Raw genomic sequence first — 115,343 nt, forward strand, 5'->3', positions numbered from 1 at the left:
CACGGCCTACGCAGCCCTGTTCACCGAGGACTCGGACTACGTCTCCTACGACGGCACCCGGGCCATCGGTCGCGCCGAGCACCGGGACAACCACGACAAGCTCTTCCGCGGCGTCCTGGCCGGGTCGGCACTGGTCGGTGAACTCGAGTCGATCCGCTTCCTCGCCCCGGACGTCGCGATCGTGCACGGCACCGCCTCGGTCCTGATGCCATGGCGTTCCCACCTGCCCGAGCGCCGCCGGTCCCGCCAGACCCTGGTGACCTTGCGCACCGGCCAGGGCTGGAAGATCACCGCGCTGCACAACGGCCGCGTCCGCCCGGTGCGAATCCCTGAGCCGGACTCCTTCCCATCGAGGATGTCCCAGCTCATGGCCCGCCTGGCTCACAGCCTCGGCTTCGGTCGCAAACGGGCCTGAGCGCTGCCGGGCTTCGTTCGCGTAACCGGCCACTCGGCAGCGGCCAGCCCTTCCCGTGGGGTGCTCTGCGGGAAGTCAATCCCGTCCGCGCGCCGACAGTTCGCGGATGAAGCGAGCTATCTCTTCGGGTTTCTCCTCTGCCATGAAGTGACCGGCCTCGATCGGCTCGTAGGTCAGGTCAGGTGCCCATGCTCGCCACAGCGCCGCGGCGTCGAAGCCGAGCCGCGCACCCCAGTCCTGGGAGATCACGCTCACCGGCATCCGTAATTGCCTTCCCGCGTCTCGATCTTCGCGGTCCATGCTCAGGTCGATGCCCGCGGTAGCGCGGTAGTCGGCGACGATGGAGTGCACGGCCCGGACGGAGCTGTCGATGTAGTGCCGTCGCACTTCCGGGGTGAAGGTCGCGCCATCGGTGTCCCACGCGTCGAGGAACGAGGCGAAGAACTCGTCCGCCACCGCTGTGATCATCTTCTCCGGCAGCCCGACCGGCTGGGCCATCAGATAGAGGTGCCAGGCGACTTTCGCTTCCACGCCGCGCAATACGCCCCAGGTGTCGAGGGTGGGCAGCACGTCGAGGATTCCGAGGTACCGCACCACGGCCGGGTGATCGAGTCCGGCGCGGACACCGACGAGAGCGCCCCGATCGTGGCCCACCAGACCGAACCTGCCATGACCGAGAGCACCGGCTACCCGCACGATGTCGTTGGCCATGGTCCGCTTGGAGTACGTATGCGGACTGCCCTCCGGCGGCTTGCCGCTTTCGCCATAGCCGCGCAGGTCCGGAACGATGACCGTGCACTCCTCGGCAAGCCGCGGAGCTACTTCGCGCCACATGTAATGCGTCTGCGGAAAGCCGTGGAGCAGGACGACCGCCGGGCCCGTCCCGCCTACTGCGACGTTCAGCTCGACGCCTTGCTCACCAGGTAGCTTCCGATAGTCGAATCCATCGATCATGGGCATGGTCACGGTTTCCTTCGCTGGTCAGAGGTTCGATTCGGGGGCCGGTCGGCCCGAGAAGATGCCGGCGGGGAGCGAGCGTGGCCGGGGGGAGGTCGCCCGCAGGGCGGGGATGAGGACGGCGTCGACGAGCGACCCGAGGTAGTCGTCGCCGGTCTCGAGCCCGTTCAGCCGCCGCAGCAGGAGTACCGCTCCGGCCACCTCCTCGAACGGAAAGGGATCGACATCGGCGGGCAGCTCGTCGCGGAGGATGGCGGACTCGATCACAGAGGCGGGCAATCGGGCGCCGGTCGGACCGACGGCCTCCTCGATCGCGTCGCAGAGCTCGGGATCCTCGAGGCCTGATTGCAGCAGCAACAGCGCGGTCCGGCCGTCCGTCGAGCGCATCGTCGTGATCAGTCGTCGACACAACGCGATCAGGTCACCGCGCAGGCTCCCCGTATCGATGTCATCGGGGTCCTCGCGCCGAGCCGGGCCCGCCTTCAAAGCGGCGACCACCATCTCCCGCTTCGACTTCCATCGCCGATAGAGAGTGGCCTTCGACGCGCTCGCCCGACGGGCGACCTCTTCGAAGGTGACGCCTTCATAGCCCCGCTCGACCAGGAGTGCGTTCACCACCTCGAGGATCTCGCTCTCGCGTGCGTCATCACGAGGGCGACCTCCGCGATGCGCCCCTCGGTCCGGGTTGAGATACGACACGTTTCGTATCGTATCTCCTCGCTGCGGCTGATGTCACTCCAGCCCGAGCGAAGCGCCGCCCCTGGCGACGACGAAACCCTTCGCAGTGCCGCGGTCCCGACTCGACGCGCCCCGGCCGACGCCGACATCCTTCGACCGAAGCGCGCCGTTGGCGCTGCGAGACCTACACAGCGCCGGCGAACTGCGCGTTGTACAGGCGGTAGTACGCGCCTCGCTCCTCGAGCAGGCGTTCGTGCGAGCCGTGTTCCACGATCCGGCCTGCCTCCATGACGACGATCAGGTCGGCGTCGCGGATGGTGGAAAGACGGTGAGCGATGACGAAACTGGTCCGGTCGCGGCGCAGCGCGGCGGTGGCGTGCTGCACCAGGAGCTCGGTGCGGGTGTCCACCGAGCTGGTCGCCTCGTCCAGGATGAGGATGGACGGCTTGGCCAGGAACGCCCGCGCGATGGTGATCAGCTGTTTCTCGCCTGCGCTGACGCCGGAGCCCTCCTCGTCGATGACCGTGTCATAGCCGTCTGGCAAGGCGTGCACGAAACGGTCGACGTAGGCGGCGCGCGCCGCGGCGAGGATCTCTTCTTCGCTCGCGTTCGGGTTGCCGTAGGCGATGTTCTCCCGGATCGTGCCGCGGAACAGCCACGTGTCCTGCAGGACCATGCCGATGCGCGAACGCAGGTGATCTCGGGTGATCTCGGTGATGTCGACCCCGTCGATGGTGATCGTGCCCGCGTCCAGTTCGTAGAACCGCATGAGCAGGTTCACCAGCGTGGTCTTTCCCGCACCGGTGGGGCCGACGATGGCGACCACATGCCCGGGATCGGCCACCAGGGACAGCCGCTCGATCACCGGCTTGTCGGGTTCGTAGCGGAACGAGACGGCCTCGAACTCCACCCGGCCCCGGTCGACCGGGCGCGCGTCGGCCATCACCGGGTCCGGGCTCTGCTCCTCGGCGTCGAGGATCTCGAAAATCCGCTCGGCCGAGGCGACGCCGGACTGCAGCAGGTTGGCCATCGCCCCGAGCTGGGTCAGCGGCTGGCTGAACTGGCGGGAGTACTGGATGAACGCCTGCACTTCGCCGAGCGAGAGACTGCCGGTGGCCACTTTGAGCCCACCGACGAGGGCGACCAGCACGAAATTCACGTTCCCGAGGAACATGATCGCGGGCATGATCAGGCCGGAGATGAACTGCGCTTTGAAGCTGGCCTGGTAGAGCTCCTCGTTGCGCTGATCGAATTCCTTACCGACCTCGCGGTTGCGGCCGAACGCGGTGACCACCTCATGTCCGGAGTAGGCCTCCTCGACCTGGGCGTTCACCAGGCCGGTGTACTTCCACTGGTTGACGAAGTGCGGCTTGGACCTCTTCGCGATCTGCGCGGTGACCACGATGGCGGCCGGCACGGTGAGCAGCGCGATCACCGCCAGCTGCCAGGAGATCCAGAACATCATGACCAGGATGCCGAGCACCGAGAACACCGAGATGAGCAGCTGGCTCATGGTCTGCTGCAGACTCTGGGAGACGTTGTCGACGTCGTTGGTCACCCGGCTGAGCACGTCGCCGCGCGGCGCGGAATCGAAGTAGCGCAACGGAAGCCGGTGGATCTTGTCCTCGACCTCGCTGCGCAGCCGCTTCACCGTCCGATTGATCACGACGTTGAGCAGGTAGCCCTGCAACCAGCCGAAGACCGCCGCGCCGATGTACAGCAGCAGCACCACGGTGAGCACCCGGCCGACCGCGCCGAAGTCCACCCCGACGCCGGGCACCACGTCCATGGCGCTCAGCATGTCGGCGAAGGTGTTGTCGCCCTTGGCCCGCAGAGCTTCGATCGCCTGGTCCTTGGACACGCCCGGCGGCAGCTGTTTGCCGACCACGCCGTCGAAGACCAAGTTGGTCGCCTTGCCGAGGATGTACGGGCCGATGGTGTTCAGCACCACCGAGACGATCACCAGCGCGACGATCAGCCCGACCTGTAACCGCTCCGGCGCGAGCCTGCGCAGCAGCCGTTTCAGCGAGGGTCCGAACGATTTCGCCTTGGTGCCCGGCGCGCCGGGGGTGGGCATTCCGGGTCTCATCGCGCCTCCTCGGCACTCAGTTGCGACTCGACGATCTCCCGGTACTCCGAGCAATCCCGCAGGAGCTGCTCATGGGTGCCGATGCCCGCCACCGCACCGTCCTCGAGTACCACGATCTGATCCGCGTCCCGGATCGTGGCGATGCGCTGCGCGACGATGAGGACCGACGCGTCCGCGGTCTCCGGCTTCAGCGCCTCGCGCAATCTGGCGTCGGTCGCGACGTCGAGCGCGGAGAACGAGTCGTCGAACAGGTACACCCTCGGCTTCTTCACCAGGGCTCGCGCGATGGCCAACCGCTGGCGCTGACCACCGGAGACGGTGGTGCCGCCCTGGGCAACGGGTGTCTGCAGCCCCTCCGGCATCTCCCGGACGAAATCGGCGGCCTGCGCGATCTCCAGCGCGCGCCAGAGTTCCTCGTCGGTGGCGTGCGGATCACCGTAGCGCAGATTGCTCGCGATCGTGCCGGAGAAGAGGTACGCCTTCTGCGGCACGAGGCCGATCTGCGCACGCAAGACCTCCAGGTCGATGTGGCGAACGTCGGTGCCGCCGACGTAGACCGCGCCGTCGGTGACGTCCATCAGCCGGGGGATGAGGTTGATCAGCGTGGTCTTCCCTGCGCCGGTGGAGCCCACGATCGCGGTGGTGGTGCCGGGCCGCACCTGGAACCGGATGGCTTTCAGCACCGGCTTTTCCGCTCCGGGAAAGGCGAACTCGGCGAACTGGATGTCCACGACGGCCGGGTCGTCGGTGAACGGTTGCGGCAGGCGCGGCGGATGGACGGAGGACTCGGTGTCGAGCACCTCGCCGATCCGGTCGGCGGAGACCGCGGCGCGCGGCGCCATCATGGCCAGGAACGAGGCCATCATCACGGCCATCAGGATCTGCATGATGTAGGACAGCATCGCGGTGAGCGAGCCGATCTGCATGTGCCCGGCGTCGATCGCCCGCCCGCCGAACCAGATCACCGCCACGGCGGTGACATTGCTGATCAGCATGACCGTGGGAAACATCAGCGCCATCAACCGGCCGACCCGGAGCGCGGTGTCGGTGAGTTCGGTGTTGGCCAGTCCGAACCGCCAGGTCTCCTGCCGTTCCCGCACGAACGCGCGCACCACGCGGATACCGGTGATCTGCTCGCGCAGTACCCGATTCACCTCGTCGATCCTGGCCTGCATGTCGCGGAAGCCGGGCACCATCTTGGAGATCAGCACGCCCATCGACAGTCCCAGCGCGGGCACCGCGATCAGCAGCAGCCAGGACAGGCCGAGATCCTCGCGCAACGCCATGATGATGCCGCCCACGCACATGATCGGCGCCATCACCAGGATGGTCGCCGACATCACGATGAGCAGCTGCACCTGCTGAATGTCGTTGGTGTTGCGCGTGATCAGCGACGGCGCGCCGAACATGCCCACTTCGCGCGCGGAGAACGTGCCGACCCGGTGCAGCAGCGCGCCGCGCAGGTCGCGGCCCGCGCCCATGGCCGCCTGCGCGCCGAGATAGACCGAAGCGGCCGACGCGACGATCTGCACGCCGGTGACGGCGAGCATCCACAAGCCGGTGGTCCAGATGTAGCCGATATCACCTTTGGTGACGCCGTCGTCGATCAGGTCCGCGTTCAGGCTCGGCAGATACAGCATCGCGATGACGGAAATCAGCTGAAGCACAACGACCCCCGCCAGCTGGGCGCGGTAAGGGTACAGATGCGAGCGGAGGAGTCTGATCAGCATGATGAATCGCAGGCTACCGGCTGTCGGCGCGACGCGTCGTGGAGATTTCTGACCTGCATGGATGGTCTCCCGTGGGGATCGACGGTGTCAGCGGCGCGCCCAGGCGCCCGGGTCTTCGGTGAGCGCCTCGACGAATCCGGGCAGCCGATCGCTCGCGATGTCGGCGATGGTGACGTTCTCCAGCACGGCGCGGATGTTGACCCGCAGCGCGATCCACACCCGCTGCAACGGCTCGGCCGCGCCGGAGTAGCGGACGTCCTCGGGGCGCGCGCCGCGCACGGAGGCGAGGGGGCCCTCGATCGCGCGGATCACGTCGGCGATGGAGATGTCGGCGGCGGGCCTGGCCAGCCAATAGCCGCCGTCCGGACCGCGCCTGCTGATCACCAGTTCGGCTCGGCGCAGCTCACCGAGCACGGACTCGAGCACCTTGGGCGGGATCCGCTGGGCGGTGGCGATCGCTTCGGCCTTGACCACCGGCGCGGCCTGTACGAGAGGTGCGCCGAGTCCGACCACGGACTGATCCAGCCGCGGCGCACTGGCGATCTCGAGCAGCGTCCGCACCGCGTAATCGACCTTCGCGGTGATGTGCACAGCGACGACTCCTGGCCTCGTGGGGATAGCTCGAATCTACGCGCCGCCGCCTGCCAGCACGCAGGTCGCGGCATCCAGCAGTGACGATTCCACCAGCGAATCGTCCGCGCCGGGCACGAGTTCCTTGGACACCAGCGCCACCCCGATCACCTCGAGCGCGGCGCAGGCGCGCAACTGCGCCTCCTCGGTGGCGTCCGGCCCGGCCAGCCATTCGCGCAGCGCCTGGCTCGCGTCCATCAGATCCGGATAGCGGTCGGCCATGGCGTTGATGATCGCGACGGTGTCGCGCACGACCAGCGCCCCGGCGTCACGGTGATGAATCAGGCCGCGCAGATACGTCCGCAGGACCTGGCGGATGCTCTCGGCGTCGTGCGGCACCTGGTCGAGATCGTCCACCACCGAACGCATGTGATCGACGATCGGGTCGATGATCGCCAATAGCAGATCGAGCTTCGACGCGTAGTGATAGTAGAGCGACGCCTTTGTGATTCCTACCGCATCCGCGACCTCACGCAGGCTGGTCTGTTCGAATCCTTTGGCTCCGAACAGCTTCACCGCAGCGTCCCGAATCGCGCTTTTAGTGCCTCCACCTGCGGCGACAGCGCCGGGTGTGTCACGCACAGCCATTGGATGATCCTCTCATCACCTTCGCATCGAGCGAACGTCGCCCGCAGAATAGAGGTTGTACCTCCGCTTAGCTCCTGGGTAGTCTACCTACCGCACGGTAGGCAGAAAGCGTCAGTGGAGGCGGAGGCAGGCAGGGCACCCCCGCGAGTGCTGTCTACACGCAGACCCAGCACGATCCCAGTCATCGCTAGGAGTAACCACTCGTGTCCGTTTATCTGTACAGATGGGGGAAGTTCGCCTTCCGCCGGAAATGGATAGTCCTTCCCGTCTGGCTCGTCTTGTTCGTGCTCCTCGGTGGTCTGGGAGCACAGCTCAGCAAGCCGATGAGCAACGACTTCAGCATGCCGGACCTGCCCTCCGAACGCGCCAACGACATCCTCGACAAGCACTTCCCCGGCGCTTCCGCCGCGTTCAAGTTCGACGCGGTCACCGGCACCTACGTCGCCGCCGCGCCGGAGGGGCAGAAGCTGACCGATCCGGCCAACCGTGCGGCGCTGGAAGCGTTCATCGCCAAGCTCGGCGAGCTCGACATCGTCGATCACAGCAAACCCATCACCAATCCGGTCGAGGCGGCCGAGAAGATGGGCTGCCTGACCGACCCCGACCCCGCGCAGTGCAGTGGCGCCCCGCTGAACGTGCTCAGCAAGACCGCGCCCGCGAGCGTCGCGGTGATCAACGTCCCGTTCACGATCGCGAAGTTCACCGATGTCACCGACGCCCACCGGGAAGCGGCGTACGACATCGCGGCCGACGCGCGCAATGCCGGGCTCACGGTCGAGATGAGCGGCTCGATCGCGCAGAAGCAGGAAGCGCCCAGCGGTAAGTCCGAGATGATCGGCATGGCCGTCGCGCTGGTCGTGATGATCGTCGCGTTCGGCGCCATCGTCGCGGCGTTCGTGCCGATCGTCACCGCGATCATCGGACTGGGCGCGGCCACCTCGCTGATCATGCTCGGCACCTCGGTGATCGAGATTCCCAGCTTCACGACCTTCCTCGCCTCGATGATCGGCATCGCGCTGTCGATCGACTACGCGCTGTTCATCGTGTCCAGGTACAAGCACGAACTCGCGGTCCAGGACTCGCCGGAAGAGGCGGCGGGCACCGCGCTGGGCACGGCCGGTTCCGCCGTCGTGTTCGCCGGCCTGACCGTCATCATCGCGCTGGCGGGCCTGAGCATCGTCGGCGTCCAGTTCATGACCTTCATGGGCCTGGGCGGCGCGATCGCCGCCGGTTTCGCGGTGCTCACCGCGATCACCCTGATGCCCGCGTTGCTCGGCGCGTTCGGTCGCTTCCTGTTCAAGCCGAAGCTGCCCGTGGTCGCCCAGCACGACCCCGAGGACGACAGCTCGGTGACCAACGGCATGCGCTTCGGCCGGCTGATCGGCCGCATGCCGTGGGTCGCGCTGGCGCTGAGCGTCGTGGTGCTCGGCGCGCTCGCCGCTCCCGCGGCCGGGCTGAACCTGGGCCTGCCCGGCGACGACAGCATGCCCAAGACCTCCACCATCCGGAAGGCCTACGAGCTGCGTACCGAGGGCTTCGGCGAGGGCAGCAACGGCGTGCTGAACGTGGCCGTCGACCTGAGCGGCGTGCCGGCCGAGAACCGCGATGCCGCGGTGAAGGCGCTGCGCGACAAGCTCGCGTCCTACCCGGGCATGGACTACGTGACCGAGCCGCAGTGGAGCCAGGACCAGCAGGGTGCACTGCTGGACGGCGTGCCGAAGTCCGGGCCGAACAACCAGGCCACCAAGGACCTCGTGCAGGACGCCAGGGAGGCCGAAGGCCAGCTGAAGGCCGAGTACGGCATCGAGTACGGCATCACCGGTACCACCGCGATCTACGCCGACGTGGACCACGTGCTGCTCAGCAAGATCGTGCCCTACCTGGCGATCGTGGCGGGCGCGGCATTCGTGCTGCTGATCCTGGTCTTCCGGTCGATCCTGGTGCCGCTCACCGCTGCGCTCGGGTTCCTGCTGTCGATGGCCGCGACCTTCGGCGCGACCGTGCTGATCTTCCAGGAGGGCAAGCTCGGCCTGATCGAGGATCCGCATCCGCTGGTCAGCTTCATGCCGATCATGCTGATCGGCCTCGTGTTCGGTCTCGCGATGGACTACCAGGTCTTCCTGGTGACCCGGATGCGTGAGGAGTTCGTGCACGGCAAGTCGGCCAAGCAGGCGGTGGTCGCCGGTTACCACCACGGCGCGCGCGTGGTGACCTCGGCCGCGATCATCATGATCTCGGTGTTCGGTTCGTTCCTGCTGGAGACCGACGTGACGGCGAAGTCGTTCGGCTTCGCGCTTGCGGTGGGCGTGCTGCTGGACGCGTTCGTCGTCCGCATGGTGCTGATCCCGTCGCTGCTGGTGCTGATGGGCAAGTGGTCGTGGTGGATGCCGAAGTGGCTCGACCGCATCCTGCCCGATATCGACGTCGAGGGCTCGAAGCTGCGTGAGCTACAGCAGCGTTCGGCCGAGACGGCGAAGATGCCGGTCGGCGTCAACTGATCCGACGGCCTCGGCCCCGCATCCGGACTCCGGATGCGGGGCCGAGTGCGTTTCACCGGCTGGGTTGCGGGAGTTCGCAGTCGCCGACTCGCGGGTTCACCCCGACGTAGTTGAGCGGGCCCGCGAGGGCGGTGAGACCGATCGTGCCCCACCCGGCACAGTTCAGCGGGGGGCCGCTGTCGAAATAGTGCCGCTGACCGGCCGCGAGCAATCCGATCGCCAGCCAGGCCAGCAGCAGGAACCCGAACACCCGGGAACCTACGCCCGGGCCGCGCCCGGCACGCGCACGGCGTTCGTAATCCCGCCCACGACGTTCGTAATCGCGCATCATCGGTCCCTTCCGTGCTCCCCGTCGAGGGGGGATACCCGGACATGCCGCCAGTTATCCAACAAATGCGAGTAAGTACCGCATTTTCAACAGACAGCAAATATCTGGTTCACGGCTGGCGATCGTGACCCGCGCACCAAAGCGGACGGCCGAGGGGCATGGCATGCCCGCCCGGCTGTCCGTGGTCACTCGATCGAATTACGGACTCGGTTGCGGGACATTGCAATCCGCGACCTTCGGATTGACGCCCATGTAGTTGAGCGGTCCCGCGATGACAGTGACGGCGATCGTGCCGAAACCGGCGCAGTTGACCGGTCCACTGTCGAAATAGTGGCGTTGTGCCGCGGCGATCACGCCGATCAGCAACCAGATCAAGACGATTACACTTCCGATTCTCATATTTCTCTCGCGCATCGTTCCCGCGCGGATTGTCCGACGGCGCATCTGGCATCGCGTCCTTCCCGCACTTTCCGTATCGGGCGTATACCCGCGATCGCGCTCGTTACCCTTCGCGAAACGAGCAATTTTCGGATCCGCCCAGCGCGGGCGGGTACCGTCGGCAGGCATGGCAGAGGTGTTGCAGTGGTGGATCCCCGGGTGGGTCATCCTGCTCGTGCTGGTGGCCGTCTACGAGCTGACCGTGAACAAACGCCGCCGACGACGCCGCACCCCGATCTCCGGCACGTTCACCGACGAGTTCACCGCGCTGTTCTACGCGACCAAGCGCATGGAGCTGGATCATCGCGAATCGGTGTCGATGCTGCGCGACGAGCAGGACGAAGGCGCGCCGCCGCTGGTCGGGGTCGACCTGGACGGGCGCAAGGTGGTGCTGCGCACGGAAGCGGGTCAGTAAACCGCTGCGCCCCTGCGATTTCCAGCGAAGGCGTCGGTGGTCGGCCAGAATGAGGCCCATGCGTGGCTCGATGGATGAGAAATGGCAGCGGTTCGGCGAGCACCTCGCGTCCGCGCCGGGACGGCTGCCGAGCGAGGTCCGCCGTGTCCTGCGAGACAGGGCCGCCGGCTCCGGCCAGGACGCCGGAGGAGAACTGGCCGCCTTCGCCGAACTGGTGGCCGACCGGTCCTACCGGGTCACCGAGCAGCGGATCGCGGCGTTGAAGGCGGCAGGCCACTCCGACGACGAAATCTTCGAGGCGACCGCGATCGCCGCCTACGGTGCGGCCGACCGGCGCCTGCGCGCTGCCCGCCTGGCGTGGGAGGGGCACTGAGATGTGGCTCGAAGCGGTTCGCTCCGGCCACGACCGGCCGACCAGATTCGTGTTGTGGACCATGCGGCGATTCAGCGGCGTGGAGGTTCCCGCCGTGCTGAAGGTGCTGTTCTACCGGCACAGGTTCTTCGGATCCCCGCTGTCGGAGCTGATTCAGGACGTCATGCGCGGCCCGTCGTACTGGACCGTCGCCGAACGCGAGATCTTCGCGACGCACACCTCCCAGGCCAACGAGTGCCCGTTCTGCGCCACCTCGCACGAGGCGATCGCAGGCGCGTACGTCGACGCCGACGTGGTGACCCGCGCTTTGGCCGACGGCTCGGATTCCCCGCTGCGTCCCGAGGCGCGCGTCATGCTCGGCTTCCTCGCCAAGATGGCTCGCGACCCCGACGGGTTGACCGCCGAGGACGCGGCGCTGGTCCGGCTGGCGGGCGTCTCCCGCGAAGCGTTCGACGAGGCCGTCTGGGTGGGCACCTGCTTCAATGTGATCAATCGCATGATGAACACCGTCGGAGCGGGACCGCTGGAGGACAGGCAGCGCGGCGTGAGCGCGCGATTCATCAAACTCGCCGGTTACCGTATGCCGCCGCCGGTGACATTGTTCTCCCGCGGCGTCTGACCTCATTTCGACCGATCCGCTCGCGTACCGGATCGAAGTGTGTTCTCCTCGAATGGTGAGCCAAGTCCACTTGGGGCACATTTTTCACATCGCCGGGAGTCCCGCTGCCGGCGCTGTGACCGACGCGCTGGCCGAAGTCCCCGACGGTGCGCTGATAATCGACGACAGCGGCCGCGTCGCATTCTGCGGGCCGCGCTCCGATATCCCCGCCGAATACCGCACCGAAAAGGTGTTCGATCATCGCCCCGGATTTCTGCTTCCCGGATTCGTCGACACCCATATTCATTTTCCCCAGACCTTCGCCGGGGACGCCTACGGGGGCGGTCAGCTGCTGGAATGGCTCGAATTGTGCATCTATCCCGCCGAATCTCGGTACGCCGACCCGGAATTCGCGCAGCGGGCCGCCGCCGAATTCTGTTCGCGCCGCATCGCCGCGGGCACCACGGCGGCGATGGTGTTCGGCTCGGCGTTCCCGCACGCGCAGGACGCCTTGTTCGCCGAAACCCGGCGGCGTGGACTGCGGATGGTCGGCGGCCGCGGTATCCAAACGACGGGAGAGCCCGCGGCGGCTCCTCTGATCACCACCGAAGACGACGCCATTCGCCTGACCGACGAGGAGATCGGCAAGTGGCACGCCGCCGACACCGGTGACGTGGACACCGCGCTCCTGCACGTGGCGATCGTCCCGCGGTTCTCTTTGGCGGTCACTCGCGCGACGTTGAAGAACCTCGGCGAACTCTACGATTCGGTGCGCGAGCGCGGCGTCTATTTCCACACTCACCTCAACGAGAACAACCGCCCCGGCACCGGCGAAGTCGACAGCACCAAACAGGCGTACGGCGTGACGACCTATCTGGACACCTACGACGGGAAGTTCCTGCCCGGATCCGCGGTGGGCGGTAAGAGCCTGCTCGGCAGGCGCAGCATCCTCGCCCACTGTGTGCACTGCCAAGACGCCGAACTGCGGCGGATGGCCGAGACCGGCACGTCGGTCGCGCACTGCCCGGTGTCGCAGCAGTTCCTCGGCTCCGGCACCATGCCGTGGAAGCGGACGCTCGCCTCCGGCGTCACCGTCGCCGCGGGCACCGATTACGGCGGCGGCGACGAATGGCTGATCCCGCAGGTGCTGTCCGCCGCGTTCAAGGTGCACATCTCCGAGCCGGGCGAACTCGGCGTATCGATGCATCCGGCGGAAATGCTGTTCACCGGCACGCTGGCCGGGGCGCGCGCCCTGGACATGGAAAACCGGTTCGGTAATTTCGACGCGGGTAAGGAAGCCGACTTCCTGGTGATCGAACCGGCGCGCGTTCCGGCGCTGGAGAGCATGCTTGCATACGGCACTCGTTCCGACGACCCCGTATTGGCCCGCGATCAAACGCTGTTCGCGCTGCTGATGGGAATTCGCGAGCCCGCGATCACCCAGGTATACGTGCGGGGCCGTCGCGTCGACGCCGCGTAGTCCCGATGGACGCCGCCGCCACCGCTGTAACGGTCTTCCACCGACCGGCACACGACGCGGCTTTCCGGGAATGGCTGGCGCGGATGACCGAATTCGCCCGCGAAATGGACGGGTTCGTGAATTCCTCCGTGGCGGTGACCGGAGACCCGCTGCTCGACCCGGGATTCAGCGTCACATTTCGATCCGAGCCGTCCCTGCACGCATTCCTGGACTCGCCCGAACGAGCGGCGGCGCTGTCCGACGGCACAGCGCTGGGATTTCATTGCAAGAGCGCGGATCTGGTCTTCGTCGAGGGCGAGCCGCCGCCGCCGGGCATCGGCGTATTCCGGCACAGCGTCGCGCGCGAGAGGGAAGCCGAATTCGAGGCGACCGAGGCGAGCCTCGTCGCGGTGAGTTCGAAGTTTCCGGGATTCGAGGGCGCCGCCCTGTTTCCGGCGGACGGCGGGCGGTGGTTCTCGTTGCTCCGGTTCCGCACGGGACGGCAGTTGGCGGATTGGCTGCACTCGGACGAACGCGCCGCCGCCCTACCGGAATTGCGCGCGAAGCTGACCGAGGACTTCACCGTGGACGCGCACACCACACCGTTCGGCTCGACCGTGCGAACGGTCGACGGCGAGACCAGGATGACGCCGACGTGGAAGACCGCCATGATGGTGCTGCTGGTGTTGTATCCGACGGTGATGGTGCTGTCGCGTTTCCTCGGGCCGGTGCTCGACCGGCTCGGAGCGCCGCCGTGGCTGGCCTTGTGGCTCAGCCAAATCGTCAGCGTGGGCCTGATGAGCTACTTCCTCTCGCCCGCCGTCGCGAGGTGGTTCCGCCGCTGGCTCGATCCGATCGACGGCGCGAGCCCGCGGATCAGCGTCGCGGGCGCGGCGGTGGTCGTCGCCCTCTACGCGCTGACACTGCTGCTGTTCGCGTCGGTGCGCTGGCTGCAGTACTGGGACTACGACTGAGCGCGCTCAGGACAGGTCGAGGTGCCGGTTCATCGACATCGCCGCCTCGGCCAGTTCGGGAAGCTCCACCACCGTGACGCCCGCCTGCTGCAACTTCTCCACTCCGACACAGTTCACCACGAACGTCGACGGCTCCCGCCACGCGATCACCACCACCGGGATGCCGGCCCGCAAGATCCGGTCCGTACACGGCAGCCGGTCCTTGGTCCCGCGTTCCGAGCAGGGTTCCAGCGTGCTGTAGAGCGTGGCCCGCGCCAGCCGCGGATCCGCCGGGTCGAGCTTGCCGAGCGCGGCCTCCTCCGCGTGTTCCTTCGGGCCGGACTCGCGGGAATAGCCGGTCGCGATCTCCGCGCCCTCGGCCACGATCACCGCGCCCACCGAGAAGGCGCCCTCGGCCACCGGGCACAAGCGCGCCAGCTCGATGGCCCGGTTCATCCAGTAGCGGTGGTGGGGCTCGGTCACCGGATCGCCCTCCTTCAGCAGCCGACGCACTCGTCCTGCGAAAAAGCCCCTCACCTGTAAGAACAGATGAGGGGCGTAAGCGGTGGCGGAGGGATTTGAACCCTCGGAGGGGGGTTACCCCTCACACGCTTTCGAGGCGTGCTCCTTAGGCCGCTCGGACACGCCACCGCCGACAACCATACCGGACCCTGGCCGGATCACTAAATCGCCCGCTGACCTGCGGGCTCACCGCTGCGACCGGAAGAACTCGTCGAGCAGGGCCGCGCACTCGTCCTCGAGCACCCCGCCGCGCACCTCGGGCCGGTGATTGAGCCGACGGTCGCGCACCACGTCCCACAGCGACCCGACGGCGCCGGTCTTCGGCTCCCACGCGCCGAAGACCAGGCGGCCGACCCGCGCGAGCACCAACGCGCCCGCGCACATGGTGCACGGTTCCAGCGTGACGGCGAGGGTGGCGCCTTCCAGCCGCCATCCGTCGCCGTGGACGGCGGCGGCCCGGCGCAGCGCCAGGATCTCCGCGTGCGCGGTCGGATCGCCGAGCGCCTCCCGGGCGTTCGCGGCGCGCGCGAGTTCCCTTCCGGCGGAGTCGAATACCACCGCCCCGACCGGCACGTCACGATCCCCGGCCGCCGCCGCGGCCGCGAGGGCGGCGCGCACCATGTCGGCGTCCGACAGGATCGGGCCGTCCGGGAGAACGCCCACGTCAGCGCGGCAGCTTGTCCAGCACCGCGGCGAATTCTCCGGCGAAGCCGAGACGCTGGGCGATCATGCCGAGCTGCTCGTCCGGATAGAGATCGGTCTCGGCGAGGATGACGCTCAGCACCGGTTCGGGCAGGCCTAGATCGGCGAGCACCCCGAGGTCGCCCTCCTCCCAGGGCTCCACGTCGTCCAATTCGTCCGGATCGATATCGGGAATTTCCACGTTCAGGGCCTCTAGCACGTCCGCCGCGATGTCGTAATCGATCGCGGCCGTGGCGTCCGAGACGAGCATCCGGGTTCCGCTCGGCGCGGGCCGGAGCACGATGAAGAACTCGTCGTCGATGTCGAGCAAACCGAACACCGCTCCGGAGCTGCGCAAAGCCTTCAGTTCGCTCTCCGCGGCGGACAAATCGGTGAGCGCGTCCCGGCTCAGCGGACTGCATCGCCATTTGCCTTCTTCGCGGACAACCGCCACTGCGAACCCTTCCACGTCGTCGTAGTCGTCCGACGCCGCCCTGTTAGTGCCCGAGCGCTGTGCTGCCATGGCCGCAACGGTAGTCGGCTCGAGGGGAAATGTTGAAGTCGTATGCCAATCTGTTCCGGTGACTTCGGCGAAGAAAGCTCCCGTGTGCGTCCTCGGGACCGGTTTGATCGGTGGGTCGCTATTGCGCGCGGCCGTCGCCGCGGGCTACGACGGCTGGGGATACAACCGGTCGGCGGCGGGCGCGCAGGCCGCGCGGGCCGACGGATTCGACGTCATCGAAGACCTACCCGCCGCATTGCGCCGCGCGGCGGCGACCGATGCGCTGATCGTCGTCGCGGTGCCGATGCCCGCGGTCGACCACATGCTCTCCGCCATCGCGACCTACGCGCCGCAGTGCGCGCTCACCGACGTGGTGAGCGTGAAGGCGCCGGTCGCGGCGGCCGTGCGCGCCCACGGTCTCGCCGATCGGTACGTGGGCGGTCACCCGATGGCGGGCACCTCCGAATCCGGCTGGGCCGCCACCGATCCCACGTTGTTCGGCGACGCGGTGTGGGCGGTCGGCGTGGACGAAGGCACCCGGACCGACCCGTGGACCCGCGTGGTACGGCTCGCACTGGACTGCGGCTCGGTGGTGGTCCCGGTGGTGGCCGCCGAGCACGATCGCGCCGTCGCGCGCATTTCCCATCTACCGCACGTACTGGCCGAGGCGCTGGCTCTGGCGGGCGCCGGTGGCGGTGATCTCGCGCTCGGACTCGCGGCCGGATCGTTCCGGGACGGCACCCGCGTCGCGGGCACGGCGCCGGGCCTGGTTCGCGCGATCTGCGAACCGAATTCGGCGGCGCTGCTGGAAGTTCTGGACGAAACGCTCACCGTGCTGGCCACGGCCCGCGACAGCCTGCGCGCCGAGACGTCGCTCGCGGATCTGGTCGAGGCCGGACACGACGCGCGGCGGCGGTACGAATCCGCGCGACGCTGGGAGATCACGGATATCCGCCCTGGCGACCGCGATTGGCTGGAAGAGCTGCGCGCGGCCGGTCAGCGCGGTGGGGTGCTCACGCGGCTCGGCTGATCGCGCGCCGACCTGCGGGTCGGGTCGAACAAGTGCGGCACCTGCCGACCACCACCAACCCCGGCGCACCGGATTGGTTCCGGCTGCTGCCGATCGCCGGTAACGCCCCCAGCGGAAAGCCTCGGCCTTGCCGCTTTCACACGTCGCGGACCAGGGCGGGCTGTGTCAGATGCGTTCGGCCAGGCCCGGGTAGTCCAGCAGGAAGCCGTCGGCATCCACCGTGACCGTCGCGCTGGAGACCGGCGACAGCACGCTGATCCCGTCGGCGGCGCTGCTGTAGATCAGCGTGGCCTCTTGGACGAGCAGGTCGGGCAGACGCACGTAGACCACCGGGACCTGCACGTCCTCGACCGCGTGCTGCAGGTCGTAGCGGCGGATCGGCAGCGTGTTGAAGAACGGGCTGAGCACCACGTCCACGTCGAGCGCCCCGGCGAAGGTGGAGCGCACATGATTGCCGCCCGCGTCGACGAGCCAGTAGTCCTCCTCGTCGCGGGCGATCGACGCGTGCCGCTCACCGGCTGCCGTCGTGGTGCGCAGCGACAACCGCTTCGTCACGCCGTTCTCGTCGGTGACCAGGTCGTAGGACGCGCTGAACGCGGGATGGTCCGCGCTCGCGCCGCCGATCATGCGCCCGGCGGCGCGGATGCGGTTGCCGTTGAGCTGCACCCGTACCGACTCCATGCGCGTCGCGTCGTGGGCACGCCAGGTGAGGATCGCCGGCCACCGGGATTCCTGCGGGCTCGCGGCGGCGCTCTCGGGGTCGGAGGCTGGGGTCGTCACGTATCTACCGTAAGCGACACCCGGCCCCGGCCCGAACAACCACCGCTCATCACACCAGCGACTCCCGCCACGCCGAGTGCAGGCCGGCGAACCGGCCGGTCCCCGCGATCAAGGCCTCCGGCGCGCCGTCCTCGACGATCCGGCCGGACTCGAGCACCAGCACCCGGTCCGCGATCGCCACCGTGGACAGCCGGTGCGCGATGATCACCGCGGTACGCCCGCGCAACACGGTCTCCAGCGCCCGCTGCACCAGCCGTTCGCTGGGGATGTCCAGGCTCGATGTGGCCTCGTCCAGCACGATCACGGCGGGATCGGCCAGGAACACCCGCGCGAACGCGACCAGCTGCCGCTGCCCCGCCGAGAGCCTGCCGCCGCGCTTGCGCACGTCGGTCGCGAAGCCCTCGGGCAGCGCCTGCACGAAGTCGTACAAGCCCACGGCGCGCGCCGCCGCGAACACCTCCGCGTCGGTGGCCTCGGGCCTGCCCAGCCGGATGTTGTCGGCCACCGACCCGGAGAACAGGTACGACTCCTGGGTGACCATCACCACGTTGCGTCGCAGGTCGACGTCGGACAGGTCGCGCAGGTCGACGCCGTCCAGGGTGACCGTGCCGCCGGACGGGTCGTAGAACCGCGTCAGCAGCTTCGCCAGCGTCGACTTGCCCGCGCCGGTCGCACCGACGAGCGCGATCACCTGCCCCGCCGGGATGTCCAAGGTGAACTCCGGCAGCACCGGTCGCGTCCGGTGGTCGGCCTTGCCCGGTTCGGCGGGCGGCGCCGGGACGCTCGAGTAGCCGAACCACACCTTCTCCAGCCGCACGGCCCCGGACGCCTTGTCCAGCGCCACCGGCCGCACGGGCTCGGGCACCGACGGCTCCTCCTCCAGCACGCCGGAGATCTTCTCCAGCGCGGCCGCCGCGGACTGGTAGGCGTTGAACACCTGCGCCAGCTCGTCCAGCGGACCGTAGAACTCGTTGAGGTACAGCAGGTAGGCCGCGAGCACGCCGACCGCGAGATCACCCTCGATCACCCGCCAGGCGCCGACCACGATGATGATCACCGTGGTCAGGTTGCCGAGCAGCTTGGTCAGGCCCGCGTAGTCGCCCATGCCGCGCATGGCCGCGGTGGTCGCGCGGCGGTACTCGGAGTCCTCGATCGCGAGCACCGACTCGTTGCGCTGCTCCCGGCGGAACGCCTGCACCGCCCGCATGCCGCCCATCGACTCGACGAACTGCACGACCACCTTGGCGATCGCCGCGCGCGTGCGTCGGTAGCCCGCCCGCTGCCTACGCTGCGCCCAGCGGGTGACCACCACCAGCGGAACGAATCCCGCCAGCACGATCGCGGCGAGCGCCTGGTCCAGGTAGATCAGCAGCGCCGCGATGGTGACCACCGACAGGATCGCGCTCAGCGCCTGGTTGAGCGCGCTCTCCAGCAGTTCCTGCAGCGTCTCGATGTCGCCGGTGAGCCGCGCCACCACCTTGCCCGAGGTGTACTTCTCGTGGAACGCGACACTGAGCCGCTGGGTGTGCGCGAACGCGCGCACGCGCAGGTCGAACAGCACGCTCTGGCTCAGCCTGCCGGACACTCGCAGGAAGGAGTACGTGCAGATCACGCTGATCAGGACCGAGCCGAGGAACCCGGCCACGGTCCACGCCAGCGGCGCCCAATCTCCCTCGGCGCCGCGCGCGATGCCGGTGTCCAGGCCGTGCGCGACGAACAGCGGCGCCGACACTTTGGCGACGTTGTCCAGCACGATGAGCACCAGCGCGAGCGCGGTGAGCTTGCGGTAGGGCTTGACCAGGTCGAGCAGTAGCCGCCGGGAGCGCCCGGCGAGCACCAGATTCCCGGTTTGGGTGACCTCCTTGTCCTCACCGGCGATGCCACGCCAGTCGGCCGCCCGTTCCTTGGGCTCGGTAATCTCCTCCGGCGCCCCATCCTTCGATTCGGTGGTCGTGATACTCACAGCTGCTCACCTCCCATCAGTTCGCGGTAGTTTCTGCTGGTCCGCAGCAATTGATCGTGGGTCCCCTCCGCGACGATCCGGCCGTCGGCGAGCACCGCCACCCGATCGGCCAGCGCCGCCGTGGACGGACGGTGCGCGACCAGCAGCGTCGTCGCGTCGGCCAGCACGGTGCGCAGGCGCGCCTGCACCCGCTCCTCGGTCTCCACGTCGAGCGCGGACAGCGGGTCGTCGAGCACCATGATCCGGCTGCCCTTGCCCCCGCCCGCGCCGGTGAGCACCGCGCGGGCCAGCGCGAGCCGCTGCCGCTGGCCGCCGGACAGGCTCAGGCCCTGTTCACCGATCCTGGTGTCCAAGCCCCAGGGCAGGTCGTCGACGAACTCGGTGGCCTGTGCGACCTCCAGAGCGCGGCGCACGTCGGCGTCGGTGGCGGCCGGATCGCCGAGCGCCACGTTCTCCCGCACACTCGCGGAGAACAGCACCGGGTCCTCGAACGCCACCGAGACCAGCGACCGCAGGTCGGCGACCCGCATCGTCGCGATGTCGATGCCGTCGATGGTGATCGCGCCGCCCGACACGTCGTACAGCCGCGGAATCAGGTTCAGCAGTGCCGTCTTACCGCTTCCCGTCGCGCCGACCAGCGCCACCGTCTCACCGGGACACACCCGCAGCGACACCTCCCGCAGTACGTCGGCCTCCGCGTCGGGGAAGGCGAAACGCACGGCATCCAAACTCAATTCGCCGCGGATGCGCTCGGGCAGATCCACCGGGTCGGCCGGATCGGTGATGTCGACCGGCGTGTCGATGATCTCCCAGTACCGGTCGGCCGCGGTGCGCGCGTCGTTCAGCTCGGCGAGCAAGAAGCCGGTCCAGATGATCGGCCACTGCAGGAAGGTCGCCAGCGTGATGCCCGCGATCAAGGTGCCGAGCGTCATCGTGCCGTGCGCCACGGCGTATCCGCCGTAGCCGAGCGCGAACGCGATGGCCAGCTGCGGCAGGCTCACCATGCTCGACCACAATGTCGCGTCCAGGCGCGCTTTCAGCAGCTCGGTCTGCCGCAGCGCCTGCGCCTGGGCGGTGAACCTGCGGCCGAAGAACACGCCCCGCCCGAACGCCTTGAGCACCCGCACGCCCTGCGCCGACTCCTCGGCGGTGGTGGCCAGGTCACCGGACTGGTCCTGGGAACGCCGCGAGGCCACCGCGTATCGGCGCTCGAAACGGATGCAGCCGATGACCAGCGGGATCGAGATGATCGCGAAGATCAGGCCGATCTGCGGGCTCAGCGCGATCAGCACGAGCAGGCCGACCGGAATGATCACACCGTGGATGAGCAGGAACGGTCCCGCGAACGAGACGAACCGGCGCATGGTGGCCAGGTCATCGATCGCCCGCGAGAGCAGCTGTCCCGACTCCCACGCGTCGTGCCTGCCGATCGACAGCGCCTGCAGCTTCTGGAAGATCCTCGCGCGCAACGCTATTTCGAACCGAGTCGCGGGCGCGGCGATAAGCCAGCGGCGGCCCCACACGCCACCGGCTTCCAACAGGCCGAGCGCCAGCACCGCGGCCACCGGCCAGAGCGCGCCCCCGAGATCGCGGTGGGCGACCGGGCCATCGATGATCCGGGCGATCATCAGCGGAATGACGACGGCCGTCAGACCGGACAGCAGCGCGAGTCCGCTGGCGGCGAGCAGAATCCCGACGTGCGGGCGCAGGTACGGCCAGAATCGGCGCAGCGAATGCAGGCGGCCCGTGGCGGCGGGCCGCTCCGTTCTGTCGGCCTCCGGTTCGGCCGGCGAAACGTCCAGTGCGACAGACAAAACTCCCCCTCGAGGTATGCGACTGGCGGCGGAGAACGGGACCCACGGTGATGTTCGCAGCGGGGTCCGACATTCCAGGGTCGCACCGGAACGGGCATCGACCAACCGATTTTCCGGGCGGCGCCGGACATCCGCGCTCGCCGCGGCGACGGGATCCACACTCATTCGCCAAGTCGACAACCTCGAGCGAACTCGAGGTCAAGCCAGGCGCATCTGGACTCCCCTCATGCTGATCGTCGCCGGATACTTGCGGGTCACCGATCGCGACCGCTACCTCGACAGCTGCCGGGAAGTCGTGGCGCTCGCCCGCGCCGCCGAAGGCTGTCTCGACTTCAGTCTCGGCGCGGATCTGCTCGAACCCGATCGGGTGAACGTCTACGAGCGCTGGACGACCCGTGCCGCGGTGGAACGCTTCCGCGGCACGGGCACCTCGGGCGAGCTCGACGCCCGGATAGTGGGCGCCGACGTCCGCGAGTTCGACTACGAGACGGAGACGCGGCTCTAGCCGACGACCGCCGTCTCCGACTCCCACTCCTGCGGCGCGTCCGGGAATGCCTGCTGCTGGTGGCCGCCGCGCAGCGTGCCCTCCAGATAGGCGGCCCGGCAGGCGCGGCGAGCGATCTTGCCGCTGGACGTGCGCGGAATCGAACCGGCGGGCACCAGCAGCACGTCACGGACCATGACGCCGTGCCGGCGGGCGATCGCGGCGCGCACCGTGTCGGCGACCGACTCCGACTCGAGCTTGCTCGCACCGGTATTGCGCTCCGCGACGATCACCAACTGCTCGGAGGCGTCCGCGGCGTCGAACGTCAGCCCGGAGCGGCTGTCCTGTTCGAAGACCAGCGCGGGCAGTTCGTTGGCCGGCACCGAGAACGCCGCGACGAAGCCGGGGCGTAGTGCCGTGCTGGACTCCTGGGCCGAGAACTCCAGATCCTGCGGATAGTGATTGCGGCCGTCGACGATGACCAGGTCCTTGACCCGGCCGGTGATGTACAGCTCGCCGTCGAGGTAGGCGCCGAAATCGCCGGTGCGCATCCAATTGGCGTCCGGCGGCGCACCCTCCGCGTGACTACCTTCCGGCAAGCGGGTGGCCAGCTTGGCGCGGAAAGTTGCCTCGGTCTCCTCGGGGCGGCCCCAGTAGCCGATGCCCATGTTCTCGCCGTGCAGCCAGATCTCGCCGACCTCGCCGTCACGTCGCTCGACGCCGTGCTCCGGATCGACGATCACCGCCCACTGCGACAGCGCGACGTATCCGCAGGACACCTGCGCGATGGCGTTGTCGGCATCCGCGGCGACCTCGACCATCCGCCCGGCGTTCAGCTCCGCCCGGTCGACGTGGACGACCTTCGCCTTGTCCTGTGCCCTGGTGGCGGAGACGAACACCGTCGCCTCGGCCATGCCGTAGCAGGGCTTGATCGCCGTCTCCGGCAACCCGTACGGCACGAACGCCTCGTTGAACTTCTTCATCGACGACACCGAGACCGGCTCGCTGCCGTTGATCAGCCCGATCACATTGGACAGGTCCAATTCCTCACCGGGCTTCGGCTTGCCACGCGCCGCGGCGTGCTCGAACGCGAAGTTGGGTGCCGCCGCGAAGGTCCCTGCGCCGTCGGAGGCGGCGGCCAGTTCCTTGATCCAGCGGTACGGTCGACGGACGAACGCGCTCGGCGACATGATGGTGATGAAGCCGCCACCGACGGTCGGCAGGATCACGGCCAGTAGACCCATGTCGTGGAACAGCGGCAGCCAGGTGACCCCGCGCGAATTCTCGGTGACGCCGATGGCGTCGATCATCTGCAGCAAGTTGGTGCCCACCGCGCGGTGGGTGATCTCCACGCCCGCGGGCGTCCGGGTGGATCCCGACGTGTACTGCAGATAGGCGACGCTGTCGATGTTGATGTCCGGACGCACCCAGGAGGCGCCGACGCTGTCCGGGATCGCCTCCACCGCGATGATGCGCGGACGCTGCGGCGGCGGCAGGTGCCGGAAGAATTTCCGCACGCCGCTCGCCGCGGACCCCGCCGTGAGGATCGCGGCGGGGGTGCAGTCACCGAGGACCGCGCGCAAGCGGTCGGTGTGGCCCTGTTCCTCCGGATCGAAGAGCGGAACGGCGATATTGCCCGCGTACACCGCGGCGAACAGCGAGACGACGTAGTCGAGCCCCTGCGGCGCGAGGATCGCCACGCGATCGCCCGGCCGCGTGACCTGCTGCAGCCGGGCCGCCACCGCGCGCAGGCGCACACCGAACTGCTGCCAGGTGAGTTCGTGGTATTCGCCGTCCCTTTCCCTGGAGTAGTCGATGAAGCGGTAGGCGAGGTCGTCGCCGTTCTCCGTGCTGTGCTTGTCGACGAAGTCGATCAGGGTCTTGTCCCCGCGAATTCTGATATTGCCCTGATCGTCCAGATAGTCGTCGAAGGTTTCGTCGATCATCGCCTTATCCTTTTCCAGCGCATCGGCACTCAGGCCGTGCAATGACACCGAACACAGGTCGATAACGAAGCGTCGGGAAGGCTAGCAGGTATCCCGGCCACCTGGCGGTCAGTACCGTCCGAAGGCGAGAGCGACGTTGTGGCCGCCGAATCCGAACGAGTTGTTCAGGGCGTAATCGATCCGGCCGGGCCGGGAGCGGCCGTGCACCACATCGAGTTCGATTTCGGGATCCTGATTGTCCAGATTCAACGTGGGCGGCACGATTTCGTCGCGCACGGTGAGCACGGTGAGCACGGATTCGAGCGCACCCACCGCGCCGATGGAGTGGCCGAGGGCGGACTTGGGCGCGTAAACCGACGCGTGATCGCCCACCGCCTGGCTGATCGCGCGCGCTTCCGCCGTGTCCCCGATCGGAGTGGCGGTCGCGTGCGCGTTGACGTGCGTGACGTCGGTCTTGGCCAGCCCCGCCGTGCGCATCGCCCGCGTCATCGCGCGCGCGGCGCCGGTGCCCTCCGGGTCCGGCGCCACCAGGTGGAAGCCGTCGGAGGTGATGCCCGCGCCCATCAGCCGGGCGTGGATGGTCGCGCCGCGCGCTTTCGCGTGCTCCTCGGTCTCCAGCACCAGTAGCGCGCCCGCCTCACCGAAGACGAAACCGTCGCGGTCGGCGTCGAACGGACGCGAGGCGCTCTTCGGCGCGTCGTTGCGGGTGCTCATCGCGCGCATCATGGTGAACGCCGCGATCGCGAGGGCCTGGATGGAACCCTCCACACCGCCGGTGACCACCATGTCGGCGTCGCCCATGACGATCGTCCGCCACGCGTTGGCGATCGCCTCCGCACCGGACGAACAGGCCGACACCGGTGTCGTCACCCCGGCCCGCGCACCGAGTTCCAGCGCGACACAGGCCGCCGCGCCGTTCGGCATCACGGCCTGGACGGTGTACGGCGACACCTTGCGGTAGCCCCCGTTGTGCAGCTTGTCCCGAGCGTGGATCATCGCCTCCGCGCCACCGAGCCCGGTGCCGATGGACACCCCCAGCCGGTGCGTATCCACCTCGGGGCTGCCCGCGTTGCGCCAGACCTCGCGCCCGAGCACGAGGGCCAGCTGCTCGACGTAGGCGAGCCTGCGGGCCTCGGCCGGGTCCAGATACGCGGTGGGTGAAACTTTCAGATGCCCGCCGATGCGGACCGGCAGCTCGAATTCGTCGATGAAATCGTCTTCCAGGACGTCGATACCGCTGTCGCCGTTGAGCAAGCCCTTCCACGTGGAATCCACGTCACCCGCGAGGGACGTGGTCGCCGCGAGGCTTGTGACCACAACCGAGGGAAATTGTCCGTTTCTCGTGGAAGGCATCTGCATGTTTCGCTCACTTTCCCTAGCGTCGCTCTGGAACTTCGTCGAGCAAAAGCAATGCGCGAGCGCGCCACCAGGATCGTGGGCGGCCCGCACGGATGGCACTGGAGCGCAGGCGGATCAGCCGATCATCACGTCCGCGTGCGACCACCCTTGTGCATTATTGGAAATGCGCGTCGATCGCACGGCGTGACACGCGGACCGTACCAGGTGCCGGGGATGATGGTCGCGTGTTCGGTGTTCGCCCCGGACGACTCGAGTAACCTGCTCCCCGGGCACGGGACGCGCGGGCGGCGTCCGGTGTGGACGCGAGAAAGGGAAGGTCGTTGACGGGCGCGCGGATGGTCGGGCTGTTCGCGGGGATCGGCGGGCTCGAGCTCGGCCTCGGCAAGCACGGCTGGCATACCGAACTGCTGTGCGAGATCGAGCCCGGGGCGCAAGGCGTGCTCGCCGCCCGCTTCCCGGACGTACCGCTGCATTCCGACATCACCCGGCTGCGGGCCATCCCGGCGGGAACGGAGCTGGTCGCGGCCGGATTTCCGTGCCAGGACCTCTCCCAGGCGGGCCGCACCGCGGGCATCACCGGCACGCGCTCGGGTCTGGTCGACGAAGTCTTCCGGCTGGTGCGCCGCAAGCGCGGCCCGCGCTGGCTGGTGATCGAGAATGTGCCGTTCATGCTGCAGCTGGGCCGCGGCGCTGCCATGCGGCACATCACCGGCGCGCTCGACGAACTCGGCTACACCTGGGCCTACCGTGTGGTGGACGCCCGGGCCTTCGGCCTGCCCCAGCGCAGGCAGCGGGTGGTGATGCTGGCCTCCCGCACCGAGGACCCCCGCGGGGTGCTGTTCGGCGAAGACGCCGGTCCTCGCACCATCGGCGATCCCGCGGTCGATCCGTGCGGCTTCTACTGGACCGAGGGAGTGCGCGGACTCGGCTGGGCGGTGAACGCGGTGCCCACGCTGAAGGGCGGCTCCGCGCTCGGCATCGCCAGTCCGCCCGCGGTGCGGCTGCCGTCCGGGGAGATCGTCACGCCGGGCATCGCCGACGCCGAACGCCTGCAGGGCTTCGACCCCGGCTGGACAGCGCCCGCGACCGAACTGCCGGGCATCAGGAAGGGCCACCGCTGGAAGCTGGTCGGCAATGCGGTGAGCGTGCGGATGGCGGCCTGGGTTGGGTCGCGGCTGGCCGCTCCGCTCGAGCCGGTCTCCGGCGATCAGCCGCTGGCGCCGGGCACCCCGTGGCCGGTCGCCGCGTGGGGGCACGCCGGCGTGGCCTATCGTGTGCCGGTCTCGACCTGGCCGGTACACCAGCCGTATGAGGATCTGGCCGGTTTCCTCACCGACGCGCAGTTGCTCTCCGCCCGCGCGACGGCCGGATTCCTCCGCCGCACCACCATGGGCAGTCTGCGATTTCCGCCGGGGTTCCTGGCCGACGTGGAAAGTCATCTGGACCGAATGGGCGGGTGGGCGGCGTGAACCGGCCTCCTACCGACGCGGCCACCAGCGCGCGGATGGCGCGCCAACGGCGCGCCGGAACCGATCCGGAGCTCGCGCTGCGCCGGGAACTGCATCGCCGCGGGCTGCGCTACTTCGTCGATCGCGCACCGATCCGGGGCCAGCGCAGGCGCGCCGACCTGGTCTTTCCCCGCCGCCGCGTCGCGGTCTATGTGGACGGCTGTTTCTGGCACCGCTGCCCGCAGCACGCCGCCGACCCGAAGAACAATGCCGAATGGTGGGCGGCCAAACTGGCGGGCAACGTGGCCCGCGACCGGGCCACCGACGCGGCGCTGACCGCGGCGGGATGGCGCGTGGTCCGCGTCTGGGAGCACGAGGACCCCGTCAGGGCGGCCGATCGCGTCCAGGCGACATTGTCAGCGGTGCCGGACCCGCACCAGTGAACGCGGAGCGTGTGCGGCCAGGTAACCGGACATCACCATCACCGTGATGACCGCGATTCCGGCGGCGGCAGTCGCGAAACCGAGCATGGGAACCTCCTCGAGTTGCAGCTGTCGTCCAGCGTGCCGGGCGTAGCTGACAAGACCCTGTGTGCCGGATGGTAATGACGTGTGCGGCCTGCCGCTGTCCGGCGCGCTCGAACAATCAGCACAATGGGGACGTGACGGGTGGCTCGGAGAACGCCGTTCGACGCGTACGACCGGTATCGGTGCTGGTCGCCGCGGCGATCGCAATCGCGGGGCTGTGTTATTCGTCGTGGCTGCTGCAATTCGCGCTGCCCATCGACCTCGACCCGGTCGACACCTTCCTCAGCGAGCTGGACGCCGAGGGCAAGCCGTACCGCCAAGTCTTCGCGACCGCGGACCTGATCGTCGGGGCGATGCTCATGCCGGCGGCGGTCACGGGGGTGTGGTTGTTCCCGCGCCGCAGACTGACCGACGTCGGCTGGATCGCGCTGTTCTGCTTCGGCGCGGCGACCATCGCCGACGTCCTGCTGCCGCTGCGTGACTGCACGCCCGGCGAGAGCGGATGCGGCGGCCCGAGCGAACTGTTTCCCCAACTGCATCAGCCACACGCCTTGACGAGCACCCTGGCCGTCACCTCGATCGCCGTCGCCGCCTTCGCCTTCAGCATCGCCGCGTTCCGCTCTCGGCGCTGGCGGATACTGCGCGAATTCGGCCTGGTCGTGCTGGTGATCGGCGCGCTGGCAACGGTGTGGATGCTGGTGGCCGACAACCTGCCGGGAAACTACGCCCTCGGCATCGCCCAGCGTATCCAGGTCGGATCGATGTCCCTGTGGCTGATCACCCTGGCCGTCGGGGTCGTCGTGGAGGACCGGCAGCTGCGGCGCCGAGGGCCGTGCGATGCTGTCGCCCATGAGTGATCGCGTGAACATCTCCTCCGGTTCGGAGTTCGAAGACCTCGTCGGCTACTCGCGGGCGGTCCGGCTCGGCAATGTCATCGCGGTCAGCGGGACCACGGCCTCGGCTCCCGGCGGCACGGCCGTCGGCGGCGACGACATCGGCGAGCAGACCAGAGAGACTCTGCGGCGCATCGGCTCCGCGCTGGAGGAGGCGGGCGCGAGCCTGGCCGACGTCGTGCGCACCCGCATCTTCGTCACCGATATCGCCCGCTGGCCCGAGGTCGCCAAGGCGCACGCGGAGGTGTTCGGCGAGATCCGTCCGGCGACGGCGATGTACGAGATCAAAGGGTTGATCACCCCGGCCCTGCTGGTCGAGATCGAAGCCGACGCGATCGTCGGCGGGTAGGCGAAGTTCTCGAACCCGGCCCGTCATCGCGGCGGACCGGGCCGAGCCTCGCTAGGGTCGGAATCGTGACCACCGCCTCGCAGACCCCTGTGCAGCTCGACACCGTCGCCGAGGCGACCACCCGCCTGCTCGACACCATCCGCGGACTCGACGAGAGCGCCGTCACCGCGCCCTCCTTGCTTCCCGGCTGGACCCGCGGCCATGTCCTCGCACACCTCGCCCGCAACGCCGACAGCCTGGTGAACCTGCTGCTGTGGGCGCACACCGGCGTCGAAATTCCGCAATACGCCAGCGCTTTCCTGCGCGACGCCGACATCGAGGCGGGCGCGCCCCGCCCACTCGCCGAACAGATCGCCGACAACGAGGCCGCCACCACGCGTTTTCTCGGCCTCGCGCGCTCACTCACCGACGACGCGTGGCAAGCGCAGGTCCGCACCCGCCAGGGCCGCCCCATCCCCGCAACCGAAGTCCTGTGGATGCGTCTGCAAGAGGTCGAGATCCACCACGTAGACCTGAACGCCGCCTACACCCCCGCCGACTGGCCCGCCCCTTTCGTCGCCCGCATCCTCCCCCAGGCCACCGCCGACCTCACCTGCCTCACTGCCGAGTCAGCACTCTCCTTCACCATCCAGGCCACCGACACCGACTACACCGCCCCCATCGGCCCTTCCCCCACCCACACCATCTCCGGCCCCGCCTCATCCCTCGCCGCCTGGCTCCTCGGCCGCAGCCCCGGCACAGACCTCACCGGCGATCTCCCACCCCTCCCCGCCTGGAAGTGACGAGCGGCGCACCTCCGCGGCATGTGCGAGAACCGAGCACGCGGGCACCGAGCTCGTTCGCCGAGGGACTGCATACCCGTCGCGCAGCTTCGTGCACCGCCCGTGCCAGTTCCGGACTTCTCGCGCCAGTCGCTCGAGGTCGGATTTCACGTCGGTGCGGGTTTGGTGGACGCGTTCCGGCGCTCGAGCGCGCCTGGAAACAATCCGCGATCCTCCGCCACCCGCAACGGGACCCGATCGACGGGGACCCCTTCGACGGTGTAGCGGGCCAAGCGAGTCCCCGTTTTCGCAACGTTCGAGATGCGCTCCGGGATCAAGCATTCAACGGCGATCCCCGCTGCGCCGGCAGCCAAGTTCTTGCCGATGAGCCGGCCCGGCGCTACCGCTCCGGCGGTGACGGTCGGATCGGAGGCACTCGGGATAGGACAGATCCGCCAGATATCCCCTTTGGAGTTCGAGACCAGGTTGCCTCGCTCCTCCCAAGGCGTCACCGGCTCATCCGGTATCGAGACCAAGCCGCGAAAGAGGTTGTTGGCGCGGCCTTGGTTCACGATCTGACCGGTGTCGACGGTGAAGTCCCTGGAGAAGAAGTAGGACGGCGGCAGGCCCGCCGCACGCAGGGCCCACCAGTAATCCTCGACCAGCGGAAGGACGCTGGTGCGGATGTGCTCGGACTTTCTCGGGTCGCGGACCGACCACGCATCAGCCTGGGCGCGGATCTCGAGGATCACCGCGTCCACGTCTGCCGCAGTCGCCGCGGCCCATTCGGCCCGACGAGCGATACCCGCCGCCTTCTTCACTGTGAGGAGAGCAGCCAGGAACACCCGCTGCATATCGTTATAACCCGATTTCCGGGTGGACGAAGCGGGGTAGAGGTTCAGCCCGTAGAACCCGTTCTCGTCGAAACCCGGGTTTACCGCGTAGTACGGCCCGTCGATGTTCTCCAGGCGAAACAGCCGCCGTCGCACACCGGTCCGCAGGACCTCGTCGTTCGACATATCAGTCATCGGCGGTAGGACCGCATGACAATAGTCGGTGGGCGGCAGATCGAAGATGGGGCTCGCCGCTGTGGGCGTGCCGTCCGGCGCACACCGGTCGTCCAACCCCGTTATCCGTGCCGTCGACGGGACCTCGGAGACCGGATCTGCGGACACGAGCAGATGCGGACCACAGCGAATCCGGTGCCGCCCGTCCACGAAGTCCTCGACGACCTCGGCATTGTCCACCAGCGGCGCGAAACGCAGTTCGACGCATGTTCGCTCGCGCACCGGCGCTACCGCGGTGAACCGTGGCGAGTATGTACGCAGCGCATTCGCGAAATCGAGCAGGTACTCCCGCCGCGCCCCCGGTCGGCGTGATTCGGCGGCCGCCGTATACGACCAGGTCCACGGGGTGAACGAAAACCGGACGCCGGCGAGAGATTCGTACGGGAGGGTGGCGAGCGCGCTGTGCATCTCCTGCAGCCGAACGTTCGACCGCGAGAATCCTACCGTGGTAATGCGGACGCCACAGCCGAGTTCAGCCGAGCACAGCCGCACGTAATCGAGTAGTTCAGAATAGGAGCCGATATCGTTGTCGATATAGGGGAAGAGCACCTTCTTCTTGTGCGTTCGCTCACTCGCGATGGCAAGCCCCCGTTCCGCCGCAATCGTGCGCAGCGCCCAGATCAATGCCCGAAGCGAGCTGTTCGGGAACTCCCACACCACATTCGCGGCGTGCTGGCTACAAAATGCACATCTGTTGAAGCAGCCTATTTGCGGCTGGAAATATTGTAGTCGAGTGAGCGCGTCGTCCGGCACCGATCGCAGGCGCTCCAGGATCTGGTCCCGTTGTCTGATGTCATCGCTCGCAAGTTTTTCCGGAGTCTCGTCTCGCAGCAGATAGTAGGTGGCAATCACCCGTACCTCATCTCCCCACGGCATCGGATAAACACTGCACTACCCGATCCATATCCTGTCGTGACATTCGTGCGTGCAAAGGAACACGCAGCACGGTGTTCCGCGCCGCATCGGCGACAGGCGGTAACCCGACACCCGGGATCGCATCCACCCCCCTGGCCGATATCCCATTACCGTTGAGCGCTCGTTCGGCGAGTCCGCGTCGATGGGCCGAATCGAAACGGAGCAGAGCGGACGTCCAGGTACCCTCGCATCCCGGCGCACTCGCCAGCAATTCGACATCCGGAACTTCGACCAGTCGCTCGGCATAACCGGCGGCGAGTCGCCGGCGCACATCGACAATCGCGGGCAAGCGATCGAGTTGCGCATTTGCCATCGCTGCGGTGATATCGCTCATCCCCAGCTTCGGATAGCCCTCGACCGGATAGTTCTCGCTTGTGCCGTGCTGGGTCCATGCCAGCAATCCGCCTTCGCCGGTCGTCATGCTTTTGGTGGCATTCAAGCTGAAGATGCCGAAGTCACCGTCGCGTCCAACCGGCCCCCCGCGCGTCGCGCCACCGAATACAGACGCGCAATCCTCGATCAACGGAATGCTCGCATGGTCGCACAGCGAACGAATCGGCTCGATATCACCGACAAGTCCGCCGTAGTGCACGAACACCACCGCCCCGGTACGTTCGGTGAGGCATTCCGCCACCGCACCCGGCGCCAGTGCCAGCGTGTCGGTTGTCAAGTCGGCAAATACCGGAGTTCCGCCGACGAAGCGGATGACGTCGACAACTCCCTCGCAAACAATCGGAGTTGTGACGACCTCACGTCGGTCTCCGCGCAAGACCTGCCGCAGCGCGATCCACAGCGCAATGCTGCCGGAACACGTGGCGAAGGTGCGCCGACCGAGCACTGCGCTCGTTCTCGACTCGAATGCAGCGACCTCCGCACCGGCGGCTATCCATCCCGACCCGATAGCACGCGCCACAGCGGAGACATCGACATCGGTCACGTCCGGCCGGAACAGCGCGATATCCCAGTCAGTATCGGACACGATGGAAATGCCTTCCATACCAATTATGCGGATGCGTCAGGACGTAGACGAGGGGTCGTCGATCCGCCAATTGCGCACACAGGCAGCGCTCATCGTCCGTCAATACGCCGCGGTCGAACCGCCGCCACCGGCCGAGGCTGTCGGTGATGTATTGCGCCGTATGGAAGAGATCGAGTGGCTCGCGTCCGTAAGCTTCGTAGGCGAAGCCGTGGGCGGCAGGGTCGACGGCTGACAAGAAATCCAGATTGTTGTCCCGCGTCTGATCGCGATGACTCGCGATACCGGGCGGCTTGTCGGTCCCCGCGAGCAACCGGAATATCGCCAGTTGGAGTTCCAGCGCCTGCTCGCGCGGGACCCCGGTCGCGGACTCGTAGTCGAGTGGCTCCGCATGCAAGCCGATTTCGTGCCCCGCCGCCTGCAGATCTTTGATCAGGCTGTACACCTCGTAACCGAATACGTTGTAGCCGTTCGCCGAGACTCGCCAGAAATACGTTGCCGGTATGCCGAGCGCATTCTCGATCTCGGCGAATTTCGCCGCCCGGTCGGGCGCCTCGTCCACATCGTGCCGCAGCACGACGGTCCGGTCGCCCGTTGTCGCGCCGATCAGGTCGGCGCACCGGCTGAACTCGTAACCCATATCTACCGCGAGCCGGAGGCAGTCGGCGTAATGCGCGAAAGTAAAATCACAGTCGCGGTCAACCATGGGACATCACCTGCAGAGGGTAAGCCGCAACGAGTTCACGCATCCACGGCGAATGGTCGCGTGCCACCTTGCCGGAAGCGATCGCACGACGCAGCGAGCGAATATTGCTGTAGGCGTCGTTCTCGATGTCTGCTATGGCCCCGGCCCGCACGGCGTCCGCTATTTCCGCAATACCCTGTTCGATCGTCCGGGTCTTCCGATAGCCGAGCTCGGCCAGCCGCCGGAAATCGACGCGGTAACTCCGCCGATCCTCGTTGTCCGCGGTATCGCCGAAGTGCACTGTCGCACCGGATACCGCTCTGATCCGCGCCGCGAGGTCGGCGATGGTGAGGTTGTCGTCGTCTGCACCGACGTTGATCGGTCCGACGTAGCCCGACGACATCAGCAACTCCACGCTTCTGGCGATATCGAGGACGTGGACGAATGGCCGCCACTGCCCGCCGCCGCGCACCTCGAGCGCGATGCCCGCGGCCGCCCTAGCGCTCATCAGATTCACCACGGTGTCCAGCCTGGGCCGATGCGACAGCCCGAACGCGGTGCCGAAACGTGGGAACGCACAGGCCGTCCGGCCGGTCAACATCCCACCGACGACTCGCTCGATTCCGAGCTTGGTGGCGGCGTACACACCGATCGGGCATGCCGTCGACGTCTCGTCGACCACAGCCGCCTCCGCGCCGTAGACGCTGCATGTAGACGCCGCGACGAAAACCGGAATCCGCAACTCGTCGACCACCTGGGCAGCGCCGATGACACTGGTGTAGGTCAGCTCTACGGCGAGATCGACATCGACCTGGCAGGCCGGTTCGCCTACCAGCCCGCCCATATGAATGCAGGCGTCGACGCCACGCAGGACCTCCGTCAACGAACTCTTCGACCGATAGTCGGCATGGATCAGTTCGATGTCGCCCGAGCTCATCTCCTCGCTCCAACGATGTCCGTACATGAAGTTGTCGACGGCCCGCACGGTATGGCCCGAGCCGGCCAGATATCCTGCGATGGCGCTGCCCAGATAGCCGCCCCCGCCCAGCACTGTGACTTTCATACTCGTGCTTTCTCTGCGATGAGCCGCAGCCATGTCGGAATCGCGGAAGGATTCGCACTCATCCAATCCACGTACTGCCGCACGCCGTCGGAGAAGGTGATGCCGGGGCGCCAGTTCAGGACCTTCCGGCATACTTCGGTATCCGCGACACCGCCTTTCGGGTCACCTTCCGGCATGTCCGTCGATGTCACCGTCATCGCCGGAAAGTACTCCGCCAACTCGGTGACCACGTCTCTGATGGCCGTGGCCTGCCCGGTACCGATGTTCAGAATCCGGCCGGCCGCGCTATCGGTCACCGCTGCCCGGATCGTGCCTTCCACGATATCGCCGAGATGCGTGAAATCACGAATTTGATGACCGCCACCGTTCAGCTCGATCGGCAGGCCCAGCATCGCACGCATAACGAATATCGCGACCGCCCAACTGTGGCTGCCTTCCTTGGGAATCTGCGGCCCACCGTATACGCTGAAGTAGCGCACTACCGCGGTGTGTTCAGGAGCCGCCTTCGTCAGCGCGATCTCCTCTCCCGCCAGTTTCGATCTGCCGTACTCGGAGATCGGATCGGGAGCATCGGATTCAGCGAAGACCTGCGGTCCGCTGCCGACCACCCCGTTGCCGTACACACTCGCACTGGACACAAACACCGCTTTGGACACTCCGGCGCGGCGTGCGGCGGCCAACACCGTCGCCGTACCCCGCACATTCACGTCCTCGCATTCGCCCGGCATCCGTGTACATGCGGCGACATCAGCAAGCGCCGCCGCATGTATCACTACATCCCGACCTCGCAGTGCAGCCTCCACAACATCGCTGTCGCGGACATCGCCGCGGACGAGCGCTATATCGGCGTCGCTGTCGAACAGATACCGCCTGCTCTCCGCTGGATACGCACTGAGATTGTCGAATGCCGTCACTCGCCCGCCCGCTCTGGCGATTGTGCGGCAGATCGCTCCGCCGACCAGCCCGGCCCCTCCGGTCACCAGGAAATTCATATCTCGAACATCGACTGCGCTCATTGCTCAACCTTCTTCTGCAGACCGTCCGCAATTCTGCTGAATTCGGCGACAGTTAGTTTCTCCGTGAAGAAGAATGGCACCATCAGCACCGAAACATCGTTCGTCGACCGATAGAATTCCGTGAGGCACCGGACGCCCTCTTCGGTGATCATGTAGGGCTTGCTGTGCGGTAGATGCACCGTGACCGCGCGCGCCAGGAAAAGCGGCGAGACCTCCGCCACCCGCAAGCGGTAACCGAATTCGAGATCCGCGTACCATCCGGTCGGGTCGAACAGTGTATTGACGCCACCCACATCATGGAACAATGACTTGGGCAGCGAATGGTTGCCGTACCGCATCGCCAGCCAGCCAGCCGAATCACTTTGGAAACGGCCGGATTTGATGACCGCTTCGATATCGCGATAGACGGCGGGCTTTTTCGACATCATCTTGATGGCGTCGAACCGGTCGCGGACATCGGCAACCGACAGCCGGAACTCGTCCAGCTGCAACAGGTCGACGAGTGTGCTCTCGCCGGGACGTGAAACGAACGCCGAATGAACCTCGCCGGTGATGACGTCACGAACCGCCGCCGCCTGCCAGCAGTACAGCTCCCGCCCCACCGCCACGGTCGGCTTTCGAGTCTCTCGATGCGCCTCGATATGACGCCGCAGCAAGTCCGTGTCGGCGAGGTTGTCGTCAATGGCCAGGAACAACAGCTCGGACCGTGCCGCCGCGGCGGCCGCGTTGTAGGCGGAGCACATCCCGGCCGGATCCTGACGTATCACCCGCAGATTGCTCGCGGCCACGCCCCAGGCCGCGAACATGTCCGAGATCGGTTCGTCGCTGCCATCGTCGACCAGGATGATCTCGTAGCGGTCCGAGTCGATGTCCTGGCGCAGCAAGGTCTCGATAGTCAGCCGAAGCCGGCTCGGGCCCTGGTGTTCGTCGTTGATCCGGCATGGCAAAAGCACGGACAGCTCAGTCATCGTCGTCGGCTTCCTCGAGGAACAGTTCATCGATGAGCCTGGCGACGAATTCCCGCACATCCGCGAGTGCGTCATCGAGGGAGACGTCGTACTCCTGGTTCAGCAGGGCGGCGATCTGGCTAAGGTCCTTGGTGCCATCGCAGGCGTTCCAGATCAGCTCACTGGTTTCGTTCAGCACATACGCTCGGCTGCGGCGCACGATCTCCAGTTGGCCGTCGGGCCTGCGCCGCGACGACGCGCCCAGCGCCTTGACAGGTACCCGCGAGGTCAGCTCCATCGCACGACCACCGTCTCGAGCAGAGCACGGCACGTGCGCAGGTCTCGCGCGATTGCGCGACGGCCATCGGCCCCTTCGGCCGGCCCCCCGAGGATGATCGGCACAAGGCGATCGTTCACTGTCGAATCGAGCGCCCGCCGCATGCGCCGCACGATCCATTTGTCTTTGGCTCGCGACGAAAGGTATCCGCTGTCCAGAACCAAGGCGTTGCCGGTGTGGCTCGCGGCGATCCGTATCGAGATGGTCGCGGATTCCAGATCGCCGGATTCCAGCAGTCCCGCGGCATCTTCGAGGGCAGCGTTGGCCGTCATCCAGTCGCGGATCTTCAAAGCCTCTCGCAGGCCGCTGTCCAGCATGCGCGCTCTCAGCTCCTCGAAGGCATCCGCACCGATGACCGCAGTTCCGGTGCACAGTCTGCAGGCGAACTCCGCCTCATCGTCGGAGAGCGCACCGAATCGGCCACTGCGACCAGCGCGCGATATATGGTCGAGCACTGTTTCGAAATGGCTTGTGGTCCACTCTTCGACATCCCAGCGACAGTCTTCCGCTTCGATGATCCGGATATTCACCGGATCTCGCATGGCGGGCAACCACAGATACTGCGTTGCGGATTCCGCAGAAGTATATTCCGGCACGATGGCGTAGAGATCGATATCGCTTTCCGCGTGCGCGAAGCCCTCGACCGCCGAGCCGCTCGCGTAGACTGCCACGGCGGACGACGCGAAGTCGAGACGCGCAAGGACTTCAGTTGGATCGAGAGTCAACAATATACTGATCCGTTCTCGTCGTTCTATTTCGGAACTGCGCGGGTGCATCTCGCGATACACCCGCGCAGGCCAGGCCTGACATAGCACAGCCTGAATCAGATGACCGGGACAGGGTTCAACCCTCGGGTCAATTCCGGCTTCTTGTAAGACTTCCGCACGATCTGCATGATTCACCTCCTTTCGCTGTCGAAGTCGTTTCCCGGTTGGAAACGCGGAGGTCAGATGCGATGCGCGTGCAGGACTTCTCCGATGACATCCGACACGCGATCGACCTCTTCCGGCGACAGCCCGCCGTGCATGGGAATACTGAAAATATTCGCCGCGACAGCCTTCGCCACAGATTTTCCTCTGGTGTGCAGCCGGGCATTTCGGTAGAAAGGCTGACTGCTGATCGGCACGAAATGAATCGACGTTCCAATGCCCCGGACACGCAGTTCCTCGATGAATCTGTCGCGCCCGCACCGCACCTGGGCGGGGTTCAGCTCCACCATGTACAGATGCCAGCCGTGCGTGACCTCGGGAGCAGTGCTCGGCAGCCTGAGGCCGGACGATGCGCCGAGGGCAGCGTCATACCGCTTCGCGACTTCGTGTCGATTCCGCTGCATTCCGGAAAGGCGATCGAGCTGAGCCAAGCCGACAGCCGCCGACATACTCGGCATATTGAACTTCAGCCCGGGTGCGACCACCTCGTAGTATGGGTTACTACCGTCGATTCGACCGGCCAACGTTTTCCGGATTCCGTGGTTCGCGAGCAATCTGGCGGCACCGAGATTCTCCTCGGTAGATATCAATATCCCGCCCTCGCCAGTGGTCATGTTCTTGTTCGCATAGAAACTGAAAGCGGCCCATTCACCGAAGGAGCCGACCGGCATGCCCTTGTACCGCGCCCCGATCCCGTGCGCCGCGTCCTCGATGATGAAAAGGCCTTTGGCCCTGGCAATTTCGCGTAAGGCGTCCATATCGTCCGGATGCCCCGCCATGTGAATCGGCATTATCGCTTTGGTCCGCGACGTCACCGCGGCTTCGACCAGTTCGACATCGAGTCGCAGGTAGGGCAACGTCACGTCGACGAGCACGGGGGTGGCCCCGCACGCGGCGATGACATTCGCGGTGGCCGCGAAGGTGTAGTCACTGGTGATGACCTCGTCTCCCGGACCTACGCCGGCAGCGCGCAGTGCGAGAAACAATGCTGCGGTGGCGTTCGAGACCGCGATCGCGGGCCGGTCCCCGATGATGGCGGCGAACTTCTTCGTGAACTCCTCGGTGACCGGTCCGCTGGTGAGCCAGCCGGATTCGAGCACCCGCAGTACAGCCGCCTTCTCCGCTTCGCCGACCACCGGTTTGCTGAACGGTATGAATCCTGCCATCGGTCGACTATCGACCCGGCTTGTGCATGACGTACACGAACTGTTCGGACAGATGATCCGAGATGTCATCGACCGGATGCGAGTCGGCTTCGATCGCGAGGGCGTGCATCTTGCCGGCGACCTCGACCTGCTTGTTCGCGATGAGATGGCGCACCACAGTCGTCGCCGGGCTGCCGTAGATCTCGGAGACAGTCATCCCACAGTCGACGAGCCTCCCGAGCACATGTTTGGTCGGCACCACATTGCAGAGGTAACCATTGGGCTGTTGTTGTTTCGAACGGAAGGGGTTGTCCGCGTCCCCGGCGAGAAATACGCTGTTTTCGCTGTTGACCTCGAGCACGAGAGTTCCGCCGGGCGCGCACATCCGAACCAGATCGGCCAAGAATGAATCCAGGGCCTCCGGTGGAAGATGTTCGACCAACCCGAGGCACGCGACGATGTCGAAGCTGCCGGCATAGCCGGGCCTATCGACAACGCTGAGTGCGTCGCCCTGGACGGTTTCCACCCGGACGGCGTGTTCAGCGGCCGTGCGACGAAGAACATCGAGCATTTCGTTCGACACATCCACACAGGTCAATTCGCCGCCTCGGCGCGCGAGCCCGATCGAAATCCGCCCGACACCGCACCCGATATCCAAGATCCGTAAGCCCGAGATATCCTCCGGTAGGGCCCGTGCGAGCACTACCCGATGCCACTCGTCATAGGTGTTATTCCACTCGGTCGATCTATTGAAAGCCAGAACGGCCTCCAGATTGTCCCGAGCTGCGGGAAGACGGGTCCTTCCCCAGTACTCGGCAGCCAGCGCCGACGAGTATTCGTGTACCACTTCCACCATGATTCAATCTCCCCTATCGAATGCCAGGTCCCCCGGTTGAAGTGGATGCCGCCTGGCTGCAGAAGCGTGACCCTGCAGCGGTTTGCCTATCCCTCCGGCTTGCCTATCCCTCCGGCTATCACTCCGGCGTTCTGATTCGAATCTAGATCGGGAACTGCCGGTTCTCAACCCGATTGTGGACTTTTCCGCAGGTCGAGCGCCATTAATTCATGTCCGGTGCGGACACTCGTCGTAAGCCGGCCGAATGACGCCGAACCGGTCAAGCCGACAGACCCCAATCCTCCAGCAGGCCGGTCAGCTCACGTAAGCGCGCCGGCGTCAACTCCTTACGCGCGGAATCTTCCGCGGAATCCTGCGTGGCACTGTAATGCCACCAGGACTTCTGTCGATCGAAGACCAATGAACGGTCTTTGACGGCGGGCCCGCGGATGACCAGCGAAACCGTGTTCGGCTCGGCGGCCACCGCATGGACTACCGAGTGGTGCAGGACGTAGCCGTCACCCGGTCCCTCATGCCGTGCGTGAACGATCGGCGGCATGACTCCCTTCGGCGCGTCGCCGTACACCAGATGCCGATACCCACCCCTGAGGATCGAGGTCGCGAACGTCCACCGATGATTGTGTGGCAGATCCGCGTGACCAGGAAGAAAAACATGCAGCCTGACCCTGATGCCCGACTCTGCGTCCGAGTACAGGATGAGCTTGTCCACGGAATAGCGTTCCTGGTGCTCGCACAAGCGAAGTAGTTCGGGCCGCGCCGGTATTTGCCGCAGCGCGGCAGCGAGGATGTCCGGACGCCCGGCGATCTGCGCGAGCGCCGCTCCCGCCTGACGCTGGACCGCGCCGATATCTTCCCAGTCGAGTGAGCGCAGCGGCTCGATTATCTCGTCCATATCCCCCTCAATTCGATGACATCCCCAGGTCCTGCCGCGACGCGGTGATCTGGGAGCCGACACGACTCCACCCTCGCGCGCGCAGTGCCGTCCATACCTTCGGTCCACGAGTATCCGATCCCATAGTGACCGTGCCGCGAATTCGATCGAACCCTTCCATTCGTGCCGTACTCGCCAGCAGTGACTCTGCGTATCGTGTATCGGTGCCGACGAGGTCGAACAGCTCGAGCCGTTGCCGTCCGTCCCAGTCGTCCTCGACCAGCAGACACGCGGCAGCCAGTGTGCGGGTGGTGGAATGGGACACGAAGAAGTTCGGATTGCCGAACAAATCGCCGAGGTAATTCGCCAAAGCCGCCTCCGCGAAGACGAGTCCACGAGCGGCCGCGCCATTGCGTAGCGACGTTTCCAGGTTGGACCGCACCCAGTCGGGTGCTTCCGCGAGTGTCGTTCGCCGGATATCGCCGTCTCCGTCGTGCGTGATCATCCGCTCGACGTATATTTGGCTACAGCGCATGTCCCGCAGGTCGGCTGCCCCCGGTGCGTCTATCGAGAACATGTCTTCGCCACACGTGGCTATAGCCCAATCGAGTGTCGCCCGCATTTCGACTGGCGTCGGTGCCGTCCCGAACCGCACGATCCGGATCTGCGTACCCGCTACCGGATCGAAGTCGATCCCGGTGAGGAAGGGAGCGGCGCCGGACTTGTACAGCTGTCCCTCGCTTACCCAGTCCTCGATGCACCACCGCGCATACGGGATGCTCAGCGCGTCCAGCACTTCGTGCGGCGACGTCACCATATGCACGTCCTCGGCGCCCATGCGTATCTCCTCTTACCTGTGCACGAGGTGGGGCGGGCCCGGTCAGGCGAATGGCTCGCCCCACCCGATCCGCTACTGAGACTTCACGGATTTCTTCGCCTTCTTCGACTTCTTCCTACGGATCGTAAAAATCGGACCAGCTGCGCCCATCGCATATCACCTCCTCCCTCCCATCACCTTTCCTAGGCCTGATCCGCCCGCAGCGGAAACTCCACAAGCCATTCCTCGCGCACCGCACTACTGAGCGCTAGGACGAAGCGCCCGACGGGTGTCGAGAGATGGGCACGCCCCCCGTCGGATACCAACTCCGCTCCGTCCAGCAGGGAACGACCATCGCGATACGGTCGCGATACACCGCTTCCCGGCTCGCCGAGCGGCATACCGACAAGAGCGACCCCCATTCCGATCAGGCGGTCCACACCGAAGCTGCGCTGAGCGCCGAGCAGCACGCGTTCAGCCAGCGCAGCGGCGGTGCCGGAGCGGCGACGGTGCGTCTCCGCTGCCACAGCGAGCACTGAGGCCATCGGAGCGCGACTGGCCCACCACGGCAGGTGCGGTTTGCGTGTCCGCCGACGTGCCTGGGTACGGACCTCGCACAACCAGGCGACGGCCGACGGCAGATGGATGCGGGCAGCCTCGATCATCGAAGCCAGCGGCGCCAGTGCTCGATACTCGACGACGAGCTCGACAACTTTTCGGGTATCCGCGGGTTGCATTCGCTCCAGGAACACCGCCAGATCGAACATGTCACGCATCCGGATCCGGCGATCGCGCACCTCTTCGAGCAGACACATCACGCAATCAGCCAATGTCAGCGCAGGATCAACAGGCCACGCACGACGCCGCGGTGGCATCGTCACACGATCGCCCTCGTAGGCGATCGTGGAGAGATCGACCTCGTCCGCGGGCGTGAGATCGGGGTCGGCCGCCGGCCGTCGCATCACCAAAGTCGATTCCATCTGTCCGCCGACCTGCCAGACCCGGATCGCGCCTGGCGCCCAGCCCTGTTCGGCGAGCCGACGGCCACAGCGCCATACCGCCGATACGTCGGGAACCACCAGGTCGAGATCCGCCATATCGCGGTCCAATCCGATCGGGTACCAGAACGCCGCAGACAAACCTTTGAGGCACACCGCGCGCGGCTCCACCACGCGTAGGTCGTCGAGGACGGCTCGATACCTTTCGATCCGCTCGCGATGCAAGCGCAATTCCGCCGCATGGGGCTCACTGACCCGGATTCCGCGGTCGAGCCAGGCACTCACCAACGTCGGCAAGCCAGCATTCTCACCGCGCGCCGCACGCGCTCGCAAGAATGGCCGCGCGTCCGCACGATCTCGGGTGAACGTCGCCGCAATATCGTCTATCGGAACATCCCGGATGCTGGGCGTCCCGGCTGATTCATCGGCTACCGAACTCACCCCCCACGTTCACGTTTCGGTCTGCGTCATCGTATGCAGCGCAATCCGAAGGGCTCAACCACCTTGTCGCCTTTTCCCAGATCAGCGCGGGTCGATTAGTGTCCGGTGCGGACACCGGTCAGCGCTGAAGCGGCCCCTCGAAGGAGAGCAGATCGTGCAGAATAGACAATTCTTGCGCCCCTGGCGGTAACGAAAAGCTTTGCCATAAAACCGAGATTCCGGAATCCGCGAACAGTTGCTGTTCGAGGTAGTTCCGTCCGCCGGCACCGGAAAGATATGTCCGTGCTCCGACACGTTGACACAACGCCACCAGGCGCGCGGAGGGGCTGCGCTGCTCGATATCGGTCAGGCCCAACTCACTTTGCCGTATCATGGGGGTACGGATGCCGAGCAGTGTCATCATTGCGGTCAGGCATGCGTTTCCTATATCGGAGAGCGGAGCAATTTCACCCTGCGCCCCGATCGCATCCCTGATCGAGTGCCAAGCCGCTAGGTTCGGGCTCGCCCGATAGTATGCGGATATGATCCGGTCATGTTTCTCCAGCCAACGGGGATCGGCCGGGTGGACATCACAGATCCGAGTCTTCTCGCTGCTGTGCACCGGTATCGTGAGCCATCGGCCACCTGCGATCCGGTTGCGATGCTGGAAATCCCTGCGGGTGAACTGAAGGTCATCCTGGATGACGAACACGTCGGCCGCGGAGATCTTCTCCAGCAACCTCCGCGACGGGAGATAGGCAGGCTGATGCGCCGCCATCACAACCACGGCGTTCACGCCTCGGCCGGCAAACGGGGCACCTCGAGAAACCCGCTGTATTCGATGAGGGCAGCGCCGATGAGCAGGACTATCAGAAGCACCCCGCTGCAGACGAACAGCGCGGTAGTGCCGAGGATGCTCCAGAGTACCGGCGCGCTAGCGATTCCCAGCATACGGAGGCTGCTCTCGACCACCCACTCGACCGACGACACCCGCGACAGGTAGCCCATGGGAATCACGCGCTGAATCAGCGTCTCCCGGAAGGTTTCCGCAACACATGCCGCCAATCCGCTGACACCGAAGGAGACGACGATGGCGATCGGCAACGCGGGCACACCGAGCAGCACGATCGGCGGTACGCCGAGAAGCGACGCCAAACACGAGGTCCGATAAGCGTTGACGAGATTCAGCCGGGCAGCGACCGGTGCCCCGATCAGTGCGCCGATACCGGCGGCCGAAATCGATGCCGCCCAGACAATTTTGCCGCCCGAGACGGTCTCCAGAACGGCGGGCCCGATGGTGACGACGATACCTTGCGATACGAACTGCGCACCGGCGCCCACACAGATCATGGCCAGCAGCCAACGAGTCGCGAAAACGAACTTTATCCCGTGGACAACGCCGGACCATAAAGATCCGGGACCCTCTTCGGGTTCGACGTCACGCAGACGTACGCCGGCCAGCAACAGCGCCGACGCCAGAAAAGTACAGCAGTCGATGAACAGTACATCCACCGGCGCGAGCACGGTCGCCAGCACACCGCCTGCCGCGGGCCCGACGGTGATGCACAGATAATAGATGAAGTTGTGCGCTGCATTGGCAGCCTTGAGGTTGGCCTGCTCCACGAGCAGCAGGGGGATGATTCCGCCGAGCGAGGGCCGGAAGAATGACAAGGCGATCCCGTAGATGAAATACAATACGCACAGCGCGACCAGGTTCAGATCGTCCTGCATCAACAGGACAGCCGACACGGCGACGCAACTCGCCGACACGATGTCCGCCGCCACCATCACCCGGATACGAGAGTATCGATCACCGATGCTTCCGCCGATCAGCGCGAAGAGGAACATCGCAAATGTCCGCGCGAATATTATCGCCGCGAGGTCGGCGGCGGTTCCCCGAGCGAGTACCGCGAAAGCCAGAGCGGCCGATGTCATTCCGTCACCGAAAACGGACACGCCACGCGCGGTCAGGAACCAGGACAGCGACTTCTCGGATATACGGAGGCGATCCATCAGCACGGACATGCCGGTTCTCCCGCCAGTAAGAGATCGACTCGAGCGGCGACATCCGCGGCGATGGCAGCGGCAGCTCGCTCACCGGATACTTCGCAGGTGTGCTCGGGCAGAATCGATTCGTAGATGGCGTCGAGCCGGTCCTGGTACCGCACGAAGGTCTGCTCGAGCGACGTCCCCTCCTCCTCGTGATCGTGTCCTGATTGATGTCCGCGCAGCGGCAGTCCGGCCGCGAGCCGCCGCCGACAGGTCACTTCACCGGAAGTGCGGATCCAGATGACCGCATCCGGCTCCGGCAATCCCTGGAACAACTCGCCCAGCAGCGATGGCTGCACGCCGCGCATGATTCCTCTCGCGAAGGTTGTGTAGAACCATCGATCGGCCAGCACGATGCCGTCACGTATCGCCTGTCCGATCCCATCCCGCAGCCGGATACGCAAGTCGGCCGCCTCTAAACAAACCAACGCGAAGGGATCGAGCCGGTCGTCGATCTTGAGTCTGCTGACGCCCGCGCCCAGCCCTGCCGCTGAATTCCAGGTCGTGACGACGGCTTCTTTTCCGGCTTTCCGCAAGTGCTCCCTTGCCAGTGCCAGCTGCGATGATTTGCCAGAGCTGTGCACACCCTCGAATACGATCAGCATCCCTCGGCCCCTGCCCTCATCGTCCGAAGCCGGCTGCCATCGGCTCCCGCTCGACGTCCTTGATGCCATCGACGATGCGGCCGAACTGCGCGATCGTCATCCGCTCGGCGAAGAACGACGGCACCATCAGCACCGCGGTGTCCCTGGTGGTCGCATAGAATTCCCGCAAACACCGGTAACCGACTTCTGGAACCATGTAAGGCTTGTCGTGCGGCAGGTGCACTGTGATCGCTTCGGTGTCCAGTATCGGCACGATCCCACGGCGCTGGATACGGCGCCCCAGCTCCAAGTCCGCGTACCAGCCCGTCGGGTCCAACTTGGTTTCGGCCCCACCGAGTTCATCGAACAGCCGCTTCGGCATGGAGTGGTTTCCGAAGCGCATGGCGAGCCATCCGACCGCGGAGTCACCGAATCTTCCCGTTGCGATAGTTTCCTCGATATCCGCGTACGAGGCCGGCCGCTTCGACATCATGACAATCCAGCCGAAATTCTCGCGCACGTCCGCCACCGAGAGCTGGAATTCACCGATCTGCATGGCTTCGACCAAACTGGTGTGCGCGCTGTCGTCCCCGATGATGTCATTGCGTTCTCCGGTGATGACATCGCGTAACAGCTGCGTCGGCCAGCAGAACAACTCACGTCCGACCACGAGCTTTTCGCCCGCGGTGCGGTGCGCGCGCACATGCCGCCGAAGCAGGCTCTTTTCCGCGAGATTGTCATCTATGGCGAAGAACAGCAATTCGGAGCCCGCCGCAGCAGCAGCTACGTTGTAGGCCGTGCACATACCGGTCGGCGCCTGACGTTTCAAGACAAGATTGTCGGCGTCGATCCCCCACTCGCTCAACAGCTCTTCGATCGGCATGTCGCTGCCGTCGTCGACGAGGATTATTTCATAGCGCTCGTCCGGCAGATCTTGATTGAGCAACGACTCCAGGGTCAACCGCAATCTGCTGGATCCCTGATGTTCTTCATTTATCCGGCATGGCAGCAAGACGGATATCTCGCGCATTTTGTCCCGTTCTGATCATCGGAATCGGTCGACGATGGACGACCTATCCGCGGATAACCCATAACTCATCGACATGTGCTGCCTGCAAATCCCTCCCGAGGTGCGCTGCCATGTGCTATTACCGCGTACGACGAGCGAACGTAACCGCCACGGAAATGGCCGCCGTGGCCCATCATAGATACAATGCGCGTCGCTACACGATTGTTTTGGCCCGCGGCAGCGTCATCGTCGCACGTTATCGGCAACAAGCCGGTGTCCGGACCGGACACCGATTCGCTGCAAGATCGGGTGAGATGGCCCGCATCGCACACCGCGCCTGCCGATGCGGAACGTCTGGTGCGGAGGACCGGACAGTTCGCCCGCCCAGCCGCCGTGGGCGGTCGGGGAGCCGGCCACACAGCCGTACGCCGCTCCCCTCCTGACGGCTACACGCGCATGGAGCCAGGCGGCCGACCATGTTGTCACCACACGCGCGAAGGCCCCTCCGCAATGAGTCGGAGGGGCCTTCGTAAGTGCGCCCGAAGGGATTCGAACCCCTAACCTTCTGATCCGTAGTCAGATGCTCTATCCGTTGAGCTACGGGCGCCTGTGTTCTTCAGTTGTGCCCGGTTTCCCGGGTGTGGCGGAGGCGAGAGGATTTGAACCTCCGGTCCCCGTGAAGGGACAACTCATTAGCAGTGAGTCCCATTCGGCCGCTCTGGCACGCCTCCTGGAGCCTTCTCTTCGAGGGCACCGGTCCTTTCGAACCGCCGAGCAGAAAGGTTACAGCAGCTACCGTCCAGATCACAAAACGGCTGGTCAGCGCAGGTTACTGTCGAACCAATCGAAGATTCTGGTCTGCGAATCGACCGCATCACCGTCGTCGGTCTCGGAGGTGTCGGCGCGGTGATGCAGGCCGGGGTAGGTGACCACCAGGCTGGCGACCGCGGCGCGGGCGGTCGCGTCGCGTAGCTCGTCGACCTGGGCGGGCGGGGTGGCCGGGTCGTCGGCGCCGAACAGGCCCAGCCACGGCGCCTGCAGGTGGGGGGCGGCGCGCACGAGGGCGTCGGCCTGCTCGGTGAGCGGCTCGGTGATGCCGTGCGCCGCGACGCTCACGGCGGCGCCGATCGGACGATTGGTCGCGACCAGGAACGCGGCGGTGCCCGCGGAATCGAAGCCGAGCACGCCGATGGTGTCGGGGAAGACCCCGCGCCGGGTGAGCCAGTCGAAGCAGGCGTCGAAGTCCTGGAACAGCTCGTCGCCGAAGACTCCGGCGCCGGGGTCTTCGTCCGCCCGATGGAAGAGTTTGGGCGCTACCACGGTCCACCCTTCGCCCGCCAGCGCGTTCATCAGGTCGCGTAACGCGCCGGTGAACTCGCGCGACTCGTGCAGCACCACGATCCCGCCGCGGGCGTTTCCTTCCGGCTCCACCACTGTGATGGGCACCTGCCCACCGCTGGCCGGCCGCTCGTCTTCCTGGTCGCTACCCCGCAGCGGGGCCATATCGTCGTAGGTGCCCGACATGAAACCAGCGTAGGGCGAGTTGCTGATCTTCGGTAGAAATTGCACGTGAGGGCCTATAACCCAGAGAATTTCCGGTACGCCGATCGGGTTGGTGACCGTCCGGATTAGGGTTGGAGTGTGACAGCGCAGATCCGGCCGGACCTCGAATCGATCCCGGCGTACACCCCCGGCCGCAGCAATCCCGGCGCGGTCAAGCTGGCCAGCAACGAGACGACCGTCGGGCCGCTGCCCGCCGCCGCCAAGGCCATCGCCGAGGCGGCCGAGCTGGCCAACCGGTATCCGGACAATCAGGTCACCGAGCTGCGGACAGCGCTGGCCGAGTTCCTCGGGGTCGGCTACGAGAATGTCGCGGTCGGCTGCGGCAGCGTGGCGCTGTGCCAGGAACTGGTGCAGATCACCTGCTCGTCCCCGTCCGACGAGGTGCTGTTCGCGTGGCGCTCGTTCGAGGCGTACCCGATCGTCACCAAGGTGGGCAACGCCACCGCCGTGCAGGTCCCGCTCACGCCGGGCCAGGTGCACGATCTGGACGCGCTGGCCGCCGCCGTCACGGAGCGGACCAAGTTGGTCTTCGTCTGCAACCCGAACAACCCGACGGGGACCGCCGTCGGCAAGGCCGAGCTGGTCCGGTTCCTGGACGCGGTGCCGTCGCACGTGCTGGTGGTGCTGGACGAGGCGTACTACGAGTACGTGCGGCTGGCCGACCACCCCGACGGCGTCGAGATCGGCCGCACCAGGCCCAATGTGGTTGTGCTGCGCACCTTCTCCAAGGCATACGGTCTGGCGGGCCTCCGGGTCGGTTACGCGGTGGGCGCCCCGGCCGTGATCACGGCGCTGCTGAAGGTGCACATCCCGTTCAGCGTGAACCGGCTCGCGCAGGCGGCGGCGATCGCGTCGCTGGAGTCACGCCACGAATTGCTGGATCGCACCGACCTTCTGGTCACCGAGCGCGAGCGGGTGCGCGACGCGCTGGTGGCGATGGGGTATCCGGTGCCGCCGAGCGAGGCGAATTTCGTCTGGCTGCCGCTGGGGGCGCGCAGCGCCGAGTTCGGCGAGGCCAGCGCGGCGGCCGGGGTGCTGGTGCGGCCGTACGGAACCGACGGCGTGCGCGTCACCATCGGTGACCCGCACGAGAACGACCTGTTCCTGAGCTTCGCCGGTGAGCCGGAAGTGCTGGCCCGGTTCCTGGCCTAGCGGACCCCGATCGCGGGCGCGATCGTCGGCCAGGAGAGGGCGAGCTCGTCCTCCCAGTAGGGCCAGGAGTGCGTGCCGGTGGCCCGGAAGTGGGCGGTGATCGGGATGCCGAGCGACCGCAGCCGATCGGTGAGCCGCCGGGTGCAGGCGTTGGTGGCGGCCTCCAGCGGCCCGCCGAACGTGATGGCGCTGGGCAGGTCGACGTTCGGCGTGCCGGGCACATCGTGCACGCCGGGCAGGCCGCTGCCGACCGACAGATAGATCGTCTTGCCGCGCAACGCGTCCGCGTGCAGGGTGACGTCGTGCGCCAGCCAGGCCGGGTCGTCCTGCTTGCCGAACATGTTGTCCGGCTCCCCCATGTAGGTGGCCACCACAGCGCGCGCCTGCGCCTGGCCGATGTCGGTGCCCATCGAGAAGCAGCCGCTGTGCGCCGCGATCGCCTTGTAGAGCGTCGGCTGCCGGAAGGCGAGCATCATCGCTGCCTCCGCGCCCATCGAGACGCCCATGACCGCGTTGGTGCCGTTGCCGTCGAACTTCGCGTCGATCAGCGGGGGCAGTTCCTTGGCGAGGAACGTCTCCCACTTGTTGGTCCCGAGCACCGGGTCGGGCTGCTGCCAGTCGGTGTAGAAGCTGGCCGGACCGCCCACGGTGAGCACGACGTTGACGTCCTTGTCCGCGTAGAAGCGGTCGGCGTGCCCGAGTTCGGTCCAGTTGTTGCTGTCGGGGCTCGCGCTGCGGCCGTCGAGCATGTACACGGTGGGCCGCGGACGTGACTGGTCGCGCGGCAGCAGCACCTGCACCTCGACCACCCGGCTCATCGCGGGCGAGGCGACGTACACACGCAGCCATCGATCGTTGATCGGTTCGATGCGCTCGATCCGCGGGGTCGAAGGTTGCTTGCTGGTCGGCTCGGCCGGGCCCGGGCCGTCGGCGGACCCGGTGTTCACCGGCGGAGGATTACCGGGCGCCGCCGTGACCTGCGGGGCACCGAAAGACACCGCACCGGAGACGAGTGCGGCACTGATCAAGGCGCTGGAGAGCCAACGCCGCACCCCGCGGCGACACAGCATGCGAACCATCCTGCCAGAGACGCCGAGGGCGGATCGAAGCCTGTTGTCGTGTCCAGGAACACGCACGGCGCTCACCGGGCGGCCAGACCGTCCTGCCAGCGCCGCTCCACACCGGCGAGACGCCACACCGCGATGGCGACCGCCCAGGTGAGCACGAACAATCCGACGATGATGAAACCGAGATCGCCCAGGTCGAGATTCCCGACCCAGGCGACGACGCCCGATTCGACCTCGAGCCTCTCGGCGAAGATCGAGACGATCTCCTGCCCACCGATCAGCAGCGCCACCGCCACCGACAGACCCGTGATCACCAGGTTGTAGTAGATCTTCCGCACCGGCCTGGCGAAGGCCCAGTCGTAGGCGAAGCTCATGAAAGAGCCGTCCAGCGAGTCGAACAGCGCCATGCCCGCCGAGAAAAGCACGGGCAGTACCAGGATGGAATACCAGGGCAGCCCGGTGGCCGCCGCGCCGCCCGCGATCACCAGCAGTCCGACCTCGGTGACGGTGTCGAAGCCGAGGCCGAACAGCACGCCCACCGGGTACATGTGCCCGGGCCTGCGAACGAGGCCGATCACCGGCCGCAGCACCCGGTTGAGCAGGCCCCGGCTGTCCAGCTGCCTTTCCAACTGCGCCTCGTCGTACTCGCCGCGGCGCATCTGCCGGAACACCCGCCAGATCCCTGTCAGCGACGCCAGATTGAGCAGGCCGATCAGGATCAGGAAGGTCCCCGAGACACCGGTGCCCCATAGGCCCGTCCAGCGTTGCAGGGCCGAATCCTCGTCTTCCAGGCTGGACGCCAGTGCTCGTATGCCGAACGCGAGCAAGGCCACCAGCACGAACACCACGGTGGAGTGGCCGAGCGCGAACCAGAAGCCGACCGTATGGACCCTTCCCTTGCCGCTCTCCGCCACCAGTTTTCGCGTGGTGTTGTCGATCGCGGCGATATGGTCGGCGTCGAACGCGTGGCGCATGCCGAGCGTGTAGGCCGTCACCCCGAGTCCGACGCCGAACACCGAACCCTCGATCACATAGTGATTCGGTGCCACGAACAGCAGAAGCGTCCCCCAGCCGAGGACGTGCAGCGCGACGACGGTGACGGCCATACCGATGACACTGCGCACGAGTGAACCCCTCAGCCCCCGAAAAGCAGACCCGGTCAACGATACTCGACACCGCTGATTCCGGTTCGCGTCTCCGGCTGATCCAGCAAATCCAGCAAATCATGGCACACCATCAGCACACCGGTCGTACGCTGAGCGCCTGGCCATTTCCCGGTATCGAACCAGGACGGACATGATCGGGTATTCGCACCGCTGGCGTCGAGGCCACCGCGCTGCGCTTCGGTGCGCGACGCGGACCGGACGCCCGGTTCGCGGCCGCGACATCCCCTCTGTCGTCCGGGCGAGGCGTGGGCGAAAGCTATTTCGTGGCATCTGCCTGGCGCGCCTTCGCGGGCCCCCGCCACGCCGGCGGTACCGGCGCGAATTCTCTGCTCGATTCTTCTGTTCCACCGCAGGATCCATGCCCGACCGGAGAAAACCGTGAATCCAGTGTCACCCGCCTGCTCGCTCGCGAACGTATCGGACCCAACGACCTGTCTTCCCGATCTGGAACGCCGGATGCGGGAGTGCGACGAGTTCTTCCGGCTGCCGGAACTGGCGCACCTGAACGCTCAGCGCAGACGCAGCGCGCTGGAGCAGCTCGAACAGACCGGGACCTATCTCCAGACCGCCGAGGAGATCCTGATCGGCGCCAAGCTCGCGTGGCGTAATCACGCCCGCTGCGTGGGCCGGAAACATTGGCGCTCGCTCAAATTGCTCGACGCCCGCCGGGTGCGTACGGCGCGCGATCTGGCCGAGGTCTGCTGGCAGCACCTGCACATGGCCACCAACGGCGGCGCCATCCAGTCGATGATCACCGTCGGGCCGCCGCGGCAGCCGGACGGGCGCGAATTCCGCATCGTCAGCCCACAGATCATCCGCTACGCGGGTTATCGCAACGGGGACGGCACGGTCACCGGCGACGCCGCCAACGTCGAACTCACCGAATTCGCCATGACGCTCGGGTGGCGCGGCGCCGGTACGCCTTTCGACATCCTTCCGCTGCTGATCAGCACACCGGACGAGCCGATACGCTGGTTCAACATCCCGCCCGAGCTCACGCGCGAGGTGGAACTGGAGCACCCGGAGTTCGAGTGGTTCGCCGGTCTCGGCCTGCGCTGGCACGCGCTGCCCGCCGTGTCCGACATGAATCTCGAGGTCGGCGGCATGACCTATCCGTTCGCTCCGTTCAACGGCTGGTATCTGGGCGCGGAGATCGGGGCGCGCAATCTCAGCGACGCCAACCGCTACAACATGCTCCCGCTCATCGCGGAGATGATGTGCCTGGACACCAGGGCCGAACGCAATCTCTGGCGCGATCAGGCGCTGGTCGAGCTCAACCGGGCGGTGCTCTACAGCTTCCGCAAGTCGGGCGTGTACATAGTCGACCACCACACCGTCGCCAAGCAGTTCTGCGATCACGTTCAGCGCGAGGAAGCCGCGGGCCGCGCGTGCCCCACCGACTGGTCCTGGATCAACCCGCCGATCTCCTCGGGACTGACCCCGACCTTCCACCGCTACTACGATCCGCCCGACATGGATATCCGTCCGAACTTCGTCCGCAGAGACGTCGCTGCGGGCCCGACGTTGTAACCAGCGCGACAGCGCCACGAACGGTGTCGCCGGGCGGGGTACGGGGGTTGGACTCCCACAAGACATTGCGGAACGAGCAGGGCTCGCTCTCCATGAGCGTGCATCGCCCAGCGAGTGTTGCGGAGACGGAGGGATTTGAACCCCCGGTCGCTCTCGCGACGCTCGCTTTCAAGGCGAGTGCATTCGGCCGCTCTGCCACGTCTCCAGGGACCCGATCGTAGCGGACGGATCAGCCGGAGTGCTTGCCGATTTCCTCGTCGACGCGTTCGAAGACGTCGCCGATCACCTCGAGCTGGGCCGGGGCGAGCAGGTCGATGAAGTGGCGGCGGACGGCTTCCACGTGGCCGGGCGCGGCGGCTTGCAGGCGGCGCAAGCCCTCGTCGGTGAGTTCGGCCAGCACACCTCGGCCGTCCTCCAGGCAGGTATTGCGGCGGACCATCTGCTGCGCCTCCAGCCGCCGGATCTGATGGGTCAGCTTGCTGCGCGAAGACAGCACACCGTCGGCCAGCTCGCTCATTCGCAGCGAGCGGTCGGGCGCCTCGGAGAGCAGGACCAGGATCCGGTATTCGGCGACGGTCAGGTCGCTGTCCCGCTGCAATTGACGATTCAGCGCCGTCATCAGGCGCTGGTGGCCGTCCATGTAAGCGCGCCATGCGCGCTGCTGGGCCGGGGTCAGCCAGCGTGGCTCGGCCAGGACGCGACCGCTCGGTTCGGGATGCACGGTGGCCATTCTATGCGCGACGAACTGCGGAAACGGGCAACTCTCGCAGGTCAGCGCACCGTGGACAGCAGTGCGCGGTTCACCTCTGCCGGGCTGGTGCATCCGGAGAGGCCGAGCGCGGAGTCGAAATCGGCCAGCAGCATCCGCAGCGCGTGCCGGACGCCCGCGGCCCCGGCCAAGCCGAGACCATAGGCCCACGGCCGCCCGTACAACACCGCCTTCGCGCCCAGCGCCAGCGCGACGAGCACGTCCGAACCGGTGCGCAGCCCGGAGTCGAACAGCACGTCGGCGCGGTCGCCGACGGTGGCGACCACCGCCGGGAGCGCGTCCAGCGCCGCGATCGAGCCGTCCACCTGGCGGCCGCCGTGATTGCTCACCACGACCGCGTCCGCGCCGGCGTCCACCACCTGGCGCGCGTCGTCGGGGTGCAGGATGCCCTTCACCGCGATCGGAAGGTCGGTCCACTCGCGCAGCCGGGCGAGATCGGCGGGCCGCAAGGTGTGGTTGCCGAACAACCCCACCCAGGTGAGGATCGCCGTCCGCATCGCCTCCTCGCTATCCTCCGGCGCGGCGGGCAGCTTGGCCCGGAACACCGGGTCGGACAGATAGTTGGCGATGCCCTTGCCGTGCAGGAAGGGCAGGTGCGCCTGCGTCAGGTCGCGTGGCCGCCAGCCGAGGGTGGGGGTGTCCACGGTGACCACGATCGCCGAGGCCCCGGCCCGTTCGGCCCGCCGGACGAAGGAGCAGGCCAGTTCGTCGTCGGCGGGCCAATACAGCTGGTACCACCAGGCACCGGCCGCCGTGCCGACGTCTTCGATGGTCGAGGAGGCCGCGGTGGACAGCACGGTGCCGATGCCGAGTTCCGCGGTCACTTCGGCCGCGATCACCTCGCCGCCCTCGTGCAGCAGTTCGAGGACGCCGATCGGCGCGGTGAGCACGGGCGCGGCCAGCTTCGTGCCGAGCACCTCGACCGACAGATCGCGTGCGCCGGGGCCGGTGGAGCCGCGCAGCATCCGCGGCAGGATGCGGTAACGGTCGAAGGCGGACCGGTTGGCCGCGGCGGTGCGCTCGGCGGACGCGCTGCCCGCGACGTACGCGAAAGCGGCCGGATCCAGCCTCTGCTGGGCGAGCGACTCCAAACCCGCGGCGGTCATGGGCAATTCGGGTGCCGCACCACCCAGACCACCCAGGTAGATCTCGTTCTGGAAATCGATGAAGCCGCCACTCACCACCGGAACGGTAGTCCGTGACGCCGATCACCGCAGGGCGCTTGCCGGATTGCGTGTGCGTAGAGTGTTTCCGCTCGGGCCCCGGCCCGGCACGCCGACACGGGGGGCCGACGCGGGGGGCCGCGCGCAGCCGCCGGTCCGCGCGGAGCACTATGGCACGGTGCGCGCGATAGATCTGGAAGGTTCCGGCGGTCCCGACGTCATGTCCCTTGCCGAGGTGCCGGATCCGAAGCCCGGACACGGCGAAGTGTTGATCGAGGTCGCCGCGGCGGGCGTCAACCGGGCCGATCTGTTGCAGCGTCAGGGCTACTACCCGCCCCCGCAGGGAGCCAGCCCGCTGCTCGGCCTCGAATGCTCCGGTGTGATCGCCGAGATCGGCGACGGAGTGCGCGAGTGGGCGGTCGGCGATCGCGTCTGCGCCTTGCTGTCCGGCGGCGGTTACGCCGAGCGGGTCGTGGTGCCCGCGACCCAGGTGCTTCCGGTCCCGGACGGCTTGGATCTGGGCGCGGCGGCGGGGCTGCCCGAAGTGGCGGCGACCGTGTGGTCGAACCTGGTGATGACCGCGCAGCTGCGGGCCAACCAGCTGGTGTTGATCCACGGGGGCGGCAGCGGGATCGGCACGCACGCCATCCAGGTCGCCAAGGCCCTCGGCGCGCGCGTCGCGGTGACCGCCGGATCGGCGGAGAAGCTGGCGCGCTGCGCGGAGCTCGGCGCGGATGTGCTGGTCAACTACAAGGAGGACGACTTCGTCGCCGTCGTGCGCGCCCAGCGATCGGGCGCGGGCAGCCCCGGCGCGGACGTCATCCTCGACAACATGGGCGCGGTCTACCTGGGCCGCAACGTCGAGGCGCTGGCCGAGCACGGCCGCCTCGTGGTGATCGGCATGCAGGGTGGCGTGACCGCCGACCTGAATCTGGGCGTCCTCTTGCGCAAGTGGGGCACCGTCCACGCCACCAATGTGCGCGCGCGGCCCGCGACCGGTGTCGGCAGCAAAGCGGAAATCATGGCGGAGGTGCACCGGCATCTGTGGCCGTTGATCGCCGACGGCACGGTGGCGCCCGTCATCGCGGCCGAATTGCCGATCGAGGAGGCCGCCGAAGCGCACCGTCTGCTGGACTCCGGCGAGGTTTTCGGCAAGGTGGTGCTGCGGGTGGCGGAACTGTGAACGTCGCTCACTCCAGCGCGAGCAGCGCTCTGCCGAGCTGATCGATCTCGAATTTCGTGGTGTAGGGCGCGAGGCCGATGGTCACCGCGCCGCCCTCGTCGTTGACGCCGAGCGCGTCCAGCAGCCTGCTGCCGCCGTGCACGCCGCTCACCGTACCGATCCGGTTGTCGGCGAGTTTCGCCGCGACCTTCTCCGCCTGCATGCCCGCGAGCGTGAAGCTGACCGTGGGGATGCGGGTGGAGGCGCGGCCGATAACGGTGAGACTCGGAATCGAGTCCAGCACGCTCATCAAGTGCTCGAACAGCTGGTCGTGATAGTCCTGCAGCGAGGTGATCGACATCTCCAGGCGCTCGCGCCTGGTGCCGTGCGCCCGCTCGTCCAGTCCGGCCAGGAAGTCGATCGAGGTGGTCAGGCCCGCCAGCAGGGCGTACTGGTGTCCGCCGACCTCGAGCCGTTCGGCGCCCTTCGCGTACGGGTTCAACGACATGGACGGGATCCGGTCCAGAAACGCCGGGTCGCGGAAGACCAGCGCGCCGATCTGCGGACCGCCCCATGCCGGGGCGCTCAGCGCGACGACGTCGGCGTTCAGTTCATCGATGTCGATCAGCGCGTAGGGCGCGGCGCCGAACGCGTCGGCCACCAGCAGGCCGCCCACCTCGTGCACCCGGTCCGCGGCGACCCGCACGGCGGGCGCCGAGCCGACGATCGGCGAGGCGGCGGTGAGCGCGACCAGTCGCGCTGTGGGCCCGATCAGCTCCTCGAACTGCCAGGACGGCATCTCGCAGGTCTCGATCTCCACCTCGGCCCAGCGCACGTGGGCGCCGTAGCGATTGGCGATGCGCAGCCAGGGCGCGACGTTCGCCTCGTCGTCCAGCCGGGAGAGCACGATGCCGGTGCCGAGGCCGAGCCGCGAACTCAGCGATTCGGCGAGCCAGGCCAGCAGGACCGCGCGGTCGGGGCCGAGGACGACGCCGGCCGGGTCACCGCCGACGAGGTCGGCCACGGCCTCGCGGGCCGCGTCCAGGATCGCCGCACTGCGCACGGCGGCGCCGTTGCGGCCGATATGCGAAAAGGAAGAGGTCCGAAAACCCGTGGAAACAGCGCGGGATACCGCGTCCGGAACCAGCATGCCCGCTTGCGGGTCGAGATGGATCCAGCCGTCGCCCAGGGACGGTATCAGGCCCCGAACCCTCGCGACGTCGTAAGTCATGCTGGCCACTCTAAGGGCAGCGGGCGAGCCTGTGTAACCGCGTTCCCCTCCACATCGTGGCGGGAGCACAGCGACCTGGGACTCAGCATGGCGACCGACTTTCGACAAATCCGAACCACACGACCTGAACAGAATAGAACGCCAGGCCCACACGGCGGCGCGGACCGCAGACGCGTGCCATACCGTCCCGCGACGCCCGGCCCCGGAGCACCGGCTTAGCGCGTTCGGGCCGGACACGACATGATAGGGACCATGACGCACTCGGACGAGGCACCGGACCACATCGTCGTTGTCGGACCCGACGGCAGGCCGTTGGCCATCCCTGCGGCCGCCGGATCGGAGGCGCCGTTCACCGCGCAGGTGGTGACCGACGATAACAAGGACGAGCCGGACGACCGGGACGACTCCGGCGAATCGCTCGCCGGCATGGTCGAGCAGCCCGCGAAGGTCATGCGGATCGGCACCATGATCAAGCAGCTGCTCGAGGAAGTGCGCGCGGCTCCGCTCGACGAGGCCAGCCGCAACCGCCTCAAGGAGATCCACACGTCGTCGGTGCGGGAGCTGGAGCAGGGGCTCGCCCCCGAGCTGCGCGAGGAGCTCGAGCGGCTCACCCTGCCGTTCACCGACGACGCCGTGCCGTCCGACGCGGAGCTGCGGATCGCGCAGGCGCAGCTGGTCGGCTGGCTGGAGGGCCTGTTCCACGGCATCCAGACCGCGCTGTTCGCCCAGCAGATGGCCGCGCGCGCCCAGCTCGAACAGATGCGTCAGGGCGCGCTGCCGCCCGGCATCCACGCCGCCGACCCGCGCGGCGGCCAGGCGAGTCACATCACCGGCGGTTCCGGCCAGTACCTGTGAGCGTGTGCCACGCGGTGGCGCGAAGCCGCAAGGGTAGTCTCGTGCACCGTGCCCGCCGCTGCCGCTCGCTCCGACTCGGTCTCCGACCCGAGTGCGGTGCGTCCTGAAGAGAGCTCAGTTGGTTCCGATGACCAAGCGCGTTCAGATGACAGCTCGCCGTCCGACTCGGCCGAGCACACGGCGCCGTCCGGCGACGACTCGCGGGAGCGTCCGGTGAGCGCGGCCACGCCGGAGGCGGAGACCCTGCACGCGGGGGCCACCGTCGCGAAGATCGTGCCCGACTCCCAGACGTTCCGGCGCGCGTTCCAGGACTTCGCGGGCGGGTTCGCGCAGCGTGAACTGTGGCTGTCGCTGGGCTGGCAGGACATCAAGCAGCGCTACCGCCGCTCGGTGCTCGGCCCGTTCTGGATCACCATCGCCACCGGCCTGCAGGCCGTGGCGATGGGCGTGCTGTACGCGGCGCTGCTCGGCCAGCCGCTGCGCGAGTACCTGCCCTACGTGACGGTCGGGCTGGTCATCTGGAACGTGATCAGCGCGAGCATCCTGGAGGGTTCGGAGGTCTTCATCGCCAACGAGGGCCTGATCAAGCAGCTTCCCTCGGCGCTGAGCGTGCACGTCTACCGGCTGGTGTGGCGGCAGTTACTGTTCTTCGCCCACAACATGGTGATCTACCTGGTGATGCTCGCCGCGTTCGGCGTGTGGCGCCATCTCGGGGTGGCCAGCCTGATGGCGATTCCGGCGATCGCGCTGATCTTCCTGAATTCGATGTGGGTGTCGATCGTGTTCGGCATCTTCAGCACGCGCTACCGCGATATCGCGCCGATTCTCGGCAGCACCACACTGATGCTGTTCGTGCTGACGCCGGTCATGTGGACGACCAAGACGCTGGAATCGCAGGTGGGCAACGGCGATCGCGCGAAACTGGCCGAACTGGTGCCAACCTTCCACTATCTCGAAATCGTCCGGGCGCCGTTGCTCGGCGAACCGCAGGAACTGCGGCACTGGCTGGTCGTCGGCACGATCACCCTGGTGGGTTGGATCGCCGCGATCCTGGCCATGAAGCAGTACCGTTCGCGCGTACCGTACTGGGTATAGGAGCGCCCCGATGAGTCGTGTGAGTATCGAGACCCAGGAAGCCTGGGTCGAATTCCCGATCTTCGACGCCAAATCGCGGTCGCTGAAGAAGGCGTTCCTCGGCAAGGCGGGCGGCGCGATCGGACGCAATCAGTCCGACGTCGTCGTGGTCGAGGCCCTGCGGGACATCAACCTGTCGCTGAAGGAGGGCGACCGAGTCGGCCTGGTCGGGCACAACGGCGCGGGCAAATCGACGCTGCTGCGCCTGCTTTCGGGCATCTACGAACCCTCGCGCGGCAGTGCGCGCATCCGCGGGCGGGTGGCTCCGGTGTTCGATCTCGGCGTCGGCATGGATCCGGAGATCTCCGGCTACGAGAACATCATCATTCGCGGCCTGTTCCTCGGACAGACGCGTAAGCAGATGCTGTCGAAGATCGACGAGATCGCGGATTTCACCGAACTCGGCGAATACCTGTCCATGCCGTTGCGCACGTATTCCACCGGTATGCGCGTGCGCCTGGCGATGGGCGTGGTCACCTCGATCGATCCCGAGATCCTGCTGCTCGACGAGGGCATCGGCGCCGTCGACGCGGAATTCATGAAGAAGGCCCGGCTGCGATTGCAGTCCTTGGTCGCGCGTTCCGGCATCCTGGTTTTCGCCAGCCACTCCAACGAATTCCTCGCGCAGCTGTGCGATACCGCGCTGTGGATCGACCACGGCCAGATCCGGTTGCGCGGCGGCATCGAAGAAGTGGTGCGGGCCTACGAGGGGCCGGAGGCGGGGAATCACGTCGCGACCGTGCTGCGCGAAATGGAAGCCGAACGGGCCGGAACGGACCAGCGAGAATTGGAGCGGAATCAAGCATGAGCGGTCAGGCCCGGAGGCGGCGGCGAAGCGTGACCACGGACGGTCCCGCTCGTGCAGGAAAGGTTGCCGCGGCATGAGTGAGCCGGCCCCGGCCGAATCCGCCGGAACGGGCTCCGGTGCGCAGCAGCGGATCGTGGCCGTCGTCGTCACGCACAAGCGCCGCGAACTGCTCGCGGAGTCGCTGAAGGTCGTCACGTCCCAGTCCCGCCCGGTGGATCACCTCATCGTGGTCGACAACGGCAACGAGGCCGAGGTCGCCGATCTGGTGCGCGACCAGCCGGTGGAGGCCACCTACCTGGGTTCGGCGCACAACCTCGGCGGCGCGGGCGGATTCGCGCTCGGCATGCTGCACGCGTTGAGCATCGGCGCGGATTGGGTGTGGCTCGCCGACGACGACGGCAGGCCCGAGGGTCCCGACGTACTGTCCACGCTGCTGGACTGCGCGAACCGGCACGGCTTGGTCGAGGTCTCGCCCGTGGTCTGCGACATCGATGAACCCGACCGCCTCGCCTTCCCGCTGCGCCGCGGCGTGGTCTGGCGCCGGCTGCGCTCGGAACTCGGCGACGACGATTTCCTGCCCGGCATCGCCTCGCTGTTCAACGGCGCGCTGATCTCCGCGCGCGCGGTCGACGTGATCGGGGTGCCGGACCTGCGCCTGTTCGTGCGCGGCGACGAAGTCGAGGTGCATCGCAGGCTGGTGCGCTCCGGGCTGCCGTTCGGCACCTGCCTGCAGACGGCGTATCTGCATCCCAACGGCGCGGCCGAGTTCAAGCCGATCCTCGGCGGCCGGATGCACACGCAGTACCCGGACGATCCGGTGAAGCGCTACTTCACCTACCGCAACCGGGGCTACCTGATGTCCCAGCCGGGCATGCGGAAACTGCTTCCCCAGGAATGGGTCCGCTTCTCCTGGTTCTTCCTGGTCACCCGGCGCGACCCCGCCGGCCTGCGGGAGTGGTTCCACCTACGCTCCCTCGGCCGCCACGAGCAGTTCGGCAAACCCGACTGAATCCGGATCGCCCGCGCGTCGGGTCGAGGATGTGCGAGGCCCTTCGGCGATCGAATCGGAAATTCGATTGCGCGAAGCGTGATCGAGTGCGAAAGTGAGCGGAGCTGCGAGAGAGGTAAGGAGGTGTGGTCCGTGACGAGGAACGTTGGGATTGTCGTGCCCTGGCGAGCTGACCTCCGTCGTGCCGCCACACGAAACTCCACCTCATTCTCCGCTCGCTGAGCCCTTCTCGGGTTCGGCGCCCGACGAAGGATTCCTTCCATCATGGTCGACTACGACCTTCTCGTCCCTTACGGCTGGACCGAAGCCGTATCCACCGGCTACGCCGCGCTGATCGACGAAGACTGCGTGCCCGCGCGCGTGATTCGCATGGATCGCAGTGAATGCGACGCGGTCACGCCGAACGGGCTCGCCCGCGTCCGCTGCCCGCGTCCCGATGCCGAGGTCAGCGGGTTGTGCACCGGCGACTGGGTGACGGTCGACGCCACCTCGGCAGTGCGTCGGCTGCTTCCGCGCCGATCCGCGATCGTGCGCTCATCGGTATCCGGCCGGTCGCAGGGCCAGGTGCTCGCCGCCAATGTCGACACCGTGCTGATCTGCACCGCCGCCGACGGTGATGTGGACCTCGGGCGCATCGAGCGCATGCTCGCGCTGGCCTGGGAGAGCAACGCCCAGCCGATCGTGCTGCTCACCAAAACCGATGCGGCCGACGACGTTCCGCTCGACGAGGTGCGCGCCGTCGCGCCGGGCGCTGCCGTGCTCGAGGTGAGCGCGAACACCGGCCTGGGGCTGGATGTGCTCACGGCGATGCTCGACGGCACCGTCGCACTGCTCGGACCCTCCGGTGCTGGGAAGTCGACTCTCGCCAACGCGCTGCTCGGCGCGGAGGTCTTCGCCACCAACTCCGTCCGCGACACGGACAAGAAGGGCAGGCACACCACGGTGCACCGGGAATTGCGCCCGCTGCCCGGTGGCGGCACTTTGATCGATACGCCCGGGCTGCGCGGCGTCGGATTGTGGGATGCGGGCGAAGGCATCGAGAAGACCTTCAGCGACATCGAATCCCTTGCCGCTCAGTGCCGTTTCGGCGACTGCGCACACCGCGGCGAGCCGGGGTGCGCGGTGCGGGAGGCGATCGACAGCGGCGAGATCACCCAGCGCAGGCTCGACAGTTACAACAAGCTGGCCCGAGAGAACGAATGGATGCAGGCGCGCAGCGACAAGCGCTTGCAGGCCGAGCGCCAGCGGGCCTGGCGGGGCATCGTCAAACAGCAGCGCCGGATGTACCAGGAGCGCAACTCGGGACGGTGATCGAGCGAGGGGCACGGTAGGGTGCCCCTCGCATCGTTCGCTATCTGGGAGGGATAGATGAGTCAACCCGGCGGGTACCCGCCACCCGGTCAGCAGCCCGGCCCGTGGCCAGGGCAGCCGACGTTCGGTCAGCAGCCGCCAGTCGGCCAGTACCCGCCTCCGCAGGCGCCCGCGCAGTACGCGCCGCCGGCGGGGCAGCATCCGAGCCAACCGCATCTCGCCCAACCACAGGTGGGCCAGCCGCCGTACGGTCAGCCCGCGCCCCAATTCGGTCAGCCCGCACCGCAGTACGGTCAGCCGCAGCCGTATGGCCAGCCGCAGCCGCATGGTCAGCCGCAGCCGTATGGGCAACCGCAGCAGTTCGCTCAGCCCGGCTACGGCGGGCCTGCCGACCCGCCGGGCATCACCATCGATGCCTCGTACTCGCTGTGGACGTTCATGCTCGCGCTGACCAAGCCGAAGATCCTGGTGAACGGTCAGCGGGTGCCCAACACCCGCTGGGGCGCCAACCACATTCCGGTCGGGCCCGGCCAGTACCACGTCCGGGTCACCACCCCGTGGTTGTTCGACATGGGTCAGGCGAACGTCACCGTGCCGATCGCCGAGGGACAGGCCGCCCGGTTCTACTACAAGCCGCCGGTGGTGATCTTCCTCAACGGCGCGATCGGACCGGTTCCGCAGAAGGCGCCGGGCATGGTCTTCCTGTACATCGTCTGGGCTCTGGTCGCAGTGATGTTCCTGCTGAACATCCTGCTCGTCGCCGCCTCGGTCTGAGCAGGAGAGAGGGCACCGGCAGGCCGGTGCCCTCTCTCAGCAACGTATATGCAACTAGTTGCATAGCACGCGGGTTTACGCTTAGTCTGCAAGCGCGTACAGCCGCGGGCTCGATCCTGTGGCGGAAACGAAGGAGCAGGTCAGATGACGGAACCCGGATCCAAGCCGCTAGCGGGCCGAACGATGATCATGTCCGGCGGCAGCCGCGGCATCGGGCTGGAGATCGCGAAAAGGGCCGCAGCCGACGGCGCCAACATCACCCTGATCGCGAAGACCGATCAGCCGCATCCCAAACTGCCCGGCACCATCCACACCGCCGCCGCGGAACTCGAGCAGGCGGGCGGGCAGGTGCTGCCGTTCGTCGGCGACGTCCGCATCGACGAGTCGGTGGCCGAGGCGGTGCGCCAGACGGTCGAACGCTTCGGCGGTATCGACATCGTGGTGAACAACGCCTCCGCGATCGACCTGTCCCCCACCGACGCCCTGCCGATGAAGAAGTACGACTTGATGCAGGACATCAACTGCCGGGGCAGCTTCCTGCTGTCCAAGCTGAGCATCCCGCACCTGCGCGAATCGGCGAAGGCCGGGCGCAACCCACACATCCTCACCCTCTCCCCGCCGCTGAACCTCGACCCCAAGTGGGCGGGCATGGCGCTGGGCTACACCATCGCCAAGTACGGCATGTCGCTGACCACGCTGGGGCTGGCCGAGGAACTCGAGAGCGACGGCATCGGCGTCAATTCGCTGTGGCCGCGCACCACCATCGCCACGGCGGCGGTGAAGAACCTGCTCGGCGGCGAGGAGATGGTCTCCACCTCGCGCACCCCCGACATCTACGCCGACGCCGCCTACCTGGTGCTGACTTCGCCCGGCAAGGAGACCAGCGGCAACTTCTTCATCGACGACGACGTCCTCGCCGCCCACGGCATCACCGACCTGGACAAGTACCGCGTCACCCCGGGCGACGGCGAACTGACCACCGACCTCTTCCTGTCCGCCGCTCCGCGCCATTAGGCCGGACTCAGGCGCCGCGCCAGCAGCGTTCACGGCGACGATCGGGGGACGGGCTGGTCAGCCCGTCCCCCACGAATTACTCAGGTGTCGACGAGATCAGCTGTCGCGCTCGGAACCTTTGATCCCGTACAGCCGCTCCCAGTTCTCGCGGCTGGTCAGCTCCGGCATGGCGGCGCGATACTGCTCCTGCACAGCGGGCAGTTCCCGGCGCAGGCGACGCAGCACGCGCAGCATCCGGCGCAGCAGTTGCAGCGCGCGGGCCTTGTCCCGCCTGCGCACCCGGACGCCGGACTGCGAGGCATCCGTGACCACCACGTGGTCGAACAGCGAGACATGCCACCAGTAGGCGTCTTCCCTGGTGACGCCGATGATGCCGTGCTGCGTACGGCCGAGCCACTGAGTGATCGCGCGCTTGATCAGCACCAGTTTCGCGCGACTGGGTTCGCCACCGGCACGGCGCAGGGTGATGTCCGCGGAGCGGACCGGCGGCGTCGCGGCCGGATGCTTGATCGTCTCGGGGTAGTCGGCGCGACTGGTGCGCGCGGCGGCCAGTGCTTCGATACCGCCGTCCCGCAGCACCTTCGGGCCTTTCAGGAAGTCCTCGATGCCCTGCAGCGTGGTGTGCACCAGGCCGTACTGCATCGCGACCAACTGCTCGGACATCTCCCGGAACAGCTTGCCCGCGATCTCCTTACCGTTCAGCTCCGTGTGCAGCGAGCCGACGATCAGCGAGTTGCGGGTGCTGAAGTAGCGCGCCCAGTCGTCGTAGTCCTTCCAGTAGAAGTCCGCGTGCCAGACCGCGGCGTTGGGCAGCGTCACGGTGACGAACCCGTGCTCGCGTGCCCGGATGCCATATTCGACGTCGTCCCACTGGAAGAAGATCGGGATCGGCAAGCCGATCTTCGCGACCACCTCGGCCGGGATCAGGCAGGTCCACCAGGCGTTGTAGCCCGCGTCCACGCGGCGCTCCTGGTTCTTCTTCAGCATGCTGGTGTTGCGCAGCGCCTTCGACACCTTCTGGCCGTGCCGCAGCCGGTTCAGATGCACTTCCTCGGCGCCGACGTTGAGGTAGTCGGGGTTGAGCAGGAACAGCATCTGCGCGCCGACCAGGGTCGGCTCGACCGTCAGGTTGGCGAACGCGTTGAGCCGCAGCACCGTCTCCGGTTCGCACAGGATGTCGTCGTCCATCAGGATGACGTCGGCGTGCTCGTTGACCGCCGACACCTCGTAGAGCCCGCGGGTGAAGCCGCCCGCGCCGCCGAGGTTCGGCTGGCGCAGGTAGCGCAGCTTCTCACCGAAGACCGGCGCGACCTCCTGGTAGCGCGGCCGGTTCTCCACCAGATCGGTGCCCTGGTCGACGACATACACCGCGTCGATCGCGGCGAGCACGGTGGGATCGGAGGACAGCGCCGCGACCGTCTCGGCGCAGTCCTCGGCACGGTTGAAGGTGCAGATCGCGATGGCGACCGGACGGACGCGCTCCGGCGCGACGGCGGTCCAGCTCAGTTCCGCGATGCCCAGGGCGCCCCCGATGGCGTCGAACTCCAGCCACAGCGCGCCGCCGTCGACGTACTGGTCGAGCGGGGCGCTCAGCGTGACCGAACCGCTCGCGTCGACCCGCGCGGTGTCGATGATCCTGCGGTGACCCGCGATATCCGAAGCCACCAGCCGAATCTTCGCCTTGGCGACCACCTCGAGCACCATGGTGGCCCGCACTTCGGTGACCGTGGTCCAGCGCTGCCAGTAGCTGGCGGCGAACCGGCCGAAGTAGGTGTTGGTGTGCGCCGTCGCGCCCTTGTCCAAGCGCAAAGTCTGGCGTTCCCGGTGCGCGCCGCCCTTCACGACGGCGTACAGCTCGTCGCTCACCTTCGCCGACGGACCGGTGAAGATGCCGCGCTGGAGCACTAACCGGTCCGGCGCCCGATGGTCGGCGCGCAGCGCGGCAGGCGCCTCAGCGGCCGTCGAGCGATCGTTTGTTTCGGTAACGGCCTCGATAGCCGACTGATCCATGAAATCCTCGAAATTCTCATTGTGCCGGACGGGACAGACACGCCCCTCGATGCCTTCACGGCGGGGGTGAGGATATCAACCGCCCTGTGCGGTTGCCCGCCGTACAGCCACGCCGACGTGTGCTCGAACCATTGCTAAACGTTCGCCGATTCGTTGTCGGTAGCACTGTCCTTGTCCGCTCGCGCCCCGGTGAAGACCCATTTGTCGTATGCCCAGAACCGGAACACCACGGCCACGATCTGCCCGATCAACGTACCGGAGATGTTGTCCGAGAGGGGGCTGGACAGGTCGAGCACGTAGCGGGAGAAGCCCAGACAGCCCAGTTGCAGGCCGATCGCCACCACATTGAACACGGCGTACAGGAGGTACTCGCGACCGGGATTATCGGTCTGCTTGTGCGCGAAAGTCCACCATTTGTTGCCGAAATAGGTCACTACCGTCGCCACCGCGATCGCGATGATCTTGGCCGGTAGTGGGTAGTGATACAGCACGCCCTCGCCACCCAGGAAGACCAGGAGGTTGTACGTGCCCGCGTCCACCAGGAAGCCGATCGCGCCGACCACCAGGAAAGCCCCGCCTCTGCGCAGCGCGGTGAAGACCTTGCGAACGACCGTTCCGGTCTCCTGCGTCACTGGCTCGCCCGCGGATGCGGTGGACTCACTGGATGGCACGGCCCGACGGTACCGCAGGCGCGGAGAACCGTCCGCGACGGGAAATTCCGCTCCCGCGCACGGTGAGGTCGGCCACGCACAAGCTGTGCGTTCCCTGTACCCTCCCCGTGTTCCCACATTCACCACCGATCGCGAGGATTGACCCGGGTGGACTCCACCGAGCTCCGTATTGCCGCCGTGGTTCCGTGTCACAACGAAGAGGCTTCGGTCGCCAAGGTCGTGGCCGACCTGCAGGCCGCCGTGCCGGGAATCGTCGTCTACGTCTACGACAATCTGAGCACGGACAACACCGCCGAGCGCGCCCGCGAGGCCGGAGCGATCGTCCGGCACGAGCACACCAAGGGCAAGGGCAACGTGGTGCGCCGCGCCTTCGCCGACATCGAGGCCGACGTGTATCTGATGATCGACGGCGACGATACCTACGAGGCGTCGGCCGCGCCGCTGATGATCAAGACCCTGCTGGACGGCCCCTATGACCACGTGCTCGGCGTGCGTAAGCAGGACGAGGGCGGCTCGGCCTACCGGGCGGGACACGAGACCGGCAACAAGGTGCTCAACGGCGTGGTCGGGAAGGTGTTCGGCGAGAACGTCGAGGACATGCTCTCCGGTTTCAGGGTGTTCTCCCGCCGCTTCGTGAAGAGCTTCCCCGCGGTGTCGCGCGAGTTCGAGATCGAGACCGAGCTCACCGTGCATTCCCTGCACCTGCGGGTGCCGCAGACCGCCGTGCCGGTCGGCTTCCGCGATCGTCCGGCGGGCAGTGAGAGCAAACTGCGCACCTACCACGACGGGTTCAAGATCCTCGCCCTGATCGTCGGCCTGGCCCGGCACGAACGGCCGGTCGCGTTCTACGGCTTGTTCGGCACGCTGGCCTGGCTGGTCTCGATCATCCTGACCATTCCGATCGTCGTCGAGTTCTACAACACCCACGCGGTGCCGCGGTTCCCGACGCTGTTCCTCGGCTTCACGCTGCTGCTGCTCGGCAGCCTCGCCTGGACCGCGGGCCTGATTCTCGACGGCATCCGGCGCTCCCGTCACGAGGCCGCGCGCCTGGTCTACCTGCGGTACACCGCGGTGGGCGCGGACGACCGGCGCAGTGCGGGCAACGGCGGAGCCGGGCGTTGACGACTTCGGCTGATCAGACCGCGACGCCGGACAAGGATGTGGAAGAGCGCGCCGACACCACCCCCCTACCCGCGACCGACACCGCGCCGCTCCCCGCGGTGGAGGGCGAGGCGTCCGCCGGCACGGACCGGTCCGCGAAAGGCTTCGCGGGCCGACTGGTGACCCGGCTGGGCGGGGCGACCATCGCCTTCACCCTGCTGGCCACGATCTTCGGCGCGCTGTTCACCGTCCTCACCCCGCCGTTCTGGGGCCATGACGAGATCACCCAGTTCGGTCGCGCCTACCAGGTCGCACACGGGGGTTTCCTCCCGCAGAAAATCCACGACGATCGGGGCATCGCCTACGGCGGCGACGTCCCGTCCAGCATCACGAAGCTGATGGGCTACGCGCTGCAGGACTACACCACCAACCCGGACGAGCCGGACCCCATGGTGGCCGACCCGGCTCGCTACGACCAGCTGACGAGCGCCGCGGTTTCGGATGCCACCGAACCGGTCTGGTTCACCAACACCGCCGCGTACTCGCCGGTCCCCTACATCCCGGCCGCGATCGGCATCCGGCTCGGTGAACTCTTCGGGCTCGACGTGGGTGGCCTGCTGCTGCTCACCCGTCTCGCGGGGCTGGTGGCCTACCTGGCGGTGGTCGGGTTCGGCCTGTGGGCCTTGCGCGCGCACCGGGTGCAGTGGCTGGCGTTCACCGTCGCGGTGCTGCCGATCGCGGTGTTCCAGGCGGGCACGGTCACCGCCGACACCATGACCAATGCCCTGGCCATCCTCGTCTCCGCGCTGCTGGTGAAGGCCGTGTTCCTCGGCGCGCGCCTGGGCCGAGTGGAGATCGGCGCCCTGCTGACCGCGACGATCCTGCTGCCGGTGAGCAAGCCCACCTATGTGCTGCTCGCGCTCCTTGTGGCCCTGGTACCCCCGGAGCGGTTCGGGTTCAGCGGCTGGCGGCGCGGGATCCCGTGGGCCTTCGCCGCGGCCGGCGGGCTCGTCTTCGCGGTGTGGATGAAGATCGCCGCGCCGACCGGTGACGGGATGGGTCTCATGCGGCCGCCGCACCAGTGGCACTCGGTGCGTCCCGGCGATCAACTCAGCGGCATCCTGCGCGATCCGCCCGAGTTCGTGCACGTGTTCGGCGAGAGCATCGCACTGCGCGACCAGCGCTGGTTCAGCCAGTTCTTCGGCGAACTCGGCTTCGCCTACGTCGACGTGCCCGCCCTCTCGATGCTGGCCTGTCTGCTGGCGTTCGCGGTGAGCCTCGGCATCGCCGAACGGATGACCGTCCCGGCCTTCCGCCGCACCCTGATCATCGCGCTCACCATGGCCGCCGGCGTCGCGATGATCTACGTGACGCTCTACATGTCGTTCACGCCGGTCGGCTACTACATCATCGACGGCGTGCAGGGCCGCTACTTCGTGCCGTTGGCACTCGTGACATTCGCGGTGCTGCTGCGCTGGATGCCCCTGCGGCTCACCGATTCCACCGGGAAGACTCCGACGGTGGGCCCGCCCGTCACCGTGCTCGTGGCGGCGAGTGTGGCCTTGGTCGCGGCGGCGGCGAAGTACTACACCATCGTCTGGGGCTGACCCGCAGCGAATTCGTCACGGCGCCTCGGGGCTTTCCCCGGGGCGCCGTCGCCGTTTCATTCGCCCGCTGCGCTGAGCGTCCGCTCCCCGGCCGCGAGGTAGGCGCGCTCGGTGGCGTCTTTGTATGGGCGCCACCAGGATTCGTTGTCCCGGTACCACCGGATGGTGGCGGCCAGGCCGGCGCGGAAGTCCGCGTAGCGGGGCCGCCAGCCGAGTTCGGAACGCAGCAACGTCGCGTCGATCGCGTAACGCTGGTCGTGGCCGGGGCGGTCGGTCACGTGGTCGAAATCGTCGGGGTCGCGGCCGAACTCCGCGAGGATCATCCGCACCACGGACTTGTTGTCGAGTTCGCCGTCTGCGCCGATCAGGTACGTCTGTCCGATCCGGCCGCGGCGCAGGATCTCCCACACGGCGCGATTGTGATCGTCGACGTGAATCCAGTCGCGTACTTGATGCCCAGCCCCGTAGAGCCGGGGACGCACGCCATCGATCAGGTTGGTGATCTGGCGCGGGATGAATTTCTCCACGTGCTGGTAGGGGCCGTAATTGTTACTGCAGTTGGAGATGGTGGCGCGCACGCCGAACGAGCGGGTCCATGCCCGTACCAGCAGGTCGCTGGAGGCTTTGGTGGCCGAGTAGGGACTGGACGGGTTGTACGGGGTGGTCTCGGTGAACGCCGGGTCGTCCGGGGTCAGATCGCCGTAGACCTCGTCGGTCGACACGTGGTGGTAGCGCACGTCATGCCTGCGCACGGCCTGCAGCAGGGAATAGGTGCCGACGATATTGGTCTGCACGAACGGCCACGGCTCGGCGAGGGAGTTGTCGTTGTGCGACTCCGCGGCGAAGTGCACCACCGCGTCCACGCCGCTGACCAGTTCATCGACCAAGCGGAGATCGGCGATGTCGCCGTGCACGAAGTCGATGCGGTCGGCCACCGGGTCGAGCGAGGCCCGGTTCCCGGCGTAGGTCAGGGCGTCGAGGACGACGACGGTCGTATCCGGATGGTCGGACACGGTCTGCAGGACGAAGTTCGCGCCGATGAACCCGGCGCCGCCGGTGACGAGCAATCGCACCCCCTGACTGTACGTGGGGCCGTGGCGCACCGGCGACGGACTCGAAATCCGGTGCGGCCGAGGGCCACTCCAGGTTTTCGATCTGTGACCTTCATCTCATTGACTCCCCAGTGAAAGTAACTCTCAGCTTGGTTTGTTACAGAAAACCCCGGTCAGCGCCCACATTTCCGCGACCCCACCAAGTCGCAAGTCTCGACGGTGAACAAAATTTGAATAAACAGTCACAACGGGTTCACCACGCGTTAGCTGGTCTAGATTTTGCTCGTCTAGTCCCCTCCGAACGTTCCAATCGAGGTTCGAAACAAAATGCTGATGAGGAAATTCGCCGCGACGTCGGCACTGCTGATCGCCGCTCTCGGCGTCACCGCCGGCACCGTGAACGCGGCTCCGGCCACCGAGGCCGATGGCGCGGTGAACTTCACCGCCCACGCGACCGACACCCAGTCCATCATCACGACCGATGCCGGTTCCATGGTCGTCGAGGATGGCACGTTCAAGGTCAAGGCCGCCAACGGCGACGTGCTGACCGGCATGCCGCTGACCTTCCGGGTGGACGACTTCGAGTTCCCGATCGCTGCCGAGATCGCGGACCGCACCGCCACCCTGACCCCCCAGTTCGACATGGCCCACGCGACCTACAAGCCGGTCGCCCTTCCCTTCGAGGACAAGGCGCCGTGGAAGACCGAGTACGACCGTGAGACGGCCGCCTTCAACCGCATGAAGGACACCATCTCGACCGGCGCCACCATCGGCACCCTGGTCGGCGGCATCGGCGGCGGCGCCGTCGGCTGCGTGCTCGGCGGCATCGCCGGCGCCACCGTCGCCTCGGCGGCCATCGTCGGGCTGTTCGGCGCGTTCATCCCGGCCGCGGCCATCGGCTGCCTCGGCGGCATCATCGCCGTCGGCGCGCTGGGCACCCTCGCCGGCCAGCTGCTGATCACCGCCCCGGTCGCGATCGGTGCTGCGATCCAGTACTTCACCACCATCAACCAGCCGTTCAACGCCCCGAAGTAATCCGCCGGGAACGCACAATCGAACAACACAGAAGCCCCGCCCGCGCTGTCCACGCGGGCGGGGCTTCAGTTATTCCGGCAACAGACGGCAAGGTGAACAATTGCTGAACTAAACGGAAAAATAGAAGATCACAGCTTCGTGACCTGGCCTATCAAGGCCGGATAACTTCGATTCGGAAATAGTCTCGCGAGAGGCCGCCGATCCCCACACAGACGCGAGCCCCGTCCCGACCGGTGCGGGGCGGGGCTCGCCTTGTCGGGGCCCGACCGGTTACGCCGTCCGAGCCCGCTGGTCCCCTTCGATCCGGGCCCGCACGAACCGCGAGACCCGCGCCAGCGCCGCCCTGCTCTCCGGCAGGTTCGGCGCGATGCTCATGAATGCGTGGACCTGGCCGCGCCACAGCTCCAGCGCGTTCGGCACGCCCGCCGCCGTGAGCCGCTGCGCCATCAATTCGGAGTCGAAGCGCAGCACCTCGTCCTCGGCGGCGATCAGCAACACCGGCGGCAGCGCGGACAGCACCGCGTTGACCGGCGACAGCGCCGGATCGAGCACCCCGTCGATCTCCGCGCCGATACGCACCACCGCTTCCAGCGCCGACAGCGGGATATACGGATCCCGCGTGACGTTCACGTAGTCCCGCTTCGCCCCGTAGTCCAGGTCCAGCAGCGGGCTCAAGCCGACCAACCCGGCCGGCGCGGGCAACCCCGACTCCACGGCCAGCAGCGCGGTCGCGAAAGTGAGGTATCCGCCCGCCGAGTCACCGGCGAATATGATCCGCGCCGGATCCGCGCCGTGGCGCAGCAGCCAGCGGTAGGCGGCCAGGCAGTCCCGTACCGAGTCGGTGATCCGCGTGCCGGGCAGCTGGCGGTATTCGACGTTGATCACGGGCAGGCCGGTGCGACGGGCCAGGCTCGCCGCGATCGGACGGTGGCTGCGGGTGCTGCAGATCGCGAAGCCGCCGCCGTGCATATAGAGCACCGCGCCATGCCGCAGCGCCCGCGCCGCGCCGGCCGGGCGGATGATCTCCAGGCGGAGACCGTGCAGCGACACCTGCTCCCGATCGATGCCGTGCGGCCGCGGACGCAAACGCGCCAGCCCGTCCACGGTGGCGGCGCCGACCGGGATGGTCGTCCTGGTCACCGGAAAGGTTCGCAGCATCGGCCGCACCACGCCCATGCAGGTGGCCAGCAGCAGGCGCGACTGCGCGCTGGGGCCCTTCGGATTCATCACCACGCCGGGCTCACCGTCTCTGGTCGCCATCGCGCACCTACCTCACAACTGGCGCGCCGAATCACGACCGGACCGAGGTCGCCCAGGCGAGCTGTCGGCGCTGACATCTCACGCGGAGTCTTTTCAGAACACCACGCGCATCGTGACCTACGCAACAGAATCGCTCCAACACAGTCCCCGCGAAACAGCCGTGACCGAATCGAGGACTACTCGGAACCTCACCGAATCCCGGAGCCGCCGAACTGGCAGACTCCAACCATGCGCGGAATCATTCTGGCGGGCGGCACCGGCTCCCGGTTGCACCCGATCACGCGCGGGGTGAGCAAGCAGCTGGTCCCGGTCTACGACAAACCCATGGTCTACTACCCCCTTTCCACGCTGATGCTCGCGGGGATCAGGGACATCCTGGTGATCACGACGCCCGAGGACGCAGCGGCGTTCCGGCGGCTGCTCGGCGACGGCACGCAGTTCGGGCTGTCGCTCAGCTATGTGGTCCAGCCCGAGCCCGACGGCCTGGCCAGGGCCTTCGTCCTGGGCGCCGATCACATCGGCGGGGATTGCGCCGCATTGGTGCTCGGCGACAACATCTTTCACGGTCCCGGTCTCGGCACCAGCCTCAATCGTTTCCACGGGATCGACGGCGGCGCGGTGTTCGCGTACTGGGTGTCCGACCCGACCGCCTACGGCGTGGTGGAGTTCACCGGCGGACGCGCGGTGTCCATCGAGGAGAAGCCCAAAGTTCCCCGGTCGAACTACGCCATTCCGGGGCTGTACTTCTACGACAACGACGTGGTGGAGATCGCGCGGTCGCTCCGGCCGTCCGCGCGCGGCGAATACGAGATCACCGACATCAATCGCGCCTACCTGGAACAGGATCGCCTGAGCGTGGACGTACTCGCCCGCGGCACCGCGTGGCTGGACACCGGTACCTTCGATTCCCTGCTCGACGCGGCCAATTACGTGCGCACCATCGAGGAGCGGCAGGGCCTCAAGATCGGCGTCCCCGAGGAGGTGGCCTGGCGGATGGGCTTCATCGACGACGAGCAGCTGCGCAGACTCGCCGAACCGATGGTCCGCTCCGGGTACGGCCGCTACCTGCTGGATCTTCTCGACCGCGGACGGGACTGGTGAGCATGGATTTCCGGGAGCTCGCGGTGCCGGGCGCGTGGGTGGTCACGCCGCGCCAGCACGGCGACGATCGCGGCATGTTCCTCGAGGGGTTCAAGGCCTCGGAGTTCGAGAAGGCGACCGGGCGGCCGTTCGACCTGCGGCAGGTGAACTGCTCGGTGTCGGCCGCCGGGGTGCTGCGTGGCATCCACTACACCGAGGACCCACCCGGGCAGGCGAAGTACGTGACCTGCGTGCGCGGCGCGTTCCTCGACGTGGTGGTCGACCTGCGCCCCGGCTCGCCGACCTACGGGCGCTGGGACAGTGTGCTGCTCGATGACGTCGACCGACGCTCGGTGTTCCTCTCCGAAGGTCTCGGCCACGCGATCCTCTCCCTGGAGGACGGCTCGACGGTCACCTACCTGTGCTCCCTGGAGTACCAGCCGGAGTTCGACCACGATATCGACGCGTTCGATCCCACGCTGGGCATCGAGTGGCCCCGGGTGGGGCGCGACGGCAAGGAACTCACCTTCGTCCGTTCCGCGAAAGACACTGTGGCTCCGCCGTTCTCCTGATCCGAGCGAGGGATTCGGCGGCGTCTCGACGTCGATGCCCGGTCCGAGCGAGACCACCGGTCCGAAGCCCGCCCGACGGGCCGAGGGAAGCAGTCGCATACGCCGAGCGCCGCCACCCGGAGCGGGTGACGGCGCGAGGGCGGACGATGCGACGATCAGCCGACGAGTTCCAGTTCCTGCGGCGCTTCCGCCGCCGCCTTCTCGCCGCGGAACCGTGGGACGAAGGCCAGCAGGGCGACCAGCGCGCCGACGATGGACACGCCCGCGGCGAACTCCAGACCCGGGCGGTAGGTGTCGAGCATCCCCGCGGCGGAGATGTCGGCGTGTGCTCCGGAAGAGATGATCGCCGTGGTCACCGCGAGCACGATTGCCGCGCCGACCTGCATGGACGTCTGCAGCACGCCGGCGGCGAGGCCCTGCTCCTCGTCCTCGATGCCGTTGGTGGCCTGGATGTTGATGGCGGGGAAGCCGACCCACCCGATGCCGATGAGCAGCACCGCGGGCAGCAGCATGGTCAGGTAGGAAGGGGCGGTGTCCAGCCGCAGGAACAGCAGGTATCCGACGGCCATCACGACCATGGTCACCGCGATCACCGGCCCGGTGCCGAAGCGATCCACCAGCTTGTCGGAGAAGAAGGCCGACAGCACCACCAGCAGACCGACCGGCAGCAGCGCCATGGCCAGCTTCAGCGGCGACCAGTCGAGGGTGTCCTGCATGTACAGGGTCACGATGAACTGCCAGCTGAAGTAGGAACCCGCCACCGCGACGATCGCGAGGCTGGCGCGGACCAGCGACGACTTGCGCAGGATGCCGAGGCGAACCAGCGGGTAGCGCACCCGCTTCTCCACCGCGACGAACCCGGCGAACAGCGCGACGACCGCGAGGAACGAGCCGATGGTGCGTGCCGAGGCCCAGCCGGCTTCCGGCGCGGCGACCACGGTGTAGACCAGCAGCAGCATGGCGGCGGTGGACAGCAGCGCGCCCAGCAGGTCGTGTCCGCCTTCTTCGGCAGGCTTGTCCTTGGGCACCAGCACGTACGCTGCGGCCAGCGCGGCGAGCGCGATCGGCACCGGGAGCAGGAAGGTCCAGCGCCAGCCGACACCGGTCATCAGGCCGCCGAACAGCAGGCCCATCGAGTAGCCGCCCGCGCCGAAGACGGTGTAGATGGACAGCGCCTTGTTCCGGGCCGGACCCTCGCCGAAGTTGGTGGTGATGATGGACAAGCCGGTCGGCGCGGTGAACGCGGCGGCGAGGCCCTTGACGAAGCGGGTGAGGATCAGCAGCGGACCGGAGCTGACCAGGCCGCCGGCCAGCGAGGCGACTGCGAAGATCGCGAGCGCGATCAGGAAGACCTTGCGCCGCCCGAGCAGATCGGCGGTGCGGCCGCCGAGCAGCAGCAGACCGCCGTAGCCGAGCACGTAGCCGCTGACCAGCCACTGAAGGGTGGAGGTGGACAGATCGAGTTCCGCGCCGATGGACGGCAGCGCGACACCGATCATCGAGACGTCGAGGCCGTCGAGGAACAACACGATGCACAGCGTGATCAGCATGCCCCAAAGCCGGGCTGACCATCTGGTCGGATCGGTCGCCTGAGCGGCCGAGAGCGTTGCTGGTGAAGTCATGCGGGGAACATTACATGCGTGTGCATTAAATGCCAACACATTTAATGTCGTTGCATAGACACGGCTGTCCCACTAAGATGGGGCCATGTCGAAGCCGACCACCGTGAGCACACCCCGGCGCGCGACCGCGCCGGCCGGGCTGGTTGGAGAGTGGCGCGAGCTGCTCGACCGGCACGCGGCGGTGAGTTGCGCACTCGAGAAAGCGCTCCAGAACGGTCACCGGATCGGGCTCAGCGAATTCGAGACGCTGGATCGGTTGATCGACGCGAACTGCGGCGACTACCGGATGAGCGACCTGGCCAACGACATCTACCTCAGCCAGAGCGCGCTCTCGCGAGCCGTGGCCCGGCTGGAACGCGACGGGCTGGTCCAGCGCACCATGTGCGCGGAAGACCGCCGCGCCGTATTCGTCTGCCTCACCGAGAAGGGCCGCGAAGTCTACGAGCAGGCCCTGCCCACCCACCGCGCGGTGTTGAACGACACCTGGGACCTGCCGGGGCCGCCGCGGTGCTGATCAGCGCCGGATAGCGCGGCTCAGAGCGATTTCCGAGCTTCTTCGATGCGCGTGCGCGGGTCGACCGCCGCCGCCTCGATGCTCGCGAATGCCGTTCGAAAGCGTCCGATCTCGTGTTCCTTGTCCACGTAGACCGGCCCGGTGAACGCTTCCAGATAGACCACCGGCGGTTCGGGCGGCTCGCCGGAACGCGCCTCGTGGAACTCCAGCAGCACGAACCGGCCCGAGGTCATGCCGTCGTGATAGCCGCAATCCATGGGAACCAGGCGGATCCGGACGTTCGGCAACTCGGCCATCCGCAGCAGATGATCGAGTTGCCCGGAGGTCACCTCCGGACCACCGATGCGCCGGCGCAGCACCGTCTCGTCGATCAGCGCGTCCAGCACCAACGGCTCGTCCGGGCGATTGACCAGCGCCTGCCTGGCCTGACGTAGGCGCACCCTGCGATCGATCTCGTCGGCGGACAGCTCCGGGTGCGCCGCCGCGATCACCGCCCGGGTGTAGCCCTCGGTTTGCAGCAGCCCCGGGACCAGCTCGTTCTCATAGGTGAACACCCGGGCGGCCGCCTCTTCCAACCCGATGTAGACGTCGAAGCCCTCGGGGATCACGTCACCGTAGGCGGTCCACCAACCCTTGGCCTTCGTGTCGCGCGCCAGCGCGCGCAGTGGTTCGAGCAGATCGGGCGGAGCGCCGTAGACCTTGCACATCGCCTCGACGTCCAGCCCGCGCAGTGAGGTCTGGCCGGTCTCGATCCGCCAGATCTTCGCCTCCGACCACTCCAGCTGCCGCGCGGCTACCCGCGTGGTCATCCCGGCGCGGTTGCGCAGGTCACGCAGGTGCCTGCCGAGCTGCCGTCGCGGCATGGTCGATCCGGTCGTTCCTTGCGGTAAAGCCATGCTTCCCCCCTGTTTCGACGTGCCCCGCACCGCGAATCGTGTCCGTCTGCGGTCCGGCGCGCCCTACCCTGAACACCCGAGGTGGATGTGCCGGGTACCGGAACAGCATTGTTCACAGTGAAACTCACAGCGGTCACGGCGCGTGTCTCAGCCAGGCCGATGGCTACCGCGAGTCAAACCACTTCCGCACGGCGCGATTTCGCTTCTACCTGCGCGGGCCGCGCTTGCGGAAGCGCCAGAACTGCACCGCCCGAACGTCTTCGGACAGCTGGTTGACCGGCTCGGCCACGTCCGACAACGCCTGGAACAGGTCGTCGGCCAGCTCGCTGATGTGTTCCACCCTGGTGGCCAGGCGCGAGGCGTTCACCAGGAACTCCAGCATCAGGCGCACGGCGGCCGCGATTGTCAGGCCGAGCGGGACCCCCAGCACCGCGGCGAGCACGCCCAGCACCGCGGACGCCCGCCAGGCCGAGACGGTCAGCGTGATGGGCACGGCGAACGCGAACACCAGCCCCAGGATGTAGGCCAGCGGCAAGAGCGTGCGGGTGGCCGGGCGATGGAACTGCACGTCGACCAGGGCCCGTGCGGCCGCCGCGCTCCACTGCGCGAACGCGTGCGGACTGCGGAACGGCTCGGCGGGCTGTTCTTCGCCGGAGGCGGCCCCGGCGAACCGCTTGGCCGCCGAATCCTTCCACGTCGGCCAGCGCGACTCGGCCTCGTACTCCTCGGGGTCCGCGACCGGACGGTCCGCGGACCCGCCCGTACTATGCGATTCATCACTCATTCCAGGTCCTCCTCCGGGCCTGACGCTCATGCCGTGTCCTCCTCCGCATGCGCGGGCCGTAGGTGCGCTGATGCCGAGAATCCTTCCTGCCCGGGGCGGGGGGATCCAGCTGGAAACGCACGCCGCCGGTATGTTTTCGCACCCGCAACACCCATCGCGGCCCATCCACAGCGACCTCACAGCTCCGGCGCAGCGAGTGGCCAGGTCCTGGGCCGAAAGTAGCTGCGTGGCAACCACGGCGAGCCACCTCGGGATGCCCGGCGATACGCGGACGAACCTCTCGGAAATGAGACGTAGGCGACACTCCGGAAATTTTCTCGGAGAACGCGTAACGCCCACGGCAGCCCCCGCCGATACGACCCATGAATGCAGGACCCAGAGATCTACCGGGGAATGGAGAAGACAGTGCGCACCACGTTTCCGACTTCCGTCAAGGCGGGCGAACTGACCGCCGCTGCGCAGGACTACGACCAGCGCGGGTGGACGGTCGCCGAAACGGCCAACGGTCTGAGCCTGATCACCGACGACGACCTGTCCGGCATCGAGGTCACCGGCGAACTGGCCGGCGAGGTCCGCCGCTTCCTGCGGGCGAACAACCTGTCCGGTGCGGTGATCGAGATTCCCGGCACGGAGCGTCGCGAGATCCACCTGGTCACCGGCGTCCGCAAGGCCACGATGGCGCTGCAGGCGCTGCGCGAGGCCGGGGCCACCGTGTACACCGACGGCGCGGGTATCCCGCTGCCGCCCACCCAGCTCTCGGCCGGTTCGGCCTGCTGGGGCGTCGCGCCCGCCGAGGCCCGCTGGGTGCCGCCGGTCGTCGCGATCGCCGCGGCCGTCCGCGCCGCCACCACCTCACGCCGCGCCAAGCTGACCATCGCCTGCTGAGCACCCTGATCGCGTTCACCTGCTGATCGCGGGCCGGGGCCGCGCTACCCGGCCTGTTTGCGACCGGTATCCGATCAGGCGCTCCGGATCCCCACCCCGGAGCGCCGCCGGGTACCGGTCGTTCGGCGTTGCCGATATCGAGCGCGCGGATGTCGAGCGTTCTCTTTTCAGTTTCACGACCGGACGCCAAGATGGGGTATGGCCCCGATCACGCAATCGCGCAATCTGCTGCGGACCTGCCCCCTCTGTGAGGCGGTCTGCGGCCTGGACATCACCCTGGACCCCGACGACCATGTGACCTCGGTCCGCGGCGACCGCAGCGACCCCTTCAGCAAGGGCTTCATCTGCCCGAAGGGAGCCAGCTTCGGCCACCTCGACGAGGATCCGGACCGGGTGACCGAACCGCTGATCCGCGATCGCGCGACCGGCACCTGGCGCACCGTGAGCTGGGATGAAGCTTTCGATTACATCGCCGAGCGGTTTCCCGCCGTGGTGGCCGAGCACGGGAACCAATCGGCGGCGGCCTACTTGGGCAACCCCAACGCGCACACTGTGGCAGGCGCCCTGTACTTGCCGATACTGCTGCGGGCGCTGGGCACCAAGAACATCTACTCGGCCAGCACCGCGGATCAGATGCCCAAGCAGGTGGCCAGTGGGCTGATGTTCGGCGATCCGCTGACCGTGCCGGTGCCCGACCTGGACCGCACCGATTATCTGCTGATGCTGGGGGCCAATCCGCTGGAGTCGAACGGCTCGCTGTGCACCGCACCGGATTTCCCGGGCAGACTGAAGGCGCTGCGCGGCAGAGGCGGTCGCTTCGTGGTGGTCGATCCGCGAGTGACCCGCACCGCGAAACTCGCCGACGAGCACTTGTTCATCCGTCCGGGCAGCGATGCGTACCTGCTGTTCGGCATTGTGCATACGCTCTTCGCCGAGCATTTGACCGACCTGCGCGTCGAGGTCACCGGGCTGGAGGAATTGCGTACCGCCGCCGCCCCGTTCGATCCGGATACGGTGGCGAGCCGCACCGGCGTACCCGCGTCGACGATCGTGCGGCTGGCCCGCGAGCTCGCGGCGGCGCCGACCGCCGCGGTGTACGCCCGCATCGGCACCTGCACCGCGGAATTCGGCACGATCACGCAGTGGCTGGTCGACGCGATCAACGCGCTGACCGGCAACCTCGACTCCCCGGGCGGCGCCATGTTCGCCACCGCCGCGGCCGGCGGCATCCCCCGGACCAGGCCGTTCCGCGCCGGACGCTGGACCAGCCGGGTCCGCGAGCTGCCGGAGGCGATGGGCGAGTTGCCCGTCGCGACGCTCGCCGACGAGATCACCACGCCGGGCGAGGGGCAGATCCGCACCCTCGTGACGGTCGCGGGCAATCCGGTGCTGTCCGCGCCGAGCGGTGCTCGCTTGGACGAGGCGTTCGCTCAGCTCGACTTCATGGTGAGCGTGGACCGCTACGTGAACGAGACCACCAAGCACGCCGATGTGATCCTGCCTCCCCCGCGGCCGACCCAGTCCCCGCACTACGACTTCGCGCTGCTGCAATTCGCCGTGCGCAACTACACCCGCTACTCGCGCCCGCTGGTGCCGCTGGGGGACCGCCCGTCCGAGCCGGCCGTCCTGGCTCGTCTCGCCGCCGCGCTGACCGGCAGGCCGCACGACGGCTCCGACGGGGTCGATCCGCTCGCCGCCGTGGACGAACTCGTCATCGCGGGGTTGTTGCACAAGGCCGGGCTCGCGCAGCGGCGCGGCGATCTGATCGGCGAGAACAGCACCGAGCAACGCATCGACCTCATGTTGCGTCTCGGGCCGTACGGCGAATGGAACGGCGGCACACTCAACCTGCAGGTGCTGCTGGACAACCCGCACGGCATCGACCTCGGCCCGTTGCAGCCGCGCCTGCCGGGCGTGCTGCGCACCGCGAGCGGGCGGGTGGACCTGGCTCCGCAGCCGCTGCTGGACGACGTGGCGCGCATGCGGGCGCGTCTGTCCGACGCCGCACCGGAGATCGTGCTGATCGGGCGGCGGCAGCTGCGGTCCAACAACAGCTGGATGCACAACATCGCGCCGCTGGTGAGCGGGTCCAATCGCTGCACCTTGCATATCAATCCGGCCGACGTGGAGCGGCTCGGGCTCGGCGATCAGGCGGTGGTGAAATCGGCCGCCGGGACGCTGACGGTCCCGCTGGAGCCGACCGACGCGATCATGCCCGGCGTGGTGAGCCTGCCGCACGGGTGGGGTCATGGTGACAGCGGGCAGTCCGTGGCCCGCGCGCACGCGGGCGTCAATGCCAATGTGCTCACCGACGATTCGGTGGTCGACGCGCCGTCCGGGAACGCCGTGTTCAACGGAGTTCCGGTCACGCTGGCCCCGGCCTGACACCCCTCGAATCGCTCCCGCAAATCCCGACCGGCCGGAAACAGTTCCGGCCGGTCGGCTTTTAGCTAATCGTCCGAAATGCTTGGTACGCCCGGAAATCCGAGCTATTTCCGGCCGCGATTTCGAGGTTTAACCGAGACGTTCTCATCTAAAATAGATGCGATCTCGGTGCGACCGCGGTTCAACGTCGAGCCTGGTGGACCCCGGATTCCGGCGACCAGAGGGGGCGGCGATGCCCGGCACACAGAACGGCAGCGACGGCGAGCGTGAGCTGCAGGAACGGTACGGCACACACGATCGGGCCCAGCGGTTCTACGACGATCAGGTGCTCGACCGGCTCAATCCGACGATGATCGAATTCATCGGACGGATGGATATGGCGTTCATCGCCACCGCGGACAAAAGCGGCGAATGCGACGCCAGTTTTCGCGCCGGACTGCCAGGTTTCCTGCATGTGATAGACGACCGTACGATCGCCTATCCGGAATACCGTGGCAACGGCGTCATGGCCAGTCTCGGCAATATCCTGGAGAATCCGCACGTCGGGATACTGCTCATCGATTTCGTGCGCGACCTCATCGGGCTGCACATCAACGGTTCGGCCCGCATCGTCTCCGACCCCGTCCTCCGCGCCGGCGTGCCGGACCTACCGGTCAATCTGAAGGGCCGCGCCGCCCAGCAGTGGGTGGTGGTCGACGTGGAGGAAGCGTACATCCACTGCCGCAAGCACATCCCACATCTCGTCCCCGCCCCGCGCGAACAGCGCGAGTGGGGCACCGACAACGTCCGCGCGAAGGGCGGCGACTACTTCGGTGCGAAGGCGGAGAAGAACGAACTGGCCGACACGCTGGTCAGCGGATCCTGAGGGGACGGTACGCGGCCGAGCCCACCTCCATGAGTGGCACACCATAGAGACCCCTTCTCGGGAGATGCCGCAGCCCTGCGCCACTCGTGCTCTGACTGCGCCTGCGGACGGATCGCGTAACGTTTCGGGTTATTGGACCGAACATTCTGGTATGGCGCGTTTATTCGGTCGGAGCGGTCGGGTGGCCCGCTCGAGGTTGTCGATCAGGATGCCCGGGCGGACGCTCGCCGCGACCGTACGGACTCAGCCCAGTATCGATGTGGCCATGCGGCCCGCATCGCGTAGGCGGGTGGCGGCGTTCGGGGTGCGCTCGAGTACCCACACTCCCTGCAAGAAGACCAGCAGGAAGCGGGCCATGGCGCGCGGGTCAGCGTCGGGGGGCAGTTCGTCCTGGGCTCGGGCGCGCGACAATGCGGAGGCCAGCGCGGTTTCCGTGCGCGCCCAGCTGGATTCGACGAGGCGGGCGACGTCGGCGTCCCTGGCGGCGAGTTCGACTGCCGCGTTGGTCACCAGACAGCCCAGGAATCGATTCTCCGAACAGGATTCGGTCACGAACCGGTCGATCAGTCCCCTGACCGCGGGTAGCACCGGACCTGGACGAGCCAGTTCCGCCGTGACGAGCGCGTCGACGACCTCCACATGGCGTTGCAGCGCCTGCATGAAGAGATCGTGCTTGCTGCCGAAGGTCGAGTAGAGACAGGCCCTGGCGATGCCCAGATGCTCCGTCAGATCCGCTATCGAGGTCGTCTCGTAGCCCCGCTGCCAGAACAGGACAAGCGCGCGATCGAGCACCACATCGGGGTCGAAGGTCTTGGTACGCGCCATGTTTCGAGATCGTAGAGCTATTGCGACCGATCAGTCAAATATGCAACACTACGAGCCCCCATCCCCAACCGCAGAACAGGACGCCTGATGAAGAAGCTCATCGTTGCCACCGCCGTGATCGCAGGACTCCTCGTCCCGGCGAGTTCGGCTGCGGCGCAATCCGCCCCCGCACCTGCTTCCGCACCTGTCGCAACGACCTCGCCCGCGGCTCCGGTGGGTTCTTGGTCGGAGGAGTTGTTCTGCGCCGTCATCAAGTTCCTGAAGGGCGGCTGGGCGGGGCGTCCCACCGACTGCTCTTTCTGACCAGCCGACTTCGAATCGCCGTGAAATAGCCTGACGTAAGGAAATCGCGAGATGACAAGCAGGGCTATCGGGCGCGGCCTCACAGCCGTCGCGTGTAGCGCGGTGATGCTGCTCGCCGGCTGCGAAACCGCCTCCTCCGAGAAGACTTCGCCGACTCCGGGTGGGACCGCCTCGGCGACGAACACTGTCGCCGCGCCCACGACGGCCCGCGCCGGAGGTGAATCGGCCGCGCCGGAACCCACTCGGGTCGAGGCCGGTACCCCCGCACCCGGTACCCCTGCCCCCGGTGCCCCCGCACCTGACGCTCCTGCACCCGGCGCCCCCGCACCTGACGCTCCCGCCCCTGGCACCGCCGCACCTGGCACCCCTGCACCGGGGAGTCCGGCCGCCACGCCTACGGATTCCCCGGCAAGCCCCTTCTGGGACCCCTGCACGCTGCGGGATTCCGACCTCAGCGCGGCAGGTTTGGATACTTCCACGAAGACAAGAATTTCCGACGCCACGTTTCCGACTTGGCAGATGTGCAAGTGGCAATCGATCGACCGGACTTTCCAACTGGTGATCGCCGCATCGGATCGCACGATCGCCGATCTGCTCGAACCCGGGACCTACCAGGATCTCCGGAGGACCGAATTCGCAGGCAGGCAAGTGGTGCAATTCCGATCGGTGGCGGACACGCACAAGCTGGGCTGCGAGGTCGGTACACCGGCGGCGTACGGCAGCATCGTGTTCGCGGTGCGCAATACGCGCATCCAGACCGATGTGGGCGATCCCTGCGCCGACGTGAATCGGGTCGGGGCCGCCCTTTTCAGGTCGCTCCCCTGACCCGAATCCGTGTGCGACGTCGGCGACACGTGCTCGCCGACGTCACCACGATCAAGGCGAATTCGTCAACGCCACCGGTGCGCCTCCGCCGTCTCCTGACCTCGGCTTCGATGGAATCCCGCAAGGTCACGTCGTGCAACCAACGGTCCACCATGGTCGGCAACCGACGCATCGTGGTCACCGTCGGCGAGTCTTCGTCGTACTCCGCCATCGGGGTCGGCCAGCGTTCGGCTGCCACAATCGAGTGCACTGGATTCGAGTCCTGGCCCCGCATGCCGACGGACACCGTATCCGATGGCACTTGGTCAGCGCGGTCGTACTTCCTGCGGAGTGACCCCGAACCGCGACTTGAACGCGGAGCCGAAGGCGCTGAGGGAGCGGAAACCGCTGGCGTAAGCGATGTCGGCGACGGTACGGGCGGATGGGGCTTCGCGCAGGCGGCGGTGCGCGCGGTCGAGCCGCTCGCTGCGGATCAGTTCGCTCGGTGCGGTGCCGGTGTGACGCAAGGCCAGTTGGATCTGCCGCAGCGACCAGCCTAGGCTTCGCGCGATCGCGGCCGGTGTCAGGTTCGGGTCGTCGGCGTGCCTGCGCACGTGGTTGCGAACCGCGGTGTCCACCGTGGCCAGCACGGTGGGCATCACGCTGCGGCGGCGCAGGCACAGACCGAGCAGGTCGACGATCGCGTCACAGGCGGAGGCGAACTCGGGCCCGTCGACAGCCTCACGCTGCCTGCCGAGTTCGCCGATCATGCCTGCCACGACCGAGCCCAAGCCCTCGCCCAGGTCGATCAGCGCCGGTCCCGCGCCGGTCTCGAGCGGCAGAGCGCCGGCGGGGACGTTCATCACCCACCCGCGCGCAGCCAGGGGTTGGTCGAAATCCACCGGACGCGTCTTCGTGACGACCGCGGCGTGCCCCGGCGCCACCTGAGCGGTGCCGCCGTCCTGCCGAAGACGCAATACTCCGGCGGTCGGGATCGTCACCCGCAGACTCTCGTCGCCGTCACGCCGGATATCCGCACGGGTTCGGGAGTAGCCGATGCTGTCCGACCAGAAGTCGATCAGCTGGTAGCCCGCGTATCGCTGCACGGCCGTCGCTCCACGGAACGACGACGGACTGGCGAAACGGCATTGCAAGGTGCCCTGGTTACGACAGACGTGCTCAGCCCAGAGGTCGGCCGACTCGCGGGGCAGGACCGCGCCGGTATCGACGCGCTCCACGAAATACGGCTCGGCGACCGACACGAGCAACCTCCCAGACCGACGTGCGCGTTTCCGTCAGACTCGTGCACGGATCAGGTCGAGCGCGCAGAGGTCCACGCCTAACGTGAATCCGATCGTACAGATCACACCCAGGCACCGGCGCGTCGTAGCCGGCGCCGGCGGGAACCCGTCACCGGGTGCGGCGCAAGCTCGGGTCGGCCCGCCGCTCACTGCAAGGAATGGGCACAGTCATGGACCGTAGGCATGTTCACGTACCGACTCGGCTGGGGCTGCTGCACGTCGTCTTGACCGGCAGCGGCGATCCGATCGTGATGTGGCCGAGCCTTCTCATGGACGCCGGCCTCTGGGACGACCAAGTCGGCTATTTCGCACGGGATTTCTTGACCATCGCGGTGGACCCGCCCGGGCACGGGCGGTCCAGCCGCCTCGAACGGCCCTTCACCTTCGACGAGTGCGCGGCGTGCGTGGTCGACATCCTCGATCAGTTGGGATTACCGCGGACCCATTTCCTCGGGAACTCCTGGGGCGCCATGACCGGCGGCACCTTCGCCGCCGCATTCCCCGACCGCGTCGAATCCGCGATCCTGATGAACGGCACGGCGTCGCCGGCCCCGCTCGCTCAGCGGACGCAGTACCGGATGCTTCTGCTGATGACCCGCGTTCTCGGCGGGATCCGGCCGCCGCTGACCGGATCGGTGGTCCGGGCCTTCCTCGGTCCGACGACCGAACGCACGCGACCGCAGGTCGTCCGGCAGGTCCTCGACGTGGCTCGCCGCAATGACCCGGCGTCGCTCGCGCACGCCGTCCGATCCGTGGTGATCGACCGCCCGGACCAGCGCGACCTCTTCTCCTCGATCACCTGCCCCACGCTGGTCGTCGGAGGTCGCGAGGACCGCACCTTTCCCGTGCCCGAACTCGAAGTTTTGGCGGACGCCATCCCCGGCTCGCAGCTCGTCGTCCTCGACGGAGCCGCCCACCTCGCGGCCGCCGAGGTCCCCGATGAAGTGAATCGCCTGGTCGAAGCCTTCCTGGCTGACCGCGCCGCGACGAGCGGATAGGTCAGCGGATCTTGAAGATCACCAAGCGCTGGACGACGAAGTTGATGACGGTGGCGGTGCCCTGGGCGATGACGAAGGCCAGCGGCTGACGCCACCATTCCCCGGGGAAGGTGAAGTAGAACAGGTTGTTGATGCCGACCTGCACCGCGAACGTCACGGCGTAGAGCGCCACGACCGCGAGGAAGCGGATCCGGCTCGGCGGTGCCTGGAAGGTCCACCGGCGATTGATCAGGTAGGCCGTTGTGGTGCCCGCCACGAAGCTGATCGACTTGGCGACGATGACGGGCAGGCCCATCAGGTTGAGCAGCAGGCTGTAGAGCCCGTAATCGACGACCGCCGAGAAGCCGCCGGTGAGGGTGAACCGGATGATCTGGGTCTTGAGGTCGACCTCGGTGCCGCCGGGCTCGTCGACCAGGGGCAACTCGGCCGGAAGCGGCAGGTGGGGTTCGGCTTGCACGCCGACGAGCGTAGCGTCGACCGGGAAATGATCGGGATCCGGTTCTGAACCGACGTGTACGTCACTACCCATGGGTAGAGCGACCCCATCCCCATCTGGCGTCATACCTGTAGCCTCTATGCCGATGTCCACGAAAGCTCCGACCGCCACCAAGACAACCGGGAACGACAAGGGCGCCGGCGTCACGAACGACGGCCCGGCCGCGGGGAACGCGTTCACCCTCCCCACGCGCACCCGCACGTTGACCGGGTGGGGTCGCACCGCACCCACCTCTTCCGAAGTGCTCTCGACCAGCGATCCCGAACTGATCGCCAAGGCAGTCGCCATGGTCGCCGAGGACAACGACGGCAAGCCCGCCCACCTGCGGCGCGGTGTGATCGCCCGCGGCCTCGGCCGCTCCTATGGCGACCACGCGCAGAACGCGGGCGGCCTGGTCGTCGACATGACCGCGCTGAACAACATCCACCGCATCGACCGCGACACCCGCATCGTGGACGTGGACGGCGGCGTCAGCCTCGACCAGCTCATGAAGGCCGCGCTGCCGTTCGGGCTCTGGGTGCCGGTGCTGCCCGGCACTCGGCAGGTGACCATCGGCGGCGCGATCGCCTCCGATATCCATGGCAAGAACCATCACAGCGAGGGCAGCTTCGGCAACCACGTGCGCTCGATCGATCTGCTCACCGCCGACGGGCAGGTGCAGCACATCACGCCGAAGCGCAACGCCAAGCTGTTCTGGGCGACCGTCGGCGGCAACGGGCTCACCGGCATCATCCTGCGCGCGACCATCGAGATGGTGCCCACGGAGACCGCCTACTTCCTCAACGACGGCGTGAAGACCACGACGCTCGACGAGACCATCGCCGCGCACAGCGACGGCAGCGAGGCGAACTACACCTACTCGAGCGCCTGGTTCGACGTGATCAGCCCGCTGCCCAAGCTGGGCCGGGCCACGATCACCCGGGGCAGGCTGGCCAAGCTCGACGAGCTGCCCAAGCGGCTGCGCAGCAAGCCGTTGAAGTTCGACGCGCCGCAGCTGATGACCGTCCCGGACATCTTCCCGAACTGGACGATGAACAAGGTCACGCTGATGTCCATCGGCGAGGCGTACTACCGGATGGGCGGCAACTACACCGGCAAGGTGCAGAACCTGACGCAGTTCTATCACCCGCTGGACATGATCGCGGAGTGGAACCGCGGCTACGGTTCCAACGGCTTCCTCCAGTACCAGTTCGTGGTGCCCACCGAGGCGGTCGAGGAGTTCAAGCGGATCATCGTCGACATCCAGGCCTCCGGGCACTACTCGGCGCTGAACGTGTTCAAGCTGTTCGGCCCGGGCAACCAGGCGCCGTTGAGCTTCCCGATGCCGGGCTGGAACATCTGCGTCGACTTCCCGATCAAGCCGGGTCTCAACGAGCTGGTCGGCGAGCTGGACCGGCGGGTGCTCGAGTTCGGCGGGCGGCTGTACACCGCGAAGGACTCGCGGACCACCGCCGAGACCTTCCACAAGATGTATCCCCGGATCGACGAGTGGATCAAGGTCCGTCGTAGCGTCGACCCCACAGGCGTTTTCATGTCCGATATGGCGAGAAGGCTGGAGCTGCAGTGATCAATGCCGTTGGCAACCCCCAGTCGATTCTGCTGCTGGGTGGCACCTCGGAGATCGGCTTGGCGATCTGCGCGGAGTACCTGAAGAAGGGGCCCGCGCGCGTCACCCTCGCCGCACTGCCCGGTGATCCCCTGCGGGAGGGCGCGGTCGCCCAGATGAAGGCGGCGGGCGCGAGCCAGGTCGACGTCATCGACTTCGACGCGCTCGACACCGAGAGCCACCCCAAGGTGATCGACGCCGCCTGGGACGCGGGTGACGTGGACGTCGCGATCGTCGCCTTCGCCCTCGACGGCGATCCCGAAGAGCTGTGGCAGAACCAGGGCAAGGCGGTACGAGTCGCCCAGATCAACTACACCGCCTCGGTCTCCGTCGGCGTGCTGGTCGGCGAGAAGATGAAGGCGCAGGGCTTCGGGCGGATCATCGCGATGTCCTCGGTCGCCGGTGAGCGGGTGCGGCGCTCGAACTTCGTCTACGGATCGACCAAGGCCGGCCTTGACGGGTTCTACCTCGGGCTCGGCGAAGCGCTGCGGCCGCACGGCCCGCGCGTGCTGGTGATCCGGCCCGGCATGGTGCGCACCAGGTTCTCGTCTCACGTCAAAGAGGCTCCGCTCACCGTCGACAAGGAAGACGTCGCCGCGCTGGCGGTCGCGGCCTCGCAGCGCGGGAAGGAACTGGTCTGGGCGCCGGGAGCCTTCCGCTACGTGATGATGGTGTTGCGGCACGTGCCGCGCGCGATCTTCCGCAGACTGCCGATCTGATCCTCGGCGAACGAGCCCGGTGCCCGCGTGATCGGTGATCGCGCGGGCACCTATCGTCTGACGGAGTGGACCCTGTGAACCCCGGAGGCGCCATGCGAGTAATCCAGTGCGACGAGCGCGGAGCGGTCCGTTGAGCACGGCGACGGCGACGGACGAAGCGCCGCCGCGGCCCGCCGATCCGGTCCCGGCGCCGGGGCGGAAGTCGCTCGCGGTGCGGCAGATCGTCTCGGGCGTCGGCGAGGCCGTGCTCGCGGCGATAGTCGCCGCGGTGGTGGCCGCCGTCGGGCTCGTCGCGTTCTCGCTGGTGCAGTGGCCTGCCTTCAATTCTTCGAATGTGACGCGGGCGCTCACCACCGTGGGCCAGGTCGGCGCGGCGGTCCTGCTCGCGGTAGCGATCGCGCTGCTGCGGCTGCACAAGTGGCCCTGGGTCGCGAAACTGCTTTCCTGGATCGGTCTTTCGACGTTCGTCACGTTCACGCTCGGCATGCCGCTGGCGGCGACGAAGCTGTATCTGTTCGGCGTCTCGGTGGATCAGGAGTTCCGCACCGAGTTCCTCACCCGGCTCACCGATTCCGCCGCACTGCGCGACATGACGTACGCGGATCTGCCGTCGTTCTATCCCGCGGGCTGGTTCTGGATCGGCGGGCGCGTGGGCGATCTGCTCGGGCTGGACGGCTGGGAAGTGTTCAAGCCGTACGCGATCGGCTTCCTCGCGGTGGCCGCGGTCGTCGCGCTGGTGCTGTGGTCGAAGCTGATCCGCGCGGACTGGGCGGTGGGCGTCGCGGCGGCGAGTACGGCGGTCACCCTGGCCTACGCCGCGCCCGAGGCGTACAGCGCCGTCATCGTGCTGCTGCTGCCGCCCGCGCTCGTGCTCGCCTGGGGCGCGCTCTACCGTCCGCTGGAGGACGTGCGCAAGGCGGCGGGCGCCGAGCAGCGGACCGCAGGAGGGTGGGGCGCGGTCGCCGGCACCGGCCTGTTCCTCGGCTGGGCGGCTACGTTCTACACCCTGTACTTCATGGTGGCCGCCTTCGCGGTCGCCTTGATGGGTCTGCTGGCGGCCTTCCTCGCGGTGCGTGCGCAGCGTGGCACCGGCCGTCCGCGCCGCGCCGGCACGACATCGGACTCGAGCCGCCCCGCCTGGCGCGCTGCGATGCCGCCGCTGGTCCGGCTCGTGGTGATCGCGGTGATCGCCGGGCTGCTCGCGCTCGTCGTGTGGGCGCCGTACCTGGCGAAGGCACTGCGCGGCACGACCGCGAGCTCCGGAACCGCGCTGCACTACCTGCCGGAATCGGGGGCGCAGCTGCCCCTGCCGATGTTCCAGTTCTCCCTGCTCGGGGCGCTGTGCCTGCTGGGCACCATCTGGCTGGTGCTACGCGCGGCGTCGTCGCGGAGGGCGCAAGCGCTCGGCATCGGGGTGGCGGCGATCTACCTGTGGACGCTGCTGTCCATGGTGGCGACCGCCGCGGGCACCACGCTGCTGTCGTTCCGGCTCGAGCCGGTGCTGCTGGTGCTGCTGTCGGTCGCGGGCGCGTTCGGGTTCGTCGAGGGGGCGCGGGCGATCTACCAGGCGCTGAACGAGCCCGCCCGGTTCCGGCTCATGACGATCGTCGTCGCGACGATCGGCGCGCTGGCGTTCGCCCAGGACATCCCGCATGTGCTGACGGCGGAGATCACCACCGCCTACACCGACACCGACGGCGACGGAAAGCGGGCCGACAAACGGGCTGCCTCGGCGGTGTCGCACTACCGCCAAGTGGACGAGGCGCTCACCGCGCAGACCGGGCGACCGCGCTCGGACACGGTGGTGCTCACCGCCGACACCAGTTTCCTTTCCTTCTATCCCTACTTCGGCTTCCAGGCGCTCACCTCGCATTACGCCAACCCACTCGCGGATTTCGCGGGTCGCGCGGACACCATCAAGAGCTGGAGCAAGCTGAAGACGTCGCAGGAGCTGCTCGACGCGCTCGCGGCCAGCCCGTGGCGCGCGCCGGACGCTTTCCTGTTCCGGCGCAGTGGCGACACCTACACCTTGCGGCTGGCCGAGGACGTCTATCCGAACGACCCGAACGTGGCGCGTTATTCGGTGAGCTTCCCCAAGGAACTGTTCGCCGACCCGCATTTCACCACCACGAATATCGGGCCGTTCGTGCTGGTCACCGTCCACCGCTGACCGATGCGGCGGAATCGCCGCGGTTGAACACGCGCAGAGTGGATACCCCTCCCGTTTGTCGGTCCACGCACAGCGTGGTTGGTACGGAGGGCGCTGTCGAGGAGTGATGCGCGGGTGACACGGGCACAGGACGTCGAAACCGGCTCCGAGACGGATTCGACGGCGGTCGCGGTCGCGACGGAAGAAGCGACAACGGCCGGAGTGCTCACCCGTCCCGCCCGCCCCCCGTGGTTCCCGCGCCTGCGGGCCGGTGGCGCCGATCTGCTCGTCGGCGTCGGTTACCTGACGCTGGCCGCGGCGGTGCTATCGGGCCAGTGGCGCAATACCGACAGCGGCTATCTGGTCAAGAGCGGTCAGGACCAGACGATGTGGGAGTGGTTCTTCGGCGTCACCGCGCACTCGGTGGAGACCATGGGCAACCCACTCGGCACCGACCTGCAGAACTTCCCCGCCGGGGTGAACATGATGGCCAATACGGCCATGTTCGGCGTCGGCGTGCCGCTGACGCCGGTCACCTTGCTCTTCGGGCCCACCGTCACGTTCGTGCTCGTGCTCACCTTCGGTCTGGGCGGGACGGCGTTCGCCTGGTACCGCCTGTTCGCCCGCGAGCTCGTCCGGTCCCGGGCCGCGGCCGTGCTCGGCGGCCTGTTCTGTGGTTTCGCGCCCGGGATGATCTCGCACGCCAACGCGCACCCGAATTTCGTCGTGCTGCTATTGCTTCCGATCATCGCCGGACGGCTGATCCGGATGGCGCGGCGAGCGGCAGCGGCGCAGCCGCAACGGCCGCGCGGACGGGCGCGCGACGCGGTCGTCCTGGGTCTGCTGGTCGCCATGCAGATCGCGCTCGGCGAGGAACCGCTGTTGATCTTCGCCCTCGCGTTCGGGGTGTTCGCCTCCGTTTACTACCTGCACACTCCGCGCGTCGGGCTGCGCGTGACGCGTGCGCTCGCCCCCACTCTCGCGCTGGCCGCGGTGATCACGCTGACGCTCGCCGAGATCCCGCTGTGGTGGCAGTTCTTCGGCCCGCAGAGCTACCGCTCGATCGACCACGGCCCGATGGGCAACGACCTCGAAGCGCTGGTGCAGTTCCCGTCCGAATCGCTGGGCGGCGTGTTCGCACCCGGGCGGAACGTGGCGATCAACCCGACCGAACAGAACGCCTACTTCGGCTGGCCGCTGCTGCTCCTGGTGGTGTTCACCGTGGGACTGCTGTGGCGAGACCGGGTGGTGCGGGCCGCGAGCGCGGTGATCGTAGTCTTCGGGGCGCTGTCCCTGGGTGCGGTCGCCACGATCGGCAAGCGGCCGACCGGCGTCGAACTGCCGTGGCGCTGGGCCGAACATGTGCCGCTGCTGAACACGGTGCTGGAGAGCAGGCTCAGCATGGCGGCGATACCGGCCATCGCGGTCGTACTCGCTCTGGTCACCGAACGCGCCGTGACGACCTGGAAGCAGTCGGCGGTGGACTGGAAGCCGCTCGCGTGGTTCGGCGCGGTCACGTGTGCCCTGCTGCCGCTGATCCCGACCACCCTGCCGGTTGTCGAGCGGACGCCGACACCGGACTTCTTCGCCGACGGCGCCGTCGGCCGCTACGTGGGCGACGGCTCGGTGGTCCTTCTGCCGCCACCCCGGCCGCCCGACGCACGGGCGCTGCGCTGGCAGGCCGACGCCGGGTTCTCCTTCCCGCTGGCGGGTGGTTACTTCGTCGGGCCGACGGGGACGACGAAGAAGGGTATCTACGGTCCTGAGGCCCGCCCGACCGCCACGCTGCTGGTACAGGCGCAGGACACCGGGGCGGTTCCGCTCATCGACGCGGGCGTGCGCGCCCGCGCGCTGGACGACCTGCGATTCTGGCGCGCCGACGTCCTGGTCCTGCCCGCGACGAAGAACGGCGAGGTGCTGCGGGAAACGGTCACGCAGCTGTTCGGATTCACGCCGACGCGGGTGGAAGACGTCTGGTTGTGGGACGTTCATACGCTGCGCTGGTCGGGGGCAGTCGGGATCACACCGGACGGTAGCTAGCATCAACCACCGTGCGACCGGACCGATCTTCTCGAGCGTTCACCCGTATCCGCTTGATCGCCCTTCTCTCCGGGCTTCTCGGATTCCTGCTGGCATTGCTGACCCCGATCCTGCCGGTGCGGCAGGATCGGGCGAGCCTGGACTGGCCCGAGCCCGGCGCCGCGAGCGTGGCCGCGCCGCTGGTGTCCTACGAGCCGCTGCGATTGCGTGCGACGCTGCCCTGCTCGCTGGCGGGCGAACTCGGAGCAGGGGGCACCCTGCTGTCCACCGTCCCGGTCGCGTCGGGCCAGGCGGCGACCAAGGGGCTGGTGGTCTCGGTCGCCGACGGCGCGCTCTCGGTGGTGCTGCGGGACATCCCGCTGCTGTCCGCGCCGCTGGCCGAGGTCGGGTCCTGCGCGACGATCGGCATCGAATCCGGCGCCGCCGCGACGACCGTCGAACTCACCGGCGTGAACCGCAAGGACGGCACGCCGTTCCGGACCACGATCGGGCGGGACATCCGGCCGCAACTGGTCGGCGTGTTCACCGACCTCGCCGCCGATCGGCTCGCCGGAGCGCAGGTGCACGCGGACATCGACTCGCGTTTCTCCTCCTCACCCACGCCGCTGAAGCTGGCCGCCATGATCGCCGCCGCCGTGTTCACGCTGATCGCACTCGTCGCACTGCACCTGCTGGACACCGCCGACGGGCGCAAACCACGGCGGTTCCTGCCCGCGCACTGGTGGCGGGTCACCTCCGCGGACGGCGTCGTGCTGGGCACGTTGGCGCTGTGGCACGTCATCGGGGCGAACACCTCCGACGACGGCTACATCCTGAACATGGCGCGCGCCTCCGAGCACGCGGGCTACATGGCGAACTACTACCGCTGGTTCGCCGTCCCCGAGGCGCCGTTCGGGTGGTCCTACGAGGTGCTGGCCTGGATGGCCCGGATCTCCGACGCGAGCCTGTGGATGCGACTGCCCACCTTGCTGGCGGGGATCGTCTGCTGGCTGGTGATCAGCCGGGAAGTGCTGCCGCGCCTCGGCGCACGGGTGCGGCGCAACAAGGTGGCGCTGTGGACGGCGGGGCTGGTGTTCCTCGCGTTCTGGCTGCCCTACGACAACGGTCTGCGTCCGGAGCCGCTGATCGCTGCGGGCGCGCTGCTCACCTGGTGCTCGATCGAACGCGCCATCGCGACCGGACGGCTGCTGCCCGCCGCAGCGGCCGTCCTCATCGCCGCCTTCTCGCTCGCGGCGGGCCCCACCGGCCTGATCTGCATCGCGGCGCTGATCGCCGGGTCGCGGCCCGTACTGCTGATCATCATCAAACGGGCCCGCGGAGCCGTCCCGGCCCGGACGGGGCCAGACGCGGACGCAGCCGCCGCCGGTTCGGCCGAAGCCGCGGCCGCGGTGAACGCCCCTGCGAAGACGGGTGCACCGTCGCGGGCGAGCGCGGTGTTCCGGTTCGCCGCGCTGCTCGCCCCGGGCCTGGCCGCGGGCACGCTGGTGCTGGTGGTGATCTTCGCCGACCAGACCCTCTCGACGGTGCTGGAAGCGACCCGGGTCCGCACGATCGTCGGCCCCAACGTCGCGTGGTTCGACGAGCGCACCCGGTGGGACTCGCTACTCATGCTCTCGCCGGACGGCTCGCTTGCGCGGCGGTTCGGCGTGCTTGTGATGCTGCTGTGCCTGCTGGTCTGCGTGCTGCAAGTCCTGCGTAAAGGCCGGATTCCCGGCACCTCGCGCGGCCCTTCGGTGCGCATTCTCGGCATCGTGTTCGCGTCGCTGTTCCTGATGATGTTCACCCCGACCAAGTGGACGCACCACTTCGGCGTGTACGCCGGACTGGCCGGATCCCTGGCCGCGCTCGCGGCGGTCGCGGTGGGCACCAGCGGCATCCGCTCGCCGCGCAACCGCGCGCTGTTCGCCGCCGCCGTGCTCTTCCTGCTCGCCGTGACATTCACCGGCTCCAACGGGTGGTGGTACGTGTCCAGCTACGGTGTCCCGTGGTGGGACAAAGCGCCGCTGATCGCGGGCAAGGGCCTGTCCACACTGTTCCTCGGACTCGCGGGCGTCGCGCTGCTGATCGCCATCTGGCAGCACTACCGGGAGCCGTACCGGCGCGAGAGTGCCGCGGCGCCTCGCCGATTCGACCGGTGGGCGTCCGCGCCGCTGACCGTGGCGGCCGCGCTGCTGGTGATCTTCGAGGTCGCCTCGCTCGCCAAGGCGGCGGCCACGCAGTACCCCGCGTACTCGATCACCAAGTCGAACATGGAATCCGTCGGCGGGGACTCGTGCGCGCTGGCGAACGAGGTGCTGGTGGAGACCGACACCGCGGATTCGCTGCTGCAACCTGTGACCGGGTCTCCCGCGGACGGATTGGCCGCGCAGAACAAGGGATTCACACCCAACGGAGTGGCGCGCGACCTGACCGCCGACGCCGAGGAGACGGTCACCGGCGGCGCGAACTCGGTGGGCAAGGACTCCGAGAACAAGACCACCAAGACGACCGGCGCGGGCACCGGAGGCGGCACCACCGAACAGGCGGGCGTCAACGGCAGCACCGTCGCGCTGCCGTTCGGCCTGGACCCGGCGAAGACCCCGGTGCTGGGCAGCTATCAGGAGGGTGAACAGCAGCAAGCCAAGCTGACCAGCCAGTGGTACCGGCTCGACCTGACCGACAGCATGCGCCACGACCCCGCCTACCAGGTGCTCGCGATCACCGCGGCGGGCCGGATCCGGTCGGTGGACGCCGACGGTGTGCTCACCTACGGGCAGGAACTGCACCTGGAGTACGGCGTCCGCGGCGCGGACGGCGAGGTGAACACCCTCGGCTCGATCGATCCGCTGGACATCGGCCCCGCGCCCTCCTGGCGCAATCTGCGGGTCCCGCTGGACCGGCTGCCCGGGGAAGTGAACGCGGTGCGGCTGGTCGCGGTCGACAACGACATCACGCCCAAGCAGTGGCTGGCGGTCACTCCGCCCCGGCTGCCGAAGCTCGCCACGCTGAATTCCGTGGTGGGGTCCACGGATCCGGTGCTGCTCGACTGGCATGTCGGCTTGGCTTTCCCGTGCCAGCGGCCGTTCGACCACAAGGACGGCGTCGGCGAGATCCCGCGCTGGCGCATCCTGCCCGACCGGGTCGGCTCCGACGCCTCCAACGCCTGGCAGGACGACATCGGCGGCGGCCCCCTCGGCTGGACCGGCCTGCTGCTGAAGTCCCAAACCGTCCCCGCCTACCTCGACCACGACTGGTCCCGCGACTGGGGCTCCCTCGAGCGCTTCACCCCCTACGCCCCCGCCGCGATTCCGGCCACAATCCACATCACTCCCCAAACCCGCACCGGCCTCGACACCGACGACCCCATCCGCATCCGCTGACGCCATGTGTTGCTGTTCGTGAGTGGCACACGGTGGAGCGGGCTCTCGCGTTTCTCCTCAGCGGTGTGCCACTCGCGGGCTAGGGGGTAAGGACGAGGCGGCCGCGGACGCCGCCGGAGGCCAGGCGTTTGTGGGCGGCTTCGACGGAGGTGAGGGGGAGGGTTTCGGCTACGCGGAGGGTGAGTTCGCCTGCGTCGACGTGGGCGACCAGCCGGTCGAGTTGTGCGCGGTCGGCGCGGACGAGAACGGTGCGTACCTCGGTGCCGCGCAAAGGGATCGGCGTGTTCGGGACGCTGATGGATACGAACCGTCCGCCGCCGCGCACCGCCGCGAGCGTCGCGGGGCCGAGGGCGGCCGCGTCCAAGGCGGCGTCCACTCCGCCGGGGACGAGGGCGCGGACGGCATCCGGCAGGGACGCCTGCCGCGGAACGAAATCGGTGGCGCCCAGTGCGCGAACCGTGTCCTGGTCGGCGGGCGAGGCCGACGCGATCACCCGAATTCCGCGTGCCGCGGCGAGTTCGACGGCGAAGCCGCCGACCGCGCCCGCCGCGCCGGTGACCAGCAGCGTGTCGGTGGACGCGAGATCCAGCGCGTCGAGGGCCTGCACCGCGGTGAGGCCGTTGAGCGGGATGGTGGCCGCCTGCACCGGGGACACGGAAACCGGGGCGGGCGCGGCATTCCCGGTTTCCAGGACCACATAGTCGGCCTGCGCGCCGAGCGAGACGTCGAGCCGGTCGCTGATGCCGATCACCGCCTGCCCCACCGCGAACTCCGTGACGCCCGCGCCCAGCGCGTCCACCGTGCCCGCGACGTCCCACCCGACACCCCACTGATCGCGCGGCGCGGCGAACGGTGTACCGCCGACGCCGGCGCGCACCATGAGGTCCACCGGATTCACCGTCGCCGCCGCGACCGCGATGCGAATCGTGCCCGGGCCAGGTTGCGGCGTCGGCACTTCCACGATCTCCGCCTCCGCTTCCGGCCCCGGCCGGCGGACAACTACAGCTCGCATGACGTTTCCTTCCTTTCGGCTGCGGCCAACCTACGAAGGATTACTATCTGTTGGGTAGTAGTTACCTGGAAGTGCGTTAGAGGTGGCGAGGTACTCGAATGGCGACGAAGACCGCTGCGCAGCGCCGTGAACTGGCCAAACAGCATTACGACGCGTACATCGCCGAGTGCCCGACCCGGCAGCTGCTGGATCGGATCAGCGACAAATGGGTGAGCCTGGTGCTGGCCGCGCTCGCCGACGGACCACAGCGCTACGCCGAGCTGAACCGGATCATCGCAGGCGTGAGCCCCAAAATGCTCACCCAGACGCTGCGCGGATTGGAACGCGACGGCCTGCTCGAGCGGCGCGTCACGGCGGAAGTGCCGGTCCGGGTCGATTATGAACTCACCCCGCTCGGTCACAGCCTCCAGCCGGTCATGAGCGCCGTCAAAGCGTGGGCGGAGGCGCGCATGGACGACGTCATCGCGGCGCGAACGCACTACGACAGCATCCGGCAATAAACCGGTTGTCCGGTCTGGAAATGTGCTCCCACCTGTGGCTAAACATCACAAGACGAATCAGGTCGATGGCCTTAATCTGATTGCCATGACAACGGCATTCGATGAAATGGATCTGCGCGATCTTGTCGGACTGCTCAGCGAAGAGGAACAACGGGAGCTGCGGCCTGCGGTGCTGCGCGTGCTCGGCCGCCTCCCTTCGCAAGAGGTGCTCCGGCGCGAGCTCGGTCTTCGGCTGAAGGTCTGAGCGCCCGGTATACACCGGCTGAATACGGCAGGGCCGCCGCGCAGCGTTCGTCTGCGCGGCGGCCCTGTGTTCGGGGTAGCTATCCGGTCGGCTCTGCCGAAACGGATCAGAAGACCCGCAAACTACCCGGTGACCAGAAGCCGGAGCGGGTAGCTGTGCCGGTGTCCAGCTTCGCCGGGACGGCGTTGCGGTCGTACTGGTCGTAGCGCTCCAGCGAACCCCAGTCGCGCGCCCAGTCCTCCTTCAAGTAGGTGGGCACGGTGACCGACTTCGCCAGCATCTGGGAGAAGCCGAGCACACCGCCGAACTCCTCGGCCTGCCAGGTGTTCGTCGAGCTGATGGCCAGCGGGCGGTCCGGCAGGATGCGGTAGCCGGGCACCTCGGCCACGCCGTTGCGGTGGTCGAACGGACGCTGGCACGGGAACTGCAGACCCACCGCCCAGTCCAGCAGGATCGGCTGCTGGGAGCCGAGCAGGCTGTTGAGCGTCTGCAACTTCGGCATCCGCGGCGGTGTGAACGCCAGCCACTGGTCTCCGATCAGGATCGGGTCGTTGGCGACGATGCGCACCGCGTCCGCGTCGGGCGCGATCTCGTCCAGCGGCACCCGCAGATTGCGCCAGGACGGGAACGGACCGATGTCGCGCGGCAGGTAGGTGCCGAGCTTCTGCACGCTGCCGTCGGGCTGACGCTTGCCGTAGTCGACGGTCAGCGACTGGCCGTACTTCATCGCGCCGGTGTCGTCGAAGGACAGGATGCGACCGGCGGCCGAGATCACCACCAGCGGCTTGTCCGCCGAACGGGTGGGCAGCTGGTACCAGCTCGAGGTGACGTTCGCGGGCTGCTGCACGCCGTTCTGGTAGCTGCCGAGGATCGGCGTGGTCGCCGGGTCCAGGCCGAACGGAAGGGCGACGGTGGAGCCGTTGACGCCGCGCGCGCCCTGACCGCCGCCGGTGCCCGCGCTCTGCCCCTCCGCGAACGCCGCGCCGACCGACTGGGTGGAGGTGTTGCCGGTGCCCGGCTTCACCTCGACGCTGTCGGCGGACAGGTCGTTGGGCACGCCGTTCGGATCGAAACCGATCGGGTCGACGCCGGCCAGAGGGTCGGCCGGATCGGTCGGCGGGTGCGCCGGATCGACGATCGGCTCCAGTCTGCCGCCGTTCGGGTCCGGCTCCACCAGCACGTCGTTGGCCAGGCCGCAGGTGCTGCCGCCGAGCGCGTCGAAGTTCGACCGGGCCAGCGAGTACGCCGGGTACTGCGCGACCGCGCCCTTCACCAGCGAGAGCACCTCGAGCGCGACCATCAGCGCGGCGACCACGGTCAGCGGGATCGCGGCGAACCGGCGGATCCGCCTGCCGCGCGCGGTCTTCGCCGACGGCTGCGGCGCGGTGTAGTCCTCCCGCAGCGCGTACCAGCCGACCAGCGCCAGCGCCAGCCCGAACAGCACGAGCATGAGCGTGTTCGACTGGTAGCCGTGCAGCGAGATCCGCTTGTCGAACCACGGCACGCCGAAGCTGGACACATACCAGTAGCCGTTGATGCCCGAGAACGCGACCGCGAGCACGAACAGCAACCCGGCCAGGAAGATCGCCCGGTTCTTGCGGGCCCGCAGGGCGCTCGCCGAGACCGCGACCGCCGTGACCGCCGCCAGCGAACCCGCGATGCCCGCGTACGCGCCGAAGTGGTGGGTCCACTTGGTCGGGTTGAACATCATGAAGAAGATCGTCCCGAAGACCACGCCCATCAGCCGCCAGGTCGGGCCGCTCGCGATGCCCGGCACCTGCCTGCGCCGCAGCAGCACCAGCATGGTCGTGAACAGGCACAGCAGCATCACCAGGAAGGCGAAGCGCCGCGACAGCGAACCGTCGACGGTCTCCACGAACAGGTAGTAGTAGCGCAGGTAGTCCTCGTACCAGGCCAGGTTCGGCCCGGTCACCTGGCGCACCCGGTTGGCCTCCTGGATGCCCGCGAAGGTCTGGTCGGTGTAGACGGCCGTCAGCACGAGCACACCCGCCGCGGCGATCGGCGCCAGCAACGGCAGCGTCGAACCCCACCGCCCGGCGCCCAGCGCGGCGAACTGCCGATGCTTGCGCACCACGATGCGCACCATCGGGCGGATACCGGCCAGCAGCGCCGCCACGCACATCAGGCCCGTCGGCGCGGCCGCGAGGGTGAACGCCGCCACCAGAACGGCCACGGCCGCGGGCAGCAGCCGTCCGGTCGCGATGGCCCGCTCGATCGACACCCAGGTCAGCAGCGCGCCGAGCGCGACGATCGGCTCCGAACGCAAGCCGTTGTCGAACGGCAGCCAGAACGCCAGGAACACCAGCCCGCCGGTCCACAGCGCCACCTTGCTGGTGCGCACACCGCGCCCCAGACGGGGCACCACCTCGCGGCTGATCACCAGCCAGCACAGGATCGCGCAGGCCAGCGCGGGCAGCCGCACCCAAGGACTGGCGGTGGAGATCTCCGAGAAGACCTGGATCACGTAGTAGTACCAGCCGAACGGCGCCTCCGGCACGCCGTACCAGCGGAAGTAGTTGGCCATATAGCCCGCGTGCGGGGCCACCCGCACCATGCTGAGGATGTAGCCGTCGTCGGAGGTGTTCGCGCCCGCGAAGTGCCACAGCAGCAGCGTGCCGACCACCGCGCCGTCCGCCCAGGTCGGCTTCAGCCAGTTCGCCGGAAGGAACCGGCGGTGCCCACGCCCGTCACTGCTGTCGAGCCGGGCCAGCGCCGCCAGCGCGATCAGCGTGCACAGCACCGCCGCGATCATCGCGATCAGCTTGATCGCGGTCGGGCTGGAGGAGAAGCGGGTGTCCACCGTCATGTCGAACGACAACCCCGCGGGCGCCGCGCCCTTGAGGTCGGAGAACACGCCGACCACCTGGGGCCGCAGATCGCCGCTCAGCTGCCCCTCCACCGGCACGGTGGCCGACTCGGTCGCCCCGGGCGCCGCGCCCTCGACCGGCCGCTCCACCTGCCTGGTGAGACCGTTGAACACCGCGTAGGTGCGGTCGATGTCGGAGCTGATGCTCAGCGACGCGCACTCGCCCATCCGGCTGCGGTCGGCCGACACCACCACCGCGTTGCGGTCGATCACGTCCACCGAGGTCTCCGAGACCCGCACGAACAGGGCCTCCAGCGCGGCCCGGTCGCCCTGCGGCGGCGCGGTGGCCAGCAGCATGCCGCCACGCTCGGGCAGCTGGGCGATCGTCTCGCACGGGATCGTCGCCTTCAGGTCGATCGGGACCTGCGACATCAGCGGCGCCTGCACATTGCCGAGCGTGCCGCCCTGCGGCCAGTTCAGCACCGCGGTCGTCTGGGTGACCGGCAGGAACGGCGTCGCCAGCGCGAACAGCGCGCCGAGCACACCGGCGACCAATGCGATGAGCCGAGCGGTCCGGAAATCGTTCGGGGTCACCGCCGGGGCGGCGGGGGGTTTCGTGAGAACAGCGGTTGCGGCGTCGGGCACGGTTGGCAATGCTATCTGGCTCCCCCGTGGATCCGGGTCTTTAGGCCGTGCTAGTCGGGCATCGCGGGATACGCGTTCGGGTTCGGCGTCGGGCGCCGCGCGGGTTCTGGGCATTCCCGGCGAGTTACCCGTGCGCTTACGAAACCAGGCATCCGTATCCGACCGCGGGCACCGGGAAAAGTACCCGTCTTACGCAACGGTCCACGAAGGGATGGAAAGGTGGGTGTATGACCAAGGTGAACATTTCGACGAACTACGGAACGATCGTGCTCGAACTGGACGATCAGAAAGCGCCGAACACGGTGCGCAATTTCGTGGACTACGTGAACGCCGGCCACTACAACGGCACCATCTTCCACCGCGTCATCCCCGGCTTCATGGTCCAGGGCGGCGGGTTCGAGCCCGGGTTGCGCCAGAAGGGCACCAAAGACCCGATCCAGAACGAAGCGAACAACGGCCTGAAGAACGACAAGTACACCGTCGCGATGGCCCGCACCAACGACCCGCACTCGGCCACCGCGCAGTTCTTCATCAACGTCGCCGACAACGCGTTCCTCAATCACTCCGCGCCGAACCCGGCGGGCTGGGGTTACGCCGTCTTCGGCAAGGTGACCGAAGGCACCGACGTGGTCGACAAGATCGCGGGCGTCGCGACCTCCTCGGCGGGTATGCACCAGGATGTGCCGGTCGACGACGTCGTCATCGAATCCGCAACCGTCAGCTGAGGGTTCGGCGCGTACGACGCGAATCGGGCCGCACCCCAGGGGGTTGCGGCCCGATCGTGTTCCGGTTGCTACAACGGCAGCAGGTGATGCTTGCGCGGGTTGCGGGCAACGGCCTTGTCCCGCAACAGCTGTAGCGCACGACGGATTTCCAGCCGGGTCGCCGACGGTTCGATGACCGCGTCGACATATCCGCGCTCGGCGGCCACCCACGGCGTCGCCACGGTGGCGTTGTAGAAGTCGATCATCTGCTGGCGAATGGCCGCGCGCTGGTCTTCGGGCGCGGCGTCGATCCGCTTGGCTCCGATCAGGCTGACCGCACTCTCGGCGCCCATGACCGCGATCCGCGCGGTGGGCCAGGCCAGGTTCACGTCGGCGCCCAGCTGCTTGGAGCCCATCACGGCGTAACCGCCACCGTAGGACTTGCGGATCACCACGGTGACCTTCGGCACCGATGCCTCGACGTAGGAGAACAGGAACCGGCCACCGCGCTTGATGACGCCGATCTTCTCCTGCTCCACGCCGGGCAGGAAGCCGGGCGTGTCGACGACGAACACCAGCGGGATCTCGAACGCGTCGCATAGGCGCACGAAATGCGCGGCCTTGTCCGAGGCGCGGGCATCCAGCGCACCCGCGTACACCATCGGCTGGTTGGCGACCACGCCAACGCTGCGCCCGTCCACCCGGGCGAACCCGGTGATGACATTGCGCCCCGCCGACGCGCCGACCTCGTGGAAGGCGCCGTCGTCGAAGATGCGCAAGAGGATCTCGTGCATGTCGTACCCGGAGTTGTCCGCGTCCGGGACGATCGCGTTCAGCTCCAGATCGGTGTCGGTGGTCTCCGGCTCCAGACCGGGGTTCACGATCGGCGCCTGCTCCTGGCAGCTGGTCGGCAGGTAGCTCAGATAGTCGCGCACCCACTCGAACGCGGCCGTCTCATCCTTGGCCACGTGGTGGATGTTGCCGTATTCCGCCTGGCTGCGCGCGCCGCCGAGTTCCTCGAGGCTCACGTCCTCGCCGGTGACCTCGCGGATCACCTTGGGGCCGGTGACGAACATGTACGCCTCTTCGGTCGCCACCACCACGTCGGTGTTGATCGGGGCGTAGACGGCGCCGCCTGCGCACTTGCCGAGGATCATCGAGATCTGCGGCACCAGGCCGGACAGCGGCTCCTGCCGCCTGCCCAGCTCGGCGTACCAAGCCAGCGAGGTCACCGCCTCCTGCACCCGCGCGCCGCCGGAGTCGTTGATGCCGACCACCGGGCAGCCGACCTTGGCCGCGTACTCCAGGATCCCGGCCACCTTGCGGCCGAACATCTCGCCGACCGAACCGCCGTAGACGGTCTGGTCGTGCGAGAACACCGCCACGGGCCTGCCTTCGACCAGGCCGTGCCCGGTGACGACGCCGTCGCCGTAGAGCGCGGCGGAATCACCCGGCTTACGGACCAGCGCGCCGATCTCCACGAAGGTCCCCGGATCCAGCAGCATGTTGATCCGGTCGCGGGCGCTGGGGATGCCTTTCTTCGCCCGCTTGGCCACTCCCGCTTCACCCGCGGGCTCCTGCGCCAATTCCAGGCGCTTGCGCAGGTCGGCGAGTTTCTCGGCAGTCGTGCTCACTTGGCCCCTTTCGCCTCGATCGCGGCGAGCTTCGCGGTCAGGTCTGCTCCGATCTTCCCGATCCGCGGTTCGTCGATGATCTGCAGGTGGTCGCCGGCGATGTGGACGACCTCCAAATTCGGGATGTATTCGTCCCAGCCGCCGTTCGGCACCCGGTCGGCGAAGCGTGGCTCGAGCTCGATCATCCCGTCGTGATAGCGATCGGCGAGGTAGAGCACGACGTTGCCGTCGTAGTGCGAAGGTCGGGTCCGGGCGAGGTGGCGGCTGTCGATCCACGAGGTGCGCTGGTGTTCGAGCACACCACCGGGAATCTTGGTACCGCTGATCTTGATCAGGTCGCTGATCATCTTGAACTGCTCTTCGTCGGAGGCCGCGGCGAGCGTCTCCAGCTGTTCACGATCCAATTCGCCGTCGACGCCATAGGTCTTCTTGGCGAAGGCCTGGTAACGCTCGATCCGGCGCACCCGCTCGTCGGGGCTGTTGTCCTCGCCCTGCGTCGGGATGGCCAGGTCGATCAGGCCGACCACGCGCACGTCCGCGCCCTCGGCGCGCAGCAGCTGCGCGGCCTGCATGGCCAGCACCGCGCCCAGCGACCAGCCGTACAGCACGAACGGACCGTCACCCTGGATCTTGCGCAGCTCGGGCAGGTACTGGCGAGCCCGTTCCTCGATCGAGCCGTCGACCCGTTCGAAGCCGTACATCGGCGTATCGGCGGGCAGGCGCTTCAACAGCGGCTCGTAGACCAGCGTGTTGCCACCCGAGGGATGGAACACGAACACCGGCACGGCGTTCGAGCCCTCGGCGCGCGGCCGCAGCGGACGGACGAAGCCGTCCACGTCCGCGCCGCTGTCCTGCAGGGTGCGGACGATGTCGGACAGCTGCTCGATGGTCTCGCAGTCGAGCACGTCGTCCACGGTGACCTCGGCCTTGACCCGCTCGGTCAGGCGCGCGGCCAGCTTCTCCGCGGTGTCCTCGTCGAGGATCGGCAGCGTGTTGAAGATGCCTCCGGCCGACTTGCCCGTGACCACCGCCCAGGTGGCGAAGGTCAGGCGCTCGGCGGCGTCACGCGGCGGGACGTCGTCCTCTTCGGCGGCCTGCGACGCGCCGCCGAAGACGGCCGCTGGCGTGGCCGGAGCCGGTGCGGCCTGGGCAACCGGTGCTGCGGCGGAGGCCGCGTCACCATCGGCCGCCTTCTCCTGGCTCTCCGGAGCCGAATCGGTCTCGGCGGTAATGGTTTCCGGCGCCGCACCCGCCACCGCGGCGACCGGATCGGCTCCGGTGGCCAGGGCCGCGCGAGCCGTGGCGATGAAATCGGCGTCGACGGCCAGCTCGCCCGAACCGCCCGCCGCCTTGTCGGCGGCCTGCTGATCGGCCATCGCCTGCACCTCGTCGCGGTGCTCGATGGCGTAGCGCAGCACCTTGCCGACCTCGTGCAGGCTGGCGTCCCGCACGGCCTGCACCTGCAGCTGCGGGATGTCGAACTCGTACTCCACCCGGTTCTTGATGCGCATCGCCATCAGCGAGTCCAAGCCGAGCTCCATCAGCGGAATCTCCATCGGGAGATCCTCGACCGCGTAACCCATCGACTCCGCGACGATCAGCGCGAGCCGCTCCTCGACGGTCTGCGCGCCGTTCGGATCCCACCGGTCACCGAAGGTCTCCACGACTTCGAGGTCGGCGTCACCTTGCGGCTGCGCGGCCGCCGCCGGGACCGGCTCGGCCACAACGGGTTCCGGCAGCGGGGCGCCGGAGGTCACCACGGCGTCGAACACGAGGCGGAAGACGTTGCCTTCCTTGGCGTGGACCTGCACCGAAGCGCCGCCGGGATGCGGGGTGAGCGTGGTGGTGAGCGTGCCCGCCGCCGGGATCACCGCGTGCGGGATCGCCGCGCCGAGCGCCACGTCACTGAGCACCTGCGTCGCCGCGGCACGCACCAGTCCGGCGAGATCGGTCACCGAGGACGCCTGCACCTCCCAGACGTGCCTGCCGTCCGGCAACGCGACGTGCGCGCCGGGAACCCGGCCGTTGCCGCCCGCGGCCAGCCGCACCTTCGGCCAGTACTCCTTGCGCACGAACGTGGTGCGCGGAACGTCGGCGTAGCCGCCCGGGCCGAGCAGCGAGAACAGATCGACCTTGTGCCCGTGCACATAGAGCTGGGCGAGCGCGGCGATCACGCCCGCCGACTCGTCTTCCTTGCGCTTGAGCGTGGGGATGAGTTGCGCGTCGTGCAGGCCCGCGGCGAAGGTGGTGCCGAGCACTTGCATCAGCGCGACGGAATTCGGCGCGAGTTCCAGGAACGTGGTGTGCCCCGCGTCCACCGCGAGCTTCACCGCGTTGGTGAAGTACACGCTGTGGCGCATGTTCTTGACCCAGTAGTCCTCGTCGTGGATCGGGTCGTGGCCGGAACGGAAGAACTCTTCCTTGTGCACCGTCGAGTACAGGCCGGTCTTCAACTTGGTGGGCTCGATGCCCGCCAGTTCCGCGGCCAGCTCACCGAGCAACGGATCCATCTGCGAAGTGTGGCCCGCGCCGCGGGTCTGCAGCACACGGGCGAACTTGCCCGCCGCCTCCACCTGCGCGACGATCGCCGCCACCTGATCCTGCGGTCCGCCGATCACCGTGTTGGTCGGCGCCGCGTACACCGCGACCTCGACGTCCGGGTAGTCCGGCAGCAGGTTCGCGACGTCCTCGGCGCTGTACTCGATGAGCGCCATGTTGCGCACGTCGTCGTCGCTGATCATCTGCTCGCCCTCGCCCATCAGACGGGAACGGGCGCAGATCACGCGCACCGCGTCTTCGAGCGAGAGGCCACCGGCGATGTACGCGCCCGCGACCTCGCCCATCGAATGGCCCACCACCGCTTCGGGTTCGGCGCCGTGCGCGCGCAGCAGCGCGGCCAGGCCGATCTGGATGGTGAAGATGCCGACCTGCGAGGTGCCGACGTTGTAGTCCTGGCTGTCGTCCAGGAACAACTCGCGCACCGAGTATCCGGCCTCGTCCTGCACCAGCTCGTCGACCTCGTCGACGGCATTGGCGAAGATCGAGTTCTCCAGGTAGAGCTGCTTACCCATCTTGCGGTGCTGCGCGCCGAAACCGGCGAGCACCCACATCGGGCCCATGGCCGCGGGCGCGTCCGCGGTGAAGACGCCCGCCCCCGGCTTGCCCGCCGCGATGGCACGCAGACCGGCGATCGCCTCCTCGTGCGTCTTGGCCAGCACCACACCGCGCGAACGCCAGTGGCTGCGCTTGGCCAGCGACCGCGCCACGTCGGCGAGCGGAGTCCGCGCGCCCGCCTCGGACTCCAGCCAGTCGGCCAGCTCGGCGGCGGCCCGGCGACGCCGGGAGGGCAGGTAGCCCGATACGGGCAGGATCTGTGGCAGCGGCTCGGTGCGCTCGGCGGTCCACTCGACGGCGGGCGCGGCGGCTTCGGCCGCCACCTCGGCCGCGGCGGCGAGCGCATCGGAGGCCGCGGCCGCGTCGGTGGTCTCGTCCAGCGCGTCCTCGTCCAGCTGGGTCTCGAGCTCGGAGAACGGAGCTTGGGGCTCCGTGGCCGAGGCAGGCGTGTACTCCTGGACGACGATGTGCGCGTTGGTGCCACCGAAACCGAAGCCGGAGATGCCGATGGTGGCCGTGCCGCTGTAGCGCGGGAACTCGGTGGGCTCGTCGACGACCTTCAGGTGCGCCTGCTCCCACGGGATGTACGGGTTCGGGCCCGCGTAGTTGATGTTCGGCGGAATGACGTTGTGCTGCAACGACATGATCACCTTGGCCAGGCTCGCCGCACCGGCGCCCGACTCCAGGTGACCGAAGTTCGTCTTGGCCGAACCGAGCAGCGCGGGCCGGTCGGCTTCGCGGCCGCGGCCGACCACCCGGCCGAGCGCGTCCGCCTCGATCGGGTCGCCGAGCAGGGTGCCGGTGCCATGCGCCTCGATGTAGTCGACCGCGGACGGCGCGATGCCCGCGTCCCGGTACGCGCGGCGCAGCACCTCGGCTTGCGCGTCGGGATTCGGGGCGAGCAGGCCGTTGGACCGGCCATCGTTGTTGACCGCCGTGCCCTTGATCACCGCGTAGATCGTGTCGCCGTCGCGCTCGGCGTCGGCGAGACGCTTCAGCACCACGAGACCGCCGCCCTCGGATCGGACCATGCCGTCGGCGTCGCTGGAGAAGGCCTTGATGTGCCCGTCCTTGGCGACGCCGCCGTTGGCATCGAAGCCGAGCGTCGCCATCGGCGCGAGCAGCATGTTCACGCCACCGGCCAGCGCCAGGTCGGCGTCGCCGTTGCGCAGCGCCTGCACCGCCTGGTGCACGGCGACCAGCGTCGAGGAGCAGGCCGTGTCGACGGACACCGACGGACCGCGGAAGTCGTAGAAGTAGGAGACCCGGTTCGGGATGATCGAACTGACGCTGCCCATGATCGCGTAGGCCTCGGCCGACACCGGCACGTTCGGATCACGCTCGCTGCCCAGCCCGAGCGCCGCGAGCAGCATGAAGTCGTTGCCCGACGATCCGATGAACACGCCGACCGGCGCGCCTTTGAGATCGCTGGCCGGAATCCTGGCGTGCTCCAACGCCTCCCAGGTCAGCTCCATCGCCAGCCGCTGCTGCGGGTCGACCCGCTCCACCTCGACCGGCGACATGGCGAAGAACTCGGCGTCGAAGCCCTTGACCACGTCCTGGTCGAGGTAGCCGCCCTTGGTGTTGGCGTTCTCGATCGCCTCGGCCAGCTGCGGCTCCTCCAGGAACTCCGACCACCGGCCTTCGGGCCGCTCCCGGATGCCGTCGCCGCGGCCGATGAGGAACTCCCACGTCGACTCCGGAGTGTCGCCCGCACCGGGCAACCGGGTCGACAAACCCACGATCGCGATGTCGTGCGCCTCGCCCGGGCGGTAGCCGGCGGTGTAGAAGGAGTCGTCGGCGGACTCCTCCGGCACGTCCGGCTCGCCGTTGATGATCCGCTCGGCCAGCGAGGCGATGGTCGGGTGCTGGTACACGATCGTCGCGTTCAGCATCACGCCGGTCAGTTCCTCGATGTCCCCGCCGAGGGCGATCGCGTCCCGCGAGGCGAGCCCGAACTCCTCCATCGGCCGGTCCACGGTGATCTGGTCGACCGGTTGCCCGGTCGCCTCGGAGACCCAGCGCCGCAGCCACTCACGCAACTCCGCCACCGACATGTCGGTCTGCGCGCCGCCCTTCGCGGACTCGGCCGGGGCCGCCGCGTCGGCGACGGTCTCCACGGCCGGGGTGTCGGTCGTCTGGGTGGGCGTGCCCTCGTTGTCAGCCATCAGTTCCTCAAGCTACCTGTCTGCGTACCGGGCGTACCGTGAAATGACGCCCGGCGCGTGGGAGGTCGGCGCCGAGCGTCGATGGTCGGTCCGAGGCCGCCCCTGAGCAATTACTCTTCCGGTGCATCGGGGAAAGCCTGCTGGGTGTAACCACCCCGCAGCGTTCCCTCCAGATAGGCCGCCCGGCAGGCGCGGCGGGCGATCTTGCCGCTGGAGGTGCGCGGGATCGATCCCGCGGGCACCAGCAGCACATCCCGAACGGTCACGCCGTGGCGCTGCGAGATCGCCGCGCGCACCGCGTCGGCGATGGGCAGCGGATCGGCCTTGCCCGCACCCGGACCCCGCTCACCCACGACCACGAGCTGCTCGGACGCGTCGTCGGCGTCGAACTGCAGGCCGGAGTGGCTGCCCTGCTCGAACACCTCGGCCGGGAGCTGGTTGGCGGGCACCGAGAACGCCGCCACGAAGCCGGGCCGCAGCGCGGTGCTTGCTTCCTGCGCGGAGAACTCCAGGTCCTGCGGGTAGTGGTTGCGGCCGTCGACGATCACCAGGTCCTTGACCCGGCCGGTGATGTAGAGCTCGCCCTCGAAGTACACGCCGTAGTCACCGGTGCGCATCCAGTTCGCGTCCGGCTCCGTGCCCTCGGCGTGGCTGCCCTGAGCGAGGCGCTCGGTGACCTTGTTCTGGAACGTCGCCGCGGTCTCGTCGGGACGACCCCAGTAGCCGATGCCCATGTTGTTGCCGTGCAGCCAGATCTCGCCGACGTGCCCGTCGGGTACCTCACGGCCGCCACCGGACTCGACGGACTCCGGGTCGATGATCGTCGCCCACTGCGACAGCGCGACATAACCGCAGGACACCTGCGCGATCGCGTCTTCGTGGCTCTGGTCGACCTTCACCATGCGGCCCGCGTTGAGCTCCTTGCGGTCGACGTAGGTGACCTTCGCCTCGTCCTCGGCCTTGGTGGCGGAGACGAACAGCGTCGCCTCGGCCATGCCGTAGCAGGGCTTGATGGCGGTCTTGGGCAGGCCGTAGGGGGCGAACGCCTCGTTGAACTTCTTCATCGACGAGGTGGTCACCGGCTCACTGCCGTTGATCAGGCCGATGACGTTGGACAGGTCCAGCGACTCGCCGTTCTTCGGCAGACCGCGCGCGGCGGCGTGCTCGAACGCGAAGTTCGGTGCCGCCGCGAAGGTCCCGGCGCCGTCGGAGACCGCGGCCAGCTCCTTGATCCAGCGGTACGGACGGCGCACGAAGGCGCTCGGCGACATGATGGTGATGTACTTGCCGCCCACCGCGGGCAGGATCACGGTCAGCAGGCCCATGTCGTGGAACAGCGGCAGCCAGGTGACGCCGCGCGAATTCCAGTCCAGGTTGATCGCGTCGACCATCTGCAGCAGGTTGGTGCCCACCGCGCGGTGCGTGATCTCGACACCGGCCGGCACCCGGGTGGAGCCCGAGGTGTACTGCAGGTAGGCGATGTCGTCGATCGCGATGTCCGGGCGCACCCAGCTCTCGCCGACGCTGTCGGGGATCGCGTCCACGGCGATGATGCGCGGACGCTGGGCGGCGGGCAGCGAGCGGAAGAACTGCCGGACTCCGGCCGCGGAGGAACTCGCGGTCAGGATGGCCGAGGGTTCACAGTCGCCGAGCACCGCGTGCAGGCGATCGGTGTGGCCGGGCTCGTCCGGGTCGAACAGGGGCACCGAGATGGTGCCCGCGTAGATCGCGGCGAAGAAGGAGATCACGTAGTCCAAGCCCTGCGGCGCGAGGATCGCGACCCGGTCGCCCGGGTTGGTCACCTGCTGCAGTCGAGCGGCCACCGCGCGCAGCCGAATACCGAACTCACGCCACGTCAGCTCCTGCGCCTCGCCGTCGCGCTCGCGCGAGTAGTCGATGTAGCGATACGCCAGGGTGTTCGCGTCGTTCCGGGTGTGCTTCTCGACGTGATCAACCAGGGTGTGATCCTCGGGAATGCGGATGTTCCCGGTTTCGTCCAGGTAGTCGTCGAAAGTCTCTTCCATTCCTTCTTCTCCTCCGAGGCACACGCAGCAAGACGGCGAGATCGCCGCTTTTACCTGTGAGGCCCCGACTCGCTTTCGCCCGCGGGTGCTCCAAGTGCAGAGCCAGCCTGCAGATTTTGTGCGGTCTGCGCGGTGACCGCTTATCGGCTAGATGTACTCAAACCAGAGTCATGTTACAGAGAAGACCGGCTCACTCGTCCCGCAGCAGGGGAATAACGGGGGCGAACGCGTCCATCTGGGTGGGGAACACGCCGACGTAGGACATCGAGGTGAGTTCCCGCACACGGCGGATCTGCTCGGCGATCTCCTCGAATGTCCCGATCGCCACGTAGGGCGAGTTCAGGATGTCCTCGACGGACAGCTGAACGTCGACCTCCAGGTTCGGGTGCAGTCCCCGGTCCAACGCCGACAGCGCCATCTCCGCGGTCTTCTCGCGATCGTCGGTGATCACGACGGCGGTGATGGCCCAGTTGAGTTCGATGTCGGCGAACCGGTCTCCGGCGGCCTCCTTGATCAGATTCACCTTTTCCACGGCCTTCTCGATGGTGATGCCGGAGAGGAGGCCCTTGCCGTTCTTGGTGGTCACCGGAACGACGGAGATGATGTCGGCGTGCTTGGCGGCCAGGCGCAGCATCTTCGGACCGCCGCCGCCGGTACAGATCGGCGGGCGCGGGCCCTGCCGCGGCCGCGGGGTGCCTTTGATGCCGCGGACCTGGTAGTGCTTGCCTTCGAAGGTGCACTCCTGGCCGCGCAGCAGCACGTCGAGGATGGTCAGCGCTTCGTCCAGCTTCTCCAGCCGGACACCGGGCGACTCGTAGGCGATGCCCGCGTTGTCGAACTCCTCCTTGATCCAGCCCGCGCCGAGACCGACCTCGAGCCTGCCCTTGGACAGCACGTCGATGGTCGCCAGATCCTTGGCCAGGACGACGGGGTGGCGGAAACCGTTCGCCAGCACCGACGTGCCGAGCCGGATCTTCTCGGTGGCCTGGGTCAGCGCGCCGAGCGCGGCGATCGGCCCGATCTGCTCGCCGAGGTGGTCGGGCACCACGAAGGTGTCGAAGCCGTACTCCTCGGCCTGCTGAGCGGTCTGCACGAACTTGCGCGCACCGCCCTCCTGCTTGTTTCCCTCGCCGGCCGCCGCGAAGCGGAACGGACGCAACGGAGTGCCAAGCGCGGACAACGCAGCATCCGCGTCACGGCTCGCCGTGGTGGCCGGTGCGGCGGCTTCTGTCATGAATTCATGCTCCTGGCTGTGCGGAAAATACGGGCGCGACGCCCGCCCGGGTCTGCGCTGCGGTGGTGCCCGGCGTCGCGATCACCAGCGCACTTTACAGCGTGCTACCCAACTCGAGTTGCGCTTGTCACGCCAACGGGGTGCGGGGTATCTCACGGACTGTGAATTCTCACGAATGCGCCGGATGCGGCGCTGCCTCGACGAGGCCCGCCGCCCAGTTCGCCGTCCACTGCGTAGCGGTGGTGCCGTCGCCGTCGACGACGTAACTGTTGTAAAGGGTGTGCACCGGGTTCCCCGCCGCCCGGACCAGCGTGTTCACGCTGCCCACGATGTTCCACGGGCTCAGTGCCTCCCGCGGCGCATCGCAGATCAGATCGCCCGGCGCGCACATGGTGTAGGTGCGGTCGGCCAGCGCGCCGAAGCCCCCTTGACGGGGACCGGTCATCGTGATGCCGGGCACGTTCAACCCCTTCAGCGCGACTTCGGCACCCACACCGGGCGGTGGCGTGCCGATCTGGATCGCCTGACCCGGGCCGGTCTCCCCGGTACGGCGCCCGTCGGCGATCAACGCCACGCCGAGCACCAGATCGGCGGGCACCGGGCCCTCGCCCGCGCCGATCTGCGCCGCGACGTCACCCACGATCACCGCGCCCTGGGAGAACCCGGCGAGCACATAGGTGGTCAGCGGGCACTCCTGGTGTCGTGCGGTCATGGCCTCGACCATCCGGGCGGTGCCCTCGGAGCGGCTGTTGTTGTAGGACTGCTGGCCGTCCGGCGGGATCGCGATCGGATTGGAGAACTGCGCGACGTAGGGAACGGTGTACACGTCCACGCGCTCGCTCGGGAACCGCTGAGCGATCGGCCCGGAGACGTTCAGCATCAACGACACCGGGTTCGCCGTCGGATTGTGCGGATCGTCGAAGCTGTTCGACTCCCAGGTGCCGGGCACGGAGATCATCTGCACGTCCGGGCAACTGGCGGGCTGGGAAGTCGGCCGCTCCGGCGGTTTCGGTCCCGGCCCGGGCGGACGCAGACGCCCCGCGAGTAGGTACCACAGCAAAAGGACGACCAGGACGATCAGCAGGACGGCGCCGATCACGACCAGACATCCCGCCGGCTTGAACCGGCGGGAGGTCGAACGAACGCGCGAACTCACTGGCAGTACGTGGCGCGAGCGGTGGTGATGTAGATCTGCCCGGCCTTCTCCACCGGCATCTTCGCCGGATCGAAGGACGGATCGGAACCTGCCATGGCGTTGACGAACGTCATCAGATCCTGATCGGACGCACCCGCGGCGGTGCCCTGGCAGACGTACGCGCCGATGCTCAGCGCGATGTCCGGGCTGGACGGGGTGACACCCTGCTTGGCCAGCTCGTCGAGGAACTTCTTGTCCTTGTCGGTGAGCTTCGAGGTGTCCGCGGGCGGGACGGCTTCGGTCGGCACCGGCTGCGGACGCTCGGGCGCCACCGTCGTCGTGGGCTGCTCCGGCTCGGGAGCGGGCTGACCGGTGTCGGCGGGCGTCGACGCGGCCGGCGACGTCGTCGTCGCCGTCGTGGTGCGGGTAGGCGTCGACGGCGTGCTCGTCGCGGTCGAATCATTGTCGCCGCACGCGGCGAGCAGGCCGGTCGCGGCTATCGCCACAACCACGCCGAATACCTTTCCACGGGTCCGATGCATGAATTCTTGTCCTCGATCTGTCGCTGAGCGGGGGTCGGGTCGCCCCCCAGGCTAGCTGGTCTCACAGGCTGTGGACTTCCGGTCTGCCGTCGCGCACGGTGATGAAGCCGCCTTGGAAGTTCTGCTGGATGCCGTCGGAGAGGGGGAACTCGTCGCCGGTGGGGTAGCCGAGTTTGCCGTTCTCATAGCCGGCATCGCGCCAGGCGTCCAGCACCGGGCCGTTGCGCACCGCCCAGGCGCCCGAGACCGGGCTCCAATAGATGTTGCCGCCTTCGAAACGGCTGTAGCGGCCCAGGTCCTTCAGCGGCTGCTCCTCGGCGACGGGGAAGCCGAGTGGGCTGTTCTCGAAGCCCAGCTGGGCGTACTTGCCCAGGATCAGGCCCTGGACACGGTGCACGCCGGTGGCCTGGCTGTAGTAGAACGGACCGTTTTCGAAGCCTTGCACGGCGCCGTCGCGGCTCGGTGTCTTGATCTCCGGCGCGTTCGGGTAACCGGCGGGACCGCGTTCGAATCCCTGCTTGCCCCACTCGTCGAGGATCGCGCCGCGAACCATCTGCACGCCGGTCTGCGGCGTCCAGTACAGCGAACCGTGCTGGAAGGCCTGGAACCTGCCGCGCCCGTCCTCCAGCGCTCGCTCCTCCCCCGTCGGCAGCCCGAGCGGCCCGGTGGGGCCTGCCGCCGCCTGGTAGCCGGCGCCGAAGAAGCCGACGGGGTGCGCGCCGCTGTCCGGCGTGTAGAAGACCCGGCCGCCTTGGAAATCCTGAGCGGTGCCGCCCGCCGCCGCGTACTCCCCGGTGAGGCATTCCCCGAGCCAGGTCGCCGCGGCGGCCACGGGGCCGATCGCGCCGCCCGCCTGGCAGGCGGGCTTGCCCTGATCGACGCCCAGCGCGGAGGCGGCCTGAGTCCAGGACTGACGCATCTCGAAATCCCAGTACGGCCAGGAATGGGTGCCGGACGGGCGATAGTTCACCTGCGCCGGAATGGCCAGCTTGGACAGCTTGGTCACGAAATTCTGCGAGGT

102 protein-coding genes and 4 tRNA genes (2 of these 106 only partly in view) are annotated in these 115,343 nt (G+C 67.7%); 44 read left to right on the top strand and 62 right to left on the bottom strand.

Annotated elements, in window-relative coordinates; genetic code table 11:
- Positions 1-415, top strand: partial view of an SgcJ/EcaC family oxidoreductase gene (locus NNI01S_RS07740; RefSeq protein WP_063018991.1) — the 3' portion only. Its footprint begins 92 nt before the window's first position; 415 of the gene's 507 nt are visible here — the last part of the coding sequence; its start codon lies beyond the left edge, outside the window; the stop codon is at positions 413-415.
- 75 nt (positions 416-490) lie between these two features.
- Here NNI01S_RS07740 and NNI01S_RS07745 read toward each other — a convergent pair whose 3' ends face one another.
- From NNI01S_RS07745 to NNI01S_RS07770, 6 genes are all read right to left on the bottom strand, one after another.
- Positions 491-1,375 (bottom strand): alpha/beta fold hydrolase, encoded by an 885-nt coding sequence (locus NNI01S_RS07745; protein ID WP_063019405.1) that lies wholly within the window; start codon positions 1,373-1,375, stop codon positions 491-493.
- A 21-nt stretch (positions 1,376-1,396) separates the two neighbouring features.
- Positions 1,397-1,987, bottom strand: coding sequence for a TetR/AcrR family transcriptional regulator (locus tag NNI01S_RS07750; RefSeq protein ID WP_245676019.1), 591 nt, complete (start codon positions 1,985-1,987; stop codon positions 1,397-1,399).
- A 247-nt stretch (positions 1,988-2,234) separates the two neighbouring features.
- A complete protein-coding gene (locus tag NNI01S_RS07755) occupies positions 2,235-4,139 on the bottom strand; it encodes an ABC transporter ATP-binding protein (RefSeq protein WP_063018995.1) in 1,905 nt (634 codons plus the stop codon).
- Complete coding sequence (locus NNI01S_RS07760; RefSeq protein WP_063018997.1) at positions 4,136-5,869, bottom strand: ABC transporter ATP-binding protein; 1,734 nt, start codon at positions 5,867-5,869, stop codon at positions 4,136-4,138. The genes NNI01S_RS07755 and NNI01S_RS07760 overlap by 4 nt, the downstream gene beginning before the upstream one ends.
- 87 nt (positions 5,870-5,956) lie before the next feature.
- A complete protein-coding gene (locus NNI01S_RS07765) occupies positions 5,957-6,460 on the bottom strand; it encodes an RrF2 family transcriptional regulator (RefSeq protein WP_063018999.1) in 504 nt (167 codons plus the stop codon).
- A 36-nt stretch (positions 6,461-6,496) separates the two neighbouring features.
- The gene (locus tag NNI01S_RS07770) at positions 6,497-7,087 is read right to left on the bottom strand and encodes a TetR/AcrR family transcriptional regulator (RefSeq protein ID WP_063019000.1); all 591 of its coding nucleotides are present in this window, start codon (positions 7,085-7,087) and stop codon (positions 6,497-6,499) included.
- Between the two features lie 203 nt (positions 7,088-7,290).
- Between NNI01S_RS07770 and NNI01S_RS07775 the strand changes: the two genes are divergently transcribed.
- The gene (locus tag NNI01S_RS07775) at positions 7,291-9,585 is read left to right on the top strand and encodes an MMPL family transporter (RefSeq protein ID WP_063019001.1); all 2,295 of its coding nucleotides are present in this window, start codon (positions 7,291-7,293) and stop codon (positions 9,583-9,585) included.
- Positions 9,586-9,637: 52 nt separating this feature from the next.
- Here the strand turns inward: NNI01S_RS07775 and NNI01S_RS07780 are convergent, their stop codons facing one another.
- Entirely contained in the window at positions 9,638-9,916 is a 279-nt protein-coding gene (locus tag NNI01S_RS07780) for a hypothetical protein (RefSeq protein WP_357804085.1), read from the bottom strand.
- Positions 9,917-10,111: 195 nt separating this feature from the next.
- Positions 10,112-10,312 (bottom strand): hypothetical protein, encoded by a 201-nt coding sequence (locus NNI01S_RS07785; protein WP_040864380.1) that lies wholly within the window; start codon positions 10,310-10,312, stop codon positions 10,112-10,114.
- A gap of 166 nt (positions 10,313-10,478) precedes the next feature.
- On the opposite strand from NNI01S_RS07785, the gene NNI01S_RS07790 reads away from it, so the two are divergent.
- Genes NNI01S_RS07790 through NNI01S_RS07810 form a run of 5 tightly spaced genes read left to right on the top strand, consistent with a single transcriptional unit; the run spans position 10,479 to position 14,170 of the window.
- Positions 10,479-10,766 carry a DUF6191 domain-containing protein gene (locus tag NNI01S_RS07790; RefSeq protein ID WP_063019003.1) on the top strand — a complete coding sequence of 96 codons (288 nt, stop codon included), beginning with the start codon at positions 10,479-10,481 and terminating at the stop codon, positions 10,764-10,766.
- Positions 10,767-10,824: 58 nt separating this feature from the next.
- Entirely contained in the window at positions 10,825-11,139 is a 315-nt protein-coding gene (locus NNI01S_RS07795; protein WP_063019005.1) for a hypothetical protein, read from the top strand.
- Position 11,140: 1 nt separating this feature from the next.
- Positions 11,141-11,758, top strand: a complete 618-nt coding sequence (locus tag NNI01S_RS07800) for a carboxymuconolactone decarboxylase family protein (protein WP_063019007.1) — start codon at positions 11,141-11,143, stop codon at positions 11,756-11,758.
- Positions 11,759-11,810: 52 nt separating this feature from the next.
- Positions 11,811-13,217, top strand: a complete 1,407-nt coding sequence (locus NNI01S_RS07805; RefSeq protein ID WP_063019009.1) for an amidohydrolase family protein — start codon at positions 11,811-11,813, stop codon at positions 13,215-13,217.
- A gap of 5 nt (positions 13,218-13,222) precedes the next feature.
- Positions 13,223-14,170: an antibiotic biosynthesis monooxygenase gene (locus NNI01S_RS07810; RefSeq protein WP_063019011.1), complete on the top strand. Its 948-nt coding sequence runs from the start codon at positions 13,223-13,225 to the stop codon at positions 14,168-14,170.
- A gap of 6 nt (positions 14,171-14,176) precedes the next feature.
- On the opposite strand, the gene NNI01S_RS07815 is transcribed toward NNI01S_RS07810, so the two are convergent.
- From NNI01S_RS07815 to NNI01S_RS07830, 4 genes are all read right to left on the bottom strand, one after another.
- Entirely contained in the window at positions 14,177-14,632 is a 456-nt protein-coding gene (locus NNI01S_RS07815) for a deaminase (protein ID WP_245676020.1), read from the bottom strand.
- 80 nt (positions 14,633-14,712) lie between these two features.
- A tRNA-Ser gene (locus NNI01S_RS07820) sits at positions 14,713-14,800 on the bottom strand.
- 57 nt (positions 14,801-14,857) lie between these two features.
- The gene (locus tag NNI01S_RS07825; RefSeq protein ID WP_174554377.1) at positions 14,858-15,310 is read right to left on the bottom strand and encodes a nucleoside deaminase; all 453 of its coding nucleotides are present in this window, start codon (positions 15,308-15,310) and stop codon (positions 14,858-14,860) included.
- Positions 15,311-15,335: 25 nt separating this feature from the next.
- On the bottom strand, positions 15,336-15,875 hold the full coding sequence (locus NNI01S_RS07830; RefSeq protein ID WP_063019013.1) for a tRNA adenosine deaminase-associated protein: 540 nt from the start codon (positions 15,873-15,875) through the stop codon (positions 15,336-15,338).
- A 58-nt stretch (positions 15,876-15,933) separates the two neighbouring features.
- On the opposite strand from NNI01S_RS07830, the gene NNI01S_RS07835 reads away from it, so the two are divergent.
- Positions 15,934-16,884, top strand: coding sequence for a prephenate dehydrogenase (locus NNI01S_RS07835; RefSeq protein ID WP_435825048.1), 951 nt, complete (start codon positions 15,934-15,936; stop codon positions 16,882-16,884).
- Positions 16,885-17,049: 165 nt separating this feature from the next.
- Here NNI01S_RS07835 and NNI01S_RS07840 read toward each other — a convergent pair whose 3' ends face one another.
- Genes NNI01S_RS07840 through NNI01S_RS07850 form a run of 3 tightly spaced genes read right to left on the bottom strand, consistent with a single transcriptional unit; the run spans position 17,050 to position 21,441 of the window.
- Positions 17,050-17,664 (bottom strand): putative glycolipid-binding domain-containing protein, encoded by a 615-nt coding sequence (locus tag NNI01S_RS07840; protein WP_084488615.1) that lies wholly within the window; start codon positions 17,662-17,664, stop codon positions 17,050-17,052.
- A 49-nt stretch (positions 17,665-17,713) separates the two neighbouring features.
- Entirely contained in the window at positions 17,714-19,627 is a 1,914-nt protein-coding gene (locus NNI01S_RS07845) for an ABC transporter ATP-binding protein (protein ID WP_084488616.1), read from the bottom strand.
- Positions 19,624-21,441, bottom strand: a complete 1,818-nt coding sequence (locus NNI01S_RS07850) for an ABC transporter ATP-binding protein (protein ID WP_063019018.1) — start codon at positions 21,439-21,441, stop codon at positions 19,624-19,626. Before NNI01S_RS07850 ends, NNI01S_RS07845 begins: the two co-directional genes overlap by 4 nt.
- 226 nt (positions 21,442-21,667) lie before the next feature.
- Between NNI01S_RS07850 and NNI01S_RS07855 the strand changes: the two genes are divergently transcribed.
- On the top strand, positions 21,668-21,946 hold the full coding sequence (locus NNI01S_RS07855) for a putative quinol monooxygenase (protein WP_063019020.1): 279 nt from the start codon (positions 21,668-21,670) through the stop codon (positions 21,944-21,946).
- Here NNI01S_RS07855 and fadD32 (NNI01S_RS07860) read toward each other — a convergent pair.
- Together fadD32 (NNI01S_RS07860) and NNI01S_RS07865 are read right to left on the bottom strand one after the other, a co-directional pair.
- Complete coding sequence (fadD32, locus tag NNI01S_RS07860; protein ID WP_157114664.1) at positions 21,943-23,868, bottom strand: long-chain-fatty-acid--AMP ligase FadD32; 1,926 nt, start codon at positions 23,866-23,868, stop codon at positions 21,943-21,945. The genes NNI01S_RS07855 and fadD32 (NNI01S_RS07860) overlap by 4 nt on opposite strands.
- A gap of 111 nt (positions 23,869-23,979) precedes the next feature.
- Positions 23,980-25,230 carry a KasA/KasB family beta-ketoacyl-ACP synthase gene (locus NNI01S_RS07865; RefSeq protein WP_063019022.1) on the bottom strand — a complete coding sequence of 417 codons (1,251 nt, stop codon included), beginning with the start codon at positions 25,228-25,230 and terminating at the stop codon, positions 23,980-23,982.
- Between the two features lie 335 nt (positions 25,231-25,565).
- Here NNI01S_RS07865 and NNI01S_RS07870 point away from each other — a divergent pair, with 335 nt between their 5' ends.
- The 5 genes from NNI01S_RS07870 to NNI01S_RS07890 all read left to right on the top strand — a co-directional run bounded on the left by NNI01S_RS07870 (position 25,566) and on the right by NNI01S_RS07890 (position 29,229).
- A complete protein-coding gene (locus tag NNI01S_RS07870; RefSeq protein WP_063019024.1) occupies positions 25,566-26,699 on the top strand; it encodes a DNA cytosine methyltransferase in 1,134 nt (377 codons plus the stop codon).
- A 35-nt stretch (positions 26,700-26,734) separates the two neighbouring features.
- Positions 26,735-27,121, top strand: a complete 387-nt coding sequence (locus NNI01S_RS07875) for a very short patch repair endonuclease (protein WP_063019419.1) — start codon at positions 26,735-26,737, stop codon at positions 27,119-27,121.
- 218 nt (positions 27,122-27,339) lie between these two features.
- Positions 27,340-28,062, top strand: coding sequence for a DUF998 domain-containing protein (locus NNI01S_RS07880; protein WP_063019026.1), 723 nt, complete (start codon positions 27,340-27,342; stop codon positions 28,060-28,062).
- Positions 28,055-28,447 carry a RidA family protein gene (locus NNI01S_RS07885; RefSeq protein WP_174554373.1) on the top strand — a complete coding sequence of 131 codons (393 nt, stop codon included), beginning with the start codon at positions 28,055-28,057 and terminating at the stop codon, positions 28,445-28,447. Before NNI01S_RS07880 ends, NNI01S_RS07885 begins: the two co-directional genes overlap by 8 nt.
- Positions 28,448-28,512: 65 nt before the next feature.
- A complete protein-coding gene (locus NNI01S_RS07890; protein WP_063019028.1) occupies positions 28,513-29,229 on the top strand; it encodes a maleylpyruvate isomerase family mycothiol-dependent enzyme in 717 nt (238 codons plus the stop codon).
- A 146-nt stretch (positions 29,230-29,375) separates the two neighbouring features.
- Here the strand turns inward: NNI01S_RS07890 and NNI01S_RS07895 are convergent, their stop codons facing one another.
- The 20 genes from NNI01S_RS07895 to NNI01S_RS07990 all read right to left on the bottom strand — a co-directional run bounded on the left by NNI01S_RS07895 (position 29,376) and on the right by NNI01S_RS07990 (position 47,416).
- Complete coding sequence (locus NNI01S_RS07895) at positions 29,376-31,127, bottom strand: hypothetical protein (RefSeq protein WP_157114645.1); 1,752 nt, start codon at positions 31,125-31,127, stop codon at positions 29,376-29,378.
- Between the two features lie 7 nt (positions 31,128-31,134).
- On the bottom strand, positions 31,135-32,187 hold the full coding sequence (locus NNI01S_RS07900) for a DegT/DnrJ/EryC1/StrS family aminotransferase (protein WP_084488620.1): 1,053 nt from the start codon (positions 32,185-32,187) through the stop codon (positions 31,135-31,137).
- On the bottom strand, positions 32,156-32,872 hold the full coding sequence (locus NNI01S_RS07905) for a polysaccharide deacetylase family protein (protein WP_157114646.1): 717 nt from the start codon (positions 32,870-32,872) through the stop codon (positions 32,156-32,158). Before NNI01S_RS07905 ends, NNI01S_RS07900 begins: the two co-directional genes overlap by 32 nt.
- On the bottom strand, positions 32,865-33,914 hold the full coding sequence (locus NNI01S_RS07910; protein WP_063019037.1) for an NAD-dependent epimerase/dehydratase family protein: 1,050 nt from the start codon (positions 33,912-33,914) through the stop codon (positions 32,865-32,867). The genes NNI01S_RS07905 and NNI01S_RS07910 overlap by 8 nt, the downstream gene beginning before the upstream one ends.
- Positions 33,911-34,930 (bottom strand): NAD-dependent epimerase/dehydratase family protein, encoded by a 1,020-nt coding sequence (locus tag NNI01S_RS07915; RefSeq protein WP_063917367.1) that lies wholly within the window; start codon positions 34,928-34,930, stop codon positions 33,911-33,913. Before NNI01S_RS07915 ends, NNI01S_RS07910 begins: the two co-directional genes overlap by 4 nt.
- Positions 34,927-35,898: a glycosyltransferase family 2 protein gene (locus tag NNI01S_RS07920; RefSeq protein ID WP_063019041.1), complete on the bottom strand. Its 972-nt coding sequence runs from the start codon at positions 35,896-35,898 to the stop codon at positions 34,927-34,929. The genes NNI01S_RS07915 and NNI01S_RS07920 overlap by 4 nt, the downstream gene beginning before the upstream one ends.
- Positions 35,891-36,175, bottom strand: coding sequence for a PqqD family protein (locus NNI01S_RS35250; RefSeq protein ID WP_063019043.1), 285 nt, complete (start codon positions 36,173-36,175; stop codon positions 35,891-35,893). The genes NNI01S_RS07920 and NNI01S_RS35250 overlap by 8 nt, the downstream gene beginning before the upstream one ends.
- Complete coding sequence (locus tag NNI01S_RS35255; protein ID WP_169812937.1) at positions 36,166-36,942, bottom strand: hypothetical protein; 777 nt, start codon at positions 36,940-36,942, stop codon at positions 36,166-36,168. Before NNI01S_RS35255 ends, NNI01S_RS35250 begins: the two co-directional genes overlap by 10 nt.
- Positions 36,943-37,160: 218 nt before the next feature.
- Positions 37,161-38,279 carry a DegT/DnrJ/EryC1/StrS family aminotransferase gene (locus NNI01S_RS07935; RefSeq protein WP_169812938.1) on the bottom strand — a complete coding sequence of 373 codons (1,119 nt, stop codon included), beginning with the start codon at positions 38,277-38,279 and terminating at the stop codon, positions 37,161-37,163.
- Between the two features lie 37 nt (positions 38,280-38,316).
- Positions 38,317-39,144, bottom strand: a complete 828-nt coding sequence (locus NNI01S_RS07940) for a class I SAM-dependent methyltransferase (protein WP_063019054.1) — start codon at positions 39,142-39,144, stop codon at positions 38,317-38,319.
- 259 nt (positions 39,145-39,403) lie between these two features.
- Positions 39,404-40,036 carry a hypothetical protein gene (locus NNI01S_RS07945; RefSeq protein ID WP_063019056.1) on the bottom strand — a complete coding sequence of 211 codons (633 nt, stop codon included), beginning with the start codon at positions 40,034-40,036 and terminating at the stop codon, positions 39,404-39,406.
- 7 nt (positions 40,037-40,043) lie between these two features.
- Complete coding sequence (locus NNI01S_RS07950) at positions 40,044-40,853, bottom strand: hypothetical protein (protein ID WP_063019058.1); 810 nt, start codon at positions 40,851-40,853, stop codon at positions 40,044-40,046.
- Positions 40,854-41,035: 182 nt separating this feature from the next.
- Positions 41,036-42,271: a nucleotidyltransferase family protein gene (locus NNI01S_RS07955; RefSeq protein WP_084488625.1), complete on the bottom strand. Its 1,236-nt coding sequence runs from the start codon at positions 42,269-42,271 to the stop codon at positions 41,036-41,038.
- Positions 42,272-42,389: 118 nt separating this feature from the next.
- Complete coding sequence (locus tag NNI01S_RS07960) at positions 42,390-43,046, bottom strand: WbqC family protein (protein ID WP_063019062.1); 657 nt, start codon at positions 43,044-43,046, stop codon at positions 42,390-42,392.
- On the bottom strand, positions 43,043-44,275 hold the full coding sequence (locus NNI01S_RS07965; protein WP_063019064.1) for an MFS transporter: 1,233 nt from the start codon (positions 44,273-44,275) through the stop codon (positions 43,043-43,045). The genes NNI01S_RS07960 and NNI01S_RS07965 overlap by 4 nt, the downstream gene beginning before the upstream one ends.
- Entirely contained in the window at positions 44,263-44,904 is a 642-nt protein-coding gene (locus tag NNI01S_RS07970; RefSeq protein WP_063019066.1) for a dTMP kinase, read from the bottom strand. The genes NNI01S_RS07965 and NNI01S_RS07970 overlap by 13 nt, the downstream gene beginning before the upstream one ends.
- Positions 44,905-44,920: 16 nt before the next feature.
- The gene (locus NNI01S_RS07975; protein ID WP_084488627.1) at positions 44,921-45,913 is read right to left on the bottom strand and encodes a glycosyltransferase family 2 protein; all 993 of its coding nucleotides are present in this window, start codon (positions 45,911-45,913) and stop codon (positions 44,921-44,923) included.
- A 513-nt stretch (positions 45,914-46,426) separates the two neighbouring features.
- Positions 46,427-46,499, bottom strand: a tRNA-Arg gene (locus tag NNI01S_RS07980).
- Positions 46,500-46,533: 34 nt separating this feature from the next.
- A tRNA-Ser gene (locus tag NNI01S_RS07985) sits at positions 46,534-46,623 on the bottom strand.
- Positions 46,624-46,711: 88 nt separating this feature from the next.
- Complete coding sequence (locus NNI01S_RS07990; RefSeq protein WP_063019069.1) at positions 46,712-47,416, bottom strand: dienelactone hydrolase family protein; 705 nt, start codon at positions 47,414-47,416, stop codon at positions 46,712-46,714.
- Between the two features lie 117 nt (positions 47,417-47,533).
- On the opposite strand from NNI01S_RS07990, the gene hisC reads away from it, so the two are divergent.
- Positions 47,534-48,607, top strand: coding sequence for a histidinol-phosphate transaminase (hisC, locus tag NNI01S_RS07995; RefSeq protein WP_063019070.1), 1,074 nt, complete (start codon positions 47,534-47,536; stop codon positions 48,605-48,607).
- On the opposite strand, the gene NNI01S_RS08000 is transcribed toward hisC, so the two are convergent.
- Together NNI01S_RS08000 and nicT are read right to left on the bottom strand one after the other, a co-directional pair.
- Complete coding sequence (locus tag NNI01S_RS08000) at positions 48,604-49,677, bottom strand: alpha/beta hydrolase (protein ID WP_063019423.1); 1,074 nt, start codon at positions 49,675-49,677, stop codon at positions 48,604-48,606. The genes hisC and NNI01S_RS08000 overlap by 4 nt on opposite strands.
- A 71-nt stretch (positions 49,678-49,748) precedes the next feature.
- Positions 49,749-50,780: a Nickel transporter NicT gene (nicT, locus tag NNI01S_RS08005; protein WP_063019071.1), complete on the bottom strand. Its 1,032-nt coding sequence runs from the start codon at positions 50,778-50,780 to the stop codon at positions 49,749-49,751.
- A gap of 516 nt (positions 50,781-51,296) precedes the next feature.
- Between nicT and NNI01S_RS08010 the strand changes: the two genes are divergently transcribed.
- Positions 51,297-52,370 (top strand): nitric oxide synthase oxygenase, encoded by a 1,074-nt coding sequence (locus tag NNI01S_RS08010; RefSeq protein ID WP_063019072.1) that lies wholly within the window; start codon positions 51,297-51,299, stop codon positions 52,368-52,370.
- A gap of 120 nt (positions 52,371-52,490) precedes the next feature.
- On the opposite strand, the gene NNI01S_RS08015 is transcribed toward NNI01S_RS08010, so the two are convergent.
- The 3 genes from NNI01S_RS08015 to NNI01S_RS08025 form a co-directional block, all read right to left on the bottom strand.
- A tRNA-Ser gene (locus NNI01S_RS08015) sits at positions 52,491-52,575 on the bottom strand.
- 24 nt (positions 52,576-52,599) lie between these two features.
- Entirely contained in the window at positions 52,600-53,010 is a 411-nt protein-coding gene (locus NNI01S_RS08020) for a MarR family winged helix-turn-helix transcriptional regulator (RefSeq protein ID WP_174554379.1), read from the bottom strand.
- A 131-nt stretch (positions 53,011-53,141) separates the two neighbouring features.
- Positions 53,142-54,320 carry a lactate 2-monooxygenase gene (locus NNI01S_RS08025; protein ID WP_218019169.1) on the bottom strand — a complete coding sequence of 393 codons (1,179 nt, stop codon included), beginning with the start codon at positions 54,318-54,320 and terminating at the stop codon, positions 53,142-53,144.
- A 160-nt stretch (positions 54,321-54,480) separates the two neighbouring features.
- Here NNI01S_RS08025 and NNI01S_RS08030 point away from each other — a divergent pair, with 160 nt between their 5' ends.
- Positions 54,481-55,485, top strand: coding sequence for an NAD(P)H-quinone oxidoreductase (locus NNI01S_RS08030; RefSeq protein WP_063019425.1), 1,005 nt, complete (start codon positions 54,481-54,483; stop codon positions 55,483-55,485).
- Between the two features lie 7 nt (positions 55,486-55,492).
- Here the strand turns inward: NNI01S_RS08030 and NNI01S_RS08035 are convergent, their stop codons facing one another.
- Positions 55,493-56,695 (bottom strand): cysteine desulfurase-like protein, encoded by a 1,203-nt coding sequence (locus tag NNI01S_RS08035; protein WP_063019075.1) that lies wholly within the window; start codon positions 56,693-56,695, stop codon positions 55,493-55,495.
- A 252-nt stretch (positions 56,696-56,947) separates the two neighbouring features.
- On the opposite strand from NNI01S_RS08035, the gene NNI01S_RS08040 reads away from it, so the two are divergent.
- From NNI01S_RS08040 to NNI01S_RS08070, 7 genes are all read left to right on the top strand, one after another.
- On the top strand, positions 56,948-57,550 hold the full coding sequence (locus NNI01S_RS08040; protein ID WP_063019076.1) for a bacterial proteasome activator family protein: 603 nt from the start codon (positions 56,948-56,950) through the stop codon (positions 57,548-57,550).
- A 213-nt stretch (positions 57,551-57,763) separates the two neighbouring features.
- Positions 57,764-58,645 (top strand): galactan export ABC transporter permease subunit Wzm/RfbD, encoded by an 882-nt coding sequence (wzm, locus tag NNI01S_RS08045; RefSeq protein WP_063019078.1) that lies wholly within the window; start codon positions 57,764-57,766, stop codon positions 58,643-58,645.
- A 10-nt stretch (positions 58,646-58,655) separates the two neighbouring features.
- Positions 58,656-59,492 (top strand): galactan export ABC transporter ATP-binding subunit Wzt/RfbE, encoded by an 837-nt coding sequence (gene wzt, locus NNI01S_RS08050; RefSeq protein ID WP_063019080.1) that lies wholly within the window; start codon positions 58,656-58,658, stop codon positions 59,490-59,492.
- A gap of 73 nt (positions 59,493-59,565) precedes the next feature.
- On the top strand, positions 59,566-60,501 hold the full coding sequence (gene glfT1 / locus NNI01S_RS08055) for a galactofuranosyltransferase GlfT1 (protein WP_063019086.1): 936 nt from the start codon (positions 59,566-59,568) through the stop codon (positions 60,499-60,501).
- Between the two features lie 264 nt (positions 60,502-60,765).
- Positions 60,766-61,812: a ribosome small subunit-dependent GTPase A gene (gene rsgA / locus NNI01S_RS08060; RefSeq protein ID WP_063019088.1), complete on the top strand. Its 1,047-nt coding sequence runs from the start codon at positions 60,766-60,768 to the stop codon at positions 61,810-61,812.
- Positions 61,813-61,869: 57 nt separating this feature from the next.
- A complete protein-coding gene (locus NNI01S_RS35910) occupies positions 61,870-62,586 on the top strand; it encodes a PAT1 family protein (RefSeq protein WP_245676023.1) in 717 nt (238 codons plus the stop codon).
- Between the two features lie 144 nt (positions 62,587-62,730).
- Positions 62,731-63,600 (top strand): SDR family oxidoreductase, encoded by an 870-nt coding sequence (locus tag NNI01S_RS08070; RefSeq protein ID WP_063019090.1) that lies wholly within the window; start codon positions 62,731-62,733, stop codon positions 63,598-63,600.
- 96 nt (positions 63,601-63,696) lie between these two features.
- On the opposite strand, the gene NNI01S_RS08075 is transcribed toward NNI01S_RS08070, so the two are convergent.
- Together NNI01S_RS08075 and NNI01S_RS08080 are read right to left on the bottom strand one after the other, a co-directional pair.
- Positions 63,697-65,610, bottom strand: a complete 1,914-nt coding sequence (locus NNI01S_RS08075; protein WP_063019092.1) for a glycosyltransferase — start codon at positions 65,608-65,610, stop codon at positions 63,697-63,699.
- 134 nt (positions 65,611-65,744) lie between these two features.
- Positions 65,745-66,281, bottom strand: coding sequence for a GtrA family protein (locus NNI01S_RS08080; protein ID WP_157114647.1), 537 nt, complete (start codon positions 66,279-66,281; stop codon positions 65,745-65,747).
- Positions 66,282-66,428: 147 nt separating this feature from the next.
- Here NNI01S_RS08080 and NNI01S_RS08085 point away from each other — a divergent pair, with 147 nt between their 5' ends.
- Both NNI01S_RS08085 and NNI01S_RS08090 read left to right on the top strand, forming a co-directional pair.
- The gene (locus NNI01S_RS08085) at positions 66,429-67,403 is read left to right on the top strand and encodes a glycosyltransferase (RefSeq protein WP_063019096.1); all 975 of its coding nucleotides are present in this window, start codon (positions 66,429-66,431) and stop codon (positions 67,401-67,403) included.
- Positions 67,400-68,989, top strand: a complete 1,590-nt coding sequence (locus tag NNI01S_RS08090) for a DUF2142 domain-containing protein (RefSeq protein WP_063019097.1) — start codon at positions 67,400-67,402, stop codon at positions 68,987-68,989. Before NNI01S_RS08085 ends, NNI01S_RS08090 begins: the two co-directional genes overlap by 4 nt.
- A gap of 56 nt (positions 68,990-69,045) precedes the next feature.
- Here the strand turns inward: NNI01S_RS08090 and rfbB are convergent, their stop codons facing one another.
- Positions 69,046-70,062, bottom strand: a complete 1,017-nt coding sequence (gene rfbB / locus NNI01S_RS08095) for a dTDP-glucose 4,6-dehydratase (protein ID WP_063019099.1) — start codon at positions 70,060-70,062, stop codon at positions 69,046-69,048.
- A 306-nt stretch (positions 70,063-70,368) separates the two neighbouring features.
- On the opposite strand from rfbB, the gene NNI01S_RS08100 reads away from it, so the two are divergent.
- A complete protein-coding gene (locus NNI01S_RS08100) occupies positions 70,369-71,076 on the top strand; it encodes a DUF8020 domain-containing protein (protein WP_063019101.1) in 708 nt (235 codons plus the stop codon).
- Positions 71,077-71,346: 270 nt separating this feature from the next.
- Here the strand turns inward: NNI01S_RS08100 and NNI01S_RS08105 are convergent, their stop codons facing one another.
- Positions 71,347-72,336 (bottom strand): alpha/beta hydrolase, encoded by a 990-nt coding sequence (locus NNI01S_RS08105; RefSeq protein WP_063019102.1) that lies wholly within the window; start codon positions 72,334-72,336, stop codon positions 71,347-71,349.
- Positions 72,337-72,564: 228 nt separating this feature from the next.
- Here NNI01S_RS08105 and rfbA point away from each other — a divergent pair, with 228 nt between their 5' ends.
- Together rfbA and NNI01S_RS08115 are read left to right on the top strand one after the other, a co-directional pair.
- A complete protein-coding gene (rfbA, locus tag NNI01S_RS08110; RefSeq protein ID WP_063019104.1) occupies positions 72,565-73,437 on the top strand; it encodes a glucose-1-phosphate thymidylyltransferase RfbA in 873 nt (290 codons plus the stop codon).
- A gap of 2 nt (positions 73,438-73,439) precedes the next feature.
- Positions 73,440-73,988: a dTDP-4-dehydrorhamnose 3,5-epimerase family protein gene (locus NNI01S_RS08115; RefSeq protein WP_063019106.1), complete on the top strand. Its 549-nt coding sequence runs from the start codon at positions 73,440-73,442 to the stop codon at positions 73,986-73,988.
- A gap of 155 nt (positions 73,989-74,143) precedes the next feature.
- Here the strand turns inward: NNI01S_RS08115 and NNI01S_RS08120 are convergent, their stop codons facing one another.
- The gene (locus NNI01S_RS08120) at positions 74,144-75,610 is read right to left on the bottom strand and encodes an MFS transporter (protein ID WP_063019108.1); all 1,467 of its coding nucleotides are present in this window, start codon (positions 75,608-75,610) and stop codon (positions 74,144-74,146) included.
- Positions 75,611-75,695: 85 nt separating this feature from the next.
- Between NNI01S_RS08120 and NNI01S_RS08125 the strand changes: the two genes are divergently transcribed.
- Positions 75,696-76,124, top strand: coding sequence for a MarR family winged helix-turn-helix transcriptional regulator (locus NNI01S_RS08125; protein WP_063019110.1), 429 nt, complete (start codon positions 75,696-75,698; stop codon positions 76,122-76,124).
- A gap of 20 nt (positions 76,125-76,144) precedes the next feature.
- On the opposite strand, the gene NNI01S_RS08130 is transcribed toward NNI01S_RS08125, so the two are convergent.
- Both NNI01S_RS08130 and NNI01S_RS08135 read right to left on the bottom strand, forming a co-directional pair.
- Positions 76,145-76,987 carry a helix-turn-helix domain-containing protein gene (locus NNI01S_RS08130; RefSeq protein WP_245676024.1) on the bottom strand — a complete coding sequence of 281 codons (843 nt, stop codon included), beginning with the start codon at positions 76,985-76,987 and terminating at the stop codon, positions 76,145-76,147.
- Between the two features lie 238 nt (positions 76,988-77,225).
- A complete protein-coding gene (locus NNI01S_RS08135; RefSeq protein ID WP_063019114.1) occupies positions 77,226-77,804 on the bottom strand; it encodes a DUF4282 domain-containing protein in 579 nt (192 codons plus the stop codon).
- A 366-nt stretch (positions 77,805-78,170) separates the two neighbouring features.
- Here NNI01S_RS08135 and NNI01S_RS08140 point away from each other — a divergent pair, with 366 nt between their 5' ends.
- The 3 genes from NNI01S_RS08140 to NNI01S_RS08150 all read left to right on the top strand — a co-directional run bounded on the left by NNI01S_RS08140 (position 78,171) and on the right by NNI01S_RS08150 (position 81,939).
- The gene (locus NNI01S_RS08140; RefSeq protein ID WP_245676025.1) at positions 78,171-78,689 is read left to right on the top strand and encodes a hypothetical protein; all 519 of its coding nucleotides are present in this window, start codon (positions 78,171-78,173) and stop codon (positions 78,687-78,689) included.
- A gap of 198 nt (positions 78,690-78,887) precedes the next feature.
- Entirely contained in the window at positions 78,888-81,074 is a 2,187-nt protein-coding gene (locus NNI01S_RS08145) for a molybdopterin oxidoreductase family protein (protein ID WP_063019116.1), read from the top strand.
- Between the two features lie 232 nt (positions 81,075-81,306).
- Positions 81,307-81,939 carry a pyridoxamine 5'-phosphate oxidase family protein gene (locus NNI01S_RS08150; protein ID WP_063019118.1) on the top strand — a complete coding sequence of 211 codons (633 nt, stop codon included), beginning with the start codon at positions 81,307-81,309 and terminating at the stop codon, positions 81,937-81,939.
- Positions 81,940-82,182: 243 nt separating this feature from the next.
- Here the strand turns inward: NNI01S_RS08150 and NNI01S_RS08155 are convergent, their stop codons facing one another.
- Positions 82,183-82,764, bottom strand: coding sequence for a TetR/AcrR family transcriptional regulator (locus tag NNI01S_RS08155; RefSeq protein WP_063019120.1), 582 nt, complete (start codon positions 82,762-82,764; stop codon positions 82,183-82,185).
- Positions 82,765-82,851: 87 nt separating this feature from the next.
- On the opposite strand from NNI01S_RS08155, the gene NNI01S_RS34365 reads away from it, so the two are divergent.
- Together NNI01S_RS34365 and NNI01S_RS33310 are read left to right on the top strand one after the other, a co-directional pair.
- Complete coding sequence (locus NNI01S_RS34365; protein ID WP_157114648.1) at positions 82,852-83,067, top strand: hypothetical protein; 216 nt, start codon at positions 82,852-82,854, stop codon at positions 83,065-83,067.
- 105 nt (positions 83,068-83,172) lie between these two features.
- Positions 83,173-83,892 carry a DUF3558 family protein gene (locus NNI01S_RS33310; RefSeq protein ID WP_084488628.1) on the top strand — a complete coding sequence of 240 codons (720 nt, stop codon included), beginning with the start codon at positions 83,173-83,175 and terminating at the stop codon, positions 83,890-83,892.
- Positions 83,893-84,197: 305 nt separating this feature from the next.
- Here NNI01S_RS33310 and NNI01S_RS08175 read toward each other — a convergent pair whose 3' ends face one another.
- Positions 84,198-85,133 carry an AraC family transcriptional regulator gene (locus NNI01S_RS08175; protein ID WP_063019128.1) on the bottom strand — a complete coding sequence of 312 codons (936 nt, stop codon included), beginning with the start codon at positions 85,131-85,133 and terminating at the stop codon, positions 84,198-84,200.
- 209 nt (positions 85,134-85,342) lie between these two features.
- Between NNI01S_RS08175 and NNI01S_RS08180 the strand changes: the two genes are divergently transcribed.
- Positions 85,343-86,170: an alpha/beta fold hydrolase gene (locus tag NNI01S_RS08180; protein WP_063019131.1), complete on the top strand. Its 828-nt coding sequence runs from the start codon at positions 85,343-85,345 to the stop codon at positions 86,168-86,170.
- 1 nt (position 86,171) lies between these two features.
- Here NNI01S_RS08180 and NNI01S_RS08185 read toward each other — a convergent pair whose 3' ends face one another.
- Positions 86,172-86,627 carry a GtrA family protein gene (locus tag NNI01S_RS08185; RefSeq protein ID WP_245676026.1) on the bottom strand — a complete coding sequence of 152 codons (456 nt, stop codon included), beginning with the start codon at positions 86,625-86,627 and terminating at the stop codon, positions 86,172-86,174.
- A 118-nt stretch (positions 86,628-86,745) separates the two neighbouring features.
- Here NNI01S_RS08185 and dprE1 point away from each other — a divergent pair, with 118 nt between their 5' ends.
- From dprE1 to NNI01S_RS08210, 5 genes are all read left to right on the top strand, one after another.
- Positions 86,746-88,233 (top strand): decaprenylphosphoryl-beta-D-ribose oxidase, encoded by a 1,488-nt coding sequence (dprE1, locus tag NNI01S_RS08190; RefSeq protein WP_245676027.1) that lies wholly within the window; start codon positions 86,746-86,748, stop codon positions 88,231-88,233.
- Positions 88,230-88,991 (top strand): decaprenylphospho-beta-D-erythro-pentofuranosid-2-ulose 2-reductase, encoded by a 762-nt coding sequence (gene dprE2, locus NNI01S_RS08195; protein WP_063019133.1) that lies wholly within the window; start codon positions 88,230-88,232, stop codon positions 88,989-88,991. Before dprE1 ends, dprE2 begins: the two co-directional genes overlap by 4 nt.
- Before the next feature lie 211 nt (positions 88,992-89,202).
- Positions 89,203-91,161, top strand: coding sequence for a galactan 5-O-arabinofuranosyltransferase (locus tag NNI01S_RS08200; RefSeq protein ID WP_063019432.1), 1,959 nt, complete (start codon positions 89,203-89,205; stop codon positions 91,159-91,161).
- A 201-nt stretch (positions 91,162-91,362) separates the two neighbouring features.
- On the top strand, positions 91,363-93,180 hold the full coding sequence (locus NNI01S_RS08205) for a glycosyltransferase family protein (RefSeq protein WP_063019434.1): 1,818 nt from the start codon (positions 91,363-91,365) through the stop codon (positions 93,178-93,180).
- A gap of 11 nt (positions 93,181-93,191) precedes the next feature.
- Positions 93,192-96,539: an arabinosyltransferase domain-containing protein gene (locus NNI01S_RS08210; RefSeq protein WP_063019135.1), complete on the top strand. Its 3,348-nt coding sequence runs from the start codon at positions 93,192-93,194 to the stop codon at positions 96,537-96,539.
- 79 nt (positions 96,540-96,618) lie between these two features.
- Here the strand turns inward: NNI01S_RS08210 and NNI01S_RS08215 are convergent, their stop codons facing one another.
- Positions 96,619-97,551 carry an NADP-dependent oxidoreductase gene (locus tag NNI01S_RS08215; RefSeq protein ID WP_063019138.1) on the bottom strand — a complete coding sequence of 311 codons (933 nt, stop codon included), beginning with the start codon at positions 97,549-97,551 and terminating at the stop codon, positions 96,619-96,621.
- 98 nt (positions 97,552-97,649) lie between these two features.
- Between NNI01S_RS08215 and NNI01S_RS08220 the strand changes: the two genes are divergently transcribed.
- Together NNI01S_RS08220 and NNI01S_RS34370 are read left to right on the top strand one after the other, a co-directional pair.
- On the top strand, positions 97,650-98,051 hold the full coding sequence (locus NNI01S_RS08220) for a winged helix-turn-helix transcriptional regulator (protein WP_063019139.1): 402 nt from the start codon (positions 97,650-97,652) through the stop codon (positions 98,049-98,051).
- A 34-nt stretch (positions 98,052-98,085) separates the two neighbouring features.
- Complete coding sequence (locus NNI01S_RS34370; RefSeq protein WP_157114650.1) at positions 98,086-98,295, top strand: hypothetical protein; 210 nt, start codon at positions 98,086-98,088, stop codon at positions 98,293-98,295.
- A 106-nt stretch (positions 98,296-98,401) separates the two neighbouring features.
- Here the strand turns inward: NNI01S_RS34370 and NNI01S_RS08225 are convergent, their stop codons facing one another.
- A complete protein-coding gene (locus NNI01S_RS08225) occupies positions 98,402-101,767 on the bottom strand; it encodes an arabinosyltransferase domain-containing protein (protein WP_063019142.1) in 3,366 nt (1,121 codons plus the stop codon).
- 227 nt (positions 101,768-101,994) lie between these two features.
- Between NNI01S_RS08225 and NNI01S_RS08230 the strand changes: the two genes are divergently transcribed.
- Positions 101,995-102,492 carry a peptidylprolyl isomerase gene (locus tag NNI01S_RS08230; protein ID WP_063019144.1) on the top strand — a complete coding sequence of 166 codons (498 nt, stop codon included), beginning with the start codon at positions 101,995-101,997 and terminating at the stop codon, positions 102,490-102,492.
- Between the two features lie 68 nt (positions 102,493-102,560).
- Here the strand turns inward: NNI01S_RS08230 and NNI01S_RS08235 are convergent, their stop codons facing one another.
- The 7 genes from NNI01S_RS08235 to NNI01S_RS08265 form a co-directional block, all read right to left on the bottom strand.
- Positions 102,561-104,105 carry an acyl-CoA carboxylase subunit beta gene (locus tag NNI01S_RS08235; protein WP_063019146.1) on the bottom strand — a complete coding sequence of 515 codons (1,545 nt, stop codon included), beginning with the start codon at positions 104,103-104,105 and terminating at the stop codon, positions 102,561-102,563.
- Positions 104,102-109,387, bottom strand: coding sequence for a polyketide synthase Pks13 (gene pks13, locus NNI01S_RS08240; RefSeq protein WP_084488632.1), 5,286 nt, complete (start codon positions 109,385-109,387; stop codon positions 104,102-104,104). Before pks13 ends, NNI01S_RS08235 begins: the two co-directional genes overlap by 4 nt.
- A gap of 110 nt (positions 109,388-109,497) precedes the next feature.
- On the bottom strand, positions 109,498-111,411 hold the full coding sequence (fadD32, locus tag NNI01S_RS08245) for a long-chain-fatty-acid--AMP ligase FadD32 (RefSeq protein ID WP_063019148.1): 1,914 nt from the start codon (positions 111,409-111,411) through the stop codon (positions 109,498-109,500).
- Between the two features lie 190 nt (positions 111,412-111,601).
- Positions 111,602-112,645, bottom strand: a complete 1,044-nt coding sequence (locus NNI01S_RS08250) for an LLM class F420-dependent oxidoreductase (protein ID WP_084488633.1) — start codon at positions 112,643-112,645, stop codon at positions 111,602-111,604.
- Positions 112,646-112,814: 169 nt separating this feature from the next.
- Entirely contained in the window at positions 112,815-113,750 is a 936-nt protein-coding gene (locus NNI01S_RS08255) for a cutinase family protein (RefSeq protein ID WP_435825052.1), read from the bottom strand.
- A 47-nt stretch (positions 113,751-113,797) separates the two neighbouring features.
- Positions 113,798-114,292 carry a DUF732 domain-containing protein gene (locus tag NNI01S_RS08260; RefSeq protein WP_245676028.1) on the bottom strand — a complete coding sequence of 165 codons (495 nt, stop codon included), beginning with the start codon at positions 114,290-114,292 and terminating at the stop codon, positions 113,798-113,800.
- A 91-nt stretch (positions 114,293-114,383) separates the two neighbouring features.
- Positions 114,384-115,343 carry the 3' portion of an alpha/beta hydrolase-fold protein gene (locus NNI01S_RS08265; protein ID WP_063019154.1) on the bottom strand. The gene runs 837 nt beyond the window's last position, so only the last 960 of its 1,797 coding nucleotides appear in the window; the start codon falls outside the window, past its right edge; its stop codon occupies positions 114,384-114,386.

Source organism: Nocardia niwae NBRC 108934 = DSM 45340, assembly GCF_001613465.1.
Taxonomy (GTDB): Bacteria; Actinomycetota; Actinomycetes; order Mycobacteriales; family Mycobacteriaceae; genus Nocardia; species Nocardia niwae.

Coding starts and splice junctions, on each gene's coding strand:
- wzt (WP_063019080.1), top strand. CDS start 58,656: ATGAGTCGTGTGAGTATCGAGACCCAGGAAGCCTGGGTCGAATTCCCG.
- NNI01S_RS07875 (WP_063019419.1), top strand. CDS start 26,735: ATGGCGCGCCAACGGCGCGCCGGAACCGATCCGGAGCTCGCGCTGCGC.
- NNI01S_RS08075 (WP_063019092.1), bottom strand. CDS start 65,610: ATGGATCAGTCGGCTATCGAGGCCGTTACCGAAACAAACGATCGCTCG.
- rfbA (WP_063019104.1), top strand. CDS start 72,565: ATGCGCGGAATCATTCTGGCGGGCGGCACCGGCTCCCGGTTGCACCCG.
- NNI01S_RS07810 (WP_063019011.1), top strand. CDS start 13,223: ATGGACGCCGCCGCCACCGCTGTAACGGTCTTCCACCGACCGGCACAC.
- NNI01S_RS08100 (WP_063019101.1), top strand. CDS start 70,369: ATGCTGATGAGGAAATTCGCCGCGACGTCGGCACTGCTGATCGCCGCT.
- NNI01S_RS08040 (WP_063019076.1), top strand. CDS start 56,948: ATGACGCACTCGGACGAGGCACCGGACCACATCGTCGTTGTCGGACCC.
- NNI01S_RS33310 (WP_084488628.1), top strand. CDS start 83,173: ATGCTGCTCGCCGGCTGCGAAACCGCCTCCTCCGAGAAGACTTCGCCG.
- NNI01S_RS07795 (WP_063019005.1), top strand. CDS start 10,825: ATGCGTGGCTCGATGGATGAGAAATGGCAGCGGTTCGGCGAGCACCTC.
- NNI01S_RS07745 (WP_063019405.1), bottom strand. CDS start 1,375: ATGCCCATGATCGATGGATTCGACTATCGGAAGCTACCTGGTGAGCAA.
- NNI01S_RS08220 (WP_063019139.1), top strand. CDS start 97,650: ATGGCGACGAAGACCGCTGCGCAGCGCCGTGAACTGGCCAAACAGCAT.
- glfT1 (WP_063019086.1), top strand. CDS start 59,566: ATGAGTGAGCCGGCCCCGGCCGAATCCGCCGGAACGGGCTCCGGTGCG.
- NNI01S_RS08020 (WP_174554379.1), bottom strand. CDS start 53,010: ATGGACGGCCACCAGCGCCTGATGACGGCGCTGAATCGTCAATTGCAG.
- NNI01S_RS08135 (WP_063019114.1), bottom strand. CDS start 77,804: ATGAGTGATGAATCGCATAGTACGGGCGGGTCCGCGGACCGTCCGGTC.
- NNI01S_RS07920 (WP_063019041.1), bottom strand. CDS start 35,898: ATGACTGAGCTGTCCGTGCTTTTGCCATGCCGGATCAACGACGAACAC.
- NNI01S_RS07805 (WP_063019009.1), top strand. CDS start 11,811: ATGGTGAGCCAAGTCCACTTGGGGCACATTTTTCACATCGCCGGGAGT.
- NNI01S_RS07800 (WP_063019007.1), top strand. CDS start 11,141: ATGTGGCTCGAAGCGGTTCGCTCCGGCCACGACCGGCCGACCAGATTC.
- NNI01S_RS07910 (WP_063019037.1), bottom strand. CDS start 33,914: ATGAAAGTCACAGTGCTGGGCGGGGGCGGCTATCTGGGCAGCGCCATC.
- NNI01S_RS07905 (WP_157114646.1), bottom strand. CDS start 32,872: ATGGTTGACCGCGACTGTGATTTTACTTTCGCGCATTACGCCGACTGC.
- NNI01S_RS07870 (WP_063019024.1), top strand. CDS start 25,566: ATGGTCGGGCTGTTCGCGGGGATCGGCGGGCTCGAGCTCGGCCTCGGC.
- NNI01S_RS35250 (WP_063019043.1), bottom strand. CDS start 36,175: ATGGAGCTGACCTCGCGGGTACCTGTCAAGGCGCTGGGCGCGTCGTCG.
- NNI01S_RS07970 (WP_063019066.1), bottom strand. CDS start 44,904: ATGCTGATCGTATTCGAGGGTGTGCACAGCTCTGGCAAATCATCGCAG.
- NNI01S_RS07900 (WP_084488620.1), bottom strand. CDS start 32,187: ATGGAAGGCATTTCCATCGTGTCCGATACTGACTGGGATATCGCGCTG.
- NNI01S_RS08130 (WP_245676024.1), bottom strand. CDS start 76,987: ATGCCGCGACGGCAGCTCGGCAGGCACCTGCGTGACCTGCGCAACCGC.
- NNI01S_RS08215 (WP_063019138.1), bottom strand. CDS start 97,551: ATGCGAGCTGTAGTTGTCCGCCGGCCGGGGCCGGAAGCGGAGGCGGAG.
- NNI01S_RS07950 (WP_063019058.1), bottom strand. CDS start 40,853: ATGGGCGCCGAGGACGTGCATATGGTGACGTCGCCGCACGAAGTGCTG.
- NNI01S_RS07790 (WP_063019003.1), top strand. CDS start 10,479: ATGGCAGAGGTGTTGCAGTGGTGGATCCCCGGGTGGGTCATCCTGCTC.
- NNI01S_RS08010 (WP_063019072.1), top strand. CDS start 51,297: ATGCGGGAGTGCGACGAGTTCTTCCGGCTGCCGGAACTGGCGCACCTG.
- NNI01S_RS07885 (WP_174554373.1), top strand. CDS start 28,055: ATGAGTGATCGCGTGAACATCTCCTCCGGTTCGGAGTTCGAAGACCTC.
- NNI01S_RS08070 (WP_063019090.1), top strand. CDS start 62,731: ATGACGGAACCCGGATCCAAGCCGCTAGCGGGCCGAACGATGATCATG.
- NNI01S_RS07990 (WP_063019069.1), bottom strand. CDS start 47,416: ATGTCGGGCACCTACGACGATATGGCCCCGCTGCGGGGTAGCGACCAG.
- NNI01S_RS08155 (WP_063019120.1), bottom strand. CDS start 82,764: ATGGCGCGTACCAAGACCTTCGACCCCGATGTGGTGCTCGATCGCGCG.
- NNI01S_RS07975 (WP_084488627.1), bottom strand. CDS start 45,913: ATGCGCGAGATATCCGTCTTGCTGCCATGCCGGATAAATGAAGAACAT.
- NNI01S_RS07780 (WP_357804085.1), bottom strand. CDS start 9,916: ATGATGCGCGATTACGAACGTCGTGGGCGGGATTACGAACGCCGTGCG.
- NNI01S_RS08180 (WP_063019131.1), top strand. CDS start 85,343: ATGGACCGTAGGCATGTTCACGTACCGACTCGGCTGGGGCTGCTGCAC.
- NNI01S_RS07865 (WP_063019022.1), bottom strand. CDS start 25,230: ATGCAGATGCCTTCCACGAGAAACGGACAATTTCCCTCGGTTGTGGTC.
- NNI01S_RS07965 (WP_063019064.1), bottom strand. CDS start 44,275: ATGTCCGTGCTGATGGATCGCCTCCGTATATCCGAGAAGTCGCTGTCC.
- fadD32 (WP_063019148.1), bottom strand. CDS start 111,411: ATGGAAGAGACTTTCGACGACTACCTGGACGAAACCGGGAACATCCGC.
- NNI01S_RS07830 (WP_063019013.1), bottom strand. CDS start 15,875: ATGGCAGCACAGCGCTCGGGCACTAACAGGGCGGCGTCGGACGACTAC.
- NNI01S_RS07945 (WP_063019056.1), bottom strand. CDS start 40,036: ATGGACGAGATAATCGAGCCGCTGCGCTCACTCGACTGGGAAGATATC.
- NNI01S_RS08035 (WP_063019075.1), bottom strand. CDS start 56,695: ATGACTTACGACGTCGCGAGGGTTCGGGGCCTGATACCGTCCCTGGGC.
- NNI01S_RS07855 (WP_063019020.1), top strand. CDS start 21,668: ATGCTGATCGTCGCCGGATACTTGCGGGTCACCGATCGCGACCGCTAC.
- NNI01S_RS08105 (WP_063019102.1), bottom strand. CDS start 72,336: ATGGCGACCAGAGACGGTGAGCCCGGCGTGGTGATGAATCCGAAGGGC.
- NNI01S_RS07760 (WP_063018997.1), bottom strand. CDS start 5,869: ATGCTGATCAGACTCCTCCGCTCGCATCTGTACCCTTACCGCGCCCAG.
- NNI01S_RS07785 (WP_040864380.1), bottom strand. CDS start 10,312: ATGAGAATCGGAAGTGTAATCGTCTTGATCTGGTTGCTGATCGGCGTG.
- NNI01S_RS08150 (WP_063019118.1), top strand. CDS start 81,307: ATGCCCGGCACACAGAACGGCAGCGACGGCGAGCGTGAGCTGCAGGAA.
- NNI01S_RS08230 (WP_063019144.1), top strand. CDS start 101,995: ATGACCAAGGTGAACATTTCGACGAACTACGGAACGATCGTGCTCGAA.
- NNI01S_RS07915 (WP_063917367.1), bottom strand. CDS start 34,930: ATGAGCGCAGTCGATGTTCGAGATATGAATTTCCTGGTGACCGGAGGG.
- NNI01S_RS08000 (WP_063019423.1), bottom strand. CDS start 49,677: ATGCTGTGTCGCCGCGGGGTGCGGCGTTGGCTCTCCAGCGCCTTGATC.
- pks13 (WP_084488632.1), bottom strand. CDS start 109,387: ATGGCTGACAACGAGGGCACGCCCACCCAGACGACCGACACCCCGGCC.
- NNI01S_RS07755 (WP_063018995.1), bottom strand. CDS start 4,139: ATGAGACCCGGAATGCCCACCCCCGGCGCGCCGGGCACCAAGGCGAAA.
- NNI01S_RS35910 (WP_245676023.1), top strand. CDS start 61,870: ATGAGTCAACCCGGCGGGTACCCGCCACCCGGTCAGCAGCCCGGCCCG.
- NNI01S_RS08125 (WP_063019110.1), top strand. CDS start 75,696: ATGTCGAAGCCGACCACCGTGAGCACACCCCGGCGCGCGACCGCGCCG.
- rsgA (WP_063019088.1), top strand. CDS start 60,766: ATGGTCGACTACGACCTTCTCGTCCCTTACGGCTGGACCGAAGCCGTA.
- NNI01S_RS08145 (WP_063019116.1), top strand. CDS start 78,888: ATGGCCCCGATCACGCAATCGCGCAATCTGCTGCGGACCTGCCCCCTC.
- NNI01S_RS07940 (WP_063019054.1), bottom strand. CDS start 39,144: ATGGTGGAAGTGGTACACGAATACTCGTCGGCGCTGGCTGCCGAGTAC.
- NNI01S_RS08140 (WP_245676025.1), top strand. CDS start 78,171: ATGCAGGACCCAGAGATCTACCGGGGAATGGAGAAGACAGTGCGCACC.
- NNI01S_RS07770 (WP_063019000.1), bottom strand. CDS start 7,087: ATGGCTGTGCGTGACACACCCGGCGCTGTCGCCGCAGGTGGAGGCACT.
- NNI01S_RS34365 (WP_157114648.1), top strand. CDS start 82,852: ATGAAGAAGCTCATCGTTGCCACCGCCGTGATCGCAGGACTCCTCGTC.
- NNI01S_RS08115 (WP_063019106.1), top strand. CDS start 73,440: ATGGATTTCCGGGAGCTCGCGGTGCCGGGCGCGTGGGTGGTCACGCCG.
- NNI01S_RS08250 (WP_084488633.1), bottom strand. CDS start 112,645: ATGACAGAAGCCGCCGCACCGGCCACCACGGCGAGCCGTGACGCGGAT.
- nicT (WP_063019071.1), bottom strand. CDS start 50,780: ATGGCCGTCACCGTCGTCGCGCTGCACGTCCTCGGCTGGGGGACGCTT.
- dprE1 (WP_245676027.1), top strand. CDS start 86,746: ATGCCGATGTCCACGAAAGCTCCGACCGCCACCAAGACAACCGGGAAC.
- NNI01S_RS08120 (WP_063019108.1), bottom strand. CDS start 75,610: ATGACTTCACCAGCAACGCTCTCGGCCGCTCAGGCGACCGATCCGACC.